A 98,922-nucleotide genomic window follows, 5' to 3' on the forward strand; every position below is an offset into this window, starting at 1 on the left:
TTTTTTCTGCGCAGTTTCTGGGCAATTCCGGCTATCAGGGCAACAGCCTGGCCAGTCGCTCCGCCCCTAACGAGGTGCCCGGTATTAACGGCGATTACGCCGATGCCCTGCACAAACAGGGAGGGCTATACGAAAGCTTCGCCGAAGGGGATGCCCGTAAAGCGGTCACCTTCGTTACACAGATGGTCAGCCCTACCGATGGGAAGCTTTACACGTTTGAACCACATTTCAATAAATACTACGATGCTGCGGTGGTGGGCAATCAGGGAGAGTCTTCCAAAAACCTTCCTATTATCCGCTATGCGGAGGTGTTACTCATTTATGCGGAAGCCCTCAATGAGCTGAATGGGCCTTCTACAGAAGCTTATCAGGCCATAGATGCCGTCAGGCAACGATCTGGCATCGCACGTTTGCAGGATGTAGCGCCCGGTTTGAGTACCGATAATTTCCGTGATTCCCTGTTTCAGGAAAGAAGAAAAGAGTTCGTATATGAATACCAGCGCTGGTTTGATCTGGTAAGACGCGGTCCGGACTACTACGTGAAAGTGCTGAAAGCTGCCGGTAAAACACTGGCGGCGCCCAGGCATATCCACTTCCCGACACCGCAGCGGGAGCTGAATCTCAATCCTAAACTGAAACAAGACCCGTTGTGGGTTAATTATTGATACCGCATTTAAAGTATATCTGATGAAAAAGATGCTCACCACCCTGGCTTTGCTCGGCTGTTTCAGCTGGAGCATGGCGCAGCAGAAACAGCAGCCTAACATCATCCTGATTATGGTGGATGATATGGGTTACTCCGATATTGCGCCTTATGGCGGAGAAATACAAACGCCTAATCTGTCGCGGCTGGCAGCCGAAGGGCTGCGGCTACAGGAGTTTTACAACAACTCCATCTGCGCGCCTACCCGCGCGTCCCTGTTGACCGGGCAATCCAACCACAAAGCGGGCATTGGTTTCTTTAACGTCAATCTTGGTTTGCCGGCTTATCAGGGATACCTCAACCGGGAATCGCTGACGTTGGCGGAGGTGTTGCAACAAGCCGGTTACAGTACCCTGATGTCGGGCAAATGGCATGTAGGCGATGATAGCATCTATTGGCCCAATCAGCGCGGTTTCGACCGGTTCTTTGGTTTCATCGGCGGCGCCAGCAATTATTTTGATATTGGTAATTATACCGATAAAGTGCCGCCGGTGCCTCTCGTGGAAAATAACCAGCGCTTTAATCTGGAGCCGGGTCATTACCTGACAGATGAAATTGCAGGCCATGCAGTAAAATTTCTCGAAGAGCAAAGTCATACCAACAAACCGTTTTTTCTGTACGTGGCCTACAATGCGCCGCACTGGCCCTTGCAGGCGCTCCCGGAAGATATTGCCAAATACAAAGGCCGTTACGCTATTGGCTGGGACTCGCTGCGCAACGAACGTATCGCGCGACAAAAGAAGCTGGGACTGATCAAAGCTGATGCTACCATCGCTCCGGACCCTGAAGTGCCCGGCTGGGAAAGCCTTACCTATGATGAGAAAAAGCTGTGGGAGAAAAAGATGGAGGTGTATGCGGCCATGATAGACCGCATGGACCAGGGTATTGGCAAGATTCTCGATAAACTGAAAGCGTTGAAGAAAGATGATAATACGTTGATCGTGTTTATCTCTGACAATGGCGCCCAGGGCGGATTTATCCCAGCCGGGAGAAAACGGCAACGCAGCTCCGGCCCTATTGGTTCTGCTGGTTCTTATGATTATCAGGAACAAAGCTGGGCGCATGTGTCCAATTCTCCTTTCCGTTCTTACAAAGCCAGCGCTTATGAAGGGGGTATCAGTTCTCCGTTGATCGCCTGGTTTCCTGCCAAAATAAAAGGCGGCGGTATTGCCCGTGGTACGGCACACCTGATAGATCTGGCGCCTACTTTCTATGAGATAGCTGGCGCCGCTTATCCCGCTACCTATCATCATATTACCACTAACCCGTTGCAGGGAGTGAGTTTGGCGCCGTTGTTTTTTTCCCTTCGGGAGATAGACAGGGCCGTGCCTTTGTTCTGGGAGCGGGCAGGCAACAGGGCCGTCCGTAAAGGCAAATGGAAGCTGATATCATCGTATCCATCCAAACAATGGGAACTGTATGATATGGACCGGGACCGTGGCGAAACCAACGACCTCGCTGCGCAGCAGCCGCAAGTGGTGAAAGAGCTGTCGGCCGCCTATGACGTGTGGGCCAAAAACAATAACGTGGTGGATTATGATAAGATCAAACCCGTTGGCCCTGCCGGGTTTGCCGGTCCTACCGGAGGCGGTTCCCCATCGCCGGCAGGCAGAAAACAATAAGGTCATCATCCAAAAAAAGTGTCAAACATGAAAAATATATGGATAGCACTGGCAGCTGTCGCGCAGCTGTTGGCAGTTGATAACGTACATGCGCAAACGAAACAACCCAATATTATCCTCATCCTGGTAGATGATATGGGCTACTCCGATCTCGGGGCTTATGGTTCGGAGATCCACACACCCAATCTGGACCGCCTCGCCAAAGAAGGGCTGCGGCTGAAGGAGTTTTACAATAACTCCATTTGTGCGCCTACGCGGGCTTCTTTGATGACCGGACAATATCAACATAAAGCCGGGGTGGGTTATTTCGATGTCAACCTCGGGCTACCGGCTTATCAGGGGTTTCTGAACAAAGCGTCACTGACGCTGGCCGAGGTGCTGAAAACGGCAGGCTATAATACGCTGATGTCCGGCAAATGGCATGTCGGTAATGATAGTCTCGCGTGGCCCAATCAGCGTGGCTTTGAGCGATATTACGGTGTGATCGGCGGCGGCGCTGATTACTTTGATGCCAAGCCGATGCCGCTCTTCGGAACGGAATATCCGGTGGTGCTCGTAGAAAACAATCAGCGCCTGCATCCGGCAGATAACAGCTACTACTTCACCGATGAGATTGCAGCACATGCAGTGAAATACCTCGACGAACAAAGCAAAAGCAACAAACCCTTTTTCCTGTATCTGGCTTTTAATGCGCCCCACTGGCCGCTGCAGGCGCTTCCGGAAGATATTGCCAAATACAAAGGCCGCTATGATATTGGCTGGGATTCGCTGCGCAACGAACGGCTGGCAAGACAGCAGCAGCTGGGCCTCCTCGATGCCCGGCAGACCATCGCCGCCCGTGATGCGGAAGTGCCGGAGTGGAATAGCCTCACCTACGATGAAAAACAACTGTGGAAAGCCAAGATGGAAGTGTATGCCGCTATGGTAGACCGCATGGACCAGGGCGTAGGTAAAGTGCTGGATAAACTGAAGGCGTTGAAAAAAGATGATAACACCCTGATCGTATTTATTTCTGACAACGGCGCTCCGGCAGAAGACGTGGCGCACTGGGGTGGTAAACGTGCCGCCCGCAATGCGGGGCCGGTAGGCACCGCCGGCTCATTTGAGTCGCAGGGCAAAAACTGGTCGTATGTGTCCAATACGCCTTTCCGTGCATTTAAGAATTTCATGTATGAAGGCGGTATCAGTTCCCCGCTGATTGCCTGGTACCCTGCTAAAATCAAAGGAGGCAGCATTGCCCGTGGTACAGCACATCTGATAGATCTGGCGCCTACGTTCTATGAGGTGGCCGGTGCCCGGTATCCGCAGCAGTACAAAGGCGTACAGCCGAATCCGTTACCCGGCCGGAGCCTGACAGGGCTCTTTTTCCGGGGAGAAGAACTGCGCCGCGAGGAGCCTGTATTCTGGGAAAGAGCTGGTAACCGCGCCGTGCGTAAAGGTAAATGGAAGTTGGTGTCCATCTATCCGCAGTACCGGTGGGAGTTGTACAATATTGAAGAAGACCGCGGGGAAACCAATGATCTGGCCGCCAAAAATCCGCAGCTGGTCAATGAGTTGTCGGCCGCTTATTTTGAATGGGCCCAACGTACCGGCGTGGTGGAATATGAACAAATCAAACCAAAGGGGCGGCTATAGCACTTTTGCGGATGGCAGACATGCCTTTGTTATAAAAACGTTTCATCATTTTATTGAGATGACTGCTGTCGGTGAAGCCAAGGTCGTACGCTATTTCCTTAAAGGGAATATCAGTGTACAGCGCCTTGGCTTCCGCCAGTTTTAGTTTTGACCGAAGCACGAATTCCTGATAAGTCTCGTTGGCGTTGCGTTTGAAATATTCGCTGAAATAAGTGGCGGAGATATGGAAGCGTTCCGCCAGATACTGTGGGGAGATCATTTCTTCATCCAGCAGGTGGTAGTGGATATGCAGCAGCATGTCCGCAAATTTTTTCTCTTCGTACATGGCCTGTGGCGATATTACCGCTGCCACATTGCGGGCAATCAGTTCCAGTACGGTGACCATGGTGCTCTGCATGATACGGCGTGTATGCGGATCGTTGCGTTTGGTTTCTACCATCAGTAACTGTAACAGCTGTACGAGGTGTTGTTTGTCTACCGCGTCGCTGATGAGTTCTCCGGGCAGCCGGTTGTAATTGCCAATGATAAAATTGAGCCGGCAGAACCATTTACCGAAGTCGATCACACAATCTTCATCACTGGAGAAATAAGTCGCCGTAAAGCGGATGAACAGGAACGTGGTTTCTTCCGTGATGGTATAAGTATGGCAGTCCGATGCCGGCAGCAGGAATATACTGCCTTCCCGGTAGGAGATATGATTATAGTTGACGCATTGTGCTCCTTTCCCTTCGATGATATAGACCAGTTCAAAAAAGTTGTTCCGCCGATTCCGTTTCTCCCAATGGTCCAGTGTTTCTATGCTGACGCTGAAAGGTGAGTGTGCTTTTTCCATACCGCTAAGTTACATATTTGATAGTTGACCTGTCAGGGGTATCCCATCTCGTTACCGTTCTTCCCTTTTTGTTTACCACTCCGGCCGTAGCAGGCCTGCTACCTTTGTCAGCACAAAAAATCACCGAAAGATGAAAGCTATCATATTAGAACAACTGGACCCTGCGTCCCCACTGACAGTAACGGAAACAGCTATCCCCGATATTGCCGCCGATGAAGTGCTGGTGAAGACCCACGCGCTGGCCATCAATCCTGTAGATGTAAAGACACTGGAGGACTATACCATTGTCCGTGACGGGGAGAAGATACGTGGCAGCGCAGCCGGCGTATTTGACGGCGTATCCCCTATTATCCTGGGCTGGGATATCGCCGGGGTAGTCACTGCCGTGGGCAGCGATGTCACCAAATTTAAAGTCGGCGATGAAGTATTTGGGATGGTCCGTTTTCCCGGTCACGGTAAAGCTTATGCCGAATATGTAGCCGCACCCGCCTCGCACCTTGCACGGAAGCCCGCGCAGGTAAGCTTTGACGCCGCCGCCGGCGCCACATTGGCCGCTATCACCGCCTGGCAGTGCCTCGTGCAGCATTATACCGTTAAGCCGGGAGACCGTATCCTGATCACCGCCCCCACCGGCGGCGTAGGCCACTATGCCGTGCAGATAGCCAAACATCTGGGAGCATATGTCATCGCCCTGACCAATCCGGCCAACGCCGCCCTGGCAACGGAACTGGGCGCCGATGAAGTGTTGGAATATGCTTCCTTCGACGCGGAAACCGCCGCACCGCTGCAGCTGGACCTCGTCCTCGACGCCGGTGGCCGTAATGCCGCCCCATGGTTTGCCCGTCACCTGAAGGCTGGCGCACCTTTGATCTACCTGCCTTCCAGCCTCAGTAAAGCAGAGCAGCAGCGCTATCAGGAGCAGGGCCTCAACGCAGCTTTTAAAATGGTCACCAACGAAGAACGCGCTATTGATGCTATCGCAGAGCTGTTGCACAATGGCAGCATCGTCACTAAAATTGCCGGTATCTTTGAGTTTACCGATATGAAAGCCGCCTTCGCCGCACAGCAAAAAGGCGCTACTCAGGGAAAAATTATCATCCGTATGCCGGTATCTGCATAAAAATATTCGCTGAAGAGGCCCGTCTATAGGGCCTCTTCAGTACGGTGATGATTTTTTATCTGAAATTTTTTTGGATATCATTGTAATATCCCTACCTTTGCACTCCACTAATCAGGAAACAAAGTACTGAAAAGTGGGTCCAAGGGGACTTCGGGGCGTAGCGTAGCCCGGTTATCGCGCCTGCTTTGGGAGCAGGAGGTCGCAAGTTCGAATCTTGCCGCCCCGACGGAAAAGAGGACAAGAGCAGAAATGCATCTTGTCCTCTTTGTTTTTGGTGTCATTTGATACAGGCAGTCAGTACTTCAGTTGGATTATTAAATTCAGGTTGTAACCATGATCCTTTTTGACAATTTTCACTTCTTTATCTCCATAAATAGCGTGATAGTCTGTTCCTTCTGCTATGCTCATTTCTAAATCTTGCTCTTTGGAAGATACACGGGTATACACTACACATACTTAGCATCAGGTTTTTATTGTTTTTACCCGCTGGATATCCTCGCTTCAAATTACTTTTTTTATGACACGATAACATTAAATGTTCCTGATAAGGAAGAACTGGCCCCACTGGAAAACAGCTACTGTATTTTATTTTACTTCACTTACAAACTATCGCTAAACGACCCTTACCCAAACCTTCCCAAGATAATACCCCATTCTTAAAATAAATTTATACATTGAATTTGGCTACTGACATACTGCTGTCACCCGACATGCAGACCTTTGTATCATATCAAAAGAAAACCACTTAATACTATGCAAAAGAAAACACCTTTCCGGATCAATGTATCACAAGAAGTGTTAGATGACCTACAGACACGGTTGGCCCAGACACGCTGGACCGATGAACCGGACAATGCCGGATGGAATTATGGTATGAATCCCGCCTACTTACGGCAGTTGGTAGATTATTGGCAGCATAGTTATAACTGGCGGCAACAAGAGGAATTGTTAAACCAATTTCCCCACTACAGAGCGGAGATCGATGGCATCGGGATTCATTTTATCCATGTAAAAGGAAAAGGTACCGGCGCCCGGCCGCTGCTCCTCACCCATGAATGGCCTGACAGCTTTCAGCGGTTTTATAAAATTATTCCGTTATTAACGGAGGACGGCTCTTTTGACCTGATTATACCATCCATGCCAGGCCACGGCTTTTCAGATCCTGTTACCTTGACGTCCTCTGAGACCGCCAGGCTATGGGGAAAGCTGATGACAGAGGTATTAGGTTATTCGGACTTTTATGCCGGCGGCGACTATGCCGTGACAACATCCTTGGCCAACCAGTACCCTGATCTGGTAAAAGGCATTTTCCTGACAGATACCGGTTACCCTAACGGAACTGAGGACTGGTCCTCATTTACCCCTGAAGAGCAGGCATTCGGACAACAGATACAACGCTGGTTCTTCGCTGAAGGCGCATTCAACATGATCCAGTCCACCAAACCGCAAACACTCGGCTATGCGTTGAACGACAGTCCCGTAGGTCTTGCATCCTGGATACTGGAAAAATTCTATAGCTGGAGCGATACCAAGGGAGATATGGAGAACAGCTTTTCCAAAGATGAGCTCCTGACCAACGTCATGATCTATTGGGTTACCGGAACGATCAACACATCTATCCGGAGATACGCAGCCGATATGCATGCCATGTACGCCCAAGGATTCCCTGCCCCGGTACAACCCGTAAAAGCTCCTGCTGCCGTGGCCGTTTTCCCGGCAGACAGCGATACCCCACGAGAATGGGCCGCAAGAAGAGTGAATCTTCAATTTTATAATAAAATGCCTAAAGGCGGTCGATTTGCTGCATTGGAAGTGCCCACATCATACGCCAGCTATTTACGGCAGGCCGTGGCAGCCTTAACAGAAACGTTGGTTAACTGATTCTATGGCGTTTTGAAATAGCGCTGTTTTGATCAAATCTTCTATAAAATAGTTCGAAATTTGTCGCGTTTCCCCGACGGAAAAAGAAAAGGATGGTATTTATACCATCCTTTTCTTTTTTTATTCGCACCTGTTTCTGTTCAGACCTGCAGGGAGTGTATACTCTTCCAGTTCCCTTCTTCAGCCTCCCATTGTCATCTTATCCATTTTCTTTACCAGGATACCCGTTATCTCCCCTTGAATTATCACTGCCGGCCTGGTATCGCAACATTTTAACCCCTGATCTGCAACAAGTGAATACCCTTTTATCGCAGGATGGAAAGTAGCTTTGGTGGCTTAATGGAGTAATGATAATGACAAGGTATTATAAGCCAGAACTGGATGTCCTTCGTTTTTGCGCATTTCTTTTTGTGTTTTTTACGCATAGAATGGATCTGGCACCAATCGATCCGGCGGCATATTATTGGGGCTATCATCTTAGCCTGGTTGGTGTTTTCGGGGTTCCGCTTTTCTTTTTTCTTAGCGCTTTTTTAATTACAGCATTGCTTACGAAAGAGCTGGAGTTAATGGGGACCATTAACGTTAAATCATTTTATATACGACGAATACTACGTATTTGGCCATTGTATTTCACTTTCTTTTTTGGAATGGTGCTGGTCACACAGTTTTCGGATAAGTTTGGACAAATTTCTTCCGGGACCCAGCTGGCATTTAGTTTGTTTTCCGGCAACTGGTATATTACATTTAATGGGTGGCTGGGGTCTTATCCTATTAATCCGCTTTGGAGTATTTCTGTCGAAGAACAACTATACATTTTGCTTCCGCTGGTTATTTTTTTTACAGGCAAACGGGGGTTGCTCATTTTTTCCTATCTGGCGCTGTTCCTGGCGTATGCAACTGTCATCTATTACGCACAAAGGCCTACGGAGGGCTTTAGCGGTGAATGGACAAATAGCTTTGTGCAATTTCAATTCTTTGCAGCAGGTATCCTCTTTTCCCTTTACCTGAAGGGGGCGCCGCCCAAGTGGCCTGTCATGGCACGAATGGCAATGTTCATAGCGGCGGTAGTTTGTTGGTTGCTTGCATCGATTGTTTGTGAAGTACATGCCGACGCTCCACATCTTTCAGTAATCTGGCAGGCAGTTAGTGGTTGGGGACTGATTCTTACAGGGGTGATCCTTTTCTTTTTGTCTTTTTATGGCGCCGGAGAAAAGTTTATGCCATGGACTTTGGCCTACCTCGGCCGTATATCTTATGGTATGTATGTTTTCCATATCACGGTGTTCTGGTTTGTTTACCAAATATATAGGAAGGAATTGGAGGCTCTCAGTAAATGGATGGACGTGTATGAATGGCGAAACGATGTGGGTTTTATAATTGCTTTCGTTATAACGGTAATGATCGCTGTGCTGTCATATCATTTTTTTGAAAAGCCATTCTTGCGGCTTAAAAGAAGGTTTACGTTAATTCTCTCGAGAGATTAACTACCGGTTGTTTCACAGTGGACTGAATGGCGGCAGACTGGGTTGGATTACCCATCCTTACCCGGGTTACGGTTTGCCGTAAATTATTTAATCCCGGAAATTTCATTTTGCAGGTCATCTAAAATATGATTTATGACCAGATATCAAGTTACCTGCATCAACAAACGTGGTAATCACTACGACACACATGAGAGAATATCCCACATTGGAGGGGTGAGCAACGGAAACCGTTGGAAACTGACAGAGGCAGAAGCAATCCAGTCAATCGAAAAGCGGACCAACGAGTTTTATGTCAATGTCAATGGCCGGCCTGTAGATGTTATTGTTGCACTACATAACAACCGAAAATATCTCAAAACAACAGCCGACGGACACATGTCTAATAATTTATTGAATCTGCCGGAGTGCCCGTAAAAAAAAATTGTAAGCCCGCTTGTAAGAGCGGGTTTTTAATTCGACATAAGGATCTCAGCAAATCAACAACAACCTGCTTTCCCCTGGATTTTCTTCCGGTGCACGATGAAGACAGGGAAGGACCTGGCTTTCCGGATGATCAACCGCCAGCCTCCATAAGTTGCCAAGGCCCAGGCGTATGGGATGTGCATCCGGTTTAGCCTGATAGTGCAGATCAAAGCAATGTTCACTTAAAAATGCTTCAAAGCCTTCCTCTGCGCCATCATATAATTTTCGAAGTTCAGCACGGATTTCCGGAATAAGTACTTTCTGTTCGCCTTGTGCATTGGGCAATATTTCGCTCGATGCGCCGTAGTAGGTGCATAAAAAGGTATTGGTGGGTATGGGAGAACGATCTACGTGAAAAGAATAAACATCAGTGGGAAAAAACGGGTAGCTATCGTCGCGGTCATAGTGGGTGATCACATTCAGGACGGGCGAGGCGCCATGATCTTCCAATGTCTTCAGGTCATTTAAAAGAATATCACGGGCCAGTTCCCCTTGTTCACTCAACTGAAGTGCACGAAGTTCCGCCTGATCAATGACCGTTATATTTCCGCTTAGCGCTACCTTTTTTACAATCTCGGAGAAATCGCCTGTTAGTTCACGGGACCAGCACATTGCGTTCACATTGCCATTAAATGGCGTAGCAACAAGGTCCTGAAAATTGGTGACACAGCGAATTTGATTCTCTGCATGAGATAAATCTATCATAATATCATTTGACAACGAGGTACGGGAATAATAGCCGGTAAATATCGCTATTTACCGGGACACTGAAGCGATTTAAAAATGTCTGTATGTCTTACTCCGCCGTGGTAGGATCAATAATGGTAACTACCTCATTGATGGAGTTGGCCGGAAAACCTCCTTTATTTGCGTGCTCACGGACCATTTCTTCATTAGGGGCGATATAAACACAATAGATTTTATCGCCGGTCACGTAACTATGTACCCATTGAATCTCCGGTCCCATATTTCTCAGGACGCCGCAGGAGGTTTGGGAAATTGCTTTCAGTTGGTCTCCTGATAATTTACCGGCACCAGGGATCTCGCGTTCGATAACATACTTAGGCATAATGTAAGGTTTTAATTTTTAAACATGACAGTCAAACCTTGTTTGTAGTTGGGGCTTTAACAGGTTCTGGCTTTGGGTAGACAGCCAATGGGGATTGGAAAATATATAACCTAAAGTTAAGTAATTATTTCAAAAGAAATCCGGGATGGTCACGGGGAAATGCCGCCGGTACAAGTGCGAAAAGGAGCTTCCGGCATTTTACCAGGAGCTCCTTTTGATGAGTACAGTAGGGGTATTACGCGGCTGTTTCTGTCCTTTTCTTTGCGTCTGAAGTCACAGGCGTAAAAAAGTTGATCAGGTTGCCGTCCGGGTCCCGGAATAACAATGACCGGTTTCCCCAGGGCATGGTGGTGGGTTTTTGTACCACTACATCCTGCAGGAACGCAGCTAATGCTTCGTAGCTTTTGTCGACGTCCTCTACCCTGAACTCAATGATAACAGCGCGATTGGTGGCGACTTTTGCCACCTCGTCTCCTCCGAAAAATGCGAGCGTCCTGGTGCTTCCGATAGCAAGAGCGGCTAAAGGGGTACGCAGTTCAGCGAAATCATCGGTGTACCAGGTCATGGGCGTTCCGGTAATATGTTCATAAAACTGCACGAGGCGTTTGATGTCAGCGGTGATAATTCTGGCCGAAGAAAAATTCATTATAAAATGTTTTTAGTACGGCAAAGAAAGATACCGGTAGTGACAACCTTATGTCAGCAGGGGTAGACATTTTTTTATTGCTGAGACTGCATTCCGTCAATATTTACAATGGTGGCCTGCCTGGCGATCTCCCGCCACCCGGCTTTGGTTTTCATCCAGACATCGGTATACTGCCTCGTTACCTTTTTGCCTGCATATTCGGTGGCTTTCTCCGGGGTGACTATTTCCCTGCCCATGGCGATGGCAACGTTATCTACAATGGTGACCCGCTCTGTTATTCTTTCGAATGTGGTATAATCTATTTTGCCGGCCCGTATAAAACCCAATATTTGCGGCAACGTCACAATCTGGCCATAGGGATTGTTAACAACGAAATCCTTCGACCAGAGCTTTAGCAGCGTAACGGTGTCGGCTTGTTGTATGGCCGCCACTTCCTGTTGCTCCAGCCGCCTGATTTCCTTTTCGTCGCTGGACTGGCCATAGGAAAATAAATGTATCAAAAGGAGAATAGGAAGGATCCATAATGTCTTAGTCATGGTAATTGATTTTGATTTTCAATTGATTCTGTATAAGGGGTTTTTTAGCTGCTGTTTATGGGGCTGTTGCACTGTAAAGAAACTACATATTCCTGTTCGTTAGATGAAATAAACCTTCAGGTAATTAACTTACCTTAGGGTAATTAAAGGATATAACATGGCTTCAAAGGAAACGTTGGCCGGTTGTCCGGTACAACATGCGCTTCAGTACATTGGTGGAAAATGGCAAATGGGTATCCTCTGGCAGCTGCGGAAGGGAGCCCTGCGTTTTAATACCCTAAAAGATGCCTTGCCCAACCTGAGTGAAAAGGTGTTAACGGAAAACCTTAAATTTTTTGAAGAGAAAGGGATCGTGTCGAAACAGTCTTTTCTCTCTGTTCCGCCGAAAGTGGAATATAGGCTGACGGCAGACGGTCAGGACCTGATTCCTGTTATTGAAAAAATTATCCATTGGGGGTATGCACATTTGCAGGAGGAGAAAGTAAAAAAGGATACCTTGTTTACACCATCGGTAGTCATGAATGAGCTGCAGCAGGAATATAATACTGTGGAGAAGGCGGCAGGATAAACTATGGAAAATGCATTTTTAGGCATCTTGTATCGGTGATCAAACTTATCAACCAACATACCGTTGCATGCAACAGATTTCTTTCCCCAAAAAATTCATTACCTGTGCGCTGGCCGGATTGGTCATTGGAGCGACTACCCTGCGTATAAGCTTTACTTTTTTTAGAGCATGGCTGCCTGTCAGGATGATGACGATCATTCCCTCCTTATTACTGCTGACTGCGATTATTTATGCTGTTATCTGGAGCGTCAGAAAAACGAATAATCCGGCTACGCTGGCTTTCTGGCAGGGACTTCTACGTTATGGTGTTGCCTTTGACCTGGCCACTTTTGGATGGGAAAAGCTCTTTCATTTTCAGTTTGTCGTATCACGAAGTAAGCTGGATCTGCCTTACAGTAGTTTTTCATCTCAGGACCTGTTCTGGACTTTTTTCAGCCACTCTTACCCGATGGGCTGTATTATTGCCGGGTGCCAGATAGCAGGTGCTATGCTGCTGCTGTTCAGGAGAACGAGGCTGGTCGGTGCTTTTGTGCTGTTGCCGGTACTGGCCAATATCCTGCTGATGGATATTTTTTATCAAATCGGTATCACAGTGGTTATTCACGCTTCCATCATGATGGCTGGCGTTTTGTATTTCCTGTTCATAGAGTTTGACCGGTTGAAGGAGTTCTTTTTCGCCGCAAAAGATCAGTTGCCTTCGTTGCCTCTTTCCCGGTATATAAAAATGGCGGTCCGCCTTTCTGTTATTTATATACCCCTGCTGCAAATAGCGATGCGGGAAAAGCCGGACCGGGATCCCCTGCTGATGGGTAAATATGACGTGAAACAGATAACGATCAATCAGCAGCAGCGCAGTCGTACCAGTTGCGAGGATAGTATACTTACCCGGGTGTATTTTGATATTAAGAATGGATGTGTCTTTGAATTTAATACCGTACAAAGAAGATGGTACGGGGTTTATAAGAAGAAGGGTAGCCAGGTGGAAATAAAATGGTATGCACCAACGGGAAAACCTGTCTTTACGGGTGCCTTATCCTCACTTGATGCTTCCGGAAAGGTAACGTTGACCGGAGTACTGGGAGCTGATTCCATGAAAATGATACTGGCTAAAACAAATAACTGAAGCCCGGATAATAAGAGAGCACATCCGCGGTGCTTCCCATCTGAATTGCGTTTTCGGGAATAGACCAGGTTTTAAAACACGCCATTGGTTTTAGAAAGAAGGGTGTTAAACTTGTCTGGGTGATTTTTTGTCTCTCATGGAAGAATTATAAAGTTGGAAAAATTAAAAATTGTACTAAATTAGGATCCCTAATAGGGATGCAGTGAATTTTATTCCCCTCAATAATCATTCAATTTTTCACCCTCAAACCATTATTCCATGGAAGCTCAAATCAAGTCCACATCTGTCTCCTTGTCTGAAGCTGTTCAGTATGCAAAAATTACTAACCTGGCAGACATTCTTTACAAACAGGCTGTACAAAATAACGATGCAGCTACTCAACTTAACCCTACATTACAGGCGTATCAGGATATCCTGGACGATAAGGAGTTCCAGTCATTGGTCGATAAAGACTTTTTGACAAACTATTATCTGTTGTACAACATACAGATGAATGACTATATCATTCCCGGAAACCAGGATCAGGTTTACTACGGTTTTATCGCGCAAAACAAGCGTACTAAAGACTATGTGGTAGCCATCCGTGGTACGGAGAATGGATTGGAGGCGATCGCGGATGCCTGGTTCGTACCTACAACTTTTAATGAGTTTAACAACGGGGCGCAGGTCCCGTCTGGCTTTTATGATTTGTATGAATCAGGTTTGATCGTATCGCCCCCCGATTCAACGTTACAGATTATACCCATCCTGTTAAATATCGTGGCAGCCGATCCGTCATCCATCATGCCGGATGCCCAGAGTGTGCGGACAGTCGTGTCTGGTCACAGCCTGGGAGCTTCGCTGGCTACCTATTATGCTGCTGCAGCCTCTGTAGGCCTGGGCAAAGGCATGGACCTGTGCGTATATACTTACGCCTCCCCGATATCAGGTGACGCCACCTTCGCTGACACCTATAACAGCAGTGTAGGGGAAAATCACCGGATACATAATGTGCCGGACATCGTTCCTGGTCTTCCGGTCATTTGGAAAAACGGGGCTAATATCTATGTTCAGGTTGCCGGTGGTTATCAGATTGATTCATCAAAGTATTCGTTGGTAAAACCCGGCGCGGGATGCGCACACCAGCTGCCGGTGTACCAGTATGTACTGGAAAACCTTAACGGTACTAATGACCCAGGTATCATCCAGAGCTACAACGATGGTGCTTGTCAGGCATAAAGCTTAAAAAAGACTGGCAGCAATAAAAACACTTTGCTGCCAGTCTCCCTTTGGTAATGGCATAACACCACCAGGTGTTATGCCATTGCTTTCACTAGGTGATACAAGAGAAACCATCCTCTCATATGCTATCGGTTAATTAGAAACATCCGTTGGAATCCATCTGGCTTTCTGCGAACCTCAGCGCAGCACGGTACCTTTGTATGGAAGTGCCACCGGACATATACACCAGCAGAATGCTGCCGCATCCGTCGCGGAAGCCGAAGCACTCTGAAAAGCTTGCGGTCTGATTGTTTTTTTCAATTGTTTTTGCGTTGTTAATATTGAATGCTACTACTTTCGGGGCTGCCTCTTTGACTTTTGTTCCTGTAGCGTAAGCGCCCATGCTGGCGGCGAAAAATACGATGGCTAATAATACTTTTTTCATGATTTTATTTTTGAATTTGGTGGTTAAATTATTGGACAATGGAGGATGGTTTAAAAGTGATTGGTTTTCTATTTTGACACAAGAAAGAACAGAAAGCGGAGAGCGTGAGGTAGCAATCAATATGTGCGGTGAATGGGTCAATATTCGTGGTGCGCTGCATAAAATCTAAAGCTGCTGTTGTTAGTATTTCTCTTTTTTTATAGTATCTTACAGCAACGAAATGGTAAATGTCAGTGAAGAACGAGTTAACTGTTTTAAATTATCCCCCCACAAAATTCAAATCAAAAGGATGGTAAACGATCATCAAATCACATTGCGAAAAACCGTAGTGGCCGATTTAGAGGTTTTCTTTATTTTTCAGCTCGATGAAGAAGCCAACCACTTAGCTGCTTTTACTTCAAAAGACCCGACAGACAAGCCTGCCTATATTCAGAAATACACCAAACATCTCGGTGACCCCACGATAAATAACTGCACCATCATAGTGGATGATGTTATTGTCGGAAGCATTGCCAAGTTTGAAATAGGGGGCGACGCAGAAATCACCTATTGGATTGATAAGAAATTCTGGGGAAAAGGTGTGGCCACCAAAGCACTGCAACATTTTTTAACCCTCGAACATGCCAGACCTATTGTCGGCCGGGTAGCATTTGACAATATAGGCTCGCAGCGGGTATTGGAGAAATGCGGTTTTGTAAAAGTCGGATCAGACAAAGGTTTCGCCAATGCCCGCCAGGCGGAAATAGAAGAGTTTATTTACAAACTGGGATAAGCGACGATGCTATCCAGACACGTGTTGACCGTAGATTTGATGGACTGAACTTATCTACCTTTAAATTTATTGCTTCCTTACCCAACCTCTCCGATGATGGCAGCCGTTTACTCTTGTAAACAAACATTTCTATGAGATATCTTCCCCTTTATTTTTTAGCAGTCCTACTTGGTATTTGCTGCGTGATCGGTTGCAAAAAAGATATGACTGAAGTGGCCCGTCAGGAACTGGCCGCCGAAAAAGCAGCGAAGCTCGGCCTCGATTCTGCTGGTCATCCCATCGATACGACCCGCCACGATTCAATCCCCCATCCGGGAGACACCACCAAACCGCATTGGCCCGTAGACAGCCCAAAGATTCCGGTGGATAGCCCCAGGCATCCGGTAGACACGCCATGGCACCCTCGTCCGGACAGCTCCGGAAGGAGATAGCCTGATTACGTATATGCTATCATGTTAGAAAGAAGTTTTCAGTTCTGTATTTGCGCGCAGGACCGATCATGAAAACAATAGTTGCTGTATGACTAATAGTCTACGGCAACTTTTGCCGTTTTGATAACCCACTTTTGCTACTGTAACGGATTGCCCTTTGGAAGATTTACAGCAATTGATACGTGAGTGCCTGACCAATAACAGACGGAGCCAGGAAAAACTATACCGGAAGTTCTATCCGGCACTATTCCTATTGTGCAGGAAATTCTTCCACCAGCAGGAAGAAGCGGTAGAAGTATTGAATGATGGTATGCTACGGGTATTTACACAACTGGATAAATATGACGCAGCAAAGGGCGAATTCTTTAACTGGGTATATACCGTTGTCAGAAATACTGCACTCGATAAAATAAAGAGCCGTAAATGGCCATCCCATAATGAAATTGACGAAGAGATGGTGGCAACGCAAAATAATATTCTGAGCAAGTTTGCCTGGGAAGATATTTATAAACTGCTCGATGCGTTGCCGCCATCTACCAGGGCTGTATGCTCGTTGTTCTATCTGGAAGGATTCCCGGTGAAAGACATTGCTGAAATGCTGCAACAGAGCCAGGGAACAGTGAAATGGCACCTGAGTGAAACACGAAGTAAACTGAAACCGATATTGGAGCAATATTACCTTAAATGATACCTGAGTGAGTGAAAGTAACCTGCATAAACACTTCCGGGACGACGACCATGTCCCGATTCCCATACCTTCCGCTGACGATAGCTGGAAGCTCATGGAGCAGCGCCTGCATGAAGTGATGCCTGTAACACACCAGACCGGCGGGCATACCGCACCCAACTCAACGGGTATCATCGCTAAAATGTTGCCCGTTATTAAGTATGCGGTCGCTGCGCTGTTTGTGACCGGTGTTGTACTATACAGTGTACACCGGATAAACCGCCCTGCGCCCATACCAACGCCGGAGACTGAGATTAATCCCATTACAACAAAAGATAGTACCGCCCGGTCAACAGATTCCATGGCAGATCATGTTAACACGGGCGCAAAGCCAGACACCACCCTGAACGTCCATAATATCAATACACCGGTGGTGACTGCCGCCGGTACGTCGGGCATCCAAACACGCACCGGCGCCCATACGGAAAATACAACCGCTGCCGGTACGGGCGCCACAATAGGGCCCATTGCCGGTACGTCAGCTACAAATATGCCAACTGGTACGAATACCGGTAATGCCGTGTCAGCTGCTACTAACAGCGCTATCACGGCGAAAACACCTATGGTCCCCAAAACGACAGGTGCGGGACGCGCCACTCCCGCTGCCGGTAATACGCCCTTTTACGCCAATGCCACAGGGAAACAGGCTAACGCCACTGTCGCAGGAAATAACCAGGCCAGGCATCGCACCGCCTCCGGAAAAGGCACGAAACCAGTTAACCAACAGAAAGGTCCTTTAACCTCCGGGCAACAGCAGCCGGCCGATGTAAACAATACAAGGCCGCCCGCAGACAGTCCGGAAGAGAATAATATTGCAGTAGTAGGTCGGACAGACAATCCTCTCCCCGAAACAGCCGCCATGCTAAAACCCGAGTTGTCTGGCCGACTGATCCTGCAACCGCTTCCGCTTCACAAGGCTGGTCAGCCGCTGAAAGTGAGCCGCGAAACGATGGACCGCCTCGCCGGGTATCGCATGCCTCGTGCCAGATCGCATGTACCGGGATATTGGCAGCTGATGGCGCAGTGGAGCGTGCCGCTGCCGGTGGTCAGCAGTCCGGCCTATTACAAAGGACCTGATGGGAATTCCCGGCTATACAGCGTCGTAATTCCCGGTGTAAGAATGCAACGGACCTGGAACAACGCTGCCCTGAGCCTGGACCTGAATGTCATGGCCACACAGCTGTACAAAAATGAGCCCTACTATTATAATAACAACCTATCGGGGAGCGATGACTGGATGACCCGCACCATCCTGCAGACATACGGCTATAGTGCTTCCCTGGCTTATCATCACCGGATTGCCGGTAATTTCTTCGGTAGCGCAGGCGTGCAGGGATATTACGGACAGACGGCTTCCATCCATGAAGTAGTGCAGTCTCACGACACCACAGGTGTACACACCCGAACATCCACCACCGGCGACAAAAGCAAGATCTGGAATAGCATCAGCAAATTCCAGGGACGTATTACCGGTGAAATCTATTACGATCACGCCAGATGGCAGGCGGCCGCCCGTACGGTCGTTCCCGTATTACATACGGCCAAAGACTCCATGGGCATGAATATGAAGACTGCCGTGCAACTGGAATTGTTATTCAGATGGAAGATCAACAGAAGAAAATAAACAATTGCATTTTACCTGTTTTGTTGTATGATTTTATGATTATATTTGGATGATACAACGTCCGATTTTCCCATATAGAAAAACCTGATAGTTAACCTTATTAACCATGTTGGTCAGTAATAAACATTTTACCCCGGTTATTGGGCTGGATATCCATATCGTTATTTTGTTTGGCTTTCCTGTGCCATTGCCTCATCCATATATCGGTCTGGTGGTAGACCCGATGGATTATGTCCCCTTTATTGGCGCCACTACCAAGGTGAATCATGTACCGCGGGGTAAGAGTGATACCAGCGGCATGATGATTATCCTCTTCCATATTCCCATGGGAGGGCCTTTCCTGTTGGCTCCCATGATTGCGCATGACTCTGTGAACTTCTTCGGCAGCAAAAAGGTGAAAGTGGAAGGTAACCTGATGAGCCCATCCGGTCATATGCTGATGACCTGCAATGACATCGGCCTGCCTTTGTCGCTGCAGCCTGGCAAGAAGCTGAGACCTATTCCCAGTATGTACCTGCCTACTTCTTACTCAATCCCCTTGTCCTTTGGCAAGCCCGTGATGGTAGGAGGTCCTTACGTGCCCGATTGGGCCGGTGTGCTACTGAACCTGTTGATGTCTTTCGGTTTTGGGGCACTCATGAAAGGAGTAGGAAAGGTGGGTAAAAAAGCGCTGACTAAATTCAATCACGTCCTGAAAGGGAAGCTGGGCAGTAATAAACTGAGTAAGTTCCTGTGTAAAAAAGGCTTTGAGCCGGTAGACCTGGTGCAGGGCATCGTGATCTATGACGGCACCGATTTTGAGCTGACAGGGCCTATCCCGCTGCAGTGGGAACGCTCCTGGAACAGCGACAGTGACTTTGATGGACTGCTGGGGCACGGCACCCACTTCAGCTACGATCTGCGCGTGCAGGAGTTCGCCCAGGAAAAAGCGACAGTAGTACTGCTGGGAGATGGCCGCAGTGCCGTGTTTGAGCAGCTGCCTTATACCGGCAACAGCGACTATAACCGCCATGAGAAACGTACCCTTACCCGTACAGCGACAGACGAATACGAGCTCCTGGACCACAACGCCCGGTTGTACTATCGCTTTCGCAAGCTGCATCCCCTGGACTCACAGTACAGACTATACGCTATTTCAGACGAGGCCGGCTTTATGATCAGTTTCCACTACAACAGCCAGGGACACTTGTTGCGGGTAATAGACAGCGTAGGGCGCCATTTGCATATCGACAATGATGAAAAAGGACGTATGCTGGCTGTTACCATCAAACATCGGGGAGAACAGCAGCTGCTTGTACAGTACGCCTACAATGATACAGGCGACCTCTGTGAGCTGACGGACGCACTCGGACAAACCACTCATATCCGCTATCATCAACATAAGATGATCGCTAAAACAGACCGTAACGGGCAGGCATTCTATTGGGAATATGACAACAAAGGCCGTTGTACGCACACCTGGGGAGATGGTGGGCTGCTGGAAGGACGGATCGCCTATTATCCCAAAGAAGGTTATAACCTGGTCACCAATTCCCAGGGACAAACCACTACCTACTACTATTCACCCGATTTTGTCGTTCACCAGATAAAAGATCCGCTGGGCTATTCCTGCTTTTGGGAGTACACCGAAGATTTTGAAATATATCGGGAGATCGATGAAGCCGCTAACGTAAATGGCTATACGTATGATGAGCGGGGCAACTGTACCAGTCTGGTCCAGCCGGATGGCAGCAGCACCAGTTTTTGTTATGATAGTGAAGACCGCATCACCCTGGTGACAGATCCGCAGGGTAACAGCCGCACCTATATCTACTATAGTAAAGAACAACATAAAGGGCTGCTGCATACCATCACGGAAGCAGACGGCCGTATCTCTATCTTTCGCTACAACGCACAGAACCGGCTAAGTAAAATTGAAGATGAGCAGGGACGTATGACCAGCATGGAATATGATGAGGATGGTAACCTCTCTGTACTAACACTGCCGGATGGAGGCAGCACCCGCTGGCAGTATGATGCCTGGGGAAAAGTGCTGCAATCAGCCAACCCACTCGGACAACGGCAGCAGTTCCGTTATGATGCTTTGGGAAGGGCTACTGAAGTGGAATTGCAGGATGGTAACTTCATTCAGCTGCAATACAATGCCTATGAAGAGGTGGTACAGATACAAGATAAACATCACCAGGTAAAATTTGGATATACCCCGCTGGGCAGCCTTAAAATGCGGGAAGAACACGGTGCCAAAATTCATTTTGTATATAACAGGGAAGAACAGCTGACCGGCCTTGTAAACGAACAGGGAGAGATGTATCAGTTTGCCCGCGATGGCAGAGGGGATATTATCCAGGAGACCGGATTCGACGGGCAGGTGCGCCGGTACCAGCGAGATGAGACCGGCAAGGTGATGAAGGTGTACCGCCCCGGTAACCGCTGGACCGAATATCAATATAATTACAACGGAAGACTGACCTATGCTGCCCATAGCGATGGTACCTGGCAATCGTATAGCTTTGACCGTAGTGGGCAACTGATAGAGGCCGCCAATGACCACAGCACGGTAAAATGGCAGCGGGATACGATGGGAAGAGTGTTGCAGGAATGGCAGGATGGCTATACTGTTACAAGCGTGTACGACCGTGATGGTCGTCGTACCGGCCTGAAAAGCAGCCTGGGTGCTGATATCAGGCTGCAACGCAACGGAACCGGTGAGGTAGCTGCTATACAAGCCGTTGCCGCCGGCGCAGATACGCCCTGGACGGCTCAGTTTCAGCGAAACCTGTTGGGGCTGGAGATAGAACGTAGCCTGCCGGGCGGCGTAAAAAGCAGCTGGACCTACGACAAGGCCGGCATGCCGGAAAGCCACCACGTCACTGCGAGAGAAGACAATACTTACAAGAGACATTACCGCTGGGACGCCAACCGGCGTCTGGTACAGCTGATCAATGGCATCAGCAAGGGCACGGTCAGGTTTAGCTACGATGATCTGGGTAAACTGGCATGGGCGCAATATGAAGATGGGCAATATGATTACCGTTTGCCTGATAAGGTGGGGAACCTGTACCGCACGCCATCCCGCAAGGACCGTAAATACAGCCACGGTGGCCAGCTGCTGGCATCTGATAAGGCCCGCTTCACCTATGATGAGGAAGGTAACCTGCTGCAGAAAATAATCGCTGCAGGCACTATATGGACCTACGAATGGTATGGCAACGGCCAGCTTAAAAAGGTGGTCCGTCCTGATGGAAAAATCGTGGAGTTCCGCTATGATGCGGTAGGACGCCGTACCGAGAAACAGTACAACAACCAGTTGACCCGCTTCGTGTGGGATGCCAATGTGCCCCTGCATGAATGGCGGTACCCTGCTAAAGACAGACCGGAAGTGACCGTCAACGAACTGGGGGACCTGCAACAGAGCCATCCGGAGCCGGTGCCCGCCGAAACCCTTGTCTCCTGGGTATTTGAAGAGGGAACATTTGCGCCGATGGCCAGAATAAGCCAGGGCAAACAATATTCCATCATCACCGATCACCTGGGCACTCCCTGCGAAGCATATGATGAAACGGGCGAAAAGGTTTGGACGGGTGAGTTGGATATTTATGGTAAGGTACGTAAGTTAGCAGGCGACCGCTCGCTGATACCATTCCGGTATCCGGGGCAGTACGAAGACACCGAAACCGGATTGTACTACAACCGCTTCCGGTACTACAGTCCGGAAGAAGGCATGTATCTCAGCCAGGACCCGTCGCGACTGAAAGGCGGCATGCTGCTATACAGTTACGTATCAGATCCGAATGTGTTCGTGGACGTGTTTGGGCTGATCCAGGAGGTGATCCGTACCATGAGCGAAGGCGAAAAAGACCTGACCATCGACAACAAAGGATTGGTACGAGGCCCCAATAATTCCAGAGGCGCTAAATGGGTGTCGATTGGAGATACTTTTGACACCGCCAAAAAATCTGATTATAAAGTGGTTTTCCATACAGATGATAGTGTAAAAGACTTCCTGGCCACCGATACGCTGGATTATGAAGAGATGGTGGGTGGAGAAAGTAAACATACTGACAAAATCCTGGTAAAGAGCAATGAACGTGGCGCATATGGTATTGGCGTAGACAGGATGGAAGACTTTAATAAGAAGATACAGAAAATAGAAGTGTTCAAAAAAGAAAAGGGGAAGTGGAAAAAAGTGAAGGAAATCAAGTGTAAGTAAAAATACGATATGAAGGTCAATATCATAGAATTACTCTCCTGGCGCGACAGAAGAGCAGTTGGTCAGGGCGGAGAGCTGTTGTCAGCCGATGGACTGTTTGTTAATAAACGGCACCAGGGCGCATTCGGACTGTGTTTTGGAGATGCTCCCGAAATAGCCGTTGATGAGTTTATTACGCCTGAACGATATGAAGAGGCCACCGCCCTTACCGGGGATGAGGCCACGGAAGACTATGTTTTTCTGATAGAAATACTGTTGAACATATTCCGGTACCGGAAAAAGAATCAGGTGGTCAACCAGCGGCTGAAGTTATTTTGCCTGAAGCAAATTATTTTCCAGCAGCATCACGACGCAGCACAGTTGGCAAGGTTGTTCCGCTTTCTGCTGTTTTTTCATCCCTGTTCGGAAGATTATATAGAACGTTTCTCTTTAGACAATAACGGTTTTTTATACAAAGGAACACCAATCGATCTCCCTGCGATCATAACAACCCTATTCGATAATTTTATCAGTCATAAACCGGCGGACTTCAGTAAGGAACATTTATCCGTGAGCAAGGCACTGGTGCTGGATACGCTGCAATGGATGTTGCCTCACAGGACACCTGTAACGTACGACGTGCCCGGAACAGGTGGGCCGGTATTGCTGGCAGACATCTTTTCACAACCACAGGCTTTTTTTGATCTTTATCACCATAAGAGAAATGAATTTTTCCGCCTGCTGGAAGAGAGCTTGCCATTATTTTTCGTTAAAAGTTGGGATGATGATCCGGATGCACTAGCGTCCACCTACTATGGCACTACCCGGAATGATCGCATCGAAGCTTATTTTAACAGGCCGGCCCGCGTTATCCGAAAAAAGAAATACCTGGTGGAGTTTTTTGTGGACATGTATGTTTTTTATGTGCTGAGCAATCCCGACGGACTTAGAACGATGTTAGATGTGGTGAAAGAAGGAAATGTTCTCCGTCAACAGCTATTGACGGTACTTTTCTCGCATCCTTTTTTTAGTGCTGATGCCCGGGTGCAATTAATTGAATCAGGCGTATACAAGCAGCTGCCAGAGGGACATTGGAAAGATCAGATCAATAAAATGGCTGCGAGGATGTAAGCAGGCCGCAAATCGTGTAAGGGAAAAAGAAGAGTTTAATTAGTGATGAAAAATATAGCATCTGATACTGCTGTTATGCTTTTTCTTTCTCCCTTCTTAGGCTAAACATTTCATTGATACCTCTGGTCTCTCCTATGTGATCAAAGCATTTTTCGAGATCGCTAATCACCTCTAATGGAATTTCTTGAATGAATTTTTTCCTGTTCTTCTTAAAATCATGGGAACAGAGGAATCTGCCCAGCCCTCTTCTTGTTTTGTAATTCCTGTCTGATTGTATATAAGCCCGGATGATATCTCTTACATCGAATATTTTCAGGATATCGTCCGGCACAGATTCATAGTGCGGATAAGCGCTCCAGTATTTATCCGTTTTGCCAAATGTCTGAAGTAATACAATAATCAGTTGTTGTTGGTCAGGCATTTCGGTATGCAGGTCCTGAATAAGTGTAGGAAGGTAGTCGGCGTCCATGTTACTGATCTGGTCCCAATATTTCCGGAATGTTTTAGGCGCAATTTCCAGCCAGTTTCTTTGGGCTATTTGATTGGCTTCCATACTTTTCTTTTGTTGTACATGCGCTTCCAATGGTTGGGAAAGCCCTTGTTCCGAAAGAAAAACCAATAACTCTTCGTTTTTCGACAGTTCAGCATCGCCGTTCCACCCGTCATAACGAATAGAGGTGCCATGATGCAGTCCTATTATGTGTTTCATGGTATCATGTGCATGGAGCTCAATAGCATAAGAGCCAAGGCACATACAATAGAAACCGGTCATGGCTTCATTAATTTCAAGCAGTTGATTAAGTCTGCTGATAACTTCGGGTTGTGTTAAACAAAGTAATACCTTGTCAGATATGGCTTTTCCGTTATAGACGCCATCTTCTTTAATCAATACTTTATCGATGCCGCCAAACATATGCCGAATGGATGCATTGGTGGCTTTAGGGCGTTTCTCAATTGGTGCGAAAAGATCTTCGTTTGTCATTTCAGGGGAAGCCATTGCAGTAAATTACCTTATAAAGATAAAAAAAATAAGAAGCATTACGCCCATGTAATGCTTCTTATTTTTTATAGCATGATTACTGCAAATACTGTTGTGTATTGATGATATCGGCATAAAAGAAGGCCAGTGCGGCCATCAGGGAGCGCTGCACTTCTGCTGCCGGCACTGTCTGTTGATTTACTTTCAGGTCTCTCGTGGCACAGGCGTCGGCTACCACGGTGCAATGGAACCCGAAGTCTTTGGCGGCCCGCGTGGTGGCGTCAACGCAGGCGTGGGTCATCATACCGGTGATGATCAGATCGGTAGTGCCGATCTGCTGCAGGTATTTCAGCAGCTCCGTTTCCCGGAAACTATTCGGATAATGTTTGGTGATGATTTTTTCATTTGCCACCGGCTGTACGGAGGAATGTATCTCTGCGCCAGGGGTATGGGTGACCAGAAAGCCGGCATCTGCCTGATGTTTAATATAGATGACAGGAATACCTTCCTGGCGACATTTTTTCAGTATCTGGCTGATATTGGCCGCCGCGGCGTCGGGACCGGACAGCTCCATTTTTCCGCCTTTAAAGTAATCCTGTTGTACGTCGATGATGAGAAGCGCTTGTTTTTTCATGTTTGTCTTGTCGTTTGGATCTTTTGCAAATATGTTTCCGGTGAGAAACAATAAAATGAGTGCCAGCACGGACACCCGGAGGTGGCGCATGTTCATGAGCTGAAATTTTAAATGATGAAAGAGAAGTAAAGCGCTTTACAGAACAAAGATGGGGATAACTAAAAAAATGCCACTTGACCTGGATCAAGTGGCGGAATAAATTTTATGAAGGACGCTTGGATTTAAGCATGCGGCTGAAAAATGCCGGTGTTACACCAATAAAGGATGCGATCTGTTGCTGGCTGAAGGAACCTGCAATCCGGTGATAGCGCCGGAGGAACTGCTCATATCGCTCAGCTGCCGGAAGGCTCAGGATATCTGTTATCCGTTGCTGACTAACGGCAAAGGCCCGTTCGGTAAGTATCCGGAAATATTGTTCAAACGGAGGTATCCGGGCGAATAGCATGTTCCGTTTTTCTTTTGTCAGCAGCAGCGCTGTGGTGGGCTCCACGGCTTCGATGAAAAGCTCCGATGGCGTGTCAAAAACAAGGCTCTGATAATCAGCTACCCACCAATCAGCGATCGCAATGGTGAGGATATGTTCATTTCCTTTCCGGTCCAGCAGATAACTTTTTACACATCCGCTGGTGATAAAGGCCAACTGATGGCAGATGTTACCTTCCCGCAACAGGTATTCTTTTTTCTGGTACCGTCGTTCCTGTAACAGCGAACAAAAGAAAACCTTGTCCGCTTCGGAAAGAGGAATATGTTTCTCTACATTCTGCAGGATGGGTTCGTAGTTGCTTGTCATACTGAAGCAAAAGTACACATTGGTCAGCAATCATTTTGCTCAAGCATCTCCATTAGGTTGTGCCAGTATTCAATGCCTGTTTTGCCGGCGCCTTCCGGGTCAATCCCGAAAAAGTCCTGCAGTATATTAAAAGGTTTGCGAACTGTTAATTCCTGCATGTAATGTGTCAGGCACTCCATCATTTTAGGAAAGGAGGAGAATATTACTTCGCTCAGGCCGGCTTCATCCCCACCAAAGTCGTGGTCATAAACTCTGACAGGAAATTCGTTTTGTAGGGCTGAGGTCCGTCCGTCGAATACCCATGGGCCTGTATCATTCCCATCTTCGGCGAATGGATACAGCTGTTGTGAGATTAACGCCTGTGCCAGGCTCCAGTCTAGCTGGTTCTTGATTTCCCCGAGTGGCTCCTGCGGATTTGAATAAGGTAATCTGACTATCGCGCAGTCTCCATCCAGAAAGAAATAAGCCTGATGCCATGTGATAAAGCTTTCAGGGAATCTTACATTAAACTGATGTTCAAGCTGGTTGTATTGTGATCTTTTCAGTGTTCCCGGGATGGTTTTCCATCTTATCACGCCGTCTTTATCCGGGGGAAAGGTTAGCATTTCAGCCGGTAATGTCGACCTATAGACGGTTGTGAAGGAAAATGCTTTTTCGTATGCGGAAAAAAACTGCTCGGAGATCATCTTCATAAAACAAGTGTCGTTTTATCTCTAAAGTTAGTTTTTTCAGCAAACATTAAATCGCCACACCTCTTCCGCTACAATCCCACCTACGCCTGCCGGCCCTGTGCCTTCGGCAAAACAGGATACAGCCTCGTCCTGCCCCACACTACTACACCGGCGAGTAACGTCACCACCATATTGAACCCCGTCACGGAAGCTTCTCCCCGTGAAATATGAAACAGCGTGGCCAGGACCATTAGCACAATGATGCCGATGGCGGCCCATACGGTTAGCATCGGTTTGATCCGCAGCAAAGCGGGTAACAGTAGTCCCAGGCCTCCTGCCAGATCCACTATGCCCAGCAAACGCACATATACGGCAGGCACCTGTCCTGTCCATGGATACATAGCCGCTAATTTATCGATGGGATATCCCAGTTTCATCACGCCGGACATAACAAACAGCGCGGTTAAAAGTAATTGCACCAACCACAACAGGATGTTAACTATCGACTTTCGTTGTTGCATAGATTTTTGATTTTTGATGCGATAAAATTAGGCTAGCTTTACTATAAAAAGGTAAGTCCTATACTTTTGTATAGCCCTATACTAAAGTATAGTAGACGTTAACAGACCGCATATGAAAAAGCCGTATGATAGCTGGGTAGACTTCCGCCTGTCGCCGCAGGACTGCCCTAAAGAGTATATGCTCGCTTTAAATGATGCCCTGAATGTACTGACCGGCAAATGGAAGCTGCATGTAATAGGCGCGCTGAGGACCGGCAAAAAACGCTTTAGCGAAATAGAACGCTTCATCCCGGAAATAAATCCGCGGATGTTGTCAAAAGAGCTGAAGGAACTGGAAGTAAATGGAATCATCTCCCGGACGGTGCACGATGCCCTGCCCGTCACTGTTGAATATGAGCTGACAAAATCAGGACAGGACATCAAACCTGTATTTGATGCGATGATCACATGGGGACTGGGACATCGGCAAAGTGCCATCAGGAATGGTGGAAAATAATAACGGTAACAACAATAGTTTTTTCTGTTATTTTTAGGTCGACCTATACCTAATACACAGACAGATGATACCAGCGAACACCCGCACCATTACGCCCTATCACGGCGACTGGCAACAGATAGATGGAACAGCACTGACAACCACTCCGAAAATCAATAACAGCTATGGTATTACAGCGGTTAGCAAGTCTGGATTGAAGGAACAGGCCTCCCTTTGGCTGGTGTATCTGGAAGAGAATAATTGGATACGCGATTACGATACAGGAAAGGAGATAGAAGGGATAAGACTTTGTTACGGCACTGTTACTGCAATAACTTATTCAACCGATTCCGGAAGAAAACGACGGAAGGTAACTTTTTTAGTTGCTCACGTGATAAGGCTGGTGGATGTCCCGTCCATCTTACCGGTGCAGCCATTCCCATTCAGGCTGGCTAATAAGATCGACAATCATCTGACAGGGATGACTTATTTTGGCGGCGGTGGTCACGTCAAACGAAGTGGAAACTATTACTTTCTTACATCGGAAATACATGGGATCGATGAACAGGTTGTGGCACTGAAATATAATAATGAAGTTCGCATATTATTATCGATTCAATGCAATGAATGGAATAGGAAAATCATTTGGCGTAAGATAGGAAACTATATTCCTGAAGAAGAGTTTAGAAAATTTTTAGAACAAGATAAGAATAATATGTTGTAACATTTAACGGCGTGATACCGTTCTACGGGTAAATTCACACGCATGAAAAACAACATTTACACCCTTATTCTGTTACTCACCTGCGTCTTGTTTGTAGCCTGTAAAAAAGATAAGATCGAACACCAGGGAGATTTTAAGCGCAGCTATAACACATGGCTTGATTTTAAAGGCGCTACCGGCGATTCTTACCGTTATAAGATAGAGAGTGGTTCCTGGACCGGTTTCGCCAACGAAATGATCGTTACCGTTAAAGCAGGAAAAGTAATACACCGCTCTTTCGTGGCGCGACACTTTGGAGATCGTAGCACGCAACCGCCGCAAATCATTATAGATAAAACATGGGAAGAAGATGAAACGACGCTCAATACCCACACCGAGGTGCCTAAATCCATGACGCTGGATGAAGTGTATGAAATGGCACGACAGGAATGGTTGAAGAAAAGAGAGGGTGCTACTACATACTTTGAAGCCAACAACAACGGTATGATTTCCAATTGTGGATATGTGCCGGATGGTTGTCAGGATGATTGTTTCACGGGCATTTCAATAACGCTCATTGAAAGAATCTGATAACCTACCTCCGAATATTTTCGGGGGCTTACAGATATTTTTTGATTTGTTCTGCATAAATGTCTCAGGATTGTAGCCGGCTTTCGTACCTTCCGTCCTTTAAACGGCCATCCCATGAGTAACTTTTCAGATATCGGTTTTGATATAAATACGGAAGAAGAATTTCAGGACTTACTGGAGAAAACATATCACGAAAGCACTATCATCAAAGTGAATGATGGGGCTTACGCGGTATACGCAGATGAGTCCGGGGCGGAGCTTTGGATACAGCTCAATGATCAACAGGAATGTATCGGTGCTAACCCGCATTATAAAGGTAAAAGCCGGCGAAAAGTTTGCCTGACTGCTGTGGTAAGTCGGCCGGAGAACCCGCTGGACGGTGGTTTTCATGCCTGGGCTGAACCGGCAGAAAGCCAAAATCCACAAAGCGGTCTCTATCCTTTTGTGTTTGACGTGCCTGATTTTAAAACCCTGGACAGCTTCTCTTTCCCTGCTGATGCGGAAATACAGCTGACAGCCTTTGCGCAGGATGTACAGCGTTATGACAACGAGGCGGCTTTTGAGGCTGCGCAGACAGCGGAACCTAAGTTCGCCGTGCAGTCGTTTATTCCAAGCGGACTGTTCTCTTCTGATGAAGAAGGTAAGCCCTCTGCTCCTGAAGCATTCGGCTTTTTCACCGGTGTCATTAAACAGGTGGAAGGCAGGCAGAACAAACTAACCGGACAAATATTTTATGTCCTGCTCGTAGATACGCTCGGTGGCGAAATCGATGTGGTGGCAGATGCCGGCTTCTTCGAAAAAGCGCCGGTGGTTAATGAAATCATTCAGGTGGAATGTTGGCTGTCTGGTCAGCTGATCAATCCCGCATCATGAGCATACCGGAAAATAAACAACGATTATTAGCCCGAATAGCTGACGACCTGCAAAATGTGGAAGGCGTGGCAGCGGTGGTGCTCGGTGGCTCCTATGCAGCGGGCATGGCATCAGATCTGTCTGATCTGGATATCGGTATTTATTACCATGTTGATAAACCATTTAAGATAGATGATATCAAAGTGGTAGTGGAGAAGTATGCTGTCAGTCCCGCTACGGTGACTGACTTCTATGAGTGGGGCCCCTGGGTGAATGGTGGCGCATGGATGATAACGGAAGAAGGAAAGGTGGATTTTCTCTACCGGAATATCCGGCAGGTGCAGCAGACTATTGACAAAGCGCAGCAGGGAGAATGGGAAAATCATTTTGAGCAACAGCCGCCTTATGGTTTTTCCTCTGTCATCTATCTGGCGGAAGTCAGTATCTGTCAGCCTTTGTATGATCCTATGGGTGTGCTGGCCGCGTGGAAAAAGACGGTGTCGGTTTATCCGCCGTTGTTGAAAGCAACGATCGTCCGGCAATCGTTGTGGTCGGCCGACTTCACGTGCTGGCAGGCAACAGGATTTGCGGAGAAGCAGGATGTGTATAACACGGTAGGCTGTCTGACCAGAGCGATGAAAAATATCATGGCGGCGTTGTTTGCCCTCAATGAACGTTATCCGCTGGGCGATAAACGAGTGCCGGAGCAGCTGCAGGAGGCAGCCAGCGTGCCGGCTGACCTGTGGGAAAAAGTAAATACGATATTATGCGCCTCTCCGGATACTTTGCCGGAAAACGTGGCGGCCCTGAAGGCGTTGCATCAGGAAGTGGTGCTGCTGTCGGATGGATTATATAAACCATTATATCAGTTGTAACTGACAGGAGAAGGGCAGCCCTACCGGCTGCCCTTTTTTTATGAATGAGGGAAAGGAGGTATGCGGTGGTTCGGTACCCGGTAATTCAGTGCCGCAGTGGTGCCACTGGTAACGTCTATGGTTACACCGGTGATTTTGCCTGCCATGGAAGAGGCCAGGAATACGGCGGTCTGCGCAATGTCGGCCATGAGGGGCAGTTGTTTCAGCATGGTATCGGCTTCCATTTTTCCGAGTGCGTCTTTCACGGCTTCCGGAGCGCTCTCCATCGCACTTTTGAAGACGTTGGAGTCCGGTGAGCCGCCGGAGCGGATGGTCACTGCCCTGATGCCATAGATGCCTAATTCAGCAGCGAGATTGGTGGAGAGACATTCGATAGCACGACAGGCGGCCGCAAAACCGCCGGTGAGCGGATAACCGATGCCTCCTGGTGTTGCCGTCAGAAAAAGGACCACGCCTGAGCCCTGCGCTTTCATTACCTGGCCGGCCGCTTTCGCTGTCACGAAGCGGGTTTGCAGGAAACGCGTTACAGGCGTCACATAATCCTCTACAGTAAGTTCAATGAGGGGTACATCCTGCATCACATCTACACCCACCGCATTGAAGGAGATGTCTACCGTGCCAAATTGTTGTTGCACGGTGGCCAGGTGTTGTGTAACGGCCTTTTCGTCAAAGGCGTCTACTTCAGCTACTTCCGCTTGCCCACCGGCAGCCCTGATGCTGTCGGCTGTTTGTTGAACAGAAGCCAGTCGGTGACCGGTTACAAATACGCGGGCGCCAGCCTGTGCCAGGGCTTCCGCTACGGCACGGCCGAGTGAGCCACCGGCGCCGTAAATAATGGCATTTTTGTGCTGCAGTAACATAGCGTGGGAGATTTATAAAGTGATGAATGTATTCCGTTACATCAATTTTTCAAATAACAACAACTCCTCTCCATTATACACAATTGTTTCGCTGAAGTGAAGACCCAACTTTTTCAGTAAGTGGATAGAGCGGCTGTTTCCCGGCAACGTGGTGGCCAATATATGCGTATGCGTTCTTTCGGCTTTCAGTGCCTCCAGCAAGGCAGATGCTGCTTCAAAGGCATATCCCTGACTGGCATGTTCGGGCAGAAACGCAAATCCGATATCATGGTGGGGTAAATAGGTCCGTTTAATGACCGTCACAATGCCCATAGGCTGACGGTCATGCTGCCGGTAAACTACCCTGAAATCCGTGTCAGGATTGTCAATTACCCGTTGTATATAACCGATGGCATCGTCGATATGATGCACATGCCGGTCGCCGATAAACTGTTTCCAGGCTGGGGTATTCACCAATACAAAAATAAAGGCAGCTTCATGGGTTGTGATGGGTTCTATGAATAGCCGTTCTGTTTGCAATGTCTCCATCGTGAGAATGCTGTTTCAACGAACTTACAATTTTTAAAGAAAAATTGTAAAAGGATTACATGAGAAGTTGATTTAAAATATATTATAATACAATATTTTTATTATATATATTGGCTGCTCAACCTAAAAATGCAAACGGTACATTATGAAAAAACTCATCCTTGGCTCCTTCGCCCTGTTAATGTTCTCCGCGTCTATGCTGATATTTCAGATCAGCTGTAAAAAATCTGCTGAAGCGGAAACGCCTGTGGTCCCATTCAATAACAAAGTGGCCTTCTTAAAATCCCGTCATAACCTTGGCACAGAAATCTGGATCATGAACTATGACGGAACAGGGCAGACAAAAATAAACGTTCAGCTGGCGGCTGGTCTGTCCATCAACGATGAAGTACGGATATCGCCTGATGGCAGAAAAATATTTTTCGTGGTGACTTCGGGATCTAATGAAACTTATAAAGAAGATATTTATTCCTGTGATATCGAAGGCAAGAACCTGACTAAACTGTATGACATGCCAGCGGGTAGCGGTAATACTATCCTGGGGAATGTTAACTGATCCGAATAGCCATTCTGAAATAAATGAAAAGGCCGGTGCCATCGCACCGGCCTTTTCTATGATCAGTTGGCTGCAGACGTTTCAATAATCAAATAAAAAAATACTCAAATGAGGAAGCGGGGAACATCACTACCAGCCAGCCTTGCGGCGGCTCTCTTCTAACGGTAGTGGTACCTGCTGATGTCATCTTCCAAAGATAAAAATCCGGGTGAAGGAATATTTCATCCATAAAAAAGGGCGTCTGTGAAAAGACACCCTGCTGTTTTATTAACTTCTAACATACCTGCGTTCAAATTTTTAACGCAATAGCTTTGTTCGCTTGCTGGTTTTTGTCAAGGTTGATGACCATTTAGCCTGAGCATCAACACGACGAAGATAATGGACAATCGACCAGTTATCTGCTCACTTTTATACAGCCGGTCATATTCAGGGCCGGAGAACGAGCAAAAAATGCCGCCAGAATAGTGCCATTTTATCCGCTGATTGATTGTCAGGTAGTTATGGCTAAACGAAAACGAGGGACGTTCGGTTTTGATACAACCGGTTGTCCGGTTTTATCATGGCTACACCCGGATCACAGCAATCAGTGCAGCCAGCAGCGTAAGACCTGTCAGCCAATAATAGGCCTGCCGGGTAAACGGCTTATCAGCAAAGCGGATATTCAGTACCGTGATCACCACAAAAATCAGCAGCTTGGGCACCACTTTGTAATAGTTGATGGCCGGGTATTTCAGGGCTGCCAGCGCAATGCCGGTGAGCAGGATAATGATGCCCAGGATCATACCGGTTTTATCGCGATGGGCGGTAATGTCTTTCCATAAAGTGGCCAGAATGAAGAGGTAACCGGCAAAGGCGCAGAAATGCAATAACAGCAGGATGTTGAAAAGTAGCATGGATCAGGATTTAGCAGTGGTACGGATATAATAAAAACCAAGTATCAGTAACAGTATTACCGCGATGGCATGCTGATACAAAGAGGCGGTCTCATAGTGTGGCTGGTTCATCACAATAGAGAAATCAGCGATGGGAACGATACTGCCGGCCAGCAAAAAGAAGCCGGCGGCCCGGAATTCCTTTGTCAGTAACAATAACACGATGGCCACTCCGCTAAACAGGTCACGGATACCTTTGATGTAATGGAATGCATGATCACCACCGGTGACAGTGTGAATGCCGTAGCCTGTTTCTGCTGTTTCTGGTACCAGTAGAAACAAAGCCCCGATATAGATCAGGAGCAAACCGGTGAGCATGGCGAGGCAATAAGATAACTTTTTCATATACTTTGTTTTTGAATGATGAAACAAAGCTATGACGATGTTAAAACCTGTTCGTTCACCTGGGTTAATAAATCTGCCGGGAGGCCATTCTTTTCCGGATACGGCTCAGCGATGGTGGTTTGACGCCCACAAAAGAGGATACATAATATTGTGGCACACGTTGCTGCAGCCCGGGGTAGTCCTGCTGGAATTGCAGGTACCGTTGCTCCGGCGAATCTGTATATAGCGAAGCTACTTTTTTGATGGCATACACGTACAGCTGTTCACATATCAGCCGTCCGAACCGCTCCCCCTGTTTTACGCCGGTGTACAGCAGTTGCAGATCTTCGTAGGAGATACAGAGCACTTCACTGTCTTCCATAAACTGAATATTATGGGCAGAAGGGGAATGATCAAGGAAGCTGGCGTAGTTACAGGTAAATTCATTTTCCTTGTTGAAATCGTATGTCAGTTCTTCTCCGTTGGCGTCGATGGCATAGTAGCGTACCAGTCCGCGGTTAATAAAGCCCACGGTCCTGCATACCTGGCCTTCCCGCAGAAAAAAATCCTGCCGGTTAAATTGCTTTAGCTGAAAAAGAGAGGCGACAAAAGTCTTTTCAGCTTCATCCAGCTGAATAATGTTTTCGATAGCGTGAATAACCTGTTGATGCATGCCTAAAGTTAAGAATGTTATCTTGTCTGCAAAACCCAACGGCACACTTCGGCTGCTGCTCGTAATAATTGGCCGTAAGCTATATCACTTTTTATGTAATTTTAGGGAGATGAAAACCGCAGATACCCATATCAGGTACGAACTCATTCCGGCGCCTGCCCACCTACAGGCCTATATCCGCTATTTCTGGACGCTGGAAGGCGATGATCCGCAGGCGTTGGCCAAAGCTTTTGGCTCGCTGGTGGATGGTTGCCCGGGGTTGATCTTTCAACGTCCTGACGTAGGTAACTTTATCCGGGAAAGTAAGCAGCTGCCGGAAATGTTTCTCTATGGGCAAACCACGAAGAACGTGGAAATCGCTTCACTGGGTGCTTCTAAAGCTACCGGCGTCATCTTCCAGCCCAACGGGCTGAAATCCGTTTTCGGGTTAAATGCCGGGGAATTGACCAACGACTGTGTGGATGTACAGTTGTTGCCCGGAATCAACCGGCTGCCGGAACAGCTGGCTGCTGCAGGCGGCACCGGCACACAGGTGGAACTTCTTTCTACCTGGCTGCATAAACGTATCACCGGTAACCCGGCCGCTATAGATCCACAGGTAGACTATGCGGTGGCGCAGATAGCTAACTCCAACGGCAATATTTCTCTCCGTGATTTACAGGAGAAGCTGCAGCTGACGGAACGTACTTTTGAGCGCCGGTTTAAAGAACAGGTGGGCATTACCCCCAAATTATTCTCCCGGATATGCCAGTACCAGGCATCCCTGCACCAACTGAAAAGCAACGACTACAGCAAACTGTCAGACATCGCCTTTGAAAACGACTATGCCGACCAGTCCCACTTTATCCGTTCCTTCAAAGAATTTACTGGTTGCTCTCCCTATCAGTTCCAAAAGCTGCTCGATGAAGCCGGGGAAGAAATTATGCTGATTAAATAACCGTTGTCGGTTTTGTTCAATTTTAAAAATTCTATCCGCCCTAGCTTTGGGGTATAAATAATCCATCCCATGAACGCAAAACAGATTGTATTAATACTCGCAGTAGTGACCACCGGCCTGCTGACCGGTATATTTTTCGGATTTGAAGTCGCCATCAATCCGGCATTTGCCCGCCTTGAAGATGTTCAGTATCTCTTGGCCATGCAGGCGATCAACGATGTGATCGTAAATCCGGTATTCCTTTTCGTATTCCTGGGCGCTGCCATATTCCTGCCGGTGGCCGCTTTTCAGCAACACGGCCGGAAGAAAAGCCTGTTGTGGATAGCGGCCGCATTATACATCGTGGGCGTACTGGGCATCACTTCTGTCTGCAATGTGCCGCTGAATGATACCCTCGCGAAAGTACAGGTGGCCGGCGCTTCTGCTGACCAACTGAAGCTCGCGAGAGAAAGTTTCGCCGAACCATGGAACAGGTGGCATACCATCCGTACCATTGCTGGCATTGTAGCTACAGTGATCGCCATCGTCGCCTGCCTGCAGAAAGAGACCGGCAAAAAGGGGGCTTAACCGTATTTTTTTTCGAAGAATTTGGTTTTGTGAAATTTATACCTACATTTGCATCCCGAATCGCCGGAAACGGCAGCTGTCGGAACGGGGCGTAGCGTAGCCCGGTTATCGCGCCTGCTTTGGGAGCAGGAGGTCGCAAGTTCGAATCTTGCCGCCCCGACAGAAAAAAGAAAAAGCCTTGCAACATCGTTGTGAGGCTTTTTTGTGCTTGCTATAGAATAATATACTGAAATTAATCTTCAGCAAAAAATGTTATTCGTGTTTGTTTAATCAACTGATCCCCTACTTTTGTAACTACAAATGGAACCCCTTTTCGTATTCAAACCTCAAAAATATTTAGACCTCAAATAATCGAGAACCCTTTCGCATATATACGCTGCTTCCTCACACAATTTTAAATAATCATTTAAAACTTAAACGAAATGCAAAGCGTAGAAAAAAAAGCCCCAGGAAAAAAAGCCCCCTCCACCACTGCGGGGTTTCAATTCAGGACTCCTGCAGACATTCAGGACTTTGCAGATAGCCCATCAAAGCAAAGTATGATGAATAGTCTATGGAGCAACAACCTGGATGGATTCATACAACAAGGCATGTTAAACAATGCCTGGAATACGACCAACACACCTCCTACAACAAATTATTACAATCCCATCGACAACAATCCGCCAAGTCAGCCCGCTGCTATTCAATGGCTCGCTTTTCCGGGAAGACTGGAATACAACTTCCCCAGTGCTACGCAGGACCAGTTGTATCAGATGGCAGACACCGGATCAATGCCCGGACAAATATCCAACGACCCCTGTGGTACGGGAGACAATGTTGCCTATTTCCCCTATGGCCCCAGAGGTTGGCAGGATGAATATTGTGAATGGGCCGTTACCCGGAATGCGCAGGGAAAAATTACCCGGATTGATTTCACCTGTGAAAATCCTGAATACTGGAACACCTTGTGGATGGTGGACCCTAACAAAGTGCTGGAACTGTATCAGACTATCCTGGATAAGCCTCAGATCACGCTGGAGGACCTCTCTGTGCCAGGTATCGTGAATCCCATCACCAATCAGCCGATATACAATCCGCTGAACAAATGGAACTCCGGACCGGTATCCAATGGTACTACAGGAGGCGCCATACATCTGACCAGTACGCCCAATACCATACAAACCGAAATAGGGCTGGCCACCACTTCCGGCATCCAGCGCTTCAATCCTCCTCCTCCGCCACCTACTACCAATACCATGTGGCCATCTGCGCAATTCAACAATCTCATTTGTGTAGGCCAGTTTGGTCAGCGGTACCGTAACAGTGATCCCAACATAGGCGGCACCGTCAATAACTTCGTGACACAAGGCTTTATGGTGACCCTGGCAGACCCGCCGGGACTCTATATTCAGATGCCGAATTTCTCTGCCTATAAAACACCTGACGGCACCGATCCATCCACTTTCTGGACCATTAAACGTGGCAGCAAAACACTGACCGACCAGTCTGGCAATGCCCTGCCCGGTAATTTTATTCTGCATGCCGTGTATGAAGTGCCGGCCAGCCTGGGTTATACCGTAAGCGATATTACTATTTCAAATGTGCCTATCAACTGGGGATCCCAGGTGGCATACACCTTCAAAATGCAAATTGTGGCCAGTGCTTATCAGGGCACTACGCCACAAGGCTATGAACCAGTAGGTGACACGCCTCCTGAAAGTACATATGCACAACCGCTTCAGCTCTTTTACCGGGACTATTTCGAGGCTTTGTATAAGACCAATGTCCCTAACCCGGTTAATCATCCCATTCCGTTATTAAGTAACAGTACCTATGTGCCTTCCTACATCAATGTAGGTACTACAGGCGTCAGCATGGTAGTGGTGGCAGCCACCTGCACGGCAAAAGAAAACCAGCCGTCCACCTATCCTTCGGTTACCTTCGATGATCCCAATATCACGGCGCAGGTAACCGCTGTCAAAGAGAACGTCACCTACGCGATACCAGGCAATAGCCAGCCCAGCACGAATACAGCAATCTATATCGCCGTCTCTGTTGGCGCCAATGCAGCGCCCGGGCAACATGGCGTATATGTGACCAATGCCGGCCAGCAACGTCAGGCAGCTATGCCGGCACTGTTCATGGTATCACCGGTGACTGCACAGGCTAATATCGCCTGGCAGAATACCGGCGTGATGATCACGCCAACCAATAAGGTGACCATAAAATATGCATCAGGGCTGTGGACGGCCAACCCGCAGGATAATGGAGGCCAGCTGTACAATGCCGCCGGTAACCCCACCTTCATCGCTGCCAAACAAGGCTATACGATGCCCGGACAAAATGAAGGCGCGCTCATTGGCAGAGTAGGCAGTACTGTTTTCCTGATTGGCATGGAGGCTACGCTTCCTCCCAACCTGAGCGGCCAGATACAACTATGTATCAACGACGACCTCAACGGAATATATGGCGCCGGATTAACGGATAACATCGGGTCTGTCACTGTCACTATTAATGTGAGCTGATCATCAACCTGTCAGATCGATACATTTCAGGAGGCACCTATCGGTTAATGTGTGCCTCCTGAATGATAAGCACTCCCTCATTTAAATCCTCCAAAAAATGAAAAGATCTGTTACTATCTTCCTCATCACCGGTACGATTTTATTTATCACCCAGCACATCATTACAGCTTTTAAGCCGGGAAACGCGCCACGGTCAACAAACACCTGCAACTGTAACGCTAATTCCCCGCTTTATAACATTGTCATTAAATTCAATAACCAGGTGCCTGGAGACCTTCCGGCATTTAATAATCAATCTCAGGCAGATTGTTTTGCCTGGCAGGAATTCATTTCTTTGAACTGGCCGGTCAATCCTTCCGGATATTTTGGAACGCCAGGAGATACCTCACCAGTGAGCTGGGAAACATATATGCCGATAGATGTGTTGTTCCCACCAGGCGGAGCGCCGCCTTCTTCCTGGGGTACGCTTGTTTCTCCGGCATATGCTGCCCGGTTTAAGTCACAAAGATTATTGATGAATCCAACCAAAACGAAACTGTTAACTTTCACCACCAAGTTCGCGCTCGATACCACATTTGGCCTGGACCCTGATCAGGCAGCACCTTTTGGCAAACCCAACTGGCTGGGCGCTCAGAATAATACCAATGTATGGTATGAGATCAAGCTGAATAAAGACTATTATGATTTTGTGATCAAAAACGGCTACTACAATGCCGTTACCCAACATGATTCAGCAAAAAACGGTGTCCCGCTTAATTTCCCGCAAGGAGTATATAACGGCCCCGTAGGCGCTATAGAAGTAAAAGCCGCATGGATGGAGGTGGACAGCATTCAATCACCTAAATGGCAGCGATATAAACTCTCCCAGGCAACGGTATTTGATTCCGCTTCAGGGAAATTAAGGGTAACCACCGTGGCTTTGGTCGGCTTACATATCCTGCATAAAACACAGAACCAGCCCACCTGGGTATGGGCTACTTTTGAACAGGTAGATAATGTGCCAGACGCCAATACTAAAACGACGCCGCCTTACGGATACAATTTCTATAGCGCGAACTGCACGCCCCGTCAGGTAAACCTCAGCGGAGGCGGTACCGCAACAGTGAGCTGCACTCCCAATACTTCGCCACCCTATTACTTGTCGCAGGCGGCACCAGTACCTATACAGGTTACCCGGTTGAACCCCATCGACCCTACAGATGCCGTGCCTATCAACGATAGCATGCAAAGCAACATCAGGAAATTTTATCCCCAGTCTGTTTTTCAGTATTATGAACTGGTAGACGTGATCTGGTCGCAAACACTACAGCCAGACAAGTCGACGCCTATCCAGGCGCCATTTCCGCTCAATACGTCCGCTATGCTGAGCGGCGCTCATATAGTGGCTAATACAACCCTGGAGAGCTATGTGCAAACGACCAACACCTGCTTCAGTTGCCATAAATACAGCACCATTGCGCCTTATCCGGCAGACTCGGTGAACAATAATATCTTCGGCGATTTTAGTTTCGCGATATCTGCCGCCCAATATCCGACATTAAAGTCTAAGAAGAAACGATAACCTTATACAGGTTAACTCCAAATAGAACGCCTTACAGTCGTGAGCTGTAAGGCGTTTTATTTGGAGCTTCGTACTTTAAAAGGTAAATACATACTGCAATAAAAGCGTCCGTTCACGCAACGGCACAGCGGTGGTGCTAACCAGCCCGGCCGTGGTACTAATTTGTGTGTACAACTGCTGGTTAAGCAGATTGGTGCAATGAAACTCAAAATAGCTTTTTTGCTTTGGCAGGTCATATCTTATTTCAGCATCTAAAAAATGGCTGTTGACCGGTCGCCAGCCTGATTGATGGTAAGCAACAAGTTGATAGGAGGTGTTATAGGAAAATCGATCGTTTAATTGATGTCGCCATTTGGCATTCATCCGGGTGAGCGACGTACGGGTTTGCTCCCGGGTATAATGACCCCCTCCCTGCTCATTGATAAATAACCGCTTTTCGCCCGTTACGGAAAAGGTAGCTTTTTGAAACAACTTCTTTTCCGCCGACAATGACAGGCTGGCATTATAGGCGTTGTATGCCCAAATAGCGTTGTTGTAATAATTGTTCCCTTTTTGCCATCCGGCACTTCCGTTAACTGACACCGTAGTGGCCATACCAAAAATATATTTGGACACGCCACTATTCAGCGTATAGCCGTTTGCGATATTATTAAAATCCATGGCTATCGATCTGGTGATACCACTGTCCAGCGTATACGCCTTGATGTAGTTTTGACGAGTGTTGTTGTAAGATAGATTAGCATAGCAGAAAAGGATTTTAAGGGGCTGGCGATATTGGTAGCTAAAGCTATAACTGTTAATCGCTGTTTGGGGAAGCGGCATGGCATTGGCATTAAAAGACCGGTAGTTCTCTAAAATGCTGCCGGTATAAATGTCGTTCACCTGTCCCAGTATTGCTTGCTGCGCGTACCTTACAGTCACCTCGCCATAGCGACCGGTTTTCGTTTTAAACTGCGCCATCGGGTTTAGTAAAAAGTACTTTTTTTCAATGGTATTAGCCGGCAAGGTGTAATCAATCTGGTAGTAACCGGGTGTTGTTTCCAGGGTAAATGCACCGCTTTTAAATGAATAAATAGCCGCCAGCTTTCCATATACCATCAGGGTGTTAAAGGTAATATCGTTTTTAAACAGCGCTCCGGCGGCTGTTTCTGTAGAGGTGCTATCTGTTTTGTACAGGGTGGTTTGCAGTCGGTTTCTGTGGTAAGACAGGCCGGTAGAGAAAGAAAATACCCAATGCCGTAGCTTTGTTTTGAAGGTTGCAGACTGGTCGATGTAGGTATTTGCTGTACCCGCCTGCTGATGTAATTTGATGTAATCAGCACTGTCGTTGATGATTTCTTTATGTACCCCGGGCCAAACAATTAAGTTTTCGTTCGAGGTGTAATATTGTAATATGGAAGCGTATTGAAAAATATGCCGGATGCCCAGTGCTTTTATGATAGTTGTCTCATTGCTGAGGGAGATATTTCCTGTTGGCTGCTGTTGTTTGAGCTGACGGCCGTTTTGAATGGTGGCGCCGGTCCGGTCCCATTGGGGGATATTCAGCTTTGTAGCAGATTTTAAATAAGACCCCTGGCTATTTTTTTCAAGTTGTGCGCCGATCTGCCACTGCTGCAGTTGATAGGTGTTATCCTGTTTTTCATCGTAGCTAATGGTGTCTGCACCAGGAAAAAAATAGCTGGTGGAGATGTCCGTTCCATATTTTCTTTTCAATGCAAGACCGGTGATATTTACCCGCAATGATAAGTCCTGCTTTAGTTTAAACAATGCATGGGCATTGATGCTGTTATCATTGTTTTTCAGATAATACTTTTCATCAATCAACGCTGGTGCTGTTTCACTTCCCATAGAAAGATAGGACTGGGATTTTTTTAACGCAGCGCCGTTGTTATCAAAAGATACGCCCAGCTCTTCATTTTCAGCAAGCAGGTTTTTACCGGTGTTATTGGCCTTGAGCGCATTGATGGAGAGAACTTTCTTTTTGAATATCAGGTTGCTAAGTTCTCCTACATAACTTTCGTTGCCAGCACCGGCAATGGCATTGTTGACAATGGTAGCTTTGGCTGATTCGGTAAGCTGCAGGTTCAGGGAGGTATTATTGGCCACCACAAAACCGTTTAAAGCTTTGATGGGTTGGTCGCGCTCTATCACCTGTATCTGTGTTACGGCATCTACCGGCACATGCTCGGTGGCTATTCGGTATCTTCCATCGAGGATGTTATTACCGTCGATATACACATGGGTGATGGGTTTGCCGTTATAGCTGATGGCGCCTTTGTCATCCATCTGGATGCCGGGCAGCCGCCTGATAAGATCTCCGATGACACGATCATTTTTGTCTTTAAAAGCACTAACAGGATACTTTAGTGTGTCACTGGCAAGCGACACTTTTTTGCCGGATTTTACTGTTACGGCTGCTAATTCAGTAGGTCGCTGGCGGAGCGTTATCTGATATGCCCCTGTAGTAGCGGGTTTTATCGGTACTGTCACCGGGAAGTAACCCAATGCTGCTACTTTGATCGAGGCTTTGCCCTGGCTGCTTTCAAATTTGCAATCAAAAAATCCTTTTGCATCAGATACCCCGAATACAAGACCTGCGCCGTTTTCGGCAATTACCGATACCGCTGCGCCTGCAACCGGTTGGCCGCTGCTGTCTTTTGCGAAGCCCTGCACCGATACCGTGTTTTGAGATAATAGCAGCTTCACCGGGAAGACGAGCAAAAAAAGTATAAATAGAAGCTTCGGATACAAGAGGAGTGTCTTTATTTTACCAGTTCAAGAGGATAGTTGGGCGCCATCTTTTTCCTGAATCCGTCACTGAGTGGGAATCCATTGATGGTGGCTTTACTGACTTTTATATCGCCTTCCATGCCACCTTCGGTGTTCAATCCCTCTTCATATGCTTTCTCCATTTTGCGGTAGGCTTCATGGGAAGTAACCACAGCATCTGTGGGGGCAGCTAAAAGCGCCTGTTGTGCAGATGGAGCATCTGACAGTATTTTGGTGCAGGAGAACTGTATGCGTTCATGGGTGTCGATAGCTTCCAGGATGAGGCCGGGCAGGCCGTGCAGCTTCCAGGGGCCGAACTTCGCGGGGATATCGGTTGTGAACCAGGCGGTATATTGTCTTCCTTTGCAGGTCCCTGTTGCTTTCTGGCAGGTATACCCCAAAATCTGTCTGGTGTCTTTTTCAATCTTCCAGGCGATATCTTCAAAGGGCTCCTTAATTAGATAATCATTCTGCCGGAAGGTTTTGAGAACATATAGAAAATCGTTGCCTGCCGGTGTGAAGATACTACCCCGGGTGGAAGGAAGCAGTACGCCCATGTCAATTGTGCCGCTGCCGGACTGGTAAGCCTGTGCTATGGTTGCCTGTTGGACTGAATCCTGCATGATAGCGGTATAACTGGTGTATACACTTTTTTCGGTATTAAAAACAAGCATAAAATCTTCTTTCCACACGTGTGACGGGTCAGCGGTGTCCCGGATATGAGAGAAGCTGTAGAAGGCTGCACTGACTGGCGGCGGAGATACATTTTTAAAAGCGGAAAAGAGGTATACTAACGCGACCGACGCAAATAATTTTAAATACAAACGCATATATTTTCAGTTGATGTGAACAGGATAAACCATCCTCCTGTATACTATTTTTTAATTAGAAGCATCCGTTTGCTTTCAGCGCCTTTTGCGCATAACGGAACGCTGCATTGCCTCTCTGGTCGAAGGTGCCACCGGATACATACACGATCAGTATGTTGCCACATCCGTCGCGAAAGCCGAAGCCGTCTGATGCGAACGCTGTTTTTTGTGTGCTGACGATTATTTTTGTGTTGTTAACATTCATTTCTACTGCTTTGGGGGCTGCCTCTTTGGTTTTCGCTTCTTTGGCAAAGGCGCCGATGCTGGCGGCGATAAAGGCGATGGCTAAAAATGCTTTTTTCATGACTTGATTTTTAATGTTAAAAGGAGATGTAATCATGTAGAAAAGGAGGATGGTTTATCGTGGTCCATTTTCTAATCAGTTACTATTTTGATGCAAGAAACAGCAGTGAAAGGAGGATTGGGGTGCCGATCAATATTTGCGGCAGATGGGGAAATATTCGATGCATTTGAATAAACCGCCCTTTCATTTACTGACCTTTTAAACAAACTAAATTGACCCGTTAAACCAATAATGGAATTATTTATTGAACGACCTTTGTATCGTAAAACGGGAAGCGATGGTTCATAGCGATGACATACGGGGCCTGCAAAAGCCGGTTATTCTATTCAATAACTATGGCGACGACTTTATGGAGGGAGAGGCATTTGTGGCTGATCATATATTCAGCTATATCGTCTCCGGTACCCAGGAGGTCTGGTCGGGTAATCAAACTTATGTCTTTAAGGCGGGCGATTACCGTTTTTTCAGGAGAAATCAACTGACAAAGTATGTAAAACGGCCCGGTCAACATGGCTTCCAATCTATTGCTGTCCACATTGATCAGGGTACGCTCCGGGAGATGGCAAAATTGTATGCGGATCATCCTCGCAAACCATACCTGGGAAAGGATGTAGCCCTTTTAAAGCCCAACGCTTATTTGGAAAGCTATGTAAACAGCCTGGCTCCTTATGCAAATGCGTCTGGCATTTACGAGGAAGCGTTGGTGGTCCTGAAAGCACAGGAACTGGTGTTATTGTTATTACAAACTAATCCGCTGCTAAAGCATGCCCTGTTCGATTTCGACGTCCCCGGAAAAATAGACCTGGTGGCGTTTATGAACACACATTACCGGTATAATGTAGGATTGGACAGGATGGCTTTTCTCACCGGCCGCAGTTTATCTACTTTCAAAAGAGATTTTCAGAAGATTTTTAACACTACTGCTGGCAGGTGGCTTACAAAGAGGCGGCTGGAAGAGGCTAATTATCTGATCGACCAAAAAGGTAAGACCGCTTCTGAAATCTATCTGGACCTTGGTTTCGAAGATTTGTCCCACTTTTCATCTACCTATAAAAAAGTCTTTGGAAAAACTCCTTCCCGGGGACGGAGACGATAATGTTCAGCTTTAAATAAATCAAATATTATGGATTTCAAATTAGCCGGTAGGCGTGCGCTGGTAACAGGTTCCAGCGCAGGCCTGGGAGAAGCTATTGCCGTTATGCTGGCAAATGAAGGTGCACATGTGATCGTGCACGGACGTAATGAAAATCGCACCAACGCTGTAGTGCAACGAATTCTGGAGGCCGGAGGCGCTGCTGAAGCAGCCCTTGGCGACCTGGCTACTGACGAGGGCGCCGATCAGGTAGCGGACCGCGCATTGGCCGGTGGACCGATACATATATTGGTAAACAATGCAGGGTTTTACGCGCATACCACCTGGTCAAATACCACCACCCGGGATTGGCTGGAGGTATATAATGTGAACGTGGTCTCTTATGTACGCATGATCCAGCGCATAGTGCCCACGATGAAATTACAAGGCTGGGGCAGAGTGATCAATATCGGCGGTGGTCTTGGCATACAGCCCATTAATGATCTTCCGCACTATAATGCTACGCTGGCTGCGCGTCATAATATGAGTGTATCGCTGGCAAGGCAGCTGAATGGCACGGGTATCACTTCCAATGTGGTAGCGCCGGGAGCCATTATGAATCCCGGCGTAGAGCAGTGGCTTCGCCAGGAGGCAGCCGGGAAAGGCTGGGGTACCGATCTGGAAGTCATCGAGCGCCAGGCTGTCAGGGAGCTGGTGCCCAATGATGCCCATCGGTTTGGAAGGCAGGAAGAAGTGGCAGCGGCGGTGGTATATCTTGCAAGCCGATATGCAGACTACGTCAGCGGGGCGGTGTTACGTGTGGATGGCGGTACTGTTCGCAGTATTTAGAGGACCAGGGCCAATGTCCAAATTGCCCTGCAAGAATGTCCACTTAGCACCTGCTACGGATGATTTTTAGGTGATACCTTTGATGGGGTAAAAAAGTGTACTGAACGAAGTGCATTTTTTTACCCTAATTTGTAACCGATCGGTTACAAATTGACAAAAACACGTATTTTTAGATAAAACAAATCATATAGTTATGTCAAATCAAAATTTCACCGTTAGCCTGTTAGTAGATCAATCACCAGCAGCGGTATATGAAGCCATTATTAATCCCCGCGCCTGGTGGTCAGAAGAAATCAAAGGCGGCACCAGCAAAGCGGGTGATGTCTTCGATTATCATTTTGAAGATATCCACCGTGCGAAAATGAAGTTAACAGCGTCAGTCCCTGACAAAAGGGTGGTCTGGCATGTGCTGGAGAATGAATTCAAACCGGGGCTCTTCGGGGAGGGCGCCGCTGCTCATACGAAGGGCGATGGCTTCGAAAATGATAAAGCGGAATGGGTAGATACCCACGTAGTCTTCGATATCACGCAGGAGAATGGCAAAACCCGGCTGCGTTTCACACATGACGGACTGGTGCCTGATTACGAATGCTACGACGTTTGTATTAATGGCTGGATGCATTATATCCAGGGAAGCCTGCATAGCCTCATTACGACCGGCGAAGGTCAGCCCAACAAAACCGGCAGGGCAATGACCACAGATGAAGAAAGATTCAGCACAGCTGCGGATAACGTGTAGAACGCCGGAGATAAATTATTTTTATCTTTGTGGCAGTTGATCACAGTATTTAAACGGACAGCGAAATGGACAATACATCTTACTTTCAAATGTTAGTTGATAAGCTGCCAAAGATTGACGACAATCTTCGTTCATCAGCTGGAAGATAAATGTACCATCCTGACGCTGCAAAAAAACGAGCCATTAATCGCCTTTCAATCTAATAACCGGAAAATTTATTTCATCGTACAGGGTAGTTTTGTTCGTAATATCATCACTTCCCGGGGCGAGGAAAAGACGGTTATGTTTCATACGGAGAGTTTTTGCGAATTCTTTAAGTCCTATGATACCGTTTACTTTCATCAGAAAACGGCTTATGAGGTAAAGGCGAACGAAAGATCAGTGGTGATAGCCGTGGATTATGACTTTCTGTTTCAACAAATACAAAACGATCTGAAGCTGCTTCAGTTCTATACCCGCAAAACGGAAGAGCTCTTTGTAACCATAGATCTCTTCCGTAATTTTCAGCTGGGGCTGACCAGTGAAGAATATCTTAAATGGTTGTACGAGCACTACGGCTTCCTGTTTCAGCGCTTTCCTGCACAGCGCATCGCCAGCTTTATGGGTATTACCAATGTCTGGTTGAGCAATCTGAAAGCTAAAATCACTTTTTAAATTACTTTAAACAAAAGCTTTTTGACGTTTAAGACCTTTGTATTGTCAACATCATTAAAGGTTTAAAAAACGTACAAAATGAAAACGTATCCTGCCAATAACGCCTGGAAACAATTAAATGCATTGCTGCCTTCCGGCTTCCGGATGAGTGAAGTTAATATGCCGCTGGAAGAAGAGTGGGAATGGAAAGGCAATAAAATTCATCTGGACCGATACCCCAGTCCTGATGCTAAATACAGGCTCTTTCTGCATCACGGCGTTGGTACAAACGGCAGACAGATGAGCATGATTTTTGGCCACAAAATAGCGGCATTAGGTTATGATGTAGTAGCCATCGATAATCTCGGCTATGGTATGACCGAAGTCAATCAGAAAGATATCACTTATGAGGACTGGGTACATTGTTTCGCCGACTTCGTACATGCAGAAACAAAACGGGACTATAAAAAACCGGTCCTTTATGGATTAAGCGCAGGAGGGATGCTCTGTTACAATGCTGCCTGCTTTATGCAGGAGGTACACGGTATCATTGGGATGTGCTTCCTTAAAAATGATGATAAACAAATCGGAAAAGAAACCGCCAAATTCGGTTGGGCAAACCGGCTCACCTTCCCGGTGATGAAAGCACTCTGCAAGATTGGCTTTAAAAGAGTGAAAATCCCGATGAAAGCAGTGTCTAAGATGAACTGTCTTGCCAACGACAAAGATGCTTTGAAGATCTTCCTGAAAGATAAAACATCGGCAGGGGCAAGTGTACAAATGCAGTTCATGTATGAATATGCACATTATAAATTACCGGTTCCTGTTAACCAGTTCGATAAATGCCCTATCCTGCTGACCCAGCCGGAAAAGGACAGATGGACACCGCTTCATTTAAGCGAAATTTCGATGAAAGGAATCAAGGCGCCCTATACAGTAAAAATATTGGAAAACGGTGGGCACTATCCCATGGAGAATACTGCATTGCAACAACTGGTGCAATATGCCGATGAATTTATCCAGTCACTGAAGTAAAAATCAATCTGGAAAATTCTCATAAATGATTGCACGGATCTTCTTAAGTTTAAGCAGAAAAAGCGGGTAAAGGCCCTTTCGGATAGGGCTGTTGGTGAAGGAATGGTTGACAAATGGCAAATAACCCACCCACATGAAAAGTAAACTGTTCTTATTTTTTGTCCTTCTGATCATAATCGGCAGCCCAACTGAGATACTTCGAGCACAGGACACTGTCTGGAGAGTATTTGATACGGGGAAACTCGATTCCCTGAATTCCACTGTTTTAAAGGAGAAAAGATTAATTCAGGTTTTTATCCCGCCGGCTTATAAACCCGGTAGCGCCGATAAATATGATGTGCTGTATGTCCTGGACGGGGGCAACTGGAATACAGGCCTGATCCTGAAAATCAGGCGGTTTTTGGAAGATGAACACTATATGCCACCAACCATCATCGTCAGCATACTGGGAATAGACCGCAACAAAGACCTGACGCCTACACGCATCGACAATTGGAAGACTTCCGGTGGCGCAACTAACTTCCTCCACTTTATTAAAGATGAACTGGTCCCCTATGTTAATAAAACATACCCTTCCAATGGTGATAATACGCTCTGGGGCCATTCCCTCGGTGGTATGTTCGTCATCAATGCGCTCCTGAATGCTCCACAGGCATTTAAATCTTACATCGCCGTAGACCCAAGCCTCTGGTGGGATAACTGCCTTGTGCCCAAGATGGCCCGCGACAGATTACCTGCGCTGGCTGGAACCAATACTACCCTGTTTATTAGCAGCAGAGAAGGAAAGGAAGGAGAAGGCATGAAGGTAGATAGTATGAACAAGGTGCTTACGGAAGCCGCACCTCCGGGGTTGTTGTGGAAAAGCACCGCCTACCCGGATGAAACACACAGCTCCGTAAGATTAAAAAGTATATATGATGGACTGAAATTCAGCTATGGATGGCACAATGGCCAGATAGAGTTCCACCCGATGAATGGTATCATCCGGAAAAATGATACGGTTAAAATCTGGTATTTTGGAGATACAACCAAAGCATATTATACGCGGAATGGATCTGAGCCAACAACATCATCTGAGAAAGTACAACCGGAGACCGCCATCACGGATGCTACGGTATTTACGGTAAAGCAGTTTACCAACCGTGCCCGTTATGATAAAATAAAGTCCGGTAGTTTTGTGGCGGGAAAAACATTACAACCACTGTCCAGGCCTTCAGGTATGCAACCTGGTGGTTTTCATTATGCCTACTATGAGGTCGACTGGGACAAGTTTCAGGGCCTGAAAGGACTAAAGCCGCAGCTGACAGGCATTGCAGACAGTACCTTTAACCCGCAAAAGCTTCCGCGAAAAAACAATTATGCCCTGCTATTAGATGGGATGTTGGAAACAAAGGAAGAAGGGTATTATATTTTTCTGCTGGATGCTGATACGGATTCAAGATTGTATCTCAATGATCAGTTACTGATACGATGGCAGGGTTCCTACAGTGATCGCACATCCTCCTACATGATACCCCTGAAGAAAGGTTTCTATCAGTTTCGGCTGGAATACCTGCACAAGAAGGAGGATTTCACTTTAGAGCTGGGTTATGTTACACCCGGTGGTATCAGTACAAAAAAAGCGGGGCCGCTCCCCCCTCATCTGCAATATAGCCGGCGGTAAGATTGCCCTATTTTTCAAATGGAGGCAGCTGAAAAATGACCGGTTGTAATATCATCTCCTGCGTTATCCGTGCGATCAGCTGCCGCGCCTGCGTCAGATGGTGCGACGGGAACAGGGTATCATATTCCGGTTGTTCTGTGGCATTCATGAGCAACCCTTCCTGTAACGCCGGTGCATAAGGATCGGCATACAGCTGGTCCATATCAAAACCGTCTCTTAGCAATCTATCCACCATCACTGCTTCCCGCATACCTGTATGTCCTGCCTCGGCTGCCGTTACTTTCAACACATAGCTGCACTCCTTAAAGGGGATGATGACTGACGCGATGTAGGTGATGCCGCTGGGTTGCTGCGGAAATTTAAACAGCGTGCTGACCAATGGGATGTGCTGATGATGAGCCAGGTCTACAGCGAGGATGCCTCCTCCGGCGCTGGTCACGGAAGTCCGGAAAAACTGCCGGATAGCGGATATATCTTTGACGGAAGGAATGTCTGGCGGAAGGTCATAGTAATTAACGGAAACGGATATACTTTGTCCCGGGTGGGTCCATTGGATAATGCCGGAGGTATCACGTACCTTCTCCCATCCGAGATCGGGGATGCTCAAGGCTTTAATAGGGGCCGCTTTTTTGCGGAAAAAAGTAAACATAGGTATAATAAGCTATTGGGACAGTTCGCAAAATAATCAAAATAGCCTGTAAGTATAAAAATAAAAGATCTCCGCCATGGCCGCTGCCTTTGCGCCACGACGGAGATCAGCGAATAACGATGTGCTTAGAAATTTGACGACAGGTAGCTGCTACAGTTAGGATCAGAAGCGGCTAATGTGCTGGCATTGTAAGGCGGACGATTGGTATTGCAATATTTAGCTTCTGCTGATACTGCAAAGTATTCTGCCTGATTGCTCAATACATAAGATCCTGCAGGATATACGTTGGAATAACGACAATTCTGCCACAGATTATAGATGGTGGAATTGTTGAAACCGCCGGATACCCAGTTGTCATGCAGGTAGTGGAACAGTTCATGGAAGATAACGTTACCTGGTCCGGTATGTACGTTCCGGTAAACACTGAAGTTTACAATATACACGTTGCCGTTAGTGTAAAACAGGTCGCCCTGTCCGGGGGAATTGTACACATTGATAGGACAATTGGTCATCCTTGATTTGGTGGTGGCGGTGGTGCTGGTGGTGTACAATTGATCGATTTCTCCATTTACCAGTGCCTTGATGTCATTAGGCACAGTGCCGTAATAATTAACAGTGAAAGATCGGTAGGCGGCAGCAGTTACGAGACCAGTGGCTTCGCCTCTGGCATTTTTGTTTTTGTTGAAGAGGTCGATGATCTTTTGCCTTTCTGGTGTGATGGTAAGGTGGTCTTCAACAAGTTGCGGAACGGGTTTTTCAGGGGCTACAGCGGGTTGGTCCGCTTTTTTACAACCGTACTGAATGGTGATGATTAACAACAGCGCAATAGCTGAGTTAACGAGGGTTTTGGTGCGTCTCATTGGTAAGATTTTGGGTGAAGGTTATTACTCGCCTGAACTGGCCAGACAAGTGGGTTTCAAAAATCACACAATGCTACAACCTAAAACTGCTATTGAGCGTCAATTGCGGTGGAGTTACAGGCTGCCATTGCCTAAAATGTGACGCCGAGAATGAACACGTTGGTACTCACCAGTTTGTCGGAAATATTTACTATCTCATCATTTATTTTAATGTCAGGAGGGTATTTGTAGGTATAACCACGGTATAAATAAGACGCATATACGCCGAACTTACTGAAATGACGGATGATACCGGCGCCCACTCCCCAGAAATACTTACCTGTTTCGTTAAAGGTGGTCATCTGTTGAATGCCGGAAGGGGCCGTCAGATTTTCTATTTGTTTGACGTTGTAATTGTTGTAGCCAAACTGGCCGGTGATATAGGGAGACCAGTTTTCCATCCGGTGTTTGATTTTCATGTCGAGGAACACCGGAATCATGGTATGACCATCGAAAGAGGTGAGTTCTACTGCCGGCCCGATATTAACGAGATTCCATAGTTCCACGTTGCCGGCGAGGCCGCCGCCGAAAGCGCCATCGTGTATCATGCCATAGGCATAACCATAGAGTAGTTTGTCGTTTGTTTGTGCAATGCAGAAAGCTGGCATCATGAGCAGTAAGAACAATAGTTTTTTCATGGTGATCAGTTATTTTAAATAGTCAGGGGATCCCTTACTTTAACAGACAGCCTGTTGATATTGTTGTTATACTCCGGTAAGGGAACAGGAGCGCTGCTGCCTGTTATTTTCTCCGAAGATAATACAACAGACCGCAGGCTCCGGTCACCCATATGCATGCTTTGCTGCTGACTTTCAGGGACAGCATTACGCGGGGCGGTATAACTGCTCGGGTATCTGCGCCAGTGTGGAAGGGTGGACTTTCTCGCCCAGTCCGTAAAAATGTTGAAAGCTCATGATCAACGGCCGCCATTTGTCGGGATCTACCCTGTCCGGTTGGTCATCCATCAGGATGGAGGTGTCGAGATGTACCTGCTGAATTTTCAGTTCAAAGGTGATGATCCTGCCGTATTGCGCCGGGTCATCCTGAGCAAGGCGGTGTTGGGCCACTACAGTGGCTTCCAGCTGTACCGGGCATTCTGCTGCTCCTGGTGCGGCCACGGTCGCCGAAGTGGTGGGCGTAAATCCGGCCAGCGCGAATTTCTCTTTTACATAGCGGTATCCCCGCTGCTGTTTCTTCTCTGGTACCGGGTTGGTGCCGGTGGTCAGCGCGAGCCGGTCAACCGCCGCCGTTTCTGCTACAGAAGGAAGGTTCAAAACACATTCGCGGGTACGAAGGAGGTTTTGCGCTGTCTGGGAAGTGCTGCCCAGCCCGATCATACAACGCCATCCCAACCAGAAGGCTGATGACATCGGAGCCAGATTATAGCTGCCATCTTCGTTAACAGTGCTGATCAGCACTACAGGGGTACCGAAATAAAGAATCGCCGGGTGACTGTCTATATGCATAACAAGTTTGTTTATGCCATCAAAGTTGCCGCTTTGTACCAGCAGTGAAAACCCGTTTCTTGTCTTTCCGGTCGGGGCATAAAAAAGCCGCATCCATAAGGATGCGGCGCTGGGATATCCCATAAATATCACTAATCTTTTACATCGTAGAGGATCACAAATTCCACCCGCCTGTTTTTGGCTTTGCCTTCTTCTGTGCTGTTGGAGGCAATCGGATCACGGTCTGCCAGGCCCCAGGTAAACATACGGTCGTTGTTCACTTTGAACTCGCTGAGCAGGTCTTTGGCACGTGTGGCGCGTTTTTCAGACAATTCACGGTTATAGGTGGCTGAACCGGTGCTGTCTGTGTGGCCTGTTATCAGGATTTTGGTCTTGTTGTATTTGTTCAATACATCCGCAAAATGACCAAATGTTGGTTTGATCTCGGGCTTCAGCTCATCAGAGGAGGACGCAAACAACACATTATTAGGAAAGATTACTTTCAGACTGTCTTTGATGATGCTTACTTCTGCTTCGTTCAACACGTTTTTCAGCTCTTTGTACTGTTTCGTCATGTAAGCATGCGGACTGGCACTTTTCTTCGATGATGCGCAGGAAGCCATAAAAGTAACGGCCAGCAAAGCGTATACCCAGTAACGTGAGGTCATTAACATTCTTTTCATATCCTGTTTATTTGGCTGCAAAGGTATCTAAATTTCAGATTATCAATTTGTTGTGATGATATTCTTTAATATCTGATTAAAAATATATGTAAGAGAATTATTTACCGGTTTTTACGACCGGTTTTTATCGTGACGCCTTTTTGGGTGTCTTCCAGTGCCTGATTAATTGTCTCAAAAGGAAAGACTTTCATCAGTTTGTTGACGGAATATTTTTCCCGGCAGATACACTAACACCCAATGAATAATGAGGTCAGATTGCTACTAGATAACAATATCATGCGCGTTTTGTTGCGGGCAATTCCGCCGGGAGGTAAATATATTGTTGGAGTTATAGGGGCCTTGGCCTATTGATCATGGATAAAGTGAATAGCATCCATGGTTTGCGTGATATACTAAGGGAACCAGTTAAGAGGAGATATACCGGATCATGGGGCTTCGTACTGGATGTATCGGAGGAGAGTGGGGTGGCGGATTCCGGGCTGTTGAATTTGAAATCCGCCACCGCAATAGAAAAATAATTAACGCTGATAGCTGCCCACGATTTTAATCAGCCTGTCCGGATAGTTGGTGATGATACCATCTACACCCAGAGATAACATCTGCTGCAGATCGGCTTCTTCATCCACGGTCCAGGGGAGTACCTGTACTTTCTTCGCATGTGCTTCTTTTATCAGCTCCGGTGTTACCAGCTTAAAATTAGGGCTGTAGATATCCGGCACAAACCCCAGTTCTGCAATATTGGTGGCGAAAGGCTGCAGGTTGCCGATCAGCAGGGCGGTTGTTTGTTTAGGCCATTTTTTATGTAATACCTGCAATGTCCTGATGTCGAAAGACTGTATAGTTACCCTGCCGGCGATTTTTTTCTGGTTGATGACTGCCATTACGCGTTCAACGAATACATCCGGAGAGGGATTGTACACGCCGTCACCATCCGGAGAAGATTTAGTTTCCATGTTGTAATACACCGGTTTCAGATGGTGTTGTTTCACATACGCCTCCACGCTGTCGATCAGGTCGGTCAGCAGCGGGCGATGTACGCTCATTTTCTGTTGTTGCGGAAAACGGGGATGTGGTTTGGTGCCGGCATCATATTTACGGATGCTGTCGTAAGTCATGGAATACAGCGCCAATTTCTTCTGCTCATCTTTGGTGATATCGCGGCCATCGGGCTTACGCATGAACTCTGCCGACATATAGGCATCGTGCGATACTACCACCTTATTGTCTGCCGTGATGATACAGTCCAGCTCCAGCGTACGGGCACCGAGCCTGACAGCGTTCAGCATGGCCGGAATCGTATTTTCCGGTATCAGTCCCATCCCGCCACGGTGGGCCTGTACATCTGTTTTCTGTTGGGCGTTGCTACTAAATCCGAGGAGACTTCCTCCCAGCAATAAAATAAGGATACGTTTCATCTCAATAGTGTTTTTGAATCTGTCCCACAAGATACAATATTCAATTCCGCGGTAATAGTCTCCCCGCTTACAGCCGGGAATCATAAACTAAATTTAACGATACCACCGCTTTCTGTATCACCGGCTCAGCGGCTAACACCGGCTACGCGCTCGGGTGGGCGGTCAACGCCTGGAATAACTGGTGGCATGCCGGCTCCCTTCCCGGCACCGCCAGCGAAATTGTCCGCGCCGCCAATGGCTTTAACTGGGTGATATTGTGTAATACCCGCACAGATAAAGCTTTCTTCAATGATCTTGATGGACTGGTGTGGAAGATCGTCAATGACCGGCAACTGGTATGGCCGGATACAGACCTGTTCCACTGACTCAACCGGTAAACGCCGACAGCGTCTCATTTATCCGGTTAATCCGCCGCTGCCACAACTGCCATAACAGCCCCATTTGTACAGCCATGATCACAGTGGCGCCGGCCAGCAGCCAATATTTGGGCGTGGTCCACGTGATGCCGGTGCAAAAGAATATCAGTATCCCTCCCCAGCCCAGTATCCGTGAGCCTACCGATAACCAGGCATACTGTTTTAGCTGCCTCGTTTTCTGCCGGAGGGACTGCAATATGTCCGGTTCTTTCAGGCGGCCTGCGGCCAGCAGATAGCCGTTGACATGCTGCACCAGCATACAGGCTACCGACAGTACCAGGATAATGTTCAGGTATAGAGGTTTGGTGTGCCCGTCGAAAAAATCGTAATACACCAGCAGAAATAAGGCATAGCTACCGCCTTCCAGTAATAACTGCCGCCGGATACGGGACATGACGGGATGTCCCCCCCTGGTGCGCACCAACGCCTGCAAGTCGTTATGCGCCGGTAAGGTAGCCTGTTGCCAGACTGCTTTTAATGGATCGTTTGTCATGGGTCATGATTTTAGAATGGTCTTCAGTTTAGCTTTAATACGATTGAGTTTTACGCCTACGTAATTCACATCGATGCCGGTAATGGCGGCTATCTCCTGATAGCTAAGATCTTCGAGGTACAGGGTAATGATCGCTTTCTCCGCATCGGAGAGCTGTTGCAGCGCCTGAAACAACTGCTCCTGTTGTTCGGTGAGCACCGGAGCGGGAACGGCGATATTGTCGGGCAGCGCGTCAGGATAGCTGACCCGCGGTGTCTTTTTCCGGAAAGAGGCCAGCGCCGTGTTCAGGGCAATACGGTAAATCCAGGACGAAAGTTTGGCCTGGCCCTGGAAAGACGGATACGACTTCCAGAGCTGATAAACGATTTCCTGAAAAAGGTCTTCCCTGTCTTGCGGTGTGTCACGGTACAAACGGCATATCTTATGAAGAATGCCCTCGTGTTGCCGCAGCATACCTAAAAATATTTCCTGATTCATGGACAGCAGCTGTTTGGAGATATTAGTTGCTGTGGAAGCCAAAAAACTTACAGACCAGGCAGAGATGTGGAAATTTTAATATTTAGTCATTTAGAGGCTGTCCCAAATAAACTGTCCACTCAATAGCCAAATATCAAAATGACATCACTTTTGTTACGGTGGCCAGGTTTCGGGTGGTGGCCACCAGGCCCAGTTTCTTTTCGAGATAGGTATTGGAGAAGGGCGGTGCGCCCACATTTTTTTTCATCAGCACATATACCTCCCGGCTGTTGATCCGGTAGGTTTCGATATCACTTTGCATAGTGGCAAGAATCGCCGCGGCCTCCCTGCCGGGAAGGGTTTGCAGGAAAGCGATGTATATCTGCAGATCTTTATCCGGAACAATACCGGGATAAGGATTATTGTCCAGCACGGCCTGTACTTCCGCCACACTCCGGATGCAGGCAGGAACACTGAACCCCAGGTTTTTCGCCAGCAGCTTCTCTATTTTAGATTCCAGCGCTGTACTATTACTTCCGGAATCGAAGATAACATTGCCGCTCTGGATATATGTTTTCACATTTTTTAACCCCGCCTCTTCCAACAAAGCCCTGAGCACTTCCATCTTTACCTGCCGCCCGCCTACATTCACGGCCCGCAGGAATGCAACGTATCTGGTCATAACCGCGTTAGTTTTTGACCCAATACTACGGCAAAGAATCCATAAAAAACAGCCGCCATCACGATGGCGAGATAATCCATGCTTTTACGGAACATATGCGGCTGCTGCCGGTACAATAACAGCATGGCACTGGCCACAACGATGATGAGCAACCAGAATACAGGCTTATGACGTCCCTGTACTTCCGGTGGCAGGTAAGGACGGGGAAGCCGCATAAAAAACCAGAACAGCAGCAACAATCCCACTGCGGAAGTAAGATATTGCATCAGGTACCAGATCTCCATCTGTTCTCCCAGAATCACTGTCTCTCCCTGCAGAAAAGGCAACACCTGTACGAAATAGCCATGCCCGTGGGTAAACCCATCGAGAAAAAAATGGGTCAATGTACCGGCTATAATGGAAAGGACCACCACAACATAATTTTTCCGGAAATAACTGCTCCACTGAAAATACCTGAAGTGATGCAGCCGTGCGCCTGCCCAGGCTGGCAGATAACGTATCAGCGCCGGTTTGGCCAGTTCATGATATAAAAACGCGAGCAGTAAGGCTAAGGGAATGTCATATGCGAAAATACCCCACCACTGATGCCCGTCATCGAAATAAGGATCAAACAGGACAAAATAGAGGAAATCAGGTACCATGGCGCCTATCATCAGGCCTGTCATGGAAAGAAAGGGTCGCTGTCTGCACGTAAGCGGCAAAACAATGGCTATATGAGAGATCGTAAAAGGCATAGCGACGTAGTTGTGATTAAATTTAATGCATATGTAGATATTATGTTAAAATCCGAAAAGTTAAATTATTGTGCTGGTGCAAATTGTCCATCATTTCCAGTATTTTATCCAACATATAAAAGACAGGCCGGAACTAAATTTGTTGAGTCTTTGAAAACATAAAAAAAACAATGTGCTATGACTAACTGGAAAATTGATGAATCACACAGCGAAATAGGATTCAAAGTAAAACATCTCATGATCACTAATGTGAGCGGCTATTTTACACGCTTCTCCGGCAGTATTCAGACAGAAAGCGAGGACTTCCACGATGCCACGATATCCTTTGAAGCAGCAGCGGATAGTATCGATACACAGAATCAACAACGGGATGAGCATCTGCGCAACGGCGAGTTCTTTGATTCGACCAACCACCCTACAATCAGCTTCACGTCTACCAAAGTGAAAAAGATAGACGGCGAAAAATATAAACTGGTGGGAAATCTCACTATTAAAGGCCAAACCCATCCAATTGAACTGGATGTGGAACACAATGGCATCACGGTAGACCCATGGGGCCAGCAGAAAGCCGGTTTCGCCCTGAAAGGCCGCCTGCACCGCACCGACTACGGCCTGCGCTGGAATGCCACTACTGAAGCCGGTGGCATCGTTCTCAGCGATGAAGTAAAACTCAATATGGAAATACAATTGGTCAAATCTTAACCAATTACAAATTGCGAATGACGAATTGAGGGCCCTCAATATGGGAAGGTTATTTACTAAACTCTCCATAAAAGGGCCCTCAATTCGTAATTCGTAGTTCGTAATTCGTAATTTCGCCGGAGATAACCAGCGCAAATGAAATTTGAACAGTACCATATATCTTCTGAAATTAAGGATAGCCTGGCGGAATTGGGCTTTAAACGTCCTACGGACATTCAGTTCAAAGCTATTCCCTCTATCCTGAAAGGAGACGACGTGATGGCCATTGCCCAGACAGGTACGGGCAAAACGGCCGCTTTTGCCATTCCCGTACTGCACCGGCTCCAGCAACAGGACCGCTACCAGCGGAAAGGCAAATATGAAGTGAAATGCCTGGTAATGGTGCCTACCCGTGAACTGGCCATCCAGATCGCGGAAGTGTTCCAGCAAATCGGTCAATATACCGAGCTCCGTATACTCGCCCTCGTGGGCGGCGTGGACCAGGGACCGCAGATCAAATTCCTGGAAAAAGGCGTGGATGTGCTCATTGCCACCCCCGGCCGCATGTTTGACCAGCTGAACCAGCAACACCTGGACCTCACCAAGGTACAAACGCTGATCCTCGATGAAGCTGACCACATGCTGGACCTGGGCTTTATCCGCGATATCCGCGATGTGATCAGACATATCCCCCGTCAGCACCAAACGCTGTTTTTCTCCGCTACACTCGATAAAGACATCAAAGACCTCGCTTATTCTGTGGTCAATAATCCCATCCGTATCCAGATCTCCCCCGAAGACCCGGTATCTAAAAACGTTACCCACTCCGTGGCCTACGTGGAAATGGATGATAAACGCTTCTTCCTGGAAAGACTGGTGAGAGAATTCCCGGACAAAAAAATACTGGTATTTGTACGGACAAAAGTACGTGCAGAGAGAGTGGTGGCTGCCATGGCCCGCGTGGAGATCAGCTCCCTGGCCATGCACGGTGGCAAAGAACAGGATGATCGCCTGCAGGTAATGGAAGAATTCAAAAAAGGGGATGTCCGCGTACTGATCACGACCGATGTAAATGCCCGCGGCATTGATATCCCGAACGTGGATTATGTGGTCAATTATGACCTGCCGGACGTGCCGGAAAACTATGTGCACCGGGTAGGCCGTACCGGCCGCGGCGTACAAAAAGGCCGCGCGGTCTCTTTCTGCAGTACGGAAGAAAAACCACTGCTGGATGCCATCCAGAAATTCCTCGGAAAAGAAATCACCGAGATGAAAATTAATAAAGGGGATTACGAAGATACCATCCGTTTCTCTGAAGAAGCGCCTAATGATAACTGGCAGCTGCTGATAGATCAGCACCACGAAGAGATGGCCAAAATGGGCAAGAAAAAGAAGAAAAAGAAATAATAACCGTTACGGATATACTTTTTTCATACCGCGATAGAGCATCTGTGCTTTGTTGCGCATAGCCATGCTGTCAGCGGAAGGGTCCAGCTCCGCATGCAGGAGCGCCATACCGTATAGCAATGGTATTTTCTGAAAGTTGATGTTGTTGCTGTGAAGGTCGTTTTTCCAGTTATTGCCGCTATAGTTGTCTTTGTAACTATCTACCATGGCGTCGTATTGTATCTGGCAACTTTCTTCGTCAAACCAGTTGGCCATGGCGGCGATGCCGGTCAGCTCCTCCATCAGGGCGCGCTCTTCCCGCTCTTCGGGACGGGAGCGGCCATAAATCAGCACCATGTATAGTGCTGCGAGTGAGAGTATAACGGCAATGGCTATGGATATTTGGCCGGGGCGGTCGCCCGCAATGAGTATACCGGCAATGCTGCCCACTACCAGCGGCGAGCGCAGATAGCCGGCAATCACACTTTCACGGTTTAATTTAATCCGAAAGCCTTCCTTTTCCGCTCCTTGTTTACCCACAACCACCATAGAGTAGAGCGGTTTGACAGGGAGTATCACCAGGGTGAACCTGGTTTCGATTTGCTGATGGTTGAATTTTTTGACTGCGCCGAGGAAAATACTGCCAATGGCCATTACAATTGGGATTTAAGGAAAACAAATCTAAAATAAATTTGGAGATTTTGTGATTTGGTGATGTCATAGCTAGATAAAGAGACGGCCCAAACAGTATAAAACCTGTTTGGGCCGTCGCCTTTTATTCACAAAATCACAAAATCTATAAATGTCGCTGGCTTATTGCTTAACGATTTCAGCGTTTACCAGGATATCAACGGTAGGAGCTACTGCATATACACCGGAAGGCAGTTTGTCTGCATATTTCACGCCGAAGTCCAGACGGTTGATGGTAGCTTTGGCGGTGAAACCAGCTCTCCACAGTCCCCATGGGTCTCTTACCACACCATTGTAGGTAACGTCGAAGGGTACACGTTTGGTGGTGTTACGCAGGGTAACGTCCGCCAGCATGATGTATTTGTTGCCGGCTACTTTTTTGAAGGATACGCTTTTTACCTTGATTTCAGGATATTGGGCAGCGTTGAAGAAATCATCTGATTTCAGGTGACCATCACGCTGGTCAATGCCGGTATTGATGCTGTTCACATCAGCAGTGAAATCTACTTTTGCGTTCTGGAAGTTGGTGCTGTCGGTAGTTTCGATAGCGCCGCTAAATTTGGCGAAATGACCCTGTACATAGTTAATGCCGAGGTGTTTTACGCTGAAAATAACTGCGGTATGCGCCGGATCGGCATTCCATTTTACCTGTGCGAAAGAGGCGATGCTGGCTAATACCAGGAGGGCGGTAGAAAAAAACGCTTTCTTCATGAGTTGTTGTTGTTTTATAAAACGAGATTAAAATTATTTAGTCAGTTGACGGTCTACAGACCAACGGCCTGCACCTTTGATCAGCAGGGCTAACAGAATGCCCAGCACCAGAATGTGATATTCAAAACCTTCTCCGGCCTGAGTGCCGCCCCAGTTCATAAAGAAGCCATTGGGAGCGTGCATGGAAGTGGCTACCAGCATAACGGCTGTCAGCATCAGTGCCCAGAGGCGGGTCGTGAAACCGAATAATATCAGCAGTGAGCCAATGCTTTCAGTAATGATCACCAGGAAAGCGAGGAAGGCAGGAGTGCCGTTGGAGGTGAAAAAGTTCATGGTGCCTTTGAAACCATGGCCGCCAAACACGCCCAGCAGTTTCTGTAAGCCATGTGGCAGTATCACAATCGCTACCGTCACACGGATAATAAAGGAAGTAATGCTGTCATCTGTTTGCAATAAACGTTTAAACATAAAAGGGTGTTTTTGTTGTTTGTTATAGTGTTTAGGTATTTTTATTCAATATAATTATAATACAAAGTCAAAACAAATATTGTATATACAATTGTTAGGGCAAAAAATAATCTCCGTCAGGGAGAAGCCATTATCGTTAGCCCCGAAGCTTGTCCAGGAGGTCTCCCAGCAACTTCACTTCATCGGTGGTGAGTTTTTCCGCCAGCTGTTGATCTCCTTCATCCATGGCCGGGTCCAGTTCTTTCAATACTTCCATGCCTTTATCAGTGATTTCGATCTCTACCTTACGGCGATTGGTAGGGCATTGGATACGCGTCAGCAATCCCTTCTGGCGTAATTTCTCTACCAGTCGGGTAGCATTGCTCATTTTATCCATCATACGCTCCTGGATATCCAGCAGATTCAACGGATTAGGCCGGCTGCCCCGCAGGATGCGCAGTACATTATATTGCTGGGAAGACAGATCATACTTCTTCAGAATGTGTGAAGTGCCCACTTCCAGCCAGTTTGCCGTAAATATAATATTCAACATGGCCCGCTGATAGTCGTTAGCAAATTTTACCTGTTTTATTTCATCCTCCAGTCTCATAATTACAATTACTACTGTTGTATATACAACAAAGGTAAATGTATTTTTCATTCCGACAAATTTTTTTTGAAAAAGTAAAAAGCTGCTGACATAAGGTTGTCATAAAAGGGTGCTTTCTTTGTATTATAAAACAAACACACTATGATAAACACTACTGTCACTCCTGCAACTGCCACTACTACCGAACTGGTTAACTACGCTAAAGGCTTCGCTGGCTACGAATTATGGGCTATTAAAACCACCGTGGAATGGTTAAAAACGAAAGATGCCACCCTGCTGGAAACACCGGTTGTTTCCAGTTATGGAACAATCAAGGACACATTGAAGCACATGTGGGATACTTCTGCGTGGTGGATAAAAAACCTCCGCGGCGAACATCCGTCACTCACTTTTGGTCCGTTTGAGTGTAATGAGTCCGTCGCAGAGGTATTGGAGGGAGTAGTAAAACAAGCAGAAGAGCTGATGGAACTGGTTAACCAAATGACACCGGAGCAACTGGTACAGGCCTACCCCGTAACCATTCCGTATACCGGCGATTTTAATATTCCGGGTTATGAAATACTGTCACAGATCACCCACCATACTACCTATCACCGCGGACAGGTAGTTACCATGGGGCGCCACCTGGGCATCACCGACGCTTCCAACACTGACTATATGTTTTATCTGCTGGTAGGCGAAAAACGCTACTAGCTGTTGGTCCCGCCGTCGATAGTGATAGCGGTGCCGGTGATATAGCCGCTTTCCGGAGACGCCAGGAAAGTGACCAGTGAAGCGATATCCTCTACTTTACCATATTCTCCCAGTGAAATATTTTTCCTTTGTGCATCGGCATGTGCTCCGTCGGCGGGGTTCATGTCGGTGTCGATAGGACCAGGCTGTACCAGGTTAACGGTAATGCCTCTGGGTCCCAGATCGCGGGACAGGCCTTTGTTAAAGGCCGTGAGCGCCGACTTGCTCATCGCGTAAAGTGTTCCATACGGACCGGATACCCGGTCAGCCATGCAACTGCCGATAGTAATAATACGGGAACCTTTGCCCATATGTTTGGCTGCTGCCTGCGTACCTACAAATACAGCCCGGGCATTGATGTCCATGGTCTGGTTGTATTCTTCCAGCGTATAATCTTCAAATGGTTTCATGACGGCGATACCGGCGTTATTAACGAGTATGTCTATACGCCCAAATTCGGCTACGGTTTTATCTACCGCCGCCACTACTGCGGAAGGATCGGCACTATCGGCCGCAATGGCCAGGCTGCGTTGTCCTTTGCCGGTAAGCGCTGCTGCTACTCCGGCAGCTTTTTCAGCGCCCTTATTATAAGTGAATGCTACGGTTGCGCCCTCATCGGCCAGTTGTTGTACGATGGCCGCGCCCATACCGCGGCTGCCTCCTGTTACCAGGGCTATCTTGTTTTCCAGACGTTTCATACGAATTGATTTTATGCCTGCAAAGCTAGATGGGGAGCGGGAATTAAAGAAGAGGAGATGTAATTGTTAAGGACTAACATAAATGTTAGTCCCTATTATGATAAATATCTTTCGTGGAGAATACGGAGGTGATGTATCTGATGGCCTACCATCGTAAAGCCCATGGCCAACGCACTCATCTGGTACTTCCAGCAGGTGCCGTATCTTAATAGTCCTTCTTCCGGAAGACTGCGGAAAAGGGCAATGGTGGATTGTCTGACGGCAATCAGTTCCTGTAGTACGTCTTCGAAAGTACGCTGTGCGGTAAATGCTTCGGCGGCATACAGGTCCTGATCAAAACCGGGCGCCACATTCTTATCGTTACGGGCAAACAGCAATGCCCGGAAGGAAAATACCCTTTCGGTATCAGCGATATGCTGAAACACATCTTTAACGGTCCATTTGCCGGGTGCATAGGCATAGTCGCCCAATGCTGCCAGTTTAGCCTTGTCCAGTGTCTGCAGTTCCTGCAGCGACTGCTCAAGGGCTTCCATAATAGAAACGTCCGGCACCTGATCAATATACCGGCTAAAATATTCAGGGTCCGGATAGATAGCCTGCTTTTTCATGTTATGCTTTCTTTTTAGCGTAAAAATAATTGATACCTAAAACTACGATACAAATGAATAACCCGAAAAATTCACGGGTGTCTTCTATCCATGGTTTTTCTGCTTTCATCGTTTGCGCAATATTCTCCGCCTGATGTTGAGACATCCAGTCCACCACCCCGTCTTTGGTGAAGAATAAATAGATGGCATATACGAAATAAATAGCGATGCCGGTCAGGTACCAGCGGGGATAAAACCGCTGCCGCGCTGCCAGGCCGCAACATACGGCGGAGAACAGGTAAATGGGCATCCATACGTAGGGATCAGGATCGTTGTATTGCAGCCCCGCGAAAACAATAAAAATGAAACAAAAGATAATGTTGAAAATTTTCATGGCCCGGAATAATTGAGACGCTAAACATACATAAAAGATCAAGTGCTTGTACTTTTTTAGCCATAAAGTATTATACTTTTTTATCCCGCCGATGCGGATTACTGTAAGAATAGCCCCACAAATTTTTTTTATTTAGAGAAATGTTAAAAGAACACTTGTCTGGGCTAATTTATTGTTATATATTCGACTTATTGTAAGAAAAATTCCACGTGAGAACCAAAATCTGAAGAAGGAAAGTGTTAGTACTAAATTGAACCGATTCTCACTAAATCATTGTCAGCAAATCAATTGTTTACTAAAACCGTTGCTTTATTCCATGTAGTTAAACCTTGGTGTAAACATGCCCGCATCCATGTCTTGCATCTTCAAATTTGTGGTTTTTAATTGTTGAACAGACAGTTATTGTTTGTACTGTCGTCGCTGTAACGCATCATACAGCGGCCGGTCAGATAATGCCTGTACATGACACCTCTTTTCTCCGGCATTTGTACACCATCGCCGGAACGGGATGGTTATGTCGTAAACTGTCTGGTGGACAAAGGAACATACAAGACAGGTACTTTATTTTTTAACCGATTTTTCTAAAACGTTACCCTTCAACCACGTTATGAAAAAACATTTTTACCAGGGACTGGCCGTTCTCCTATGCGGCATACTGCTATTGCTAGGCAGTAGTAACGTATTCGCACAAACGAAAATTACGGGAAAGGTGTCTGATAAAGCATCAGGCAACCCGCTACCAGGTGTTTCGGTATATGTAAAAGGTACTAACCGCGGTACCGCTACCGATCCCAACGGCAGTTTTACCCTTCAGGCTAAATCAGGAGAAACGTTGGTGTTCTCCTTTGTAGGTTATGATCCGCAGGAAGCGGTGGTAGGCTCGGGCGCTGTCAACGTACAGCTGGCCGAAAAAGTAGGTTCACTCGAAGAAGTCGTAGTGACCGGTTATGCCAGCCAGAAGAAAAAAGACCTCACCGGCGCCGTAGCAGTGGTGAAGGTGGAAAACATTACCAAACAACCCACTTCCCAGATCGCCAATCAGCTGCAGGGACAGGTTTCAGGTATTACGATCATAGGCACCGGTCAACCTGGACAGGAACCGCAGGTGTCTGTACGTGGTAAAAATACCTTCGGCAATAATACGCCGCTGTACATCATCGACGGTGTACCTATCTCCAACCTGGCTGATGTAAACCCTAACGACGTGCAGACGATGCAGGTACTCAAAGATGCAGGCGCGGCCTCTATCTATGGTGCGCGTGCAGCCAACGGCGTTATCATCATCACCACCAAAAGAGGTACCGGCAAAGTGAAAGTACAGTACGACGGTTACTACGGTACACAAAGACCACAAAGCGGTAATCCTTTCCATATCCTCAATCCACAGGAACAGGCCGACCTGCTGTGGATGGCTACCCGCAACAGCACCCCCGCCGGCAGCACGCCTGTATTTGATGATGTGCTCTATGGTAAAGGCGATAAACCGGTACTGCCGGATTACATCTACCCCGAAGGAGCCATGGAAGGAGATCCCCGCGTAGATCCATCTAAATATTACCTCATACCGGACTATAAAGATCCGGGCCTGCTGAATAGCTTCTATCGTATCAATAAAGCCAACAAACAAGGCACCGACTGGTACCACGAAATATTCAAGCCGGCGCCTATTACCAGCCACAATATATCTGTGGCCGGCGGCGGAGATATCGGCAGCTACTTCTTCTCCATGTATTATTTCAATCAACAGGGTACGCTGACCAATACCTATAACAAACGTTATGCGGTAAGGGCCAACAGCAGCTTCAATATCACCGATCATATCCGCGTGGGCGAAAACATGGAGTATTCCATCATCCAGAATCCACAGATCGGTATCCTGACAGAAGGCAGTGGTATCGGTATGGCTTTCCGTGAACAGAGCATCATCCCCGTGCGTGATATCAAAGGCAACTACGCCGGCACCTGGGGCGGCGCGCTGGGCAACGCACGCAACCCGGTGGCCATTCAAGACCGCTTCGGCAGCACCAAAGCGCTCGCCAGCAGATTGCTGGGTAGCGTGTATGCAGAAGCAGACATCCTGAAAGACTTCACCCTGCGTACCTCTTTCGGTGGGGAGATTTATTCCTTTAACAACCACAGCTTCACTTATCCGGAATACGAAAACAAAGAAAATACCAGCGTGAATACCTATACGGAAACCACTGGTAACGGATATGACTGGACCTGGACCAATACCCTCAGCTATCACAAAAAGATAGCCCGTGACCATGACCTGAAAGTAATGATCGGTACAGAAGCATTTGAACAGGTAGATCGTACGCTGACAGGTTCTACCACCAATTACTTCTCTTTCGATCCGAACTTTACCACCCTCACTTCCGGTTTCGGAACGCCTATCAACGGTAGTGGCTACGGCTCCAACACGCTGTTCTCCCTGTTTGGCAGAGTGGACTACTCCTTTAAAGACAGATACCTACTGGGTGCCCTGATCCGTCGTGATGGCTCCTCCCGTTTCGGCGCCAACAACCGCTATGGTAACTTCCCTGCGGTGAGCGCGGCCTGGCGTATATCCCAGGAAGAGTTCATGAAAGGCATTACCTGGATCTCCGACCTGAAACTCCGCGGTGGCTGGGGTATTATGGGTAACCAGATCAATGTGGACCCGGCTAACGCCTTCACCACTTTCACCTTTAACAAGGCAACCTCCTTCTATGACATGACCGGCAGCACCACCAATCTGGCCACCGGCTTTATGCAGGGAAGAATCGGTAACCCCAATGCGAAATGGGAAAGCAATACCAATTCCAATATCGGTATCGATGCGACCCTGTTCAGAGGTGCGTTGGAGTTCTCCATTGATTATTATAACAAACGTATCAAAGACCTGCTGTTCAACCCTGAACTGCCTGGTGTATTTGGTGCCGCCGCGCCACCTTATGCCAACGTAGCAGAAATGAAAAACCATGGCTGGGATTTCTCTGCTACCGGTAACATACAGCTGGCTTCTAAACTGAAACTTACCCTCACCGGTACTTTCACCAGCTACAAAAACGAGATCCTGAAAATATCTGAATCTGCGCCCTACTTTGAAAGAGATACCCGCCGCTATGGTGTAGCGATTATCCGTAACGCAGTAGGTCACAGTATCAGTGAATTCTTCGGCTATCAGATTGATAAATTCTGGGATAGCAAAGAAGAAGTGGATGCCGCCAACAACGCTGCTAAGGCCAAATATCCTGGTCTCTCTGAATATCAACAGGCAGCAGCTCCCGGCCGCTTCCGTTATAAAGACGTAAACGGCGATGGTAAAATCGATGCGCAGGACCGTACCTACCTCGGCAGCCCCAATCCAGACTTCACTTATGGTCTGAATATCGGGTTGACGTACAAAAACTGGGACTTCTCCATGTTCCTCTATGGTGTACATGGCAACAAAATCTGGAATCAGGTAAGATGGTGGACAGATATCTATGGTTCCTTCAATGGCGCAAAAAGCAAAACAGCTTTGTATGATTCCTGGCTGCCCGACCGCAAAAACGCCAAAGCCCCTATTCAGGAGCTGAAACCTAACTTCAGCACTTCCGATCCTCCAACATCTTTTTATGTGGAAAGCGGTTCTTACCTCCGTGCTAAAAACATGATGCTGGGATATACCTTCCCTTCTTATATGCTGAAGAGAATAGGGGTGGAAAAATTCAGGATTTATGCGCAGGCGGCGAACGTGTTTACCATCACCAAATACACAGGTCCTGATCCTGAAATTACCGGTAATACAGACTCCTTCGGTATCGACGAAGGCGCCTATCCTAACCAGCGCCAGTACCTGGTGGGCGTTACGCTGAATTTCTGATCTGATTATCTGAATTGTTAAACTGAGAAAAATGAAAACATTACGATATACCAGCGCAATACTGCTCGTGGCTACGCTGCTGAACAGTGGTTGCTCCAAGAACTTTCTCGAAAAGCCGGCTTATAGTTCATTATCGGAACAGATCGTGGCCAATAAGGATGGTGTGAACTATCTGCTTGTAGGTGCTTATGCAGCACTCGACGGTTCTGGTACGCCTACCAGTTCCCTCGGTGGTGGCAATGCCTGGGAAGCGGCTTCCACCAACTGGGTGTACGGCAGCGTGGCCGGTGGTGATGCCCACAAAGGCAGTGAAGGTACCGACCAGACGCCTATCAATGAAATCGCCATCTGGCAGCCCAACGTCGCTAACTCTTTCTTCAATACCAAGTGGAGAGCGGTGTACGAAGGCGTCGCCCGTTGTAACAATACCCTGAGGCTGATGGCACAGGCTAAAGACATGTCTGATGCCGATAAAACAAAGGTAACTGCCGAAGCAAGGTTCCTCAGAGGACACTATTATTTTGAACTGAAGAAAATGTTCAATAACGTGCCTTATATCACCGAGGCTACGGTTGATCCGCTGGTGCCCAATGATGTGGACATATGGCCCAATATAGAAGCTGACTTCAAATATGCACAGGCTAATCTGCCGCCTACACAGCCACAGGTGGCCCGTGCCAACAAATGGGCCGCACAGATATATCTGGCTAAAACCTATCTCTATCAGAAGAAGTACGCAGAGGCAATGCCGCTTTTCAACGATGCTATCGCCAACGGCGTAACTTCCAATGGTCTCAAATACCAGCTCACGAATAACTTTGAAGACAACTTCGATGCGTCCAAAAAGAATAATTCGGAATCCGTATTTGCGATCCAGATGTCTGCCAATGATGGTACCAACGGTATCGCCAACGCCAATATGGGCGATATGCTGAACTTCCCGGCCAATTTCAAATGCTGCGGTTTCTATCAGCCCACTTTTGATCTGGTGAACTCCTACCGGGTAGATGACAACGGATTGCCTTATCTGGATGATTACAATCAGCATGCCGTGAAGTCTGATATGGGCATCAAGGCCACGCAGCCGTTCACGCCGGATAATGGACTCGTGGATCCGCGTCTGGACTGGACCGTAGGCCGTCGCGGTCTTCCTTATCACGACTGGGGGTACTTCGCCGGTTCCACCTGGATCCGTGACCAGTCACAACGATATGCCGGTCCGTATGCCACTAAAAAAATGGTGTACTGGAACTATAACAAAGACAAATACATGGACAACAACTCCTGGGCGCCCGGTACGGCTATCAACGTATTGCTGATCCGTTTCTCCGATGTGTTACTGATGGCTGCGGAATGTGCTGCCGAAACAGGCGATCTGGGAACAGCGATGAACTATGTAAATCAGGTGCGCAGCCGTATGAAAGATCATCCGGAAGGCTGGGTACACGATTATAAAGATCCGGCCAATCCTATTCAGGGATTTGATCCGGCCAAGCCGCTGCCTTATTACAAGATTGGCCTGTATACTGCTTTCGCAGATGTGACCTATGCCCGCAAAGCGATCCGGTTTGAACGTAAACTGGAGCTGGCCATGGAAGGACATCGTTTCTTCGATCTGTCGCGCTGGGGCATTGCAGACCAGGTGATGAATGCCTATTACACCTTTGAAAGTGCTATTACGGATGACGTGAAAGGTGGCCACTTCACCAAAGGCAGGAATGAATATTTCCCCATTCCGCAACGTCAGATAGATCTGACGCTGAAGAATGGTCAGCCGGTATTAAAACAGAATACCGGATACTAATCTGTATCGCGTAATTTTCGGGACAGGAGCAAAGCAGCCGCATGAAATTTTTTTTCACGGAGGCTTTGCTCCTGTCCCGTAATGTTTAATTTGTAACTTGTTTTTTGTACCAAAATCTAACAGATGAGAGGATTTGTTCCGGCCACGTTGTGTACCATATTTACCGGCCTTGCGATCTTTAGCAGTTGTTTTGCCCCGTCAGCCAAGGAGAAAGGGAAAATGCTGGCCGATAAATATTGTTCGTCCTGCCACCTGCCCGTTGATCCATCGATGCTGGACAAAGAAACATGGACCAAACACGTGTTGCCGGCCATGGCGCCTAAGCTGGGTATCCGGGTATGGTCCGGTGATCAGTATTATCCTGTGGAAGGCCCGCGGCAGCAGGGCCAGATATCTTTTCAGGAGTGGGTGGAACTGGTAAAATATTTCGAACAGCAGGCGCCTGAAAAGCTGACAGCCGCCAAACCACCGGTACCGCTGCAACACGATTGGTTCGGATTCTCTATTAAACGTCCTGCCGGAGTGGATTCACCCGGCGTGGCAACGACTACGATGGTGTCCTTTGACACCGCTGCCGGCCGCATTTTCACCAGTGATGGGTATAAGAGTACCCTTAATACCTGGGACAGTTCCCTGCGTAAAACGTACACATGGCAGCTGCCCTCTCCGGTGGTGGATATCCTTTACACCCGCGACAGCGGAAAATCATCACCGGCTATCATCACCCAGATCGGCAATATGAGAGCCGTTGATGAGCCATCAGGTATTATTAGCAAGCTCAGCATTGATAGCCCGCACAGTAAACAAAAAGACCTGATGCCCTTTCTCAAACGCCCGGTGCAAACCCTACAGGCAGATTTTGACAAAGACAATCTGGTTGACCTGTTAGTGTGTGCCTTTGGCCATAACCAGGGCGGCCTGTACTGGCTGAAACAGTTGCCCGATCATCGTTATGAGCAGAAGACGATTACAGAGGTACCGGGTGCCATACACGCAGAAGTGGGAGATTTTAACGGTGACGGATGGCCGGATGCCATGGTGCTTTTCGCGGCAGCCGATGAAGGTATCTGGTTATATGAGAACGACCGGCATGGAGGGTTTAAATCCACTAATCTGCTGAGATTCCCGCCACTCAATGGGTCTACCAGTTTTCAGCTAGTGGATTTTAACCAGGATGGTAAACCTGATATACTGTATACCTGCGGTGATAATGCAGATTTTTCTATGGTGCTTAAACCTTTCCATGGTTTGTACGTCTATCTTAATGAAGGTAACAACAGCTACCGTCAGGCATGGTTTTATCCCGTGAATGGCTGTACAAAGGCTGTAGCAGCAGATTTTAACCTGGACGGTAAAACAGATATTGCGGCGATTGCTTTTTTCGCAGACATGAAAAATAATCCTGCAGAAAAATTTATTTTGTTTGAAGGCAAGGACCATCAGCTGAACTTCACGCCCCATGCGCCTCCCATCGAAAGGGAAGGGCGCTGGATTTGTATGGACGTAAAGGACATGGATGGTGATGGCGATCAGGATGTCATACTAGGAAACTATGGAAAAGGATTTAATATACTGGATGGATATACGCCTGATTGGGAGGAGTATCAACCCTTTATAGTGCTGGAGAACAAACGGAAGTAAAAAAGTGTAACGTAAAAATCGATGGTTTATTTGGAGAAGAAGTAGAATAATATGTATATTACAGCCGGTAAATATTTCCACGAAGAGGTACTTATACATGTCGGGTCGCACATTGCAAATAAATGCTCTAATTGTTACTGATGTAACGTACCTTTGCTCTTTTAATTCAGCTCATCATCATAGCAAGATATTTTCGTGGTGCTATAGCCAGGCAACATGAATAAAGATATCCTGATGCATAATCAGGTTTTAGAATGGCGGAAGGAGAGGCAGCAATGCCTCTCTTTTATTTTAATAACCACCTATCAAATATTAGCCCTATAATTCGGAAAATCTGCGCAATCCTGTTTATTTTTAATCAGAAATCAGTGTTCTCATTCTAAACAGGATTTGTCAAGTGGCGGAATATGTATATGACAGGCAGAAAATGAGCGAAGGACTGGCAGCCATTATTGCCGGCAATAGTAGTGATACAGCCAGAGAATGGCTACAGCAGCGGTTGCAGAAAGCCGCTTCCATACCGCAGTTTAATCAGACTTTTACCGCGATTCCCAGATTCACCGGAAAAAATATCATCGTCGTGTCGGCGGAACAGGCTGCGGTATTGCATCAGCAGGTACCTGGATTCTTCGTACACGGGTGGACGTTAGACCGCCTCATAAGGGCATGGTGGCTGTTACAACTCGACACGGCTGATAAGGCCGGCTATCTGGATACCATCGAAAAACTCTTTCTCTCGGCCGAAATGAACGAACTGGCTGCACTCTATAGTGCCCTGCCATTGCTCGCCTGGCCGGAAGAATGGAAACTTCGTACAGCCGAAGGCGTTCGGTCCAATATCGGGGTGGTACAGGAAGCGATTATGCTCCACAATCCATATCCCGCGCGGTATCTGGACGAGCCCGCCTGGAACCAGCTGGTGATGAAAGCGATTTTTACAGACAAACCACTGCACCTCATCTCCGGTCTCGACGAACGCAGAAATACAGCATTGGCGGCCATCCTGACGGATTTTGCGCATGAACGCTGGGCTGCCGGCAGAAAAGTATCACCAATGCAATGGCGGCTGCTGACTAGACTGATAACGGCAGATAATATGGCAGACCTCACCCGGGTGTGGCATTCTGCCGATCAGACGGAAAGAGCTGCTGCGGCCCTCGTATTTGCCTATACAGATTATGCACCGGCCAAAACATTATTGGCCACAGACCCGGCACTGACCGCCGAAATACAAAGTGGCGCCCTCTCCTGGGACGTCATCGCTGCTAAATTATCCCAGAACTAAATCTGAAAAATTATGTGTGGTATTCATGAACTGACCGAAAAAGATCTTCAACCGTTAACGTATACACCGGCTTATCTTGATAAAATAAAAGGCATGCGCTTCTTTGATCCGCATGTACACATGACCTCCCGGACTACAGACGACTATCAGGCGATGGCCGATGCCGGCGTGGTAGCCCTTATTGAGCCCGCTTTCTGGCTCGGACAACCCCGTACCGGGATAGACACCTTCCGCGATTATTTCAACAGTATCCTCGGCTGGGAACGATTCCGCGCGTCTCAGTTCGGTATTAAGCACTATTGCACCATCGGACTGAACTCCAAAGAAGCCAACAACGAAGCGCTGGCGGAAGCTGTCATGGAAATACTGCCACAGTTTATCTATAAAGAAGGCGTGGTAGGAGTAGGAGAAATTGGTTTCGATGACCAGACCCCGCTCGAAGAAAAATATTATCGCGCACAGCTGGAACTGGCTAAGGAAGCCGGTTTGCCGGTACAGATACATACTCCTCACCGCGATAAGAAAAAGGGCACGCAGCGCAGCATGGACATCGCGATAGAACATGGACTGGCCCCTCACATGGTGATCGTAGACCACAACAACGAGGAAACCGTCAAAGAAGTGCTGGACCGCGGCTTCTGGGCAGCATTTACCATCTACCCCTTTACCAAAATGGGTAATGAGAGAATGGTGGAAGTGGTGAAACAGTACGGCAGCGAAAGGATTATGGTCAATTCAGCCGCCGATTGGGGCATCAGTGATCCACTCGCCGTTCCCAAGACAGCAGCCCTGATGCACGAAAGTGGTATTGACTTGAATGACATTCATTTGGTAACTTACATGAATGCTGTAAAGGCGTTCGCACAAAGCGGCCAGATAAATGAAGCGGATTTTGATGTAGCCGGAAATATTGACCAGCGTGAGAAATTTAATGGAAGCACCGTTTTACGTGGAGGCCAGCAGCCCAGAATTAATAAAAATACAACCATCATCCGGTAAAGGCCTGGCAGTTTCGTTACTGCTGGCAATGAACCATGAAAACCTGTTATTCGGTGAGTTATATTGTTAGCAAAGTAATCGGATACCTGCGCCTGATGCGCCCGGCCAATATTGTCACCGCCATTGCGGATATCCTGGCGGGGGTGGCCATTTCCGGCTATTTCCTGAATGTGACCTTTGAAACACTGACACTGGACCAAACACTTCCGGTGGTATGCCTGTGTCTTGCCACTGCCGGCCTGTACGGCGGCGGCGTTGTATTCAATGATGTATTTGACGCAGAACTGGACCGCACAGAGCGGCCGGAACGGCCCATTCCCAACGGTGTTATTTCGCTTACCCAGGCAATCATACTGGGGAGCTACCTATTGTTGGTAGGCATCCTGGCCGCCTTTTCGGTAGGCGGAATCAATGGTCTCGCCGGCTGGCTGGCCATTGCTACCGCGGTGGCTGCACTCGTATATGATAAATGGGGAAAACATCACGCTTTCCTGGGACCTGTTAATATGGGACTGTGCCGCGGCCTGAACCTCCTCCTGGGCATCAGTATCGTACCGGGAGCAGTGGCTACGTGGTGGTGGGTAGGACTGGTACCTATTCTCTACATCGCTGCGGTGACCAACATCAGCCGGGGCGAGGTGTATGGCGGCACCACCAACAGTATCCGCATAACGGCTGTCTGTTATGCTATTGTGTTGCTGACTATCGGCACCGTGGCCATCTTTCACCACAACGGCTGGAAAGTGATACCCTTCCTGCTGTTGTTCGCATGGATGATTTTTACGCCGCTACGGAATGCATGGAAAAATCCCATCGGACCTAACATCGGGAAAGCGGTGAAAGCCGGCATCGTGGCGCTGATTGTCATGAATGCCTCCTGGGTGGCGGCTTTCGATGCGCTCAGCTATGCCCTGGCAGTACTGCTGTTATTACCCATCTCTATGTCGCTGGGCAAAGCCTTCGCAGTCACATGAACAGGTTACTCATCAGCAATACCGGTAAACGGTTTCCAATTCGTCATTCGTAATTGGTAATTCGTAATTAATCCACAAGTCCTCTTTTGATGGCTTCCTTCACCAGTCCGGCGGTATTTTTTACGGCCAGTTTCTGCGTGAGGTTAAGCCGGTGAGTTTCTACTGTACGCAGACTGATAAACAGTTTCTCTGCAATCTGCTGGTTGGAATGCTCTTCTGCGATCAGCTTCAGAATTTCTTTTTCACGACGGGTAAGTGGAATCTCATAGCCGGATGATCGTTGTCCGGTAAGCATTTCATGGAGCAGCTGTTGTTTGATGCCGGCATCAAGATATTGTTCTCCGTTATGTACCTGCTCAATGGCGGCTACCAGTGTTTCTTCATCGGTGTTTTTCAGCAGATAACCACTGGCGCCATTACGCAACATCTGTTTGATGTAATGTGATTCCATGAAGTTGGTGAGCGCAATGATTTTGATGTCAGGGTGATTTTTATGCACCTGTTTGCATAATTCCAGTCCGTCAATATCAGGCATTTGTATGTCTAACAGCAGCACGTCGGGTTGCGCTGCGGGCAACGCTTCCATCAGTGCGGTAGCTGCATTGCTTTCGTATACGATGGTAATGTGCGGATAAGGCGCCAGCATGGTTTTTAACCCATTGATGACCAACAGATGATCGTCGGTGATGGCTAATTTTATCTTCATAAATAAGAATCTTTTTTTTCGCAAAATCAAAAAAATCGCAAATCAGGAAATCCCTGAATTGTTTCGGGCTATCCTATTTCTGCCAGTTGCATAATCGCGATATTAAATTCTATATAGGCGGTAGTCCCTTGTCCGTGCGCGGCCGCGATTTCCAGATTGCCATTCAGCGCTCTGATTCTTGACTGTAGCGCGTTGAGGCCCATGCCGGCCTGGGCGTCGCGTGTTTCCTGAAATCCGATGCCATTGTCTTCTACGGTGATACTCAGCAGATGCTCCTGCCTTGTGAGTTGTACAAGCGCTTCGGTGGCCTGTGAATGTTTGATGATGTTATTGACCAGCTCCTGTACGATACGGTAAACAGACAGTTCAAAATTTCCCTTGAAGCGGCCAATGCTATCCGGTGCATAACACGAAATAGTGAGGTGCCGGGAGTGGCTCACATTGTGGCAATAGAAACGGACCGCCTCTGCCAGCCCCATTCTGGCCAATAGTTCCGGCATCAGGTTATGGGCGGTTTTGCGTACTTCGCCAATGGCATCGTCCAGCATGCCCATAGCGTGACTGAAGCTCTTGTCTGTTTTCAGTGCCGGTTGCTCATGTTTCAGTGCGCCAAAATGCATCTTCACCGCTGATAGTAGCCCGCCTACGCCATCATGCAGGTCTTTCGACAAGCGGGTGCGTTCTTTTTCTTCGCCCTGTATCATGGCTTCGAGTACCTGCACGGTTTTTTCTGCTTCCATGGTATGCAGCTGCTGCTCCTGCAGATGGGTGCGGTGTTTTAGCCGCTGCCAGATGAAGAAAGCGGTGGCCAGCAACAGAGCAGCGGCAATAAGAAAGAGGAAGATCCACATGTTTTTCTGTTGTATCTGCAGATCTTTCCGCGCCAGTTGCAATTCTTTGGCGGTAAGCTCCCGGTCTTTTTTCTCAGACTGGTACTGCATTTCCAGCAGCATCACGTTGTTGCGGGCAGCATCGCCGGTGAGGGAATCGTTGAGCGCTTCAAACTGCTCACGCAGCGCAAAAGCCTGCTCGTAATGCCCCAGGGTGGCCTTCAGGTTGGAAGCCACCATATAGCCCCATCTGAGCTCGTTGATAGCTTTGTACTGCTTGGCCATGGTGATGGCCTGTTCCACATAGGACAAAGCCTCCTGATATCTTTTCAGGTTAAACAGTTCCCGGCCATAACCCAGATATATGTACGTCAACAGTTCCGGGTTAGGGAATTTGCGGGACAGCTCCAGCGACTGCGTGTATTGTTGATAGGCCTCGGGCCTTTTCTCCTGTTCGAAATACAGATTGCCAAGGTTCACATGGGCCTTCAGTACGAAGGCGCTGTCTTCCAGCTCCTGCCCCATGCGGATGGCTTTCCGGTAGTACTGCTCACCTTCAGCGTAGCGTTTCAGTGCCACCAGGCAAGACCCCATGTTAATCAATGCCGCGGTGGTGCGCCGTTTGTTGCCAATAGAAGCGGCATGCCGGTAGGCCTTCTCAGCATATTGGAACGCTTTGGCGTAGTCCTTTAAATTGATGAAGATACCCGCCAGATTGTTGTTCATCAGGCTGGAGAAAAGCGTGTCTTTAGCGGCGTCAGACAACTTCAGGGCATCCAGGTAGCGGCTGGCGGCGGTAGGGAAGTCCCCCAGCTGATGGTGTTCGTTGCCGCTGAAACTCAGGGCACGCATCAGGTTGGCCGTATCCCGCAACCCTGCGTAAATCTTCACCGCATGGTCTACCATGAATAATGACTCCTCATACCGGCCCTGCATATCCTGTATGTACATATAGTAACAGGCAAAATCCGCCGCCCCTTTGGGGTAGTGCAGCTGCCTGCTTAAACGAAGCGCTTCCCGGAAGATACCGTCTGCTTTCTGCATGCTGTCGGGCATATAACTCATGGCGTAGGCAAACAGGGTGTTTACCCGGCCGGTGTCAGCTTTCTGTTGCTGCAGTACCTTGAAAAGGCTATCCTGTGCCGCTGTATTGAACGCTCGTGCAGAGATACTATGCACAACCATCAAACAGACAGCAAACAATATTTTTTTTAACATCGCTAATGCGCTTACCTGTTAACAATCAAATCAATAAGTGCAACAAGAGAAGTATGAAAAACATCCGTGTTACAGGGCTAACAACATGGGGGCTTATGTCAGATGTCGATCTAAAACAAACAAACTCGTTGGCCTGCAACAGGCCCGGAGGCTACTGCAGCGAAAGGTAAATATCTTCATTTCCTGCCTTATACGCAATAGGTAGTTGGATGAACGGAAATGACCGGGGACCGTATTTGTCCCGGTATACGGCCACAGTGGCCTGCTGGTAAGGATTTGCGCTGCCGGGAGGGACCTCCGTAGAAATACGCATTTTTTAAAATAATGGTTTGTACCGCTAAATACCCCCTGTAAACAGGGTTTCTTTGCATGCAGTAATGAACCATTTCTCTATTGCATACCGATAACAACAAACAGGTAGAACCCCAAAAAAGGCTCCGTTCCCGGAGCCTTATTCTTTATGGAAATATCTCATTTTTATGTGTACTTTTAAAGGCTATTGAATTTTTTTAGATTGATGCAAGCGGAACAAATGCCATGGAGTACATTCAACAACAATTCGACGTTAACTTTTCTTTCAGGGTCTTCTTTTCAAGAGATTTATTCGATCCGGCTAATACCTGTTTGTCAGCCTTCCTGGAATCCAAAGCCGAAGCGGCTTTTCAGAAAAAATTGCTGGTAGTCCTCGATGGAGGCGTAGCTGCCAGTCACCCCGGCCTTGCCGAAAAGATCTCCTATTATCTGATGCAGGTGCGCGGTTTCCGGCTGGCACCGGAAATGATCACGCTCACCGGCGGAGAAAGCGTGAAAAATGACTTGTCACAGCTGGTTTCCCTGGTAGATGCCATCGATCAGCATGGCATCGATCGCCATTCGTATGTGATAGGCATCGGCGGTGGTTCCCTGCTCGACCTCGTCGGTTTTGCGGCGGCCATATCCCACCGTGGCGTGAAACATATCCGTATACCCACTACCGTATTATCACAAAATGATTCCGGCGTAGGCGTGAAAAACGGGATCAATTATAAAGGCAAGAAAAACTTCCTCGGCTCTTTCGCCCCGCCGGCAGCGGTGTTTAACGATAGTACGTTCCTGACTACGCTGGATGGACGCGATTGGCGCTCCGGTATGGTGGAAGCCGTAAAAGTGGCACTGATCCGGGATGCGCCTTTCTTTGAATGGATGGAGAAAAAAGCCGTGGACCTTACCGGTGGCGATATGCCGGCCATGGAGGAACTGATCTATCGCTGTGCCGCGCTGCATATGGCGCACATCGGCGGTGGCGGCGATCCGTTTGAAAGCGGCTCGGCACGCCCGCTCGATTTCGGGCACTGGAGCGCACATAAACTGGAACAGCTGACAGATTTCTCCCTGCGGCACGGAGAAGCAGTGTCCATCGGTATTGCGCTCGACAGCGTGTATTCCTGCCTGTTAGGATGGATCGATGAAGCGGCGATGCTGCGTATTGTCAATGTGTTGAAAGCCATGCAACTGCCCATCTGGCATCCGCTGCTGCAAAAGCAGGACGACGAACCATCTCCGGTGATCGCCGGCCTGGAAGAGTTCCGCGAACACCTCGGCGGACAACTGACGATATCGCTGCTGCGGGCTATCGGAAGAGGCGCAGAAATACACCATATAGAGCTGGATATGCTGTACAAAGCAGCAGACATCTGCCAAAAACTACAGTCATGAAAACAGCATACGGACACCTGACTTATTGTACCAATATCCATCCCGGAGAAAAATGGGAAGACCATTTTGCACAACTCCGGAAATATATACCTGCCGTCAAACAACAGGTGGCGCCTGATCAGCCTTTTGGCATCGGTTTGCGCCTGGCTAATACCGCCAGCCTGGAGCTGACAAAGGAAGAAAACCTGCAGGCTTTTAAAGCCTGGCTGCAACAGGAAAACTGCTATGTGTTTACGATGAATGGTTTTCCCTATGGCGGCTTTCATGATACCGTGGTGAAAGACCAGGTACATACACCCGACTGGACGCAGGCCGACAGGGTGGCCTATACCATCCGGCTGTTCCGCCTGCTGGCAGCGCTGCTGCCCGAAGGCATGGAAGGCGGCATCTCTACCTCCCCTTTATCTTACAAATATTGGTGCAACCGTTGTGAGGAAGAAAAGAATTCTTTCACAGAGAGCGCCACCCTGAATATGTTGCTCGTAGTGGAGCAGCTGGCACGTATCCATCGTAGTGGAGGGCCACTCATGCATCTTGATGTGGAACCGGAACCGGACGGACTGCTGGAAAATACCGCTGAGTATATCGGCTGGTATATGGGATCGTTGCTGCCGGCGGGTATTCCGTTTATCATGGACAAGCTGCGTGTAGACGAAGCAGAAGCCGCTGCCATCATCAAAAATCATGTGCAGCTTTGTTACGATGTTTGCCACTTTGCACTCGAATACGAAGCGCCAAAGCAGGTGCTGGAGCAGCTGGGGCGTTATGGTCTTAAAGTCGGTAAATTGCAGATCAGCGCGGCCCTGAAAGCAGATCTGCCTGCGGAAACAGCACAACGCAAAAAAGTGATCGATGCCTTCTTGCCCTTTAACGAGCCGGTTTACCTGCATCAGGTGATCGGCAGAAAAGCAGACGGCTCCCTGATACGTTACCCGGACCTGCCGCAGGCACTGGAAGACGCCGGTAATACTGCCGTAGTGGAGTGGCGCTCCCACTTCCATGTGCCTGTATTTGCAGACAGGTTTGAAGTGCTGCATTCTACGCAGTCAGATATAGTAGACGTACTGACGTGGCAACGGCAACAACCATTTACCCATCATCTGGAAGTAGAAACCTATACCTGGGATGTGCTGCCACAGGGCCTGAAAGAAGAAATGGCGGTGTCTGTGTCGAGAGAATTAAACTGGATTAAAAAAATATTAGCAAATAAGGACTAATGAACTAATGGTTGCGTGCTACCGTTTTACGAACTAAAAATGTCAATCAGGCACGGGTTTATAGAAACCTGCCCATTACAGAACACCAAATTCGTAATCCGTAATTCGTAATTTGTAATTGATTTTAAGGTTGTATCTATGAGAAAAACAGTCGTATTGGACGTTGTAGGATTATCCTCCGCACTGCTGGAGCATATGCCTTTTCTGAAAGCATATGCGCAGCAAAGGCATGTGGCTACCGTAGCCCCTATGTTGCCTGCTGTGACCACCTCGGTGCAGAGTACCTATCTGACCGGTAAATGGCCGAGTGAACATGGTATTGTGGGCAACGGCTGGTATGATCGTACCGACTGTGAGATCAAATTCTGGAAGCAGTCCAACAAACTGGTGGAATCTGCCAAAATATGGGAGAAAGCCCGTCGCCTGGACCCTTCCTTTACCTGCGCGCAGATGTGCTGGTGGTACAATATGTACGCTGATGTGGACTATTCCCTGACTCCCCGTCCCAACTACCTGTCGGATGGCCGTAAGATACCGGATTGTTACACCACACCAGCTGACCTGCGGGATTATCTGACACAGGAGCTGGGGCCCTTCCCGTTGTTCAACTACTGGGGCCCTACCGCAAACATCAAATCCTCTCAATGGATCGCCGACGCGACCATCCTGACCGATAAACGCCACCATCCCACCCTGACGTTCGTTTACCTGCCTCACCTCGACTACTGCCTGCAGAAATTCGGGCAGGATCCCGCAGGTATCGCCAAAGAGCTGCAGGAGATCGATGGCGTATGCCGGCAGCTGATCACCTATTATCAACAGATAGGCTGCGACCCCATCGTGTTGTCGGAATATGGCATTACCAATGTCAACCATCCGGTGCATCTCAACCGTATCCTGCGTCAGGAAGGGCTGATTGCCATACGGGAGGAGAGAGGCCTGGAGCTGCTGGACCCCGGCGCTTCCAAAGCCTTTGCCGTAGCAGATCACCAGATAGCGCATATTTATGTGAATGATCCTTCCTGCTATAAAAAGGTGCGGGATGTCCTCCGGAAAGTGCCTGGCGTACAGCTGGTGCTGGACCGCGAAGGGAAAAGGCAGCATCATATGCACCACGAACGCAGCGGCGATCTGGTGCTGGTAGCCGATGCCAACAGCTGGTTTACCTACTATTACTGGCTGGACGACAACAAGGCGCCGGATTTTGCGCGCATCGTAGACATTCACCGCAAACCCGGATATGACCCTGTGGAGATGTTTATGAATCCCGCAGACCCGCTGATCAAGCTGAAAGCGGCCGCCAAACTGCTGAAGAAAAAGCTCGGATTCCGTTACCTGATGAATGTGATCCCGCTGGATGCCACCCTGATCAAAGGCTCTCATGGCCGCCTGGAGGAGAATCCGGCCAACCACGCCGTAGTCATCAACAAACAACCTTTCAAACAAAACCAGCTACAGGCAACAGACGTATATGAGGTGATATGGAACCAGTTGGTTGACTAAATCATCCCCGCATGTATAAATATGGCTGTATCCTGATGTGTTGGCTGCTGTTGGCCGGAAAGCTGGCAGCGCAGGAACCTTTTTCCCTGGAAGGCTTCAACCGGGAACGTATTCATACCACTAAAACCGCCATGATCGTACTGGGAGGCTGGTCGGTTGCCAATATAACGACCGGCCTCCTTGCTATGGGACAAACCAGCGGCGAAGCCCGTTATTTCCATCAGATGAATGCCATCTGGAATGTCGTCAACCTGGGCATCGCCACGGCCGGGTATCTGGGCAACCGCCGGCTGGACCCTGCGGGTTACAACTGGCAGCAGAGCATCCGCGAACAGAACAAAATTGAAAAGATCTACCTGGTGAACGGAGCGTTGGACCTTGCTTATATACTGGGAGGGCTATATGCCCGTGAATATGGTAAAAATCAATCCGGCAAAGAGGAAGACCGCTGGAAGGGATATGGGTCGTCTATTATTTTACAGGGTGGCTTTCTGTTGCTCTACGATGCGGTGAACCTGTCGCTGCATCACCGTCATGGAAAGAAACTATACCAACGCTGGGAGGGGATGCAGCTCTCCATGGCACCGGGCCGTGTGGCCGCTGTCTACACCTTTTAGCATGCTGTATTAAAATCTCGTTAATTCCCCGTTTTCGCCCGTTTTTGGTGCGTTATTTTCTCCGATTAATTCGCTATATTTATAAAGCAGTTTCATCTCTATTTACAGCGAACACCCATTCCACATATGTGACATATTTTTATATGTTTATTTGTGGCCAGATTCTAGTGAGGTAATCCGTTCAGGAAACGGGAATATAAACGATGTTTAAACCTGCTGCTATGTTTGACAATGCCCTTGATTTTTGCCGGTCTTTACCGGCTGTCACCACTGATCAAAAGTGGGATAACGAACTGAGATTTTTTGTTGGAGAGAAATTGTTTTGCATGATTTCCCCCGACCCACCGTGCCGTGTTTCCTTCAAATGTACTACCAGCCATTATCATCAGCTGATAGCCAAGAGAGGGATTGTACCGGCGCCGCATCTGGCCCGCTACCACTGGGTACAGCTGCAGCAGGAAGATGTAATGCCCGGCCCGGAGCTCGAGCATTTTCTGCATGAAGCTTACGACCTTATTTTGGGAACACTGCCGCCTTTCGAACAGGAAGCCATCCAGAAAATGAAAAAGATCAATGCTTAAGAAGTGTAAAGAAGATATCGTACAGGCCAAAGAGTACGAGTGTGCCCGCGAATATTTTTTCCAATAACGGCGTCTTCATTTTTACCGCTGTTTTAGCACCAAGATAGGACGCCGGAAAAGCGGTGAGCGATAATAGCAGCGCAATGTTCCAGTCTATATGCCCAAGGCACCAGTGAGTGATGGCGCCAGGCACAGAAAGTACCGCCGACAGTATGACGGCACAGGCCAGGGCCTGTTTAATAGGCATCTTCAGGCGGCGAATAAAGAAGGTGCTGAACAGAATACCTCCCGCATTGGCCAGCAGGCCCGACAGAAAACCGATAAACAATGCAGCGCCCACAATTTGAGAAGCCTTGATGTCGTCACTGTTAACGGGTGTTTCCACAGAAGAACCTTTGTGGCGCAGATAGGAATACAGCAGGGATCCTCCCAGGGTTACAATGAACAACGCTGTCAGCAGCATCAGTGTTTTTCCCGGCAGATAGCTGCTAAACCAGGAGCCCACTACCGTGGCGGGTACGCCAAATATCGCCCCTAATAACACCACGCGTTTGTTGAAGAGCTTTTCACGGCTGTATACCGCCGTGGCAGAAAGTGTGCTGGAAATAGAGGCCGGTAACGGCGAGGCAAGGGCAAAAAAAGGATTGACGCCCGCGAAAATCTGTAGCGCAGGGGTGCTGATGGCGCTGCCGCCTTTGCCTAACAGGCCCGATAAATAACCGACTACTACCCCTATGACCAATACTGGCAGGTAGTTGGATTGTTGTAAATACTCCATTCAAATCATTCCTCCGGGAACGTGCAAACTAATGGTTGGTGGTTGGTTTGTCTCAATTACAGGTTTATCAAAAGTAGGGGGCATTCATTAATAATAGTGATAACTATAAGTTATGGGAGATAACAATATATTATATTTATTGCTAGTCTATAAAGCTAATGAACTGAATATTCGTTATTTTCATACCGCTAACGAACAGCAGTTAACTTGCGATATGACAAAGAAAGTGGATTTCCCCAATGCTGATTATTCCTTACAATGGCTGTATAGGGACCCGGACCAGCATATCTATGAAGATTACAATACGATCGGCGTTCCCGATGAGCGGATTTTTGAGGATATCCACCGAGTACTGGAGATATTGCATGCGGCGGAGTTATTAATACCTGTTAACCTGAACCGTTCAAAGAAATTTGAATTTTCCGGTACCCATCTCGATGATATTGTGGCGGAAATCCGCCAGTGGGTGCGGTCGCGGGTGATCAAGGAAAAACTGTCCATCTATGGCCACGGGGTCGTGAAACTACCGAATGGAGAGGAGGTGGTGCAGAAAGACCTGGTACAGGTGGCCGATTTGCGGTTTACCGAGAGGAGTTTTAAAATCGCTACGGCCAAAACCATCTGGGTGCCGGTAGTGCTGGACGATACGGATAACTACAACTGGCAGATAGGGTTGGCGGAGCAGAATGCACCGCGGCTGGAAAACTGCCTCGCTGCTGTATTCCACAAGCTGAAGCTGGAGGTGACACCGGGCCTGGAGGAAGAAGACCGCTCCAAGCCGGTATGGCAGAAAGGATTTAAGCTGTACCCTTCCCGCGAAGCGATTGAAAGTGCTTATATAGAAGATCCGCCCCCACCCAGTTTTGACATTGCCAAATACCTGTTGCCTAAAACGGAGGCGGACCGATAAATCATACTTTGGGTGCCCAGCCTTTTTCGTATTCCCTGCTCCATAATTTCATGGCTTCCTGGTCATGGAGGATGTGGCCATTGGAAGGATCGGTGTGCAGCACACGGCCGGTGCGTTGTGCAATGTTACCCAACAGGCAGAGGAGCGTGCTTTTATAACCAATATTGATTTCTGAGTTGAGGGTGGCTTTTCCGCGGATACTTTCCAGGAAGTTGTTGATGTGAACGGCATCATAGAATTCACCCGCAGGACTTACTGTATTGGTAACGCTCTGGTTGGGGTTGGCGGCCTGTTTCACTTCTTTTACCACTTTATTTTTATTGTCTACGATTTTGTAGCTGTCGCCGCCGGAATTGTACAGCGTCCCATTTTCGCCGAAGATGGCGAATCCGCGCCCACTGCCTTCCAGCGTGAAGGGGTCGCAGCTGCGGCCTTCCCAGGCGATGGCTTTGTTGCCTTCAAATTCGAAGTTCAGCGTTTGTGTATCGGGTGTTTCCCAATCATCTCCCGCGAAGGAGTAACGACCACCGGCCGAAGTGACTTTTGTGGGAAATTCCAGGTCCATAAACCAGCGGAGACAGTCCAGTTCATGGGTAGCGTTGTTGCAGGTTTCGGAGGTTCCCCAATGCCAGCGCCAGTGCCAGTTATAATGTACGATATTGTCCAGGTAATCTTTGCGCGGTGCAGGGCCCTGCCACAGGTCCCAGTCCAGCGTAGAAGGCACTGGTATCTTTTTGCCCACACCGATAGGCTGGCGGTCGTTGACATACCATCCGCGACCGTAGTGTACTTTACCGATAATACCTTCTTGTTTTACTTCTTTGATGGCTTGTTGCAGATTGGGCCAGGAGCGGCGTTGGTTGCCCATTTGCACGAGGCGGTTGTATTTTTTCGCGGCGGCCACCAGTAATTCGCCTTCATGTGGATTATGTGCGCAGGGTTTTTCCACATACACGTGTTTGCCGGCGGCGGTGCCCATGATAGCGGCGGGAGCGTGCCAGTGGTCCGGTGCGGCCACGATCAGCGCGTCGAAATCTTTCCTCTCCAGCAGTTTACGGATATCTTTTATCACGGTAGGCTTGCGTTCCTGCGCGTCAGCTATGGCTTTCAGGCCTTTCCGGATAGCGCCGTCTTCCACGTCGCAAATGTAGCCGATTTCAGCGCCGGGCAGTTTGGCTGCTACCTGCGCCAGCCAGTTACCGCGGGAATTCACTCCCATCACGCCCAGCACTATTTTGTTGCCCGGTGCCTGTTTGCCGAACACCGGGAAGTTCAAAATCGTTAACCCGGCCCCTACTCCGGCTATGGAAGTGTTTTTGATAAAGTCTCTTCTTTTCATAACGGATCTCTCTGATTAAAGTATGTTTTTAGCAATCGGTTGCATTAGTAAAATAACAAGAAAAATTTACGGTCCCAAAAAAACTGCCCGGCTGTATAACAGCCGGGCAGTGGATTGATTTCTTAAAACGCGCGTTTAATAAAACGTGCATGTTTCTTTCTAAAAGAAAATCTTACTGACCATAAAACCGCGTCATTTTCTGTTCAAGCACAGAGAGTGGCACGCAGCCATCTTTCAGCAGTTCATCGTGGAAAGCAGGGAGACTGAATTTATCGCCCAATGCTTTGGTGTATTTTTCCCGCAGTGACCTGATTTTGAGCTCTCCTATTTTGTAGGACAGTGCCTGCCCGGGGATAACCATATACCGCTCTATTTCAGCGGTGGCTTCCTGTTCAGACACCGGTTCGTTGTCCATCATGTATTTAATGGCCTGTTCACGGGTCCAGCCTTTATGATGCATACCAACGTCTACGACTAAACGAATAGCCCGATGGATTTCTTCGGTCAACCGGCCGAAGTACATGTACGGATCGGTATACAGGCCCAGCTCTTTACCGAGACCTTCGCAGTAGAGTGCATATCCTTCGCCGAAGGCGCCCACCCAGGTAAAGCGGCGGAACCTGGGCAACGAGTCATTTTCCTGTTGCAGGGAAGACTGGAAATGGTGACCGGGAATGGCTTCGTGCAGGAAGAGGCTTTCCATGCCGGGGTAGGGAAATTCGGCTGCATTCAGGATAGGCACGTAGAAGGTACCGGGCCGGGAACCATCCGGATTGCCTGGCTCGTATTGTGCGGAGGCTGACGCTGCGCGGAAGGCTTCCGTTTGTTTGATCTCGAATTTGGATTTGGGGAGATGACTATACATTTTTTTAACACCGGGCATGATTTTGTTTTCGATCGCTCTGAAAGAGTCGAGGATGGCGCCGGGTGTTTTGAAAATGCGTAGTTTTTTGTCGTTGCGTACCGCCGTGAAAAAGGCCGTCAGGTCTCCTTTGAAGCCGGTACTATTTTTCACTTCTTCCATTTCTCCGCGGATGCGGGCTACTTCGCGTTCGCCGATCGCATAGATTTCATCCGGCGTTTGGTTGGTGGAAGTCCAGTACCTGACGAGGAACTCATAGTATTTCTTCCCATCGGGAATACCTTCAATACCACTGGTTTTACGGGCTTTGGGCAGGTATTCCGTTTGCATGAAAGTATATAGCTTCCCGTATGCCGGGAGAATATATTTTTCGATAGCTGCGGTGTAATCGGCTGTCAACTGCTGTTTAGCGGCAGCATCCAGTGAATCCGGCAGTGTTTTGAGTGGCGCGTAGTAAATGTTGGTGGTATCTTTTTTAGCCAGGTTTTTTAGTTGCGGCAGTGTTTTGATCACCAGTTTTTCCGGGAGAACATAACCGGTAGCGATGCCCTGGCGCATGTTGGAAATAGCAGTATCTGCCCATACAGAAAAACCTTCCATACGATGGATAAAGTTTTCATAGTCTTTTTTTGTTTTGAAAGGCTGGGCAGAGGCGCCGGAACCCAGTTGGGCCAGGGTGATCGGAAGGCAGGTGAATTGTTGTACCGGCATCAGGTAATCATGGTACGTGAGTGTTTCGCGGTTGAGTGCAAGCTCTCTTTGCAGCATGTCGTAAGTGATGCGGTCGTTGCCGGACAGGGTAGCAGTATCAATGCCTTTCAGTGCCTGTTGGTAGGCGGCAAAGAAAGAATCGGCTTCGTGCCGGAAGGCAGCTCCGATATCTATCGTTAGCTGATCGTTGTATTTCGTTTCACCATTGAAAGTGGCTTGAATTGGCTGTAGGGCCATATTACCATCGTAATAGCGCTCCACCAGTTGATGCAGGGAGTCCCCCGAGGCTTGTTGGTTGTTGTGGGCACCCTTTTGCTGACAGGAGATGGCGGTCAGCAAACTGCCCACTAACAATAAAGAGGCATATTTCATGTTGAGTATGGATTATGAGAACAATTTAATCAAATCCCCAAAACAAAAAAGCATTCCGAAGAATCGGAATGCTTATTTAGAACAGTGAACAATGAAAAAAAAGATAAAAAATATTTTATTTCAATACTTTAATACGAATGCTTTTGAAGGATACCTCATTACCATGGTCCTGTAACAGGATGTGTCCTACCGGCCATAAACCAAAATTCTTCCAGTTTTTGTATTTGCTGATCGCCACCAGATCTTTGAAGGCTTGGGAGCCCCGTTCATATTCCAATACTTTAAAACCGTTCAGCCAGTGCTCTACGTGGTTATTTGGATACACAATAATACGACCTTTGTTCCAATCTCCAATAGGTAACAGGGCACGTTTTTCCTGTTTTCTTGTCATGAGGTCGTAAAGTGACGCCAGTGTCCGGTTTCCGTCGCGTCCCAGCTTGGCATCCGGATGTTTTTCGTCATCCAGTACCTGATACTCCAGCCCGATCGCTGATTTACCGCCGGTTTCATATGACTCATTTACAAAATATTTCACTCCGCTATTGGCTCCTGGCGTGAGTTTGAACATAAATTCCATCTCAAAGGCGCCATATTCTTTTTCTGTCACGATATCACCACCGCTGCCTTCTTCATCACCGTTGGAATGCTGGATGGTCAGCAGACCGTCCTGAATATGCCATCCGGCAGCAGGGAAATCCTTTCTGTAAGCGCCTCTCCAGCCTTTGGTGGTTTTACCGTCCCACAGGAGTTGGTAGCCATTCTTTTTCTGTTGACCGGAAATGGTGTTATCCACATTATTGACCACATAGATATTATCGTAGGGAGAATATTGGGACGCAGCCGGTTTGTCTATGATGCGGATATTTTTCCAATAAATATGTTTGTTTTCGTCAGCCGCATTTTTACCGATGCCGTGTACCTGCAGTGCGATGAAACCTTTGGGCAGTGCGGTATCTACCAGATGCGCGGTAGGAACGCCGTTTACCCAGGTACGGATTTCATTGCCGCGGCATTCGATGCGGTATTTATTCCAGTCGGTTGGTTTGAAGGCATTTTGTCCGGCAGGATTTAATTCCATGGGATATTGCCAGCCCCTGCGACCTTCTTCATACACCCCGCCGCTCCATTTACGGTCAGACGGGTCTATTTCCATCTGATAACCAAATACACGACCGTTCTGATAGTCGTCGCGGCTCTGGCTGCGGAACTGAATACCGGAATTGAAAGGGGCGCCCAGTTTGAATTCCAGCTCGAGAATGAAATCTCCGTATTCCTTATCGGTGGCCAGGAAGGAGTTGGGTGTGCCGGTTACGGTGGTGCCGACTATCTGTCCGTCTTCTACATTGTATACGGCCTTGCCTCCCAGCTGTTTCCAGCCTTTCAGGTCCTTACCATTAAAAAGTGTTTGCCACTGGCTCTTCTGAGCAAACATGCTGCCGTACATCAAAAGCAGGCTGCCGCATAATAAGATCGTCTTTTTCATAACTTTTTATACTGGAATGAAGGTGTCAAAATAAACAATGAAAATGATTTTTACAACCGATTGCAAAGAAAAAACTTTTCAAGAGAAAAAGAAGAGGGCCGCATTAGGTCACTGCAAATCTTTCAGCCTGCCTCCCGGTTTTCTCCGCGAAGCAGGTCCTTCCTGGAAAAAATTTCCCCGGAAATCCCATTCATCTCAAAAACCTTCTTAAAAAAACTTTTATATAAAGACCTCATTAAAAACGAGTTGAAAAAATCTTGCCGAAAGTTGTCCAGCCCTAAAAACTATTATTCCCGTTACTGTCAACGCTTTTCGCCTGCTTTCCCCTTTCTGCCCGCAAAAAAATTAGCCTCTTAAATTGCAATCGTTTGCATCTCTGTAAATAATTATTATTTTGGGCTGGATAAGTTAGTACCCAATTCCATTTTTAGAAAAACTGATAACGTTATGAATAGGATTTCACGCTTATGTTTTGCAGCGTTATGCCTGCTGCTATGCCATCAGCTTGCTCAAGCACAATCCAAACAGGTGGAGGGGAATGTACTGGCGAAAGATAAGACTCCCCTGGTAGGTGTTACGGTGGCCGTTAAAGGCGGCACCTCCGGTACCCAAACCGACGCTAATGGACACTTTAAACTGAATGTCGCCAATTCCTCCAATGCTGTACTGGTTTTTTCCTTCATCGGTTATATCCGGCATGAAGAACCTGTCTCCGGACGAGGGGTGATCAGCATCACCCTGGAAGAAGACCAGAAAAAACTGGAAGAAATTGTGGTGGTTGGCTACGGTCAACAAAAGAAAAAAGATGTGACAGGCTCCATTGCTTCTGTCAGCAGTAAAGCCATTCAGGAAGTACCGGTCACCAATGCACAGCAGGCATTGCAAGGCCGCACACCGGGCGTGGACGTAGTCAGCAACAGCGCCAAACCAGGCGATGAGCCTACTGTCCGCATCCGTGGCACCCGCTCCCTCTCTGCCGGCAACGACCCGCTCTATGTCATTGATGGGATACCTTACTCCGGTAGCCTGAATGATATCGGTCCGGGTACCATCCAGTCCATGGAGATCCTGAAAGACGCGTCCGCAACGGCTATCTACGGTTCCCGCGGCGCCAACGGCGTAGTACTGATCACTACCACCCGCGGTAAAGTAAGCCGGCCGATAGTTACCTACTCCGGCTCCTACGGCATGGTCAAAAACCTCGGACAAACAGACCTGATGAACGGTGCACAGTTTGCCGATATGCGCCGCGAAGCTTACCGCACCATCGGCAGGTATAATGATAACAACCGCGACTCCTCCGACAAAGCCATCTTTGTACCACAGGAATATGCCGGTATCCAGAAAGGGACTAACACCGACTGGCAGAAACTACTGCTGTCTACCGGCTATCAAACCAACCACTCCATAGGCGTGAATGGTGGCACAGAGAAAACAAAATACGCTGTCGGCCTCGGCTACTTCAAAGATCAGGGCGTATTAAAACTACAGAGCTACGAACGCTATAATGTCAATATCAGCCTCGATCAGATGATCGGCTCCCGCGTGAAAGTCGGCGCCACCATGCTGGCTTCCTACAGCAACCGAAAAGGCGAAACCTACAATGGTATCAACAATGCCATCCGTATGCTGCCGATCTCATCTCCTTATGATGACAACGGTAACCTGATCACTTTCCCGAACAACGACAGTAACCTGCCCAATCCATTACTGGACTACGTGCCCGGCGCGCGTACGGAAAACCGCAAACGTTTCCGTCTTTTTACCAGTCTCTATGGTGAAGTAGAAATTATCGACGGCCTTAAATATCGGTTGAACGTGGGCCCCGATATCTCGCAATACAACTACGGCCTGTTTCAGGGCAAAAATACATTCGACCTCCTGATCGGCGGTGGCGATGCTACCGCTTCCAAAACCAGTGGCGAAACGATTGCATATACGGTGGAAAATGTTGTCACCTACAACAAAACTTTTAACAAAAAACACAACATCGGTTTCACCGGCTTATATAGTGTACAAAGACAAAGAGGCGATAGCTCTACTGCCAACGTGCGCGGCGTACTGGTAGAAGCACAGGAATACTACAACCTTGGTCAGGCAATGAACGTGACCGGCGTAGGCAGCAGCCTGGGTACCTGGACCATCCTGTCTTACATGGGACGCCTCAACTATGGCTATGATGATCGCTATCTGGTAACGCTCACAATGCGTGCCGACGGCTCTTCCCGTTTTGCACCGGGGCATAAATGGGGCTATTTCCCTTCCGTGGCTGCAGCGTGGAACATGAGCAATGAACAATTTCTCAAAAACAGCCGTAACATCAGCCACATGAAGCTGCGCGCCAGCTTCGGCCGTATAGGCAATACCGGTATCGACCCGTATGCTACACAAGGCTTGCTGTCACGTATTCCTTACTCCTTCGGCGGAAAAGGCGTACTGGGCTATTCGCCTTTGATGTTGCGTAATCCCAATCTTACCTGGGAAACCACTACCTCCTTCGATGCAGGCCTTGATTTCGGATTCTTTAAAGATCGTTTAACCGGTACCGTTGATTTCTATAAACAGAAAACTACCGACCTGCTCATGCCTTTCCTGCTGCCGTATAGTAATGGCTTCAATAGTGTACTGCAAAACGTGGGCGCTACCAGCAATACTGGGTGGGAAGTGGCACTGTCCGGCATCATCATCGACAACCCGAAAGGATTTAACTGGAGCATGGACGTGAACTTCTCCCGCAATCGCTCTAAAATCCTGGAACTGATGGGCGGTAAAACAGAAGATATCGGCAACGGCTGGTTCGTTGGTCAGCCTACCTACGTGTACTACGACTATAACAAAATCGGTATCTGGCAAACCAGCGATAAAACTGATGGTCTGCTGTATAAACCCAAGCCCGGCGAAATCAAAGTGGAAGATACCAATGGCGATAAAAAAATCGATGCCAGCGACCGTAAAATACTCGGTACGCCGCAGCCCGACTGGACTGCCGGTATGACCCAAAGGGTTTCCTATAAAAACTTTGAATTGTCTGTAGTGGCCTTTGCCCGCGTAGGTGGTATGATCAAAAGTGATTTCTACCAAAACACCAACACCCTGTTTGGTCGTTTTAATAACCTGAACATCAACTATTGGACACCTACCAACCCAACCAATGACTTCCCACGGCCCAATGCCAATCAGGAACGTCCGGTCAATTACCAGTCACTCAGCTATTTCGATGGTTCCTTCTTCAAAATAAGAAACATATCACTCTCCTATGCGTTGCCGGAAGCCACCGTAAAACGCATGCAGATGCAGGACCTGCGCTTTAATGTGAGCGTAAAACAACCGCTTATCCTGGCGCCTTACAGACAGAAATACAAAGGCGTAGATCCGGAAGACGTGAACGTAATTGGTATTGACGCACCCGCTACCTGGATGTTACAGTTTGGTGTGAATGCACGGTTCTAATTTTTTTCAATCAAAAACATTCAACATGAAAAATATTTTGTGGGCAATAGCATTAACGGCACTCGCAGGTACAGGGTGTAACAAAATGCTGGAGGAAGATGTAGTGACCAATACAACCGATGATTTCTATAACACGCGCAACGGCTTCACCACCGCTGTGAATGCGGGTTATGCCGGTATGCGTATTTTCTATAGCACCGAGAGAGGTATGACCCTCAGCGTGGCAGGAACAGATACCTACACCAACGGCTCCGATGGAAACTTTAAGTTTGCCAACCAGTACACCTCGCAGCTGGATGCCCGTTATGATCACGTGAGAGAATTGTGGAACAGTTTGTATCAGTCCATCAATAACTGTAATGTGGCGGTAGACCGTGCAGATAAGGTGAGTGGGCTGGATTCAGCGAGCAAATTCAAAGGTGTGGGAGAAGCCCTGTTTTGCCGGGCGCATTATCATTTCCTGCTGATGCAGACATTCGGTAACATACCTTTACGGCTACACGAAAATAAAGAAATCAATACTGAAGCTACCCGCGATAGTACCGCTAAAGTATACGATGCCATCATCGACGATCTGACGAAGGCCGCCCAATATCTGCCGCCAACGCAGAGCGACTGGGGCCGGGCCACCAAGCCTGCCGCAGAACATCTGCTGGCCAGAGTATACCTCACCCGCGCTACTTCACCTGATGCGAAATCAGACGACTATGCCAATGCTGATAAGTACGCAGAAGGCGTCATCAAAAACTATGGCTTTAAGTTATTGGACGATCCGGGGAAAGTATGGGCACAGGGCAATGAAAACAATACTGAAACCATCTTCGCTGCACAGTATACGACCGACCCGCTGTATGCATCGCCGGATAATAACGCCTGCCGTTTTTTCCTCATGCAGTACGATGTGCTGAGTGGCATGCAGCGCGATCTGCCCAATGGTACGCCCTGGAAACGTTTCCGGCCTACCGCTTTCCTGATCGATACCCTCTATCAGGAGCGGGTGCATGATACCCGTTATCAGAAGTGGTTCACCACCGTTTGGTTTGTGAACAAACCGACGACTACCCCCTGGGTGATGAATCTGGGTGATACAGCCGTATACATGCCGGGCCGGCCGGTTACAGCAGCAGAAGTGGCCAGCAAACGTTACCTGTTGGTCGGCTCAAATAAGTATACCGAAAAACTGTACCCTTCCCTGAATAAATTCGCGGACGCCCTGCGGCCGGATAACCAGGCTTCCGGCGTAAGGCCTTTTATCGCCTTCCGGCTGGCAGAAACTTATCTGATCGCTGCCGAAGCGCTGTATAAGCTGGGGAATTCCCAGGGAGCCGCTGATATGGTGAACGTTGTACGCATGAGAGCAGCCCGTCAGGGTACCACCCCTGCTGAAACCCAGGTACATCAGGAGGCCATGAAAATTACTGCCGGCGATATCAATATCGATTTCCTGCTCGACGAAAGAGGACGGGAACTGATTGGTGAGCAGCTGGCCTGGTTTGACCTGAAACGTACCGGTAAGCTGCTGGAAAGAGTACGGAAGCACAATCCGGAAGCATCCGCCAATATCGATGCCCACCATTTGTTGCGGCCTATCCCGCAGGACCAGATCGACAGATCGTCTACGCCGTTCCCGCAAAATCCGGGTTACTAATCGTTTTATCACTTCATCATTTCTTAACAGACGCTTCGGGCATAACGTCCGGAGCGTCTGTGTTTTATCCCGTTATTTTGTGTATCTTGAAGGACCTAAAAAATATAACCATATGGCACAGAAGAAGATTTTATTGCTGACAGGAGATTTTGCGGAAGATTATGAAACCATGGTACCTTTCCAGATGCTGCAAATGATCGGACACGAGGTACATGCGGTATGTCCTGACAAGGCAGCCGGTGACAAGATAAAAACAGCCATTCACGATTTTGAGGGCGACCAGACCTACACAGAAAAACCCGGTCATGGTTTTGTGCTCAATGCTTCTTTTGCAGATATATCCGCGGGAGATTATGACGCGCTGGTGATTGCCGGTGGACGGGCGCCCGAATATCTGCGGCTCAATAAAAATGTGATAGAGCTGGTCCGGCATTTCTTCACAGAAGACAAACCGGTGGCCGCTGTTTGCCATGGTATCCAGATACTGACTGCTGCCGATGTGGTACGGGGCAAAAAACTGACCGCTTACCCCGCTGTGGCGCCTGAAGTAACTGCTTCCGGTGGTACGTATGTGTCTGTGAATGTTACTGAAGCGGTCGTAGATGGTAAACTGGTGACTGCGCCCGCATGGCCGGCACACCCGCAATGGATCGCTGCATTTCTCCAGGTACTGGGCACCACGATCTCACTATAATTTATTATTTGTATATTTTTATATTTATATAATGTTGATAATTAACCTTTAAAAGAAAGGTCTAATTATCTTCTCCACGGATTTTCAAATTATACCTTCATTGCTTACCTTTGCAGCCAAATTCAGGAAATCAACTGCCTGGATGCATAACCATCAAAGTAATTTGTCATTCCGTAATTGATTAAAATATATGTCCGGACAGCTTAAAGAAGTTCGTAACCGAATCAAATCTATTCAATCTGGTCAGCAGATCACAAAAGCCATGAAAATGGTGAGTGCTGCAAAATTAAGACGTGCGCAGGATGCTATCTTACTGATGCGTCCTTACGCCCTGAAACTCCAGGAAATGTTGCAGAATATTGTTTCCAACAGCGAAGGCAATATCAGCACACCCCTGGCAGCACAACGTGCGGTTGAAAAAGTACTGATTGTGGTGATCACTTCAGACAGAGGTCTGTGCGGCGCCTTCAACTCCAACCTGATCAAAACTGCCAAACGCGTTATCCGCGAAAAATACCTGGACCAGTATGAAAAAGGTAAAGTGGAAATACTGCCTATCGGCAAAAAAGGATACGAGCATTTTGCCCAGAACGGTTACCAGGTAATCGACAAATACTGGCAGCTGTTTGGCAGCCTCACTTTCGAAAACGTGAAAGAAGCGGCTTCTGTAGCACTGAACGGTTTTGTTGACGGTACGTACGATGCGGTAGAAATCATCTACAGCGAATTCAAAAACGCTGCTACCCAGGTATATGTTTCCGAACAATTCCTGCCTATCGCCAAAGTGGAAAACAAAGAAGACAACAAGCTGAAAGCCGACTTCATCTTTGAACCACAGAAAGAAGTACTGATCGCTGAGCTGATGCCGAAAATCCTGAACACGCAGTTCTTCAAAGCTGTACTGGATTCTCACGCTTCTGAACACGGCGCTCGTATGACCGCCATGGACAAGGCTACTGAGAACGCTCAGGAACTGCTGCGTACACTGAAGATCTCTTACAACCGTGCCCGTCAGGCCGCTATTACCACCGAGCTGACTGAGATCGTGAGCGGTGCCGCTGCACTGGCAGGTTGATAATACTACGTCAACACTGAATATTGAAATATTTTCAGATTAGGGTCAAAGACTGTATTTTTAGTCTTTGACCTTTTTTTGTAATTCATATCGCTGATAGCAACATGGAAATATCACAGCTCATCCCTCATGTGGAAGCACTAATTTTTGCAGCCGACCGGCCTTTACCCCTGCTGGAAATAGTGGAGTTGCTCAATAATGCGCTGGCATTCCTGGAAGACCGCGCCACACTGGAGCAGGTGGAAGCAGCCATGGAAGCCATCAGGGAGAAATACAGCTCCGAATTTTATGCCTTTGAAATCAGGAGCAGTGGTGGTGGATACCAATTCATGACCAAAAAGGAATATTATCAGACAGTAGCCCAGCTCAATGGAGATAAATTCCTGAAACGCTTGTCCACCGCCGCCCTCGAAACACTGGCCATTATCGCCTACCGTCAACCTATCTCCAAAGGAGAAATTGAATACATCCGCGGCGTAAGCACGGATTATTCCATCCAGAAGCTGCTGGAAAAGGAACTCATCGTGATTTCCGGCCGTAGTGAGGACTTACCCGGTAAGCCACTGCTGTACACCGTTTCCCGCTCTTTTATGGACTATTTCGGTATCAATTCCGCCGCCGATCTGCCCAAACTGAAAGAGCTGTTCGAAGAAGATCTCGTGCAACCCACGCTTATCAACGACGACACAGCCACTATCGGTCGCGGGGATCATGCGCAGGCATCCGAAAACACCCACTCAATGATGGTTTCCGAAGACGGTGAACTACTGGACCCTGATCATGAGCTGGACCGGCTGGAAACCCCTGAAGTGCCCGCCGCCGAAGATGAAGAGGCCGAGCCGGACGATGAAATCATCGCCTTTAATACCTACATCGAAGAAGATACCACCGAAGAAGCTCTGGCTCCCGAAGATGCTGTGGCCCCCGAAACTTCCACCCCGGAAGACGCCACCACGGCTGAAACTACCCCCGATGATCAACAGGAGGAAACTCCTGCCATTGAGGATGAAACCCCCGGAGATCAGGAACCCGCAGAAGACGAGGATAGCGATAAAGATCCCGATGGCATGATGGAAGAAGCCATGGAGCTCCCTTCAGAAGACGATGAACCTATATCCGAAGAGGAAGAAGAAGAAGAAGAAGATGAGGATGAGGATGAGGATGAGGATGAGGATGAGGATGAGGATGAGGATGAGGATGAGG

General features: G+C 48.0%; 96 protein-coding genes and 2 tRNA genes (1 of these 98 cut by a window edge). 55 read left to right on the top strand and 43 right to left on the bottom strand.

Annotation, left to right across the window (positions count from 1 at the left end; translation table 11 throughout):
* The 3 genes in view from ICL55_RS13985 to ICL55_RS13995 are tightly spaced (at most 27 nt apart) and all read left to right on the top strand, a layout consistent with a single transcriptional unit that may run on beyond the window.
* On the top strand, positions 1-665 hold the final stretch of the coding sequence (locus tag ICL55_RS13985; RefSeq protein WP_188098081.1) for a RagB/SusD family nutrient uptake outer membrane protein. The gene continues 808 nt to the left of window position 1, outside the view; 665 of the gene's 1,473 nt are visible here — the last part of the coding sequence; its start codon lies off the left edge, out of view; it ends in the stop codon at positions 663-665.
* 22 nt (positions 666-687) lie between these two features.
* Positions 688-2,325 (top strand): arylsulfatase, encoded by a 1,638-nt coding sequence (locus ICL55_RS13990; protein ID WP_188098083.1) that lies wholly within the window; start codon positions 688-690, stop codon positions 2,323-2,325.
* A gap of 27 nt (positions 2,326-2,352) precedes the next feature.
* Positions 2,353-3,960 carry an arylsulfatase gene (locus ICL55_RS13995; protein ID WP_188098085.1) on the top strand — a complete coding sequence of 536 codons (1,608 nt, stop codon included), beginning with the start codon at positions 2,353-2,355 and terminating at the stop codon, positions 3,958-3,960.
* Here the strand turns inward: ICL55_RS13995 and ICL55_RS14000 are convergent.
* Positions 3,938-4,792 carry an AraC family transcriptional regulator gene (locus tag ICL55_RS14000; protein ID WP_188098088.1) on the bottom strand — a complete coding sequence of 285 codons (855 nt, stop codon included), beginning with the start codon at positions 4,790-4,792 and terminating at the stop codon, positions 3,938-3,940. The two genes, ICL55_RS13995 and ICL55_RS14000, sit on opposite strands and share 23 nt — an antisense overlap.
* A gap of 130 nt (positions 4,793-4,922) precedes the next feature.
* On the opposite strand from ICL55_RS14000, the gene ICL55_RS14005 reads away from it, so the two are divergent.
* The 5 genes from ICL55_RS14005 (at position 4,923) to ICL55_RS14025 (ending at position 9,691) form a co-directional block, all read left to right on the top strand.
* Positions 4,923-5,912, top strand: coding sequence for an NADP-dependent oxidoreductase (locus tag ICL55_RS14005; protein WP_188098089.1), 990 nt, complete (start codon positions 4,923-4,925; stop codon positions 5,910-5,912).
* 151 nt (positions 5,913-6,063) lie between these two features.
* Positions 6,064-6,138, top strand: a tRNA-Pro gene (locus ICL55_RS14010).
* A 527-nt stretch (positions 6,139-6,665) separates the two neighbouring features.
* Positions 6,666-7,793 carry an epoxide hydrolase family protein gene (locus tag ICL55_RS14015; RefSeq protein ID WP_188098091.1) on the top strand — a complete coding sequence of 376 codons (1,128 nt, stop codon included), beginning with the start codon at positions 6,666-6,668 and terminating at the stop codon, positions 7,791-7,793.
* Positions 7,794-8,146: 353 nt separating this feature from the next.
* Positions 8,147-9,277, top strand: a complete 1,131-nt coding sequence (locus tag ICL55_RS14020; RefSeq protein WP_188098093.1) for an acyltransferase family protein — start codon at positions 8,147-8,149, stop codon at positions 9,275-9,277.
* 132 nt (positions 9,278-9,409) lie between these two features.
* Entirely contained in the window at positions 9,410-9,691 is a 282-nt protein-coding gene (locus ICL55_RS14025) for a DUF3892 domain-containing protein (protein ID WP_188098095.1), read from the top strand.
* A gap of 54 nt (positions 9,692-9,745) precedes the next feature.
* Here the strand turns inward: ICL55_RS14025 and ICL55_RS14030 are convergent, their stop codons facing one another.
* The 4 genes from ICL55_RS14030 to ICL55_RS14045 all read right to left on the bottom strand — a co-directional run bounded on the left by ICL55_RS14030 (position 9,746) and on the right by ICL55_RS14045 (position 11,990).
* The gene (locus ICL55_RS14030; protein ID WP_188098097.1) at positions 9,746-10,444 is read right to left on the bottom strand and encodes a DUF1826 domain-containing protein; all 699 of its coding nucleotides are present in this window, start codon (positions 10,442-10,444) and stop codon (positions 9,746-9,748) included.
* Positions 10,445-10,535: 91 nt separating this feature from the next.
* Entirely contained in the window at positions 10,536-10,808 is a 273-nt protein-coding gene (locus tag ICL55_RS14035; RefSeq protein ID WP_188098100.1) for a DUF4242 domain-containing protein, read from the bottom strand.
* Positions 10,809-11,043: 235 nt separating this feature from the next.
* Positions 11,044-11,454 (bottom strand): VOC family protein, encoded by a 411-nt coding sequence (locus ICL55_RS14040; RefSeq protein WP_188098102.1) that lies wholly within the window; start codon positions 11,452-11,454, stop codon positions 11,044-11,046.
* Positions 11,455-11,528: 74 nt separating this feature from the next.
* Positions 11,529-11,990, bottom strand: coding sequence for a nuclear transport factor 2 family protein (locus ICL55_RS14045; RefSeq protein ID WP_188098104.1), 462 nt, complete (start codon positions 11,988-11,990; stop codon positions 11,529-11,531).
* 157 nt (positions 11,991-12,147) lie between these two features.
* Here ICL55_RS14045 and ICL55_RS14050 point away from each other — a divergent pair, with 157 nt between their 5' ends.
* From ICL55_RS14050 to ICL55_RS14060, 3 genes are all read left to right on the top strand, one after another.
* Positions 12,148-12,558, top strand: coding sequence for a winged helix-turn-helix transcriptional regulator (locus tag ICL55_RS14050; protein WP_188098106.1), 411 nt, complete (start codon positions 12,148-12,150; stop codon positions 12,556-12,558).
* Between the two features lie 67 nt (positions 12,559-12,625).
* A complete protein-coding gene (locus ICL55_RS14055; protein WP_188098108.1) occupies positions 12,626-13,681 on the top strand; it encodes a hypothetical protein in 1,056 nt (351 codons plus the stop codon).
* A 258-nt stretch (positions 13,682-13,939) separates the two neighbouring features.
* Positions 13,940-14,899, top strand: a complete 960-nt coding sequence (locus ICL55_RS14060) for a lipase family protein (RefSeq protein WP_188098111.1) — start codon at positions 13,940-13,942, stop codon at positions 14,897-14,899.
* Between the two features lie 139 nt (positions 14,900-15,038).
* On the opposite strand, the gene ICL55_RS14065 is transcribed toward ICL55_RS14060, so the two are convergent.
* The gene (locus tag ICL55_RS14065) at positions 15,039-15,326 is read right to left on the bottom strand and encodes a hypothetical protein (RefSeq protein WP_188098113.1); all 288 of its coding nucleotides are present in this window, start codon (positions 15,324-15,326) and stop codon (positions 15,039-15,041) included.
* On the opposite strand from ICL55_RS14065, the gene ICL55_RS14070 reads away from it, so the two are divergent.
* The 7 genes from ICL55_RS14070 to ICL55_RS14100 all read left to right on the top strand — a co-directional run bounded on the left by ICL55_RS14070 (position 15,325) and on the right by ICL55_RS14100 (position 24,200).
* Positions 15,325-15,495 (top strand): hypothetical protein, encoded by a 171-nt coding sequence (locus tag ICL55_RS14070; protein WP_188098115.1) that lies wholly within the window; start codon positions 15,325-15,327, stop codon positions 15,493-15,495. The genes ICL55_RS14065 and ICL55_RS14070 overlap by 2 nt on opposite strands.
* 51 nt (positions 15,496-15,546) lie before the next feature.
* Positions 15,547-16,098, top strand: coding sequence for a GNAT family N-acetyltransferase (locus ICL55_RS14075; RefSeq protein WP_246496276.1), 552 nt, complete (start codon positions 15,547-15,549; stop codon positions 16,096-16,098).
* 131 nt (positions 16,099-16,229) lie between these two features.
* A complete protein-coding gene (locus tag ICL55_RS14080) occupies positions 16,230-16,529 on the top strand; it encodes a hypothetical protein (RefSeq protein WP_188098117.1) in 300 nt (99 codons plus the stop codon).
* A 157-nt stretch (positions 16,530-16,686) separates the two neighbouring features.
* Positions 16,687-17,217, top strand: coding sequence for an RNA polymerase sigma factor (locus ICL55_RS14085; protein ID WP_188098119.1), 531 nt, complete (start codon positions 16,687-16,689; stop codon positions 17,215-17,217).
* A 7-nt stretch (positions 17,218-17,224) separates the two neighbouring features.
* The gene (locus ICL55_RS14090) at positions 17,225-18,880 is read left to right on the top strand and encodes a hypothetical protein (protein WP_188098120.1); all 1,656 of its coding nucleotides are present in this window, start codon (positions 17,225-17,227) and stop codon (positions 18,878-18,880) included.
* Between the two features lie 106 nt (positions 18,881-18,986).
* Complete coding sequence (locus ICL55_RS14095) at positions 18,987-23,090, top strand: DUF6531 domain-containing protein (protein ID WP_188098122.1); 4,104 nt, start codon at positions 18,987-18,989, stop codon at positions 23,088-23,090.
* A gap of 9 nt (positions 23,091-23,099) precedes the next feature.
* Positions 23,100-24,200 carry a hypothetical protein gene (locus ICL55_RS14100; RefSeq protein WP_188098125.1) on the top strand — a complete coding sequence of 367 codons (1,101 nt, stop codon included), beginning with the start codon at positions 23,100-23,102 and terminating at the stop codon, positions 24,198-24,200.
* A gap of 73 nt (positions 24,201-24,273) precedes the next feature.
* Here ICL55_RS14100 and ICL55_RS14105 read toward each other — a convergent pair whose 3' ends face one another.
* The 5 genes from ICL55_RS14105 to ICL55_RS14125 form a co-directional block, all read right to left on the bottom strand.
* Positions 24,274-25,197 (bottom strand): hypothetical protein, encoded by a 924-nt coding sequence (locus ICL55_RS14105; RefSeq protein ID WP_188098128.1) that lies wholly within the window; start codon positions 25,195-25,197, stop codon positions 24,274-24,276.
* Between the two features lie 79 nt (positions 25,198-25,276).
* Complete coding sequence (locus ICL55_RS14110; protein ID WP_223151426.1) at positions 25,277-25,909, bottom strand: cysteine hydrolase family protein; 633 nt, start codon at positions 25,907-25,909, stop codon at positions 25,277-25,279.
* Between the two features lie 106 nt (positions 25,910-26,015).
* The gene (locus ICL55_RS14115; protein ID WP_188098131.1) at positions 26,016-26,603 is read right to left on the bottom strand and encodes a Crp/Fnr family transcriptional regulator; all 588 of its coding nucleotides are present in this window, start codon (positions 26,601-26,603) and stop codon (positions 26,016-26,018) included.
* 23 nt (positions 26,604-26,626) lie between these two features.
* On the bottom strand, positions 26,627-27,295 hold the full coding sequence (locus ICL55_RS14120) for an SMI1/KNR4 family protein (protein ID WP_188098134.1): 669 nt from the start codon (positions 27,293-27,295) through the stop codon (positions 26,627-26,629).
* A gap of 80 nt (positions 27,296-27,375) precedes the next feature.
* Positions 27,376-27,795, bottom strand: a complete 420-nt coding sequence (locus tag ICL55_RS14125) for a DoxX family protein (RefSeq protein ID WP_188098137.1) — start codon at positions 27,793-27,795, stop codon at positions 27,376-27,378.
* Positions 27,796-27,907: 112 nt separating this feature from the next.
* Here ICL55_RS14125 and ICL55_RS14130 point away from each other — a divergent pair, with 112 nt between their 5' ends.
* The 5 genes from ICL55_RS14130 to ICL55_RS14150 all read left to right on the top strand — a co-directional run bounded on the left by ICL55_RS14130 (position 27,908) and on the right by ICL55_RS14150 (position 31,291).
* Positions 27,908-28,291, top strand: a complete 384-nt coding sequence (locus ICL55_RS14130) for a winged helix-turn-helix transcriptional regulator (protein ID WP_188098139.1) — start codon at positions 27,908-27,910, stop codon at positions 28,289-28,291.
* A 64-nt stretch (positions 28,292-28,355) separates the two neighbouring features.
* The gene (locus tag ICL55_RS14135; protein WP_188098142.1) at positions 28,356-28,994 is read left to right on the top strand and encodes a hypothetical protein; all 639 of its coding nucleotides are present in this window, start codon (positions 28,356-28,358) and stop codon (positions 28,992-28,994) included.
* A 42-nt stretch (positions 28,995-29,036) separates the two neighbouring features.
* Entirely contained in the window at positions 29,037-29,564 is a 528-nt protein-coding gene (locus tag ICL55_RS14140; RefSeq protein ID WP_188098144.1) for a hypothetical protein, read from the top strand.
* Positions 29,565-29,678: 114 nt separating this feature from the next.
* The gene (locus ICL55_RS14145; RefSeq protein ID WP_188098146.1) at positions 29,679-30,437 is read left to right on the top strand and encodes a hypothetical protein; all 759 of its coding nucleotides are present in this window, start codon (positions 29,679-29,681) and stop codon (positions 30,435-30,437) included.
* Positions 30,434-31,291 carry a nucleotidyltransferase domain-containing protein gene (locus ICL55_RS14150; RefSeq protein ID WP_188098149.1) on the top strand — a complete coding sequence of 286 codons (858 nt, stop codon included), beginning with the start codon at positions 30,434-30,436 and terminating at the stop codon, positions 31,289-31,291. Before ICL55_RS14145 ends, ICL55_RS14150 begins: the two co-directional genes overlap by 4 nt.
* 38 nt (positions 31,292-31,329) lie before the next feature.
* Here ICL55_RS14150 and ICL55_RS14155 read toward each other — a convergent pair whose 3' ends face one another.
* Both ICL55_RS14155 and ICL55_RS14160 read right to left on the bottom strand, forming a co-directional pair.
* Complete coding sequence (locus ICL55_RS14155) at positions 31,330-32,151, bottom strand: SDR family NAD(P)-dependent oxidoreductase (RefSeq protein WP_188098151.1); 822 nt, start codon at positions 32,149-32,151, stop codon at positions 31,330-31,332.
* A 36-nt stretch (positions 32,152-32,187) separates the two neighbouring features.
* Entirely contained in the window at positions 32,188-32,679 is a 492-nt protein-coding gene (locus ICL55_RS14160) for a GNAT family N-acetyltransferase (RefSeq protein ID WP_188098154.1), read from the bottom strand.
* 145 nt (positions 32,680-32,824) lie between these two features.
* Between ICL55_RS14160 and ICL55_RS14165 the strand changes: the two genes are divergently transcribed.
* Entirely contained in the window at positions 32,825-33,235 is a 411-nt protein-coding gene (locus tag ICL55_RS14165; RefSeq protein ID WP_188098157.1) for a TolB family protein, read from the top strand.
* A 563-nt stretch (positions 33,236-33,798) separates the two neighbouring features.
* Here the strand turns inward: ICL55_RS14165 and ICL55_RS14170 are convergent.
* The 3 genes from ICL55_RS14170 to ICL55_RS14180 form a co-directional block, all read right to left on the bottom strand.
* Positions 33,799-34,128: a hypothetical protein gene (locus ICL55_RS14170; protein WP_188098161.1), complete on the bottom strand. Its 330-nt coding sequence runs from the start codon at positions 34,126-34,128 to the stop codon at positions 33,799-33,801.
* A gap of 3 nt (positions 34,129-34,131) precedes the next feature.
* On the bottom strand, positions 34,132-34,512 hold the full coding sequence (locus ICL55_RS14175; protein ID WP_188098163.1) for a DUF4267 domain-containing protein: 381 nt from the start codon (positions 34,510-34,512) through the stop codon (positions 34,132-34,134).
* Between the two features lie 64 nt (positions 34,513-34,576).
* Complete coding sequence (locus ICL55_RS14180) at positions 34,577-35,164, bottom strand: Crp/Fnr family transcriptional regulator (RefSeq protein WP_188098165.1); 588 nt, start codon at positions 35,162-35,164, stop codon at positions 34,577-34,579.
* 109 nt (positions 35,165-35,273) lie between these two features.
* Between ICL55_RS14180 and ICL55_RS14185 the strand changes: the two genes are divergently transcribed.
* The 5 genes from ICL55_RS14185 to ICL55_RS14205 all read left to right on the top strand — a co-directional run bounded on the left by ICL55_RS14185 (position 35,274) and on the right by ICL55_RS14205 (position 40,736).
* Complete coding sequence (locus ICL55_RS14185) at positions 35,274-36,101, top strand: helix-turn-helix domain-containing protein (RefSeq protein ID WP_223151427.1); 828 nt, start codon at positions 35,274-35,276, stop codon at positions 36,099-36,101.
* 69 nt (positions 36,102-36,170) lie between these two features.
* The gene (locus tag ICL55_RS14190) at positions 36,171-36,668 is read left to right on the top strand and encodes an anthrone oxygenase family protein (RefSeq protein ID WP_188098166.1); all 498 of its coding nucleotides are present in this window, start codon (positions 36,171-36,173) and stop codon (positions 36,666-36,668) included.
* Positions 36,669-36,753: 85 nt separating this feature from the next.
* Positions 36,754-36,828 (top strand) — tRNA-Pro (locus ICL55_RS14195).
* A gap of 379 nt (positions 36,829-37,207) precedes the next feature.
* Complete coding sequence (locus tag ICL55_RS14200; protein ID WP_188098168.1) at positions 37,208-39,175, top strand: hypothetical protein; 1,968 nt, start codon at positions 37,208-37,210, stop codon at positions 39,173-39,175.
* A gap of 97 nt (positions 39,176-39,272) precedes the next feature.
* A complete protein-coding gene (locus ICL55_RS14205) occupies positions 39,273-40,736 on the top strand; it encodes a cytochrome c family protein (RefSeq protein ID WP_188098170.1) in 1,464 nt (487 codons plus the stop codon).
* Between the two features lie 75 nt (positions 40,737-40,811).
* On the opposite strand, the gene ICL55_RS14210 is transcribed toward ICL55_RS14205, so the two are convergent.
* From ICL55_RS14210 to ICL55_RS14220, 3 genes are all read right to left on the bottom strand, one after another.
* Positions 40,812-43,409, bottom strand: coding sequence for a carboxypeptidase-like regulatory domain-containing protein (locus tag ICL55_RS14210; protein ID WP_188098172.1), 2,598 nt, complete (start codon positions 43,407-43,409; stop codon positions 40,812-40,814).
* A gap of 89 nt (positions 43,410-43,498) precedes the next feature.
* The gene (locus tag ICL55_RS14215) at positions 43,499-44,335 is read right to left on the bottom strand and encodes a GLPGLI family protein (RefSeq protein WP_188098175.1); all 837 of its coding nucleotides are present in this window, start codon (positions 44,333-44,335) and stop codon (positions 43,499-43,501) included.
* Positions 44,336-44,390: 55 nt separating this feature from the next.
* Complete coding sequence (locus tag ICL55_RS14220) at positions 44,391-44,678, bottom strand: hypothetical protein (RefSeq protein WP_188098177.1); 288 nt, start codon at positions 44,676-44,678, stop codon at positions 44,391-44,393.
* A 277-nt stretch (positions 44,679-44,955) separates the two neighbouring features.
* Between ICL55_RS14220 and ICL55_RS14225 the strand changes: the two genes are divergently transcribed.
* The 6 genes from ICL55_RS14225 (at position 44,956) to ICL55_RS14250 (ending at position 50,669) form a co-directional block, all read left to right on the top strand.
* Positions 44,956-45,774, top strand: a complete 819-nt coding sequence (locus ICL55_RS14225; RefSeq protein ID WP_223151428.1) for an AraC family transcriptional regulator — start codon at positions 44,956-44,958, stop codon at positions 45,772-45,774.
* Between the two features lie 27 nt (positions 45,775-45,801).
* Entirely contained in the window at positions 45,802-46,599 is a 798-nt protein-coding gene (locus ICL55_RS14230; RefSeq protein ID WP_188098179.1) for an SDR family NAD(P)-dependent oxidoreductase, read from the top strand.
* A gap of 193 nt (positions 46,600-46,792) precedes the next feature.
* Complete coding sequence (locus tag ICL55_RS14235; RefSeq protein WP_188098181.1) at positions 46,793-47,338, top strand: SRPBCC family protein; 546 nt, start codon at positions 46,793-46,795, stop codon at positions 47,336-47,338.
* Between the two features lie 114 nt (positions 47,339-47,452).
* On the top strand, positions 47,453-47,992 hold the full coding sequence (locus ICL55_RS14240) for a Crp/Fnr family transcriptional regulator (RefSeq protein WP_188098183.1): 540 nt from the start codon (positions 47,453-47,455) through the stop codon (positions 47,990-47,992).
* A 78-nt stretch (positions 47,993-48,070) separates the two neighbouring features.
* Positions 48,071-49,006 (top strand): alpha/beta hydrolase, encoded by a 936-nt coding sequence (locus tag ICL55_RS14245; RefSeq protein WP_188098185.1) that lies wholly within the window; start codon positions 48,071-48,073, stop codon positions 49,004-49,006.
* A 133-nt stretch (positions 49,007-49,139) separates the two neighbouring features.
* Positions 49,140-50,669, top strand: a complete 1,530-nt coding sequence (locus ICL55_RS14250) for an alpha/beta hydrolase-fold protein (RefSeq protein WP_188098187.1) — start codon at positions 49,140-49,142, stop codon at positions 50,667-50,669.
* Positions 50,670-50,676: 7 nt separating this feature from the next.
* Here ICL55_RS14250 and ICL55_RS14255 read toward each other — a convergent pair whose 3' ends face one another.
* The 10 genes from ICL55_RS14255 to ICL55_RS14300 form a co-directional block, all read right to left on the bottom strand.
* Positions 50,677-51,318 (bottom strand): hypothetical protein, encoded by a 642-nt coding sequence (locus ICL55_RS14255; RefSeq protein WP_188098190.1) that lies wholly within the window; start codon positions 51,316-51,318, stop codon positions 50,677-50,679.
* A 125-nt stretch (positions 51,319-51,443) separates the two neighbouring features.
* Positions 51,444-52,178, bottom strand: a complete 735-nt coding sequence (locus tag ICL55_RS14260; RefSeq protein WP_188098192.1) for a hypothetical protein — start codon at positions 52,176-52,178, stop codon at positions 51,444-51,446.
* A gap of 131 nt (positions 52,179-52,309) precedes the next feature.
* Positions 52,310-52,855, bottom strand: coding sequence for a hypothetical protein (locus tag ICL55_RS14265; RefSeq protein ID WP_188098194.1), 546 nt, complete (start codon positions 52,853-52,855; stop codon positions 52,310-52,312).
* Between the two features lie 186 nt (positions 52,856-53,041).
* Positions 53,042-53,683, bottom strand: a complete 642-nt coding sequence (locus ICL55_RS14270) for a flavin reductase family protein (protein WP_188098196.1) — start codon at positions 53,681-53,683, stop codon at positions 53,042-53,044.
* Positions 53,684-53,814: 131 nt separating this feature from the next.
* Positions 53,815-54,345, bottom strand: a complete 531-nt coding sequence (locus ICL55_RS14275) for an OmpA family protein (RefSeq protein WP_188098198.1) — start codon at positions 54,343-54,345, stop codon at positions 53,815-53,817.
* A gap of 518 nt (positions 54,346-54,863) precedes the next feature.
* Positions 54,864-55,760 carry a glycerophosphodiester phosphodiesterase family protein gene (locus tag ICL55_RS14280; protein WP_188098201.1) on the bottom strand — a complete coding sequence of 299 codons (897 nt, stop codon included), beginning with the start codon at positions 55,758-55,760 and terminating at the stop codon, positions 54,864-54,866.
* A 366-nt stretch (positions 55,761-56,126) separates the two neighbouring features.
* Positions 56,127-56,669, bottom strand: a complete 543-nt coding sequence (locus ICL55_RS14285; protein WP_188098203.1) for a hypothetical protein — start codon at positions 56,667-56,669, stop codon at positions 56,127-56,129.
* A 3-nt stretch (positions 56,670-56,672) separates the two neighbouring features.
* Entirely contained in the window at positions 56,673-57,146 is a 474-nt protein-coding gene (locus ICL55_RS14290) for an RNA polymerase sigma factor (protein WP_188098205.1), read from the bottom strand.
* A gap of 133 nt (positions 57,147-57,279) precedes the next feature.
* Positions 57,280-57,807: a DUF1697 domain-containing protein gene (locus tag ICL55_RS14295; protein ID WP_188098208.1), complete on the bottom strand. Its 528-nt coding sequence runs from the start codon at positions 57,805-57,807 to the stop codon at positions 57,280-57,282.
* Entirely contained in the window at positions 57,804-58,541 is a 738-nt protein-coding gene (locus ICL55_RS14300; protein ID WP_188098210.1) for a DUF4184 family protein, read from the bottom strand. Before ICL55_RS14300 ends, ICL55_RS14295 begins: the two co-directional genes overlap by 4 nt.
* 177 nt (positions 58,542-58,718) lie before the next feature.
* On the opposite strand from ICL55_RS14300, the gene ICL55_RS14305 reads away from it, so the two are divergent.
* Positions 58,719-59,243, top strand: a complete 525-nt coding sequence (locus ICL55_RS14305) for a YceI family protein (protein ID WP_188098212.1) — start codon at positions 58,719-58,721, stop codon at positions 59,241-59,243.
* A 135-nt stretch (positions 59,244-59,378) separates the two neighbouring features.
* Positions 59,379-60,629, top strand: coding sequence for a DEAD/DEAH box helicase (locus ICL55_RS14310; RefSeq protein ID WP_188098214.1), 1,251 nt, complete (start codon positions 59,379-59,381; stop codon positions 60,627-60,629).
* 6 nt (positions 60,630-60,635) lie between these two features.
* On the opposite strand, the gene ICL55_RS14315 is transcribed toward ICL55_RS14310, so the two are convergent.
* From ICL55_RS14315 to ICL55_RS14330, 4 genes are all read right to left on the bottom strand, one after another.
* Positions 60,636-61,262 (bottom strand): hypothetical protein, encoded by a 627-nt coding sequence (locus ICL55_RS14315; protein ID WP_188098216.1) that lies wholly within the window; start codon positions 61,260-61,262, stop codon positions 60,636-60,638.
* Positions 61,263-61,421: 159 nt separating this feature from the next.
* A complete protein-coding gene (locus tag ICL55_RS14320; RefSeq protein ID WP_188098218.1) occupies positions 61,422-62,009 on the bottom strand; it encodes a YceI family protein in 588 nt (195 codons plus the stop codon).
* 33 nt (positions 62,010-62,042) lie between these two features.
* Positions 62,043-62,477: a DoxX family protein gene (locus ICL55_RS14325; RefSeq protein WP_188098221.1), complete on the bottom strand. Its 435-nt coding sequence runs from the start codon at positions 62,475-62,477 to the stop codon at positions 62,043-62,045.
* A gap of 136 nt (positions 62,478-62,613) precedes the next feature.
* Positions 62,614-63,117, bottom strand: coding sequence for a MarR family transcriptional regulator (locus ICL55_RS14330; RefSeq protein WP_223151429.1), 504 nt, complete (start codon positions 63,115-63,117; stop codon positions 62,614-62,616).
* A 90-nt stretch (positions 63,118-63,207) separates the two neighbouring features.
* Here ICL55_RS14330 and ICL55_RS14335 point away from each other — a divergent pair, with 90 nt between their 5' ends.
* Positions 63,208-63,759, top strand: a complete 552-nt coding sequence (locus tag ICL55_RS14335; RefSeq protein ID WP_188098223.1) for a DinB family protein — start codon at positions 63,208-63,210, stop codon at positions 63,757-63,759.
* Here the strand turns inward: ICL55_RS14335 and ICL55_RS14340 are convergent.
* The 3 genes from ICL55_RS14340 to ICL55_RS14350 all read right to left on the bottom strand — a co-directional run bounded on the left by ICL55_RS14340 (position 63,756) and on the right by ICL55_RS14350 (position 65,477).
* Positions 63,756-64,496, bottom strand: a complete 741-nt coding sequence (locus ICL55_RS14340; protein WP_188098225.1) for a 3-oxoacyl-ACP reductase family protein — start codon at positions 64,494-64,496, stop codon at positions 63,756-63,758. The two genes, ICL55_RS14335 and ICL55_RS14340, sit on opposite strands and share 4 nt — an antisense overlap.
* Positions 64,497-64,591: 95 nt before the next feature.
* Positions 64,592-65,104, bottom strand: a complete 513-nt coding sequence (locus ICL55_RS14345) for a DinB family protein (protein ID WP_188098227.1) — start codon at positions 65,102-65,104, stop codon at positions 64,592-64,594.
* Position 65,105: 1 nt separating this feature from the next.
* Entirely contained in the window at positions 65,106-65,477 is a 372-nt protein-coding gene (locus ICL55_RS14350; protein ID WP_188098229.1) for a transmembrane 220 family protein, read from the bottom strand.
* A 607-nt stretch (positions 65,478-66,084) separates the two neighbouring features.
* Here ICL55_RS14350 and ICL55_RS14355 point away from each other — a divergent pair.
* The 6 genes from ICL55_RS14355 to eboC all read left to right on the top strand — a co-directional run bounded on the left by ICL55_RS14355 (position 66,085) and on the right by eboC (position 76,030).
* Positions 66,085-69,327 carry a SusC/RagA family TonB-linked outer membrane protein gene (locus tag ICL55_RS14355; protein WP_188098231.1) on the top strand — a complete coding sequence of 1,081 codons (3,243 nt, stop codon included), beginning with the start codon at positions 66,085-66,087 and terminating at the stop codon, positions 69,325-69,327.
* Positions 69,328-69,358: 31 nt separating this feature from the next.
* A complete protein-coding gene (locus tag ICL55_RS14360) occupies positions 69,359-71,131 on the top strand; it encodes a RagB/SusD family nutrient uptake outer membrane protein (protein ID WP_188098233.1) in 1,773 nt (590 codons plus the stop codon).
* Positions 71,132-71,254: 123 nt separating this feature from the next.
* Positions 71,255-72,772, top strand: a complete 1,518-nt coding sequence (locus ICL55_RS14365; protein WP_188098235.1) for an FG-GAP repeat domain-containing protein — start codon at positions 71,255-71,257, stop codon at positions 72,770-72,772.
* Between the two features lie 397 nt (positions 72,773-73,169).
* Entirely contained in the window at positions 73,170-74,057 is an 888-nt protein-coding gene (locus tag ICL55_RS14370) for an EboA domain-containing protein (RefSeq protein ID WP_343067792.1), read from the top strand.
* A gap of 12 nt (positions 74,058-74,069) precedes the next feature.
* Positions 74,070-75,056 (top strand): TatD family hydrolase, encoded by a 987-nt coding sequence (locus ICL55_RS14375; protein ID WP_188098237.1) that lies wholly within the window; start codon positions 74,070-74,072, stop codon positions 75,054-75,056.
* A 53-nt stretch (positions 75,057-75,109) separates the two neighbouring features.
* Complete coding sequence (gene eboC / locus ICL55_RS14380) at positions 75,110-76,030, top strand: UbiA-like protein EboC (protein ID WP_343067793.1); 921 nt, start codon at positions 75,110-75,112, stop codon at positions 76,028-76,030.
* A gap of 67 nt (positions 76,031-76,097) precedes the next feature.
* Here eboC and ICL55_RS14385 read toward each other — a convergent pair whose 3' ends face one another.
* The 3 genes from ICL55_RS14385 to ICL55_RS14395 form a co-directional block, all read right to left on the bottom strand.
* Positions 76,098-76,736: a response regulator gene (locus ICL55_RS14385; RefSeq protein ID WP_188098239.1), complete on the bottom strand. Its 639-nt coding sequence runs from the start codon at positions 76,734-76,736 to the stop codon at positions 76,098-76,100.
* Positions 76,737-76,804: 68 nt separating this feature from the next.
* On the bottom strand, positions 76,805-78,751 hold the full coding sequence (locus tag ICL55_RS14390; RefSeq protein ID WP_246496365.1) for an ATP-binding protein: 1,947 nt from the start codon (positions 78,749-78,751) through the stop codon (positions 76,805-76,807).
* A 184-nt stretch (positions 78,752-78,935) separates the two neighbouring features.
* Positions 78,936-79,097 (bottom strand): hypothetical protein, encoded by a 162-nt coding sequence (locus ICL55_RS14395; protein WP_188098243.1) that lies wholly within the window; start codon positions 79,095-79,097, stop codon positions 78,936-78,938.
* Between the two features lie 224 nt (positions 79,098-79,321).
* Here ICL55_RS14395 and ICL55_RS14400 point away from each other — a divergent pair, with 224 nt between their 5' ends.
* From ICL55_RS14400 to ICL55_RS14420, 5 genes are all read left to right on the top strand, one after another.
* Positions 79,322-80,479 carry a 3-dehydroquinate synthase gene (locus tag ICL55_RS14400; RefSeq protein WP_188098245.1) on the top strand — a complete coding sequence of 386 codons (1,158 nt, stop codon included), beginning with the start codon at positions 79,322-79,324 and terminating at the stop codon, positions 80,477-80,479.
* Positions 80,476-81,696: a metabolite traffic protein EboE gene (gene eboE, locus ICL55_RS14405; RefSeq protein ID WP_188098247.1), complete on the top strand. Its 1,221-nt coding sequence runs from the start codon at positions 80,476-80,478 to the stop codon at positions 81,694-81,696. The genes ICL55_RS14400 and eboE overlap by 4 nt, the downstream gene beginning before the upstream one ends.
* A gap of 138 nt (positions 81,697-81,834) precedes the next feature.
* Positions 81,835-83,199, top strand: a complete 1,365-nt coding sequence (locus tag ICL55_RS14410; RefSeq protein ID WP_188098249.1) for an alkaline phosphatase family protein — start codon at positions 81,835-81,837, stop codon at positions 83,197-83,199.
* A gap of 11 nt (positions 83,200-83,210) precedes the next feature.
* A complete protein-coding gene (locus tag ICL55_RS14415; protein WP_188098251.1) occupies positions 83,211-83,816 on the top strand; it encodes a DUF6992 family protein in 606 nt (201 codons plus the stop codon).
* A 221-nt stretch (positions 83,817-84,037) separates the two neighbouring features.
* On the top strand, positions 84,038-84,397 hold the full coding sequence (locus ICL55_RS14420) for an MmcQ/YjbR family DNA-binding protein (protein ID WP_188098253.1): 360 nt from the start codon (positions 84,038-84,040) through the stop codon (positions 84,395-84,397).
* Here the strand turns inward: ICL55_RS14420 and ICL55_RS14425 are convergent.
* Positions 84,387-85,175, bottom strand: coding sequence for a sulfite exporter TauE/SafE family protein (locus tag ICL55_RS14425; protein ID WP_188098255.1), 789 nt, complete (start codon positions 85,173-85,175; stop codon positions 84,387-84,389). The two genes, ICL55_RS14420 and ICL55_RS14425, sit on opposite strands and share 11 nt — an antisense overlap.
* Positions 85,176-85,389: 214 nt before the next feature.
* On the opposite strand from ICL55_RS14425, the gene ICL55_RS14430 reads away from it, so the two are divergent.
* Complete coding sequence (locus tag ICL55_RS14430) at positions 85,390-86,085, top strand: hypothetical protein (protein WP_188098258.1); 696 nt, start codon at positions 85,390-85,392, stop codon at positions 86,083-86,085.
* Between the two features lies 1 nt (position 86,086).
* On the opposite strand, the gene ICL55_RS14435 is transcribed toward ICL55_RS14430, so the two are convergent.
* From ICL55_RS14435 to ICL55_RS14445, 3 genes are all read right to left on the bottom strand, one after another.
* The gene (locus ICL55_RS14435; protein WP_188098260.1) at positions 86,087-87,424 is read right to left on the bottom strand and encodes a Gfo/Idh/MocA family protein; all 1,338 of its coding nucleotides are present in this window, start codon (positions 87,422-87,424) and stop codon (positions 86,087-86,089) included.
* A gap of 172 nt (positions 87,425-87,596) precedes the next feature.
* A complete protein-coding gene (locus ICL55_RS14440) occupies positions 87,597-89,369 on the bottom strand; it encodes a DUF885 domain-containing protein (protein WP_188098262.1) in 1,773 nt (590 codons plus the stop codon).
* 115 nt (positions 89,370-89,484) lie between these two features.
* Positions 89,485-90,852 (bottom strand): 3-keto-disaccharide hydrolase, encoded by a 1,368-nt coding sequence (locus ICL55_RS14445; RefSeq protein ID WP_188098264.1) that lies wholly within the window; start codon positions 90,850-90,852, stop codon positions 89,485-89,487.
* Positions 90,853-91,299: 447 nt separating this feature from the next.
* On the opposite strand from ICL55_RS14445, the gene ICL55_RS14450 reads away from it, so the two are divergent.
* The 5 genes from ICL55_RS14450 to scpB all read left to right on the top strand — a co-directional run.
* Positions 91,300-94,302: a SusC/RagA family TonB-linked outer membrane protein gene (locus tag ICL55_RS14450; protein WP_188098265.1), complete on the top strand. Its 3,003-nt coding sequence runs from the start codon at positions 91,300-91,302 to the stop codon at positions 94,300-94,302.
* Positions 94,303-94,327: 25 nt separating this feature from the next.
* Positions 94,328-95,950 (top strand): RagB/SusD family nutrient uptake outer membrane protein, encoded by a 1,623-nt coding sequence (locus ICL55_RS14455; protein ID WP_188098267.1) that lies wholly within the window; start codon positions 94,328-94,330, stop codon positions 95,948-95,950.
* Between the two features lie 112 nt (positions 95,951-96,062).
* Positions 96,063-96,644 (top strand): DJ-1/PfpI family protein, encoded by a 582-nt coding sequence (locus tag ICL55_RS14460; RefSeq protein WP_188098269.1) that lies wholly within the window; start codon positions 96,063-96,065, stop codon positions 96,642-96,644.
* A 190-nt stretch (positions 96,645-96,834) separates the two neighbouring features.
* Complete coding sequence (gene atpG / locus ICL55_RS14465; protein ID WP_188098271.1) at positions 96,835-97,719, top strand: ATP synthase F1 subunit gamma; 885 nt, start codon at positions 96,835-96,837, stop codon at positions 97,717-97,719.
* A 104-nt stretch (positions 97,720-97,823) separates the two neighbouring features.
* On the top strand, positions 97,824-98,922 hold a 1,099-nt coding region (gene scpB, locus ICL55_RS14470), incomplete at its 3' end, for an SMC-Scp complex subunit ScpB (RefSeq protein ID WP_188098273.1).

This window comes from Chitinophaga varians, assembly GCF_014529945.1.
GTDB lineage: Bacteria > Bacteroidota > Bacteroidia > Chitinophagales > Chitinophagaceae > Chitinophaga > Chitinophaga varians.

Coding starts and splice junctions, on each gene's coding strand:
- ICL55_RS13990 (WP_188098083.1), top strand. CDS start 688: ATGAAAAAGATGCTCACCACCCTGGCTTTGCTCGGCTGTTTCAGCTGG.
- ICL55_RS13995 (WP_188098085.1), top strand. CDS start 2,353: ATGAAAAATATATGGATAGCACTGGCAGCTGTCGCGCAGCTGTTGGCA.
- ICL55_RS14000 (WP_188098088.1), bottom strand. CDS start 4,792: ATGGAAAAAGCACACTCACCTTTCAGCGTCAGCATAGAAACACTGGAC.
- ICL55_RS14005 (WP_188098089.1), top strand. CDS start 4,923: ATGAAAGCTATCATATTAGAACAACTGGACCCTGCGTCCCCACTGACA.
- ICL55_RS14015 (WP_188098091.1), top strand. CDS start 6,666: ATGCAAAAGAAAACACCTTTCCGGATCAATGTATCACAAGAAGTGTTA.
- ICL55_RS14020 (WP_188098093.1), top strand. CDS start 8,147: ATGACAAGGTATTATAAGCCAGAACTGGATGTCCTTCGTTTTTGCGCA.
- ICL55_RS14025 (WP_188098095.1), top strand. CDS start 9,410: ATGACCAGATATCAAGTTACCTGCATCAACAAACGTGGTAATCACTAC.
- ICL55_RS14030 (WP_188098097.1), bottom strand. CDS start 10,444: ATGATAGATTTATCTCATGCAGAGAATCAAATTCGCTGTGTCACCAAT.
- ICL55_RS14035 (WP_188098100.1), bottom strand. CDS start 10,808: ATGCCTAAGTATGTTATCGAACGCGAGATCCCTGGTGCCGGTAAATTA.
- ICL55_RS14040 (WP_188098102.1), bottom strand. CDS start 11,454: ATGAATTTTTCTTCGGCCAGAATTATCACCGCTGACATCAAACGCCTC.
- ICL55_RS14045 (WP_188098104.1), bottom strand. CDS start 11,990: ATGACTAAGACATTATGGATCCTTCCTATTCTCCTTTTGATACATTTA.
- ICL55_RS14050 (WP_188098106.1), top strand. CDS start 12,148: ATGGCTTCAAAGGAAACGTTGGCCGGTTGTCCGGTACAACATGCGCTT.
- ICL55_RS14055 (WP_188098108.1), top strand. CDS start 12,626: ATGCAACAGATTTCTTTCCCCAAAAAATTCATTACCTGTGCGCTGGCC.
- ICL55_RS14060 (WP_188098111.1), top strand. CDS start 13,940: ATGGAAGCTCAAATCAAGTCCACATCTGTCTCCTTGTCTGAAGCTGTT.
- ICL55_RS14070 (WP_188098115.1), top strand. CDS start 15,325: ATGATTTTATTTTTGAATTTGGTGGTTAAATTATTGGACAATGGAGGA.
- ICL55_RS14065 (WP_188098113.1), bottom strand. CDS start 15,326: ATGAAAAAAGTATTATTAGCCATCGTATTTTTCGCCGCCAGCATGGGC.
- ICL55_RS14075 (WP_246496276.1), top strand. CDS start 15,547: ATGGTAAATGTCAGTGAAGAACGAGTTAACTGTTTTAAATTATCCCCC.
- ICL55_RS14080 (WP_188098117.1), top strand. CDS start 16,230: ATGAGATATCTTCCCCTTTATTTTTTAGCAGTCCTACTTGGTATTTGC.
- ICL55_RS14095 (WP_188098122.1), top strand. CDS start 18,987: ATGTTGGTCAGTAATAAACATTTTACCCCGGTTATTGGGCTGGATATC.
- ICL55_RS14100 (WP_188098125.1), top strand. CDS start 23,100: ATGAAGGTCAATATCATAGAATTACTCTCCTGGCGCGACAGAAGAGCA.
- ICL55_RS14105 (WP_188098128.1), bottom strand. CDS start 25,197: ATGGCTTCCCCTGAAATGACAAACGAAGATCTTTTCGCACCAATTGAG.
- ICL55_RS14110 (WP_223151426.1), bottom strand. CDS start 25,909: ATGAACATGCGCCACCTCCGGGTGTCCGTGCTGGCACTCATTTTATTG.
- ICL55_RS14115 (WP_188098131.1), bottom strand. CDS start 26,603: ATGACAAGCAACTACGAACCCATCCTGCAGAATGTAGAGAAACATATT.
- ICL55_RS14120 (WP_188098134.1), bottom strand. CDS start 27,295: ATGAAGATGATCTCCGAGCAGTTTTTTTCCGCATACGAAAAAGCATTT.
- ICL55_RS14125 (WP_188098137.1), bottom strand. CDS start 27,795: ATGCAACAACGAAAGTCGATAGTTAACATCCTGTTGTGGTTGGTGCAA.
- ICL55_RS14130 (WP_188098139.1), top strand. CDS start 27,908: ATGAAAAAGCCGTATGATAGCTGGGTAGACTTCCGCCTGTCGCCGCAG.
- ICL55_RS14135 (WP_188098142.1), top strand. CDS start 28,356: ATGATACCAGCGAACACCCGCACCATTACGCCCTATCACGGCGACTGG.
- ICL55_RS14140 (WP_188098144.1), top strand. CDS start 29,037: ATGAAAAACAACATTTACACCCTTATTCTGTTACTCACCTGCGTCTTG.
- ICL55_RS14145 (WP_188098146.1), top strand. CDS start 29,679: ATGAGTAACTTTTCAGATATCGGTTTTGATATAAATACGGAAGAAGAA.
- ICL55_RS14150 (WP_188098149.1), top strand. CDS start 30,434: ATGAGCATACCGGAAAATAAACAACGATTATTAGCCCGAATAGCTGAC.
- ICL55_RS14155 (WP_188098151.1), bottom strand. CDS start 32,151: ATGTTACTGCAGCACAAAAATGCCATTATTTACGGCGCCGGTGGCTCA.
- ICL55_RS14160 (WP_188098154.1), bottom strand. CDS start 32,679: ATGGAGACATTGCAAACAGAACGGCTATTCATAGAACCCATCACAACC.
- ICL55_RS14165 (WP_188098157.1), top strand. CDS start 32,825: ATGAAAAAACTCATCCTTGGCTCCTTCGCCCTGTTAATGTTCTCCGCG.
- ICL55_RS14170 (WP_188098161.1), bottom strand. CDS start 34,128: ATGCTACTTTTCAACATCCTGCTGTTATTGCATTTCTGCGCCTTTGCC.
- ICL55_RS14175 (WP_188098163.1), bottom strand. CDS start 34,512: ATGAAAAAGTTATCTTATTGCCTCGCCATGCTCACCGGTTTGCTCCTG.
- ICL55_RS14180 (WP_188098165.1), bottom strand. CDS start 35,164: ATGCATCAACAGGTTATTCACGCTATCGAAAACATTATTCAGCTGGAT.
- ICL55_RS14185 (WP_223151427.1), top strand. CDS start 35,274: ATGAAAACCGCAGATACCCATATCAGGTACGAACTCATTCCGGCGCCT.
- ICL55_RS14190 (WP_188098166.1), top strand. CDS start 36,171: ATGAACGCAAAACAGATTGTATTAATACTCGCAGTAGTGACCACCGGC.
- ICL55_RS14200 (WP_188098168.1), top strand. CDS start 37,208: ATGATGAATAGTCTATGGAGCAACAACCTGGATGGATTCATACAACAA.
- ICL55_RS14205 (WP_188098170.1), top strand. CDS start 39,273: ATGAAAAGATCTGTTACTATCTTCCTCATCACCGGTACGATTTTATTT.
- ICL55_RS14215 (WP_188098175.1), bottom strand. CDS start 44,335: ATGCGTTTGTATTTAAAATTATTTGCGTCGGTCGCGTTAGTATACCTC.
- ICL55_RS14220 (WP_188098177.1), bottom strand. CDS start 44,678: ATGAAAAAAGCATTTTTAGCCATCGCCTTTATCGCCGCCAGCATCGGC.
- ICL55_RS14225 (WP_223151428.1), top strand. CDS start 44,956: ATGGTTCATAGCGATGACATACGGGGCCTGCAAAAGCCGGTTATTCTA.
- ICL55_RS14230 (WP_188098179.1), top strand. CDS start 45,802: ATGGATTTCAAATTAGCCGGTAGGCGTGCGCTGGTAACAGGTTCCAGC.
- ICL55_RS14235 (WP_188098181.1), top strand. CDS start 46,793: ATGTCAAATCAAAATTTCACCGTTAGCCTGTTAGTAGATCAATCACCA.
- ICL55_RS14245 (WP_188098185.1), top strand. CDS start 48,071: ATGAAAACGTATCCTGCCAATAACGCCTGGAAACAATTAAATGCATTG.
- ICL55_RS14250 (WP_188098187.1), top strand. CDS start 49,140: ATGAAAAGTAAACTGTTCTTATTTTTTGTCCTTCTGATCATAATCGGC.
- ICL55_RS14255 (WP_188098190.1), bottom strand. CDS start 51,318: ATGTTTACTTTTTTCCGCAAAAAAGCGGCCCCTATTAAAGCCTTGAGC.
- ICL55_RS14260 (WP_188098192.1), bottom strand. CDS start 52,178: ATGAGACGCACCAAAACCCTCGTTAACTCAGCTATTGCGCTGTTGTTA.
- ICL55_RS14265 (WP_188098194.1), bottom strand. CDS start 52,855: ATGAAAAAACTATTGTTCTTACTGCTCATGATGCCAGCTTTCTGCATT.
- ICL55_RS14270 (WP_188098196.1), bottom strand. CDS start 53,683: ATGCATATAGACAGTCACCCGGCGATTCTTTATTTCGGTACCCCTGTA.
- ICL55_RS14275 (WP_188098198.1), bottom strand. CDS start 54,345: ATGAAAAGAATGTTAATGACCTCACGTTACTGGGTATACGCTTTGCTG.
- ICL55_RS14280 (WP_188098201.1), bottom strand. CDS start 55,760: ATGAAACGTATCCTTATTTTATTGCTGGGAGGAAGTCTCCTCGGATTT.
- ICL55_RS14285 (WP_188098203.1), bottom strand. CDS start 56,669: ATGACAAACGATCCATTAAAAGCAGTCTGGCAACAGGCTACCTTACCG.
- ICL55_RS14290 (WP_188098205.1), bottom strand. CDS start 57,146: ATGAATCAGGAAATATTTTTAGGTATGCTGCGGCAACACGAGGGCATT.
- ICL55_RS14295 (WP_188098208.1), bottom strand. CDS start 57,807: ATGACCAGATACGTTGCATTCCTGCGGGCCGTGAATGTAGGCGGGCGG.
- ICL55_RS14300 (WP_188098210.1), bottom strand. CDS start 58,541: ATGCCTTTTACGATCTCTCATATAGCCATTGTTTTGCCGCTTACGTGC.
- ICL55_RS14305 (WP_188098212.1), top strand. CDS start 58,719: ATGACTAACTGGAAAATTGATGAATCACACAGCGAAATAGGATTCAAA.
- ICL55_RS14310 (WP_188098214.1), top strand. CDS start 59,379: ATGAAATTTGAACAGTACCATATATCTTCTGAAATTAAGGATAGCCTG.
- ICL55_RS14315 (WP_188098216.1), bottom strand. CDS start 61,262: ATGGCCATTGGCAGTATTTTCCTCGGCGCAGTCAAAAAATTCAACCAT.
- ICL55_RS14320 (WP_188098218.1), bottom strand. CDS start 62,009: ATGAAGAAAGCGTTTTTTTCTACCGCCCTCCTGGTATTAGCCAGCATC.
- ICL55_RS14325 (WP_188098221.1), bottom strand. CDS start 62,477: ATGTTTAAACGTTTATTGCAAACAGATGACAGCATTACTTCCTTTATT.
- ICL55_RS14330 (WP_223151429.1), bottom strand. CDS start 63,117: ATGAAAAATACATTTACCTTTGTTGTATATACAACAGTAGTAATTGTA.
- ICL55_RS14335 (WP_188098223.1), top strand. CDS start 63,208: ATGATAAACACTACTGTCACTCCTGCAACTGCCACTACTACCGAACTG.
- ICL55_RS14340 (WP_188098225.1), bottom strand. CDS start 64,496: ATGAAACGTCTGGAAAACAAGATAGCCCTGGTAACAGGAGGCAGCCGC.
- ICL55_RS14345 (WP_188098227.1), bottom strand. CDS start 65,104: ATGAAAAAGCAGGCTATCTATCCGGACCCTGAATATTTTAGCCGGTAT.
- ICL55_RS14350 (WP_188098229.1), bottom strand. CDS start 65,477: ATGAAAATTTTCAACATTATCTTTTGTTTCATTTTTATTGTTTTCGCG.
- ICL55_RS14355 (WP_188098231.1), top strand. CDS start 66,085: ATGAAAAAACATTTTTACCAGGGACTGGCCGTTCTCCTATGCGGCATA.
- ICL55_RS14360 (WP_188098233.1), top strand. CDS start 69,359: ATGAAAACATTACGATATACCAGCGCAATACTGCTCGTGGCTACGCTG.
- ICL55_RS14365 (WP_188098235.1), top strand. CDS start 71,255: ATGAGAGGATTTGTTCCGGCCACGTTGTGTACCATATTTACCGGCCTT.
- ICL55_RS14375 (WP_188098237.1), top strand. CDS start 74,070: ATGTGTGGTATTCATGAACTGACCGAAAAAGATCTTCAACCGTTAACG.
- ICL55_RS14385 (WP_188098239.1), bottom strand. CDS start 76,736: ATGAAGATAAAATTAGCCATCACCGACGATCATCTGTTGGTCATCAAT.
- ICL55_RS14390 (WP_246496365.1), bottom strand. CDS start 78,751: ATGGTTGTGCATAGTATCTCTGCACGAGCGTTCAATACAGCGGCACAG.
- ICL55_RS14395 (WP_188098243.1), bottom strand. CDS start 79,097: ATGCGTATTTCTACGGAGGTCCCTCCCGGCAGCGCAAATCCTTACCAG.
- ICL55_RS14400 (WP_188098245.1), top strand. CDS start 79,322: ATGGAGTACATTCAACAACAATTCGACGTTAACTTTTCTTTCAGGGTC.
- eboE (WP_188098247.1), top strand. CDS start 80,476: ATGAAAACAGCATACGGACACCTGACTTATTGTACCAATATCCATCCC.
- ICL55_RS14410 (WP_188098249.1), top strand. CDS start 81,835: ATGAGAAAAACAGTCGTATTGGACGTTGTAGGATTATCCTCCGCACTG.
- ICL55_RS14415 (WP_188098251.1), top strand. CDS start 83,211: ATGTATAAATATGGCTGTATCCTGATGTGTTGGCTGCTGTTGGCCGGA.
- ICL55_RS14420 (WP_188098253.1), top strand. CDS start 84,038: ATGTTTGACAATGCCCTTGATTTTTGCCGGTCTTTACCGGCTGTCACC.
- ICL55_RS14425 (WP_188098255.1), bottom strand. CDS start 85,175: ATGGAGTATTTACAACAATCCAACTACCTGCCAGTATTGGTCATAGGG.
- ICL55_RS14430 (WP_188098258.1), top strand. CDS start 85,390: ATGACAAAGAAAGTGGATTTCCCCAATGCTGATTATTCCTTACAATGG.
- ICL55_RS14435 (WP_188098260.1), bottom strand. CDS start 87,424: ATGAAAAGAAGAGACTTTATCAAAAACACTTCCATAGCCGGAGTAGGG.
- ICL55_RS14440 (WP_188098262.1), bottom strand. CDS start 89,369: ATGAAATATGCCTCTTTATTGTTAGTGGGCAGTTTGCTGACCGCCATC.
- ICL55_RS14445 (WP_188098264.1), bottom strand. CDS start 90,852: ATGAAAAAGACGATCTTATTATGCGGCAGCCTGCTTTTGATGTACGGC.
- ICL55_RS14450 (WP_188098265.1), top strand. CDS start 91,300: ATGAATAGGATTTCACGCTTATGTTTTGCAGCGTTATGCCTGCTGCTA.
- ICL55_RS14455 (WP_188098267.1), top strand. CDS start 94,328: ATGAAAAATATTTTGTGGGCAATAGCATTAACGGCACTCGCAGGTACA.
- ICL55_RS14460 (WP_188098269.1), top strand. CDS start 96,063: ATGGCACAGAAGAAGATTTTATTGCTGACAGGAGATTTTGCGGAAGAT.
- atpG (WP_188098271.1), top strand. CDS start 96,835: ATGTCCGGACAGCTTAAAGAAGTTCGTAACCGAATCAAATCTATTCAA.